The organism is Cytobacillus gottheilii, from assembly GCF_900166665.1.
Taxonomy (GTDB): domain Bacteria; phylum Bacillota; class Bacilli; order Bacillales; family Cytobacillaceae; genus Cytobacillus; species Cytobacillus gottheilii_A.
In genome coordinates, this window is sequence record NZ_LT800494.1 from 167,693 (window position 1) to 283,035 (window position 115,343).

Annotated in this window: 96 protein-coding genes, 1 pseudogene and 2 riboswitches (1 of these 99 cut by a window edge); of the genes and pseudogenes, 56 read left to right on the forward strand and 41 right to left on the reverse strand. The window is 39.4% G+C overall.

Features of this window, described 5'->3' with window-relative positions; all coding sequences use genetic code 11:
• Positions 1–188: 188 nt before the first annotated feature.
• From B7E07_RS01140 to B7E07_RS01155, 4 genes are all read right to left on the reverse strand, one after another.
• A complete protein-coding gene (locus B7E07_RS01140) occupies positions 189–953 on the reverse strand; it encodes a MurR/RpiR family transcriptional regulator (protein WP_080843666.1) in 765 nt (254 codons plus the stop codon).
• A gap of 137 nt (positions 954–1,090) precedes the next feature.
• Positions 1,091–1,924: an SH3 domain-containing protein gene (locus B7E07_RS01145; RefSeq protein WP_080843667.1), complete on the reverse strand. Its 834-nt coding sequence runs from the start codon at positions 1,922–1,924 to the stop codon at positions 1,091–1,093.
• Between the two features lie 4 nt (positions 1,925–1,928).
• On the reverse strand, positions 1,929–2,921 hold the full coding sequence (locus B7E07_RS01150) for a hypothetical protein (RefSeq protein WP_080843668.1): 993 nt from the start codon (positions 2,919–2,921) through the stop codon (positions 1,929–1,931).
• Entirely contained in the window at positions 2,918–5,245 is a 2,328-nt protein-coding gene (locus B7E07_RS01155; RefSeq protein WP_080843669.1) for a toll/interleukin-1 receptor domain-containing protein, read from the reverse strand. The genes B7E07_RS01150 and B7E07_RS01155 overlap by 4 nt, the downstream gene beginning before the upstream one ends.
• Before the next feature lie 102 nt (positions 5,246–5,347).
• Between B7E07_RS01155 and B7E07_RS01160 the strand changes: the two genes are divergently transcribed.
• Both B7E07_RS01160 and B7E07_RS01165 read left to right on the forward strand, forming a co-directional pair.
• Positions 5,348–5,689, forward strand: a complete 342-nt coding sequence (locus B7E07_RS01160) for a RyR domain-containing protein (RefSeq protein WP_257391368.1) — start codon at positions 5,348–5,350, stop codon at positions 5,687–5,689.
• Complete coding sequence (locus B7E07_RS01165) at positions 5,686–7,599, forward strand: hypothetical protein (RefSeq protein ID WP_080843670.1); 1,914 nt, start codon at positions 5,686–5,688, stop codon at positions 7,597–7,599. Before B7E07_RS01160 ends, B7E07_RS01165 begins: the two co-directional genes overlap by 4 nt.
• A 95-nt stretch (positions 7,600–7,694) precedes the next feature.
• Here B7E07_RS01165 and B7E07_RS01170 read toward each other — a convergent pair whose 3' ends face one another.
• The 3 genes and pseudogenes from B7E07_RS01170 to B7E07_RS01175 all read right to left on the reverse strand — a co-directional run bounded on the left by B7E07_RS01170 (position 7,695) and on the right by B7E07_RS01175 (position 10,131).
• Entirely contained in the window at positions 7,695–8,420 is a 726-nt protein-coding gene (locus B7E07_RS01170; protein WP_257391369.1) for a CBS domain-containing protein, read from the reverse strand.
• 441 nt (positions 8,421–8,861) lie between these two features.
• Positions 8,862–9,158 (reverse strand): annotated as a pseudogene (locus B7E07_RS24300) (guanine deaminase); the annotation flags it as partial.
• A 64-nt stretch (positions 9,159–9,222) separates the two neighbouring features.
• On the reverse strand, positions 9,223–10,131 hold the full coding sequence (locus B7E07_RS01175; RefSeq protein WP_080843672.1) for a helix-turn-helix transcriptional regulator: 909 nt from the start codon (positions 10,129–10,131) through the stop codon (positions 9,223–9,225).
• 96 nt (positions 10,132–10,227) lie between these two features.
• Between B7E07_RS01175 and B7E07_RS01180 the strand changes: the two genes are divergently transcribed.
• A complete protein-coding gene (locus B7E07_RS01180; protein WP_080843673.1) occupies positions 10,228–10,692 on the forward strand; it encodes a VOC family protein in 465 nt (154 codons plus the stop codon).
• Between the two features lie 83 nt (positions 10,693–10,775).
• Here the strand turns inward: B7E07_RS01180 and guaD are convergent, their stop codons facing one another.
• Positions 10,776–12,140 carry a guanine deaminase gene (guaD, locus tag B7E07_RS01185; protein WP_080843674.1) on the reverse strand — a complete coding sequence of 455 codons (1,365 nt, stop codon included), beginning with the start codon at positions 12,138–12,140 and terminating at the stop codon, positions 10,776–10,778.
• Between the two features lie 92 nt (positions 12,141–12,232).
• A riboswitch (purine riboswitch) is annotated at positions 12,233–12,334 on the forward strand.
• A gap of 199 nt (positions 12,335–12,533) precedes the next feature.
• Here guaD and B7E07_RS01190 point away from each other — a divergent pair.
• The 6 genes from B7E07_RS01190 to B7E07_RS01215 all read left to right on the forward strand — a co-directional run bounded on the left by B7E07_RS01190 (position 12,534) and on the right by B7E07_RS01215 (position 20,840).
• Complete coding sequence (locus B7E07_RS01190; RefSeq protein WP_080843675.1) at positions 12,534–13,892, forward strand: nucleobase:cation symporter-2 family protein; 1,359 nt, start codon at positions 12,534–12,536, stop codon at positions 13,890–13,892.
• Between the two features lie 21 nt (positions 13,893–13,913).
• Complete coding sequence (locus B7E07_RS01195) at positions 13,914–14,909, forward strand: aromatic ring-hydroxylating dioxygenase subunit alpha (RefSeq protein ID WP_080843676.1); 996 nt, start codon at positions 13,914–13,916, stop codon at positions 14,907–14,909.
• A gap of 559 nt (positions 14,910–15,468) precedes the next feature.
• On the forward strand, positions 15,469–16,683 hold the full coding sequence (locus B7E07_RS01200; protein ID WP_080843677.1) for a TerD family protein: 1,215 nt from the start codon (positions 15,469–15,471) through the stop codon (positions 16,681–16,683).
• Positions 16,684–17,182: 499 nt separating this feature from the next.
• Positions 17,183–18,460, forward strand: a complete 1,278-nt coding sequence (locus B7E07_RS01205; protein ID WP_080843678.1) for a glycosyltransferase family 2 protein — start codon at positions 17,183–17,185, stop codon at positions 18,458–18,460.
• A gap of 308 nt (positions 18,461–18,768) precedes the next feature.
• Positions 18,769–20,160 carry a vWA domain-containing protein gene (locus B7E07_RS01210; protein WP_080843679.1) on the forward strand — a complete coding sequence of 464 codons (1,392 nt, stop codon included), beginning with the start codon at positions 18,769–18,771 and terminating at the stop codon, positions 20,158–20,160.
• A 92-nt stretch (positions 20,161–20,252) separates the two neighbouring features.
• The gene (locus B7E07_RS01215; RefSeq protein ID WP_080843680.1) at positions 20,253–20,840 is read left to right on the forward strand and encodes a hypothetical protein; all 588 of its coding nucleotides are present in this window, start codon (positions 20,253–20,255) and stop codon (positions 20,838–20,840) included.
• A 155-nt stretch (positions 20,841–20,995) separates the two neighbouring features.
• Here the strand turns inward: B7E07_RS01215 and B7E07_RS01220 are convergent, their stop codons facing one another.
• Positions 20,996–22,414 carry a PAS domain-containing sensor histidine kinase gene (locus B7E07_RS01220; protein ID WP_080843681.1) on the reverse strand — a complete coding sequence of 473 codons (1,419 nt, stop codon included), beginning with the start codon at positions 22,412–22,414 and terminating at the stop codon, positions 20,996–20,998.
• Positions 22,415–22,600: 186 nt separating this feature from the next.
• A complete protein-coding gene (locus tag B7E07_RS01225) occupies positions 22,601–23,782 on the reverse strand; it encodes an MFS transporter (RefSeq protein ID WP_080843682.1) in 1,182 nt (393 codons plus the stop codon).
• Between the two features lie 80 nt (positions 23,783–23,862).
• On the opposite strand from B7E07_RS01225, the gene yeiL reads away from it, so the two are divergent.
• Positions 23,863–24,528 (forward strand): transcriptional regulator YeiL, encoded by a 666-nt coding sequence (gene yeiL / locus B7E07_RS01230; protein WP_080843683.1) that lies wholly within the window; start codon positions 23,863–23,865, stop codon positions 24,526–24,528.
• Between the two features lie 48 nt (positions 24,529–24,576).
• On the opposite strand, the gene B7E07_RS01235 is transcribed toward yeiL, so the two are convergent.
• The 3 genes from B7E07_RS01235 to ahpC form a co-directional block, all read right to left on the reverse strand.
• On the reverse strand, positions 24,577–25,398 hold the full coding sequence (locus B7E07_RS01235; protein ID WP_080843684.1) for a Cof-type HAD-IIB family hydrolase: 822 nt from the start codon (positions 25,396–25,398) through the stop codon (positions 24,577–24,579).
• Positions 25,399–25,908: 510 nt separating this feature from the next.
• Positions 25,909–27,438, reverse strand: coding sequence for an alkyl hydroperoxide reductase subunit F (gene ahpF / locus B7E07_RS01240; protein WP_080843685.1), 1,530 nt, complete (start codon positions 27,436–27,438; stop codon positions 25,909–25,911).
• 12 nt (positions 27,439–27,450) lie between these two features.
• On the reverse strand, positions 27,451–28,014 hold the full coding sequence (ahpC, locus tag B7E07_RS01245; RefSeq protein WP_080843686.1) for an alkyl hydroperoxide reductase subunit C: 564 nt from the start codon (positions 28,012–28,014) through the stop codon (positions 27,451–27,453).
• 724 nt (positions 28,015–28,738) lie between these two features.
• Between ahpC and B7E07_RS01250 the strand changes: the two genes are divergently transcribed.
• The 10 genes from B7E07_RS01250 (at position 28,739) to B7E07_RS01295 (ending at position 44,426) form a co-directional block, all read left to right on the forward strand.
• A complete protein-coding gene (locus B7E07_RS01250) occupies positions 28,739–30,382 on the forward strand; it encodes a sensor histidine kinase (RefSeq protein WP_080849067.1) in 1,644 nt (547 codons plus the stop codon).
• On the forward strand, positions 30,379–31,107 hold the full coding sequence (locus tag B7E07_RS01255; protein ID WP_080843687.1) for a LytR/AlgR family response regulator transcription factor: 729 nt from the start codon (positions 30,379–30,381) through the stop codon (positions 31,105–31,107). The genes B7E07_RS01250 and B7E07_RS01255 overlap by 4 nt, the downstream gene beginning before the upstream one ends.
• 106 nt (positions 31,108–31,213) lie before the next feature.
• Positions 31,214–32,452 (forward strand): L-lactate MFS transporter, encoded by a 1,239-nt coding sequence (locus B7E07_RS01260; RefSeq protein WP_080843688.1) that lies wholly within the window; start codon positions 31,214–31,216, stop codon positions 32,450–32,452.
• 407 nt (positions 32,453–32,859) lie between these two features.
• Positions 32,860–34,302, forward strand: coding sequence for a PH domain-containing protein (locus tag B7E07_RS01265; protein WP_080843689.1), 1,443 nt, complete (start codon positions 32,860–32,862; stop codon positions 34,300–34,302).
• Positions 34,303–34,443: 141 nt separating this feature from the next.
• Complete coding sequence (locus B7E07_RS01270; RefSeq protein ID WP_139785549.1) at positions 34,444–34,977, forward strand: glycerol-3-phosphate responsive antiterminator; 534 nt, start codon at positions 34,444–34,446, stop codon at positions 34,975–34,977.
• A 237-nt stretch (positions 34,978–35,214) separates the two neighbouring features.
• Entirely contained in the window at positions 35,215–37,233 is a 2,019-nt protein-coding gene (locus B7E07_RS01275) for an alpha/beta fold hydrolase (RefSeq protein WP_080843690.1), read from the forward strand.
• A gap of 115 nt (positions 37,234–37,348) precedes the next feature.
• Positions 37,349–38,839 carry a glycerol kinase GlpK gene (gene glpK / locus B7E07_RS01280; RefSeq protein ID WP_080843691.1) on the forward strand — a complete coding sequence of 497 codons (1,491 nt, stop codon included), beginning with the start codon at positions 37,349–37,351 and terminating at the stop codon, positions 38,837–38,839.
• A gap of 242 nt (positions 38,840–39,081) precedes the next feature.
• Complete coding sequence (locus B7E07_RS01285) at positions 39,082–40,749, forward strand: glycerol-3-phosphate dehydrogenase/oxidase (protein WP_080843692.1); 1,668 nt, start codon at positions 39,082–39,084, stop codon at positions 40,747–40,749.
• A 378-nt stretch (positions 40,750–41,127) separates the two neighbouring features.
• Positions 41,128–43,011 (forward strand): beta-glucoside-specific PTS transporter subunit IIABC, encoded by a 1,884-nt coding sequence (locus tag B7E07_RS01290; RefSeq protein WP_080843693.1) that lies wholly within the window; start codon positions 41,128–41,130, stop codon positions 43,009–43,011.
• A gap of 11 nt (positions 43,012–43,022) precedes the next feature.
• Complete coding sequence (locus B7E07_RS01295; protein WP_080843694.1) at positions 43,023–44,426, forward strand: glycoside hydrolase family 1 protein; 1,404 nt, start codon at positions 43,023–43,025, stop codon at positions 44,424–44,426.
• A gap of 215 nt (positions 44,427–44,641) precedes the next feature.
• Here the strand turns inward: B7E07_RS01295 and B7E07_RS01300 are convergent, their stop codons facing one another.
• From B7E07_RS01300 to B7E07_RS01320, 5 genes are all read right to left on the reverse strand, one after another.
• Positions 44,642–45,448 (reverse strand): ABC transporter ATP-binding protein, encoded by an 807-nt coding sequence (locus B7E07_RS01300; protein WP_066442064.1) that lies wholly within the window; start codon positions 45,446–45,448, stop codon positions 44,642–44,644.
• Positions 45,448–46,479, reverse strand: a complete 1,032-nt coding sequence (locus tag B7E07_RS01305; RefSeq protein ID WP_080843695.1) for a FecCD family ABC transporter permease — start codon at positions 46,477–46,479, stop codon at positions 45,448–45,450. Before B7E07_RS01305 ends, B7E07_RS01300 begins: the two co-directional genes overlap by 1 nt.
• Positions 46,476–47,516: a FecCD family ABC transporter permease gene (locus B7E07_RS01310; protein ID WP_066442066.1), complete on the reverse strand. Its 1,041-nt coding sequence runs from the start codon at positions 47,514–47,516 to the stop codon at positions 46,476–46,478. Before B7E07_RS01310 ends, B7E07_RS01305 begins: the two co-directional genes overlap by 4 nt.
• On the reverse strand, positions 47,509–48,582 hold the full coding sequence (locus B7E07_RS01315; RefSeq protein WP_080843696.1) for an iron-siderophore ABC transporter substrate-binding protein: 1,074 nt from the start codon (positions 48,580–48,582) through the stop codon (positions 47,509–47,511). The genes B7E07_RS01310 and B7E07_RS01315 overlap by 8 nt, the downstream gene beginning before the upstream one ends.
• 379 nt (positions 48,583–48,961) lie before the next feature.
• Complete coding sequence (locus B7E07_RS01320; protein WP_080843697.1) at positions 48,962–49,843, reverse strand: LysR family transcriptional regulator; 882 nt, start codon at positions 49,841–49,843, stop codon at positions 48,962–48,964.
• 139 nt (positions 49,844–49,982) lie between these two features.
• On the opposite strand from B7E07_RS01320, the gene phnD reads away from it, so the two are divergent.
• From phnD to B7E07_RS01350, 6 genes are all read left to right on the forward strand, one after another.
• Positions 49,983–50,858 (forward strand): phosphate/phosphite/phosphonate ABC transporter substrate-binding protein, encoded by an 876-nt coding sequence (gene phnD / locus B7E07_RS01325; RefSeq protein WP_080843698.1) that lies wholly within the window; start codon positions 49,983–49,985, stop codon positions 50,856–50,858.
• A gap of 13 nt (positions 50,859–50,871) precedes the next feature.
• On the forward strand, positions 50,872–51,636 hold the full coding sequence (gene phnC / locus B7E07_RS01330) for a phosphonate ABC transporter ATP-binding protein (RefSeq protein WP_080843699.1): 765 nt from the start codon (positions 50,872–50,874) through the stop codon (positions 51,634–51,636).
• On the forward strand, positions 51,629–52,429 hold the full coding sequence (phnE, locus tag B7E07_RS01335; protein ID WP_257391370.1) for a phosphonate ABC transporter, permease protein PhnE: 801 nt from the start codon (positions 51,629–51,631) through the stop codon (positions 52,427–52,429). Before phnC ends, phnE begins: the two co-directional genes overlap by 8 nt.
• Positions 52,430–52,454: 25 nt before the next feature.
• A complete protein-coding gene (locus B7E07_RS01340) occupies positions 52,455–53,054 on the forward strand; it encodes a histidine phosphatase family protein (RefSeq protein ID WP_080843700.1) in 600 nt (199 codons plus the stop codon).
• A gap of 165 nt (positions 53,055–53,219) precedes the next feature.
• On the forward strand, positions 53,220–54,317 hold the full coding sequence (locus tag B7E07_RS01345; RefSeq protein WP_080843701.1) for an AI-2E family transporter: 1,098 nt from the start codon (positions 53,220–53,222) through the stop codon (positions 54,315–54,317).
• Positions 54,318–54,417: 100 nt separating this feature from the next.
• Complete coding sequence (locus B7E07_RS01350) at positions 54,418–55,611, forward strand: class I SAM-dependent rRNA methyltransferase (RefSeq protein ID WP_080843702.1); 1,194 nt, start codon at positions 54,418–54,420, stop codon at positions 55,609–55,611.
• A 31-nt stretch (positions 55,612–55,642) separates the two neighbouring features.
• Here B7E07_RS01350 and gnd read toward each other — a convergent pair whose 3' ends face one another.
• The 3 genes from gnd to B7E07_RS01365 form a co-directional block, all read right to left on the reverse strand.
• On the reverse strand, positions 55,643–56,539 hold the full coding sequence (gene gnd / locus B7E07_RS01355; RefSeq protein ID WP_080843703.1) for a phosphogluconate dehydrogenase (NAD(+)-dependent, decarboxylating): 897 nt from the start codon (positions 56,537–56,539) through the stop codon (positions 55,643–55,645).
• Between the two features lie 37 nt (positions 56,540–56,576).
• Positions 56,577–58,028 carry a glucose-6-phosphate dehydrogenase gene (gene zwf / locus B7E07_RS01360; protein ID WP_080843704.1) on the reverse strand — a complete coding sequence of 484 codons (1,452 nt, stop codon included), beginning with the start codon at positions 58,026–58,028 and terminating at the stop codon, positions 56,577–56,579.
• Positions 58,029–58,551: 523 nt separating this feature from the next.
• A complete protein-coding gene (locus B7E07_RS01365; RefSeq protein ID WP_080843705.1) occupies positions 58,552–58,917 on the reverse strand; it encodes a winged helix-turn-helix transcriptional regulator in 366 nt (121 codons plus the stop codon).
• Positions 58,918–59,132: 215 nt separating this feature from the next.
• Here B7E07_RS01365 and hxlA point away from each other — a divergent pair, with 215 nt between their 5' ends.
• Together hxlA and hxlB are read left to right on the forward strand one after the other, a co-directional pair.
• Positions 59,133–59,765 (forward strand): 3-hexulose-6-phosphate synthase, encoded by a 633-nt coding sequence (gene hxlA, locus B7E07_RS01370; RefSeq protein WP_080843706.1) that lies wholly within the window; start codon positions 59,133–59,135, stop codon positions 59,763–59,765.
• Positions 59,766–59,771: 6 nt separating this feature from the next.
• The gene (gene hxlB / locus B7E07_RS01375) at positions 59,772–60,329 is read left to right on the forward strand and encodes a 6-phospho-3-hexuloisomerase (protein ID WP_080843707.1); all 558 of its coding nucleotides are present in this window, start codon (positions 59,772–59,774) and stop codon (positions 60,327–60,329) included.
• 49 nt (positions 60,330–60,378) lie between these two features.
• Here hxlB and B7E07_RS01380 read toward each other — a convergent pair whose 3' ends face one another.
• Positions 60,379–60,798, reverse strand: a complete 420-nt coding sequence (locus B7E07_RS01380) for an organic hydroperoxide resistance protein (protein WP_080843708.1) — start codon at positions 60,796–60,798, stop codon at positions 60,379–60,381.
• Positions 60,799–60,920: 122 nt separating this feature from the next.
• Here B7E07_RS01380 and B7E07_RS01385 point away from each other — a divergent pair, with 122 nt between their 5' ends.
• The gene (locus B7E07_RS01385; RefSeq protein ID WP_080843709.1) at positions 60,921–61,346 is read left to right on the forward strand and encodes a MarR family winged helix-turn-helix transcriptional regulator; all 426 of its coding nucleotides are present in this window, start codon (positions 60,921–60,923) and stop codon (positions 61,344–61,346) included.
• A gap of 298 nt (positions 61,347–61,644) precedes the next feature.
• Complete coding sequence (gene aspA, locus B7E07_RS01390) at positions 61,645–63,075, forward strand: aspartate ammonia-lyase (protein WP_080843710.1); 1,431 nt, start codon at positions 61,645–61,647, stop codon at positions 63,073–63,075.
• Between the two features lie 149 nt (positions 63,076–63,224).
• Here aspA and B7E07_RS01395 read toward each other — a convergent pair whose 3' ends face one another.
• On the reverse strand, positions 63,225–63,680 hold the full coding sequence (locus tag B7E07_RS01395) for a hypothetical protein (RefSeq protein WP_080843711.1): 456 nt from the start codon (positions 63,678–63,680) through the stop codon (positions 63,225–63,227).
• 14 nt (positions 63,681–63,694) lie between these two features.
• Positions 63,695–64,453 carry a hypothetical protein gene (locus B7E07_RS01400; protein ID WP_080843712.1) on the reverse strand — a complete coding sequence of 253 codons (759 nt, stop codon included), beginning with the start codon at positions 64,451–64,453 and terminating at the stop codon, positions 63,695–63,697.
• A gap of 194 nt (positions 64,454–64,647) precedes the next feature.
• Between B7E07_RS01400 and B7E07_RS01405 the strand changes: the two genes are divergently transcribed.
• From B7E07_RS01405 to B7E07_RS01425, 5 genes are all read left to right on the forward strand, one after another.
• Positions 64,648–66,180: a histidine kinase N-terminal 7TM domain-containing diguanylate cyclase gene (locus B7E07_RS01405; RefSeq protein ID WP_080843713.1), complete on the forward strand. Its 1,533-nt coding sequence runs from the start codon at positions 64,648–64,650 to the stop codon at positions 66,178–66,180.
• A gap of 641 nt (positions 66,181–66,821) precedes the next feature.
• The gene (locus B7E07_RS01410) at positions 66,822–68,321 is read left to right on the forward strand and encodes a malate:quinone oxidoreductase (RefSeq protein ID WP_080849069.1); all 1,500 of its coding nucleotides are present in this window, start codon (positions 66,822–66,824) and stop codon (positions 68,319–68,321) included.
• A gap of 278 nt (positions 68,322–68,599) precedes the next feature.
• Complete coding sequence (locus B7E07_RS01415; protein WP_080843714.1) at positions 68,600–69,337, forward strand: methionine ABC transporter ATP-binding protein; 738 nt, start codon at positions 68,600–68,602, stop codon at positions 69,335–69,337.
• Between the two features lie 3 nt (positions 69,338–69,340).
• A complete protein-coding gene (locus tag B7E07_RS01420) occupies positions 69,341–70,003 on the forward strand; it encodes a methionine ABC transporter permease (RefSeq protein ID WP_080843715.1) in 663 nt (220 codons plus the stop codon).
• Between the two features lie 18 nt (positions 70,004–70,021).
• A complete protein-coding gene (locus B7E07_RS01425) occupies positions 70,022–70,852 on the forward strand; it encodes a MetQ/NlpA family ABC transporter substrate-binding protein (protein ID WP_080843716.1) in 831 nt (276 codons plus the stop codon).
• A gap of 124 nt (positions 70,853–70,976) precedes the next feature.
• Here the strand turns inward: B7E07_RS01425 and B7E07_RS01430 are convergent, their stop codons facing one another.
• On the reverse strand, positions 70,977–72,671 hold the full coding sequence (locus B7E07_RS01430) for a methyl-accepting chemotaxis protein (protein WP_080843717.1): 1,695 nt from the start codon (positions 72,669–72,671) through the stop codon (positions 70,977–70,979).
• Between the two features lie 222 nt (positions 72,672–72,893).
• Positions 72,894–73,652, reverse strand: coding sequence for an SDR family oxidoreductase (locus B7E07_RS01435; protein ID WP_080843718.1), 759 nt, complete (start codon positions 73,650–73,652; stop codon positions 72,894–72,896).
• A gap of 194 nt (positions 73,653–73,846) precedes the next feature.
• Between B7E07_RS01435 and B7E07_RS01440 the strand changes: the two genes are divergently transcribed.
• On the forward strand, positions 73,847–74,422 hold the full coding sequence (locus B7E07_RS01440; protein ID WP_080843719.1) for a TetR/AcrR family transcriptional regulator: 576 nt from the start codon (positions 73,847–73,849) through the stop codon (positions 74,420–74,422).
• Between the two features lie 139 nt (positions 74,423–74,561).
• Here B7E07_RS01440 and B7E07_RS01445 read toward each other — a convergent pair whose 3' ends face one another.
• Positions 74,562–75,977 (reverse strand): sodium/glutamate symporter, encoded by a 1,416-nt coding sequence (locus tag B7E07_RS01445; RefSeq protein ID WP_080843720.1) that lies wholly within the window; start codon positions 75,975–75,977, stop codon positions 74,562–74,564.
• A gap of 195 nt (positions 75,978–76,172) precedes the next feature.
• On the opposite strand from B7E07_RS01445, the gene B7E07_RS01450 reads away from it, so the two are divergent.
• The gene (locus B7E07_RS01450; RefSeq protein ID WP_080843721.1) at positions 76,173–76,742 is read left to right on the forward strand and encodes a DUF6434 domain-containing protein; all 570 of its coding nucleotides are present in this window, start codon (positions 76,173–76,175) and stop codon (positions 76,740–76,742) included.
• 188 nt (positions 76,743–76,930) lie between these two features.
• Positions 76,931–78,937 (forward strand): methyl-accepting chemotaxis protein, encoded by a 2,007-nt coding sequence (locus tag B7E07_RS01455; protein WP_080843722.1) that lies wholly within the window; start codon positions 76,931–76,933, stop codon positions 78,935–78,937.
• A 122-nt stretch (positions 78,938–79,059) separates the two neighbouring features.
• Here the strand turns inward: B7E07_RS01455 and B7E07_RS01460 are convergent, their stop codons facing one another.
• On the reverse strand, positions 79,060–79,890 hold the full coding sequence (locus B7E07_RS01460) for a MurR/RpiR family transcriptional regulator (RefSeq protein ID WP_080843723.1): 831 nt from the start codon (positions 79,888–79,890) through the stop codon (positions 79,060–79,062).
• 158 nt (positions 79,891–80,048) lie between these two features.
• On the opposite strand from B7E07_RS01460, the gene B7E07_RS01465 reads away from it, so the two are divergent.
• The 4 genes from B7E07_RS01465 to B7E07_RS01480 are packed head-to-tail and all read left to right on the forward strand — an operon-like array spanning position 80,049 to position 84,236.
• Entirely contained in the window at positions 80,049–80,930 is an 882-nt protein-coding gene (locus B7E07_RS01465) for a cell division protein FtsQ (RefSeq protein WP_080843724.1), read from the forward strand.
• Between the two features lie 26 nt (positions 80,931–80,956).
• Positions 80,957–82,663, forward strand: coding sequence for an ABC transporter ATP-binding protein (locus B7E07_RS01470; protein ID WP_080843725.1), 1,707 nt, complete (start codon positions 80,957–80,959; stop codon positions 82,661–82,663).
• Entirely contained in the window at positions 82,638–83,462 is an 825-nt protein-coding gene (locus tag B7E07_RS01475) for an energy-coupling factor transporter transmembrane component T family protein (protein WP_257391371.1), read from the forward strand. Before B7E07_RS01470 ends, B7E07_RS01475 begins: the two co-directional genes overlap by 26 nt.
• Before the next feature lie 18 nt (positions 83,463–83,480).
• The gene (locus tag B7E07_RS01480) at positions 83,481–84,236 is read left to right on the forward strand and encodes a PHP-associated domain-containing protein (protein ID WP_080843726.1); all 756 of its coding nucleotides are present in this window, start codon (positions 83,481–83,483) and stop codon (positions 84,234–84,236) included.
• 450 nt (positions 84,237–84,686) lie between these two features.
• Here the strand turns inward: B7E07_RS01480 and guaC are convergent, their stop codons facing one another.
• Positions 84,687–85,670: a GMP reductase gene (guaC, locus tag B7E07_RS01485; protein WP_080843727.1), complete on the reverse strand. Its 984-nt coding sequence runs from the start codon at positions 85,668–85,670 to the stop codon at positions 84,687–84,689.
• Between the two features lie 179 nt (positions 85,671–85,849).
• Between guaC and rbsK the strand changes: the two genes are divergently transcribed.
• The 6 genes from rbsK (at position 85,850) to B7E07_RS01515 (ending at position 91,420) form a co-directional block, all read left to right on the forward strand.
• Positions 85,850–86,722, forward strand: coding sequence for a ribokinase (gene rbsK, locus B7E07_RS01490; RefSeq protein ID WP_080843728.1), 873 nt, complete (start codon positions 85,850–85,852; stop codon positions 86,720–86,722).
• A gap of 119 nt (positions 86,723–86,841) precedes the next feature.
• Positions 86,842–87,399, forward strand: coding sequence for a nitroreductase family protein (locus B7E07_RS01495; RefSeq protein WP_080843729.1), 558 nt, complete (start codon positions 86,842–86,844; stop codon positions 87,397–87,399).
• Positions 87,400–87,493: 94 nt separating this feature from the next.
• Positions 87,494–87,677: riboswitch (Lysine riboswitch) on the forward strand.
• Between the two features lie 102 nt (positions 87,678–87,779).
• Positions 87,780–88,634 carry a transporter substrate-binding domain-containing protein gene (locus tag B7E07_RS01500; RefSeq protein WP_080843730.1) on the forward strand — a complete coding sequence of 285 codons (855 nt, stop codon included), beginning with the start codon at positions 87,780–87,782 and terminating at the stop codon, positions 88,632–88,634.
• 79 nt (positions 88,635–88,713) lie between these two features.
• Positions 88,714–89,484 carry an amino acid ABC transporter permease gene (locus B7E07_RS01505; RefSeq protein ID WP_080843731.1) on the forward strand — a complete coding sequence of 257 codons (771 nt, stop codon included), beginning with the start codon at positions 88,714–88,716 and terminating at the stop codon, positions 89,482–89,484.
• Positions 89,485–89,508: 24 nt separating this feature from the next.
• Positions 89,509–90,249: an amino acid ABC transporter ATP-binding protein gene (locus tag B7E07_RS01510; protein ID WP_066442124.1), complete on the forward strand. Its 741-nt coding sequence runs from the start codon at positions 89,509–89,511 to the stop codon at positions 90,247–90,249.
• 550 nt (positions 90,250–90,799) lie between these two features.
• On the forward strand, positions 90,800–91,420 hold the full coding sequence (locus B7E07_RS01515) for a nitroreductase family protein (protein ID WP_080843732.1): 621 nt from the start codon (positions 90,800–90,802) through the stop codon (positions 91,418–91,420).
• A 37-nt stretch (positions 91,421–91,457) separates the two neighbouring features.
• Here B7E07_RS01515 and B7E07_RS01520 read toward each other — a convergent pair whose 3' ends face one another.
• Positions 91,458–92,921, reverse strand: coding sequence for a M20 family peptidase (locus tag B7E07_RS01520; RefSeq protein WP_080843733.1), 1,464 nt, complete (start codon positions 92,919–92,921; stop codon positions 91,458–91,460).
• Positions 92,922–93,149: 228 nt separating this feature from the next.
• Between B7E07_RS01520 and B7E07_RS01525 the strand changes: the two genes are divergently transcribed.
• Both B7E07_RS01525 and B7E07_RS01530 read left to right on the forward strand, forming a co-directional pair.
• Entirely contained in the window at positions 93,150–94,154 is a 1,005-nt protein-coding gene (locus B7E07_RS01525) for an asparaginase (protein WP_257391372.1), read from the forward strand.
• A 1-nt stretch (position 94,155) separates the two neighbouring features.
• The gene (locus tag B7E07_RS01530) at positions 94,156–94,854 is read left to right on the forward strand and encodes a copper homeostasis protein CutC (protein WP_306807536.1); all 699 of its coding nucleotides are present in this window, start codon (positions 94,156–94,158) and stop codon (positions 94,852–94,854) included.
• A 370-nt stretch (positions 94,855–95,224) separates the two neighbouring features.
• Here the strand turns inward: B7E07_RS01530 and B7E07_RS01535 are convergent, their stop codons facing one another.
• The 6 genes from B7E07_RS01535 to B7E07_RS01560 form a co-directional block, all read right to left on the reverse strand.
• Positions 95,225–96,415, reverse strand: a complete 1,191-nt coding sequence (locus B7E07_RS01535) for an MFS transporter (RefSeq protein WP_080843735.1) — start codon at positions 96,413–96,415, stop codon at positions 95,225–95,227.
• Positions 96,416–96,432: 17 nt separating this feature from the next.
• Entirely contained in the window at positions 96,433–97,011 is a 579-nt protein-coding gene (locus B7E07_RS01540; protein WP_080843736.1) for a TetR/AcrR family transcriptional regulator, read from the reverse strand.
• Positions 97,012–97,208: 197 nt separating this feature from the next.
• A complete protein-coding gene (locus tag B7E07_RS01545) occupies positions 97,209–99,155 on the reverse strand; it encodes an ABC transporter permease (RefSeq protein ID WP_080843737.1) in 1,947 nt (648 codons plus the stop codon).
• On the reverse strand, positions 99,145–99,906 hold the full coding sequence (locus B7E07_RS01550; protein WP_080843738.1) for an ABC transporter ATP-binding protein: 762 nt from the start codon (positions 99,904–99,906) through the stop codon (positions 99,145–99,147). The genes B7E07_RS01545 and B7E07_RS01550 overlap by 11 nt, the downstream gene beginning before the upstream one ends.
• Before the next feature lie 132 nt (positions 99,907–100,038).
• Positions 100,039–101,046 (reverse strand): sensor histidine kinase, encoded by a 1,008-nt coding sequence (locus B7E07_RS01555; protein ID WP_080843739.1) that lies wholly within the window; start codon positions 101,044–101,046, stop codon positions 100,039–100,041.
• Complete coding sequence (locus B7E07_RS01560) at positions 101,043–101,735, reverse strand: response regulator transcription factor (RefSeq protein WP_080843740.1); 693 nt, start codon at positions 101,733–101,735, stop codon at positions 101,043–101,045. The genes B7E07_RS01555 and B7E07_RS01560 overlap by 4 nt, the downstream gene beginning before the upstream one ends.
• Positions 101,736–101,941: 206 nt before the next feature.
• Between B7E07_RS01560 and B7E07_RS01565 the strand changes: the two genes are divergently transcribed.
• On the forward strand, positions 101,942–102,922 hold the full coding sequence (locus B7E07_RS01565; RefSeq protein ID WP_080843741.1) for a DUF3231 family protein: 981 nt from the start codon (positions 101,942–101,944) through the stop codon (positions 102,920–102,922).
• 86 nt (positions 102,923–103,008) lie between these two features.
• Here the strand turns inward: B7E07_RS01565 and B7E07_RS01570 are convergent, their stop codons facing one another.
• From B7E07_RS01570 to nagE, 4 genes are all read right to left on the reverse strand, one after another.
• Entirely contained in the window at positions 103,009–104,223 is a 1,215-nt protein-coding gene (locus B7E07_RS01570) for an NAD(P)/FAD-dependent oxidoreductase (RefSeq protein ID WP_080843742.1), read from the reverse strand.
• A gap of 235 nt (positions 104,224–104,458) precedes the next feature.
• Entirely contained in the window at positions 104,459–105,631 is a 1,173-nt protein-coding gene (locus B7E07_RS01575; RefSeq protein ID WP_080843743.1) for an MFS transporter, read from the reverse strand.
• 167 nt (positions 105,632–105,798) lie between these two features.
• Complete coding sequence (locus B7E07_RS01580; RefSeq protein ID WP_080843744.1) at positions 105,799–106,521, reverse strand: DUF4230 domain-containing protein; 723 nt, start codon at positions 106,519–106,521, stop codon at positions 105,799–105,801.
• Positions 106,522–107,187: 666 nt separating this feature from the next.
• Positions 107,188–108,564, reverse strand: coding sequence for an N-acetylglucosamine-specific PTS transporter subunit IIBC (gene nagE, locus B7E07_RS01585; protein ID WP_080843745.1), 1,377 nt, complete (start codon positions 108,562–108,564; stop codon positions 107,188–107,190).
• Positions 108,565–108,739: 175 nt separating this feature from the next.
• Here nagE and nagA point away from each other — a divergent pair, with 175 nt between their 5' ends.
• From nagA to B7E07_RS01600, 3 genes are all read left to right on the forward strand, one after another.
• Positions 108,740–109,924, forward strand: coding sequence for an N-acetylglucosamine-6-phosphate deacetylase (nagA, locus tag B7E07_RS01590; protein WP_139785551.1), 1,185 nt, complete (start codon positions 108,740–108,742; stop codon positions 109,922–109,924).
• Between the two features lies 1 nt (position 109,925).
• Positions 109,926–110,648, forward strand: a complete 723-nt coding sequence (gene nagB, locus B7E07_RS01595; protein WP_176215084.1) for a glucosamine-6-phosphate deaminase — start codon at positions 109,926–109,928, stop codon at positions 110,646–110,648.
• 322 nt (positions 110,649–110,970) lie between these two features.
• On the forward strand, positions 110,971–111,693 hold the full coding sequence (locus tag B7E07_RS01600) for a GntR family transcriptional regulator (RefSeq protein WP_080843748.1): 723 nt from the start codon (positions 110,971–110,973) through the stop codon (positions 111,691–111,693).
• Between the two features lie 85 nt (positions 111,694–111,778).
• Here B7E07_RS01600 and B7E07_RS01605 read toward each other — a convergent pair whose 3' ends face one another.
• Positions 111,779–113,272 carry a peptide MFS transporter gene (locus B7E07_RS01605; protein ID WP_080843749.1) on the reverse strand — a complete coding sequence of 498 codons (1,494 nt, stop codon included), beginning with the start codon at positions 113,270–113,272 and terminating at the stop codon, positions 111,779–111,781.
• A 599-nt stretch (positions 113,273–113,871) separates the two neighbouring features.
• On the opposite strand from B7E07_RS01605, the gene B7E07_RS01610 reads away from it, so the two are divergent.
• Both B7E07_RS01610 and B7E07_RS01615 read left to right on the forward strand, forming a co-directional pair.
• Entirely contained in the window at positions 113,872–115,053 is a 1,182-nt protein-coding gene (locus B7E07_RS01610; RefSeq protein WP_080843750.1) for a ParM/StbA family protein, read from the forward strand.
• 10 nt (positions 115,054–115,063) lie between these two features.
• Positions 115,064–115,343: the 5' end (the start) of a hypothetical protein gene (locus B7E07_RS01615; protein ID WP_080843751.1), read on the forward strand. 323 nt of this gene lie beyond the right edge of the window; the window shows 280 of its 603 coding nt (coding positions 1–280); its start codon is at positions 115,064–115,066; its stop codon lies off the right edge, out of view.

The following is a 115,343-nucleotide window of genomic DNA, read 5'->3' on the forward strand; positions in this document are numbered from 1 at the left end:
GCAACTAAACCTCTGTCTGCGTCCTTGCAGAACTTGCCAATCGGTAAGTTTTCTTTATACTACCAGAAGAATATAAATGAGCATCGCAGAAGAAGATTCGACGCAGTGGCTCATTTAAGGAAGGTAGTATAAGTGCAACTAAACCTCTGTCTGCGTCCTTGCAGGACTTGCCAATCGGCAAGTTTTCTTTATTTATCTTTTGCAGTGAGATGGGAAATATATTGTTTGAAAATAAATTCAAACAATAGCAGCAGGCTTGGAAAAAAGCTGCTTGGCAGCATATTGCGATCATCAAGCTTATTCGGATCCGTTATTTTAAAATTCAAATCCGAAAGCTCTGCGACTCGATTTTCCGTTTCCTTTGTGAAGGAGGCTGTAAAAATATCATGCTCTTTAGCAGCCTGCAATTTATTAATGACCAGCTGTGTTTCACCGGATTTGCTTACTACCACTAAAGCACCGATATCTTCCAGATTATTTTCAAAGACACCAATGGAATCTGTACCGCTCGAAAAAATGGTCTTCCTGCCTAATACGAGAAGCTTCTTATAAAAATAGTCTGCGGCAATAGCTGAAAAACCGGTCGCATAAATAAAAATATATTTGTGCTTAAGATTCAGCACTTTGGTGATAAACATTTCAAAATCCTCGAGTGAGTTATGAGTTAAAAAGTCTTTTTGGCTTATATGTAAATAGTCCTCGATTTCATTGCTTTTAGGGTTTTCTGCTTTGTTGATCATGGGCAGAAGGTGATAGTATAAATCAACAAATCCTGTATAGCCCATTTTTTTTGATAGTCGGATAATGGTCGCGGGAGAAGTGAAATTTTCTTTAGCAATTTCCCGAACGCCTTTTTGCAAAACGTGATCAATGTTATGAATGATATATTGAAGGATCTGCACATCTAATTCCGTTAAATTTTTCCCTTGGGTCATTTTGCTGATATCAATCAATTGGATTCACTCTTTCTTTGCCTTCTTGGAATCGTTTTATTTTACTTTACCACAAATGCAATAGAAAGTATTACACCTGAAGATATAGTAAAAAAGCTAAGACATATGTAACGTCTTAGCTTTCTTAGATATCTACCTTATAGCTCTTCCTCATAAACATCTACTACATTAGAGCTAATCCACCCTGACAATGTATCGTTAATTTGTATCTTGTACCATGTACGGCCTTCTCCATCAGTTTCTTGCTCTCCCAGGTATACTGCGTATTCACCATATGGAAGGACATGCAGATCACTGGAATTCAAGCTCGGGCTTTCTCTTACATAAACACCATCCGGAGCTTCTTTGTTTGGTGATACATAGTATTTTACACTGGCAGAGGCAGTCGTAGAATTATCGTCTTCCTCAAGCATGTTTGTAATGCTAGAAAAGGCAAATTCTAAACTTTTATAAGTTGAAGGGTCGTACCCTAATGGCTGAAGATGTTCAATCACCAATTTGCCCTCAAAGTTTGCCCAAGCAGTACCTAGTTTTCCATTAGGACTGAATAGCCCCCAAATAGGTAATCCGATGATGCAAATGATTGCAAGTCTCTTGTAGTTCTTCTTGGTTTTGGGGTTTACGACGGAAATCTTTTGGATACCATTTCTCAGCTTCGTTCCAAGGGAAACCATTCCGGTAAAAAGTATATCAATAAGTCCAATTCCAGGAAGAGGATTTTTACCTTGTTTTCTCCGGTTAATTGTCATACTTCCCATCTTGTTTGAAGCAGCATCCAAAAACTTTATTCCATTCTTTATTATAGAATGTACAAGCCAAATCAGAAATTTGATGGCAAATGGCAAAATGATAGCAGCAATTAGAATGATGATGGCCATTCTGATGGGAGCAGATAAGCCCATGAGCACTATGTACAATTTAAAAATGAGATTCATAATGTAATCAAAAAGGTTTGTGATCCACTCCGGCATGATTTTAGTCTCCTTTTTCTAGTACTTTATTTAACTCCGCTAACAGTGGATCCTCTTCCTTTTGTTCATGCGGCTTTTCTAAGTGAGCGGCTGGCTGGCTCTGTGGTGCTGCAGTTATTAGCGGATTCACAGGCACACTGCTTTGAGCAGTCATATTTAAGATTTTCTCAATTTCTTCAAGAGATAATCCCTTTTCTAAATAGCCATTGATGGTTTCTGTTCTTGCGCGTTGTTCTTTGTCTCTTTTTTCCTGGATCTCCTGGATGATGGCCATGCGTTCTTGGTCATTTGCGGCATAAGCAATTCTTGCCCCATCTGGTCCGTACATTTCAAGAAGCTGCTGCAGATTATCCATTTCCACATTCTGCACCTGGTTCTTTGATTGCGTCTCTTTAATTTTTGTTCCTGTGCTGCTGTCGATTTCAGCATTCTTATAGGCTGTATCTTTTTCTAGCTGCTTCATTTTTTCAAGATGTGCTTTCGATTTAGCACTCAATTCTACTGTGGCTTTGGTATCTAAAAGCTTCAGCCCAATGCTCTCCATTGAGTGTGTAAAACGGGAATCATTTCGCAGACCTTCGATATCAAATTTCAGCCCTTGGTATTGGTTAATATCGTACTTTTTCGCAAGATCAGCGATTTCGAAATAGAGCTGCTTATCAATCAGTTGTTTATAATTGTGATCTCCGTTTCGAAGGATAAGAACGGGATCATCTACTCTTACTTGGATAGTCACTTCAATCATAAAGGTTTCAACGACCTCAGAAGAAGAGAACTCTTTCTGAAATTCAAACAACTTTGGTGTTAATTCTATCTTATGCATCTTTGTAAGCTTTTCGGATTTAACCTCCATCCGGCTTAATCTCTGTCCTGATTTAACAGGAATCATGTCTCCATGTGCATTCACGTAAACGAATGCCATATCTGAAGTTGCCATTGGCTGTTTTTCAGCAAATAAACCCGTCTTAATTGTCTGAGTCCCAAGAACAAATGTCATAATTTTTTCTTCCTTTCAATATTAATAATTTCAGTGACAATCGGAACTGCTGCCTCTCGGTAAGGCTCTTGCAATATATCTTTTAATATGAGACGGATACTCTCCTTTAAAGTGCTTCCGCCTTTAACAAACAAGGAGAAAGTAAAACGGCGAAGAGGTTCCTGCAAAGTATTGTTTTTATGTGCCTCTTGAAAAATATGTTTTATAATAAGGGAGGCAAATTCCCGCGTTTTCCAGTGACTTAGTCCAGCTGCAAGCATGCTGGGGAGAATATCCTCTCCTATTTCATCTTCAGAAAAAAGAACTTCTAATGAATCCTCATCAATATATGTTAAGATGGCGAAAAATAATTCATAAAAATCATGTATGGTGTTTTTTTCAGGAGCAGCCTCTTTTAGCCAAATATCGAATAAATAAGGAACAGCCTGATAATAGATAGGATCGTGTTTACCATATAAAAACAGGCTGCTGATGCTATCTAAAACAACATCTGCAACGCGGTCACTGTTAATATGATAAATGGATGCTAAGTTTGTAAAAGAATCTGGAAATAGGTAGACTCCAAGACTTGTTCCATAAGCTGCCGCGGCAGTCCATTGAAGTCGATTGTTATTGCTTAATGAAGCCCAGTGATTGAGAAGTTTGTCGACCACCACTAGGTTTTCCTTTTCCTCAGCAAGCTCATTTAGAAGGTTAATCGCTAAAACGCGATAATATGGCTCTTTGTGATTCGCCCAATCCTGGATGATGTGATTTAGAATATAAAGAGTGTCATCCTCGAAGATGACTGCTAATGCCTTGATAATTCGGGCATTAAGCTGCTTGTTGCCATGCTCTAATAGAACCTTAAACCAAACCAGCAGAGCTGTTCTTAATCTGGGATAATTGTGCCAGACATAACGCAGAACGGCGTCTGCATCCTCTTTTGTTTTGAAGCGTATGTATGTGTCCTTTACTTTTCCGATATTCGCATTCGAAAATCCTTCATAGCGCTCTGCACCAATCGCCGCTAGCTGAAGGGAAAGGGAGAGATCTAAAACTTGAGTTTGTTCTTCTTCTTGATCATATTTAAACTCTAACCGTAAGCATTCTTTTAAATCATCTATAATGACTTCAAGCTGGGAATACGGGGATTCATTGAAAACAGCCAAAGCTGTAATCATGGCATATTGCTCAATGGTTCGCTCTTCTTCAAACCAATGTTGGATTCTAGTTTCAACATTCTGCTTTAAAGATTGCAGGAATTGTTCAATGGTTTGCTGCTCTGTAAGGACTTCAATCAATTTATTCGTTAATGTTTCCGCATCTCTTGGCCAGAAATCATTTCCGATTGAATTGATCATTCGGCTCTCTTCCATGAGCTGGTGAAAGTCATTTTTTGTTTTTTCGGTTTTATTGTAAAACGTAAAATGATTTTCGAGCAGCTGATATGTATGAAGCGGTTTCTGGTGTTCAAATGAATAATCTAAATGACTTGCTCCCTCGCTTGTAGTAATAACCAAAAATGAACCAACACTTTGCAGGTGTTCACTCAACTTTTTTAAAGAAAAAGAATTTATTGACTTTAACGTATCAGGGGATATGTTATCAATGATGTAGCCTGTATTCTTTTCATATGTAATCTTTAAGAGCTCGGTTTCCGTTATCGCAGGGAAAATCTGCAATAAGGCTTTCACTCCCTGATCATGTAAAAGGGATAAAGCCGCTGTGTATTTGCCTGTGTGCTGGTTACTATGCAAGATGAGGACTCTTTGTTCCCCAAGCAATGATTTCCCGCTCTCAAAGGTAGGATCAGGTATAAAAAGGTGTTGAACTTTAGCGATTTCCTGTTGTTGAATCTGATAAATTTGAGTTGAGGAGGCCTTTAAGTTCTTTACTTCTTGCCTGGCTTTCCCGTAGTGTGAGTGAACAGGGCTATCAGAATCAGACAGATTATCCATCCCTTTAATCTTTTGAATTAATGTTTCGATGGAAGAATCCATATTTTCAGAGTCTGCCTGAATCCAACTTACCCGAGAAATATAATACTTCATCCAATCAGATAGGAAATCGTCTATTCGAAAGGGGATAATGATCTTTTTGTTTTGAACCGCTAAGGCAACTTCGCTTTGAACATGCTCAGAGATACAGGAATGCTTAGAAACTAAGACAAGAATGTAGCGAAATTTATTAATGGCTTGAGTAATTCTTGAGGCATAGTCACCACCAGGAGGAACATCGTTAGGGGCAAACCAACAGGTAAATCCTTGTTCCTTTAACGAAGTATAAAGCTGTTCAGCTACCTTTGAATCTTTTGTTGAATAGCTAATAAAAATTTCACTCAATTACTTTTCACCTTCTTTTTAAATAAACGGGTATTTTTCCCTATTTTAATATTAGAATACTATTTAAAATACTCTTTGTAAATAAAGGACTGGCGTTGTTTTATGGTAAGATATGAGGATGAAAATAGTATGGAGAGGGACAAAAAAGGGATGACATACAAACCGAAATATATTGATACATCAGCTGTTGAGGTACCAAAGGAAATTCTCGATTTAAAGGAAGTATTAGCGAAGAATGTTCATGAAGTATGGGCGACACAAAGGATTCAGCAAGGATGGAAGTACGGAGAACATATGGATCATCAGAACAAAACTCATCCGAATCTCGTTCCATATGAGGAACTATCAGAAGAAGATAAAGATTACGACAGGAATACGATGTTGGAAACCTTGAAGGTTATTCTATCTATGGGATTTACCATTAAGCGGGAGGATTCTCAATGAAATCAATCATCTATTATTATGTTTTTGCTGCTTTGATGGTGGCAGCCACTTGGATATGCCATGTCCAGCTGGGAAACCCTGATCGCGTTCTTTCTATTATTCTAACCGTTATTTTTCTTACATATGGTTTATTTATAAAAGTGATCCCGAAAAATAGGCTTCAGGTTTTTCTGGGCCTGATTGCTATTTCTGCCGGGTTTTACGGGTTCAAATATTTTGCGATTAGTGATTATTCATTTGTGAATGCCATTTACTCGACTTTTCGACTATTTCTATTAGATGTGGACCCTGTATTTTCAGAGAATGCAAGTAAATTTGTTTCATATCCGTTTGCTATAGAATTGGCAAGATTTACAGCTGCTGCTTGTACGATTTCTACTGTGTTTTCTCTGATTTACTCTTTTTTCAATCAGTCTATGAAGCTATTATGGCATGGAGTTTTTGGAGGGCATATTGTTATTTCAGGATTTAACAGGCATAGCAAAGTGCTGATCGAAAATTTGAACATGCAGCATAAACAAGTGATGCTATTAACAGAAGATATTTCAGAATCTCAAAGGAAATATTTACAAAATTTAGGAGTTGTTGTGTTTATTGGCAAACAAGGTGACCCAGCCTTATATAAAAAGTCCAGGCTTCTGCAAGCCGGAGAGTTTATTATTTTTCATGAAGACGATTCAAAAAATTTAAATGAAATCCTTGCTTTAGATGAATTTGTAGAAAAAGACTGGTCTCGTTTGCGGGCCGAGCAGGTCATTTTAAACCTTATACATAACCAATCATATGAGTTGTTTGAGGTCATTGAAAAGGATTTAGCGATTCATAAGAAAGTGACCATAAAACCATTTAATTTACACCGCTTGGCAGCAGAAAAAGTTCTCGATGATTACCCTTTATATGAGGGGTATGAGGATAGGCTGAGACAGGAAAATGGAGAACCGCTGCATTTGCTTTTTGTTGGATTTGGTCAAACAGGGAGGCACATGGCCGTTCAAGCGGTTGAACGTTCTCATTTTATAAATCCGGATTTGCTGAAAATCACGGTGCTGGATAAAGAAGCTCCAAAAATTGAAAAGCAATGGTTTGATAGTTATCCAAAAAGCAAAAAGTTTGTAGATATTAAGTTTCAGAAACTTGATATTGAAATAGATTCTATTTATAAATATCTGCAGCAAGCCTCGTGTGAGTTCACTCATATCTTTATTTGTCTGAAGGATGATTTTGAAGACTTGAAGGAAGGCATGGAATTAACAAGAAAGATTCCTGATATCCCGATTTATTTGAAAATGAGTGAAGAAGGGCAAATCAGTGAGTGGCTGCAGGAAAATCAATCAAAGTTCTCTAACTTACATTTGTTTGGTGATGTTCAGTCTGTCCTTAATTATGATAATGTAATTAATGACAGTCAGGAAAACTTTGCCAAAAAGGTGCATGAGACTTATGAAAAAATAAAAGAAGAGGAAACGGGGAAAACCCCTGAAAAATGGGAGGACCTTCCAACCTTCAAGAAAGAATCAAACCGCAATCAGTTAAACCATACATTTGCCAAATTAATGCTTTTAGGATTGAAGGCAGTGAAAAAGGATCAGGTGGGGAATCAGGAGACATTGACTCCTTCTGAATTTGAAGAGATTGCCTCAAACAAAAAAGAAGCAATCGCCGTGACTGAGCATCAGCGCTGGAATACCTTTCATTATGTAAGAGGATGGGACACACTTGAACTTGAGCACATAACCAAAGAATATGTGGCAGATTCAGAGAAAAAGCTGCACGGATGCCTTGTACCTTACGGGGAATTAGGTGGAGTAAGTGCGATTCGTGAGGAAGACTATAAAGAGTATGATCGGGACGTTGTTCTCAAATTGTTTAAAACAATGGAGATCGCAGGCTTTGTGATTGTGAAGGAATGAAGATTATATTAGGGGAAAGATAATTCAAAGTGAAGGAAGGATATAGGACAGGCGCTTTAATCCCAAAATGCGGGCCTGTCCCAGTTCCCTATTCTTTAGTCTGCAGTGTAGTCAATTTCGATCAGATCCCATGCGGTGATTAAACCAAGAGGCCATTCATTTTTATTTCCGTTTTCAGTTATAATGACGGCTTCCAAGTTTGTTTTGTTCATATGGGCTTTTTCGTAAATCTCTTCGACTTCAAAAATATCAATTCCTTTATCGGCAAATGCGATAGGGTGCTCTTTTACATCTTTTAAAATGTCTATAACTTTTACATCCACTAAATCCACTTTATGGTTACCTGCATACTTCGCCATCCATTTAACAATATCCTTAGCTGTTAATAGCCCGATAAATTCCTTGTTTCGATACACCGGGTATTGTGAATAATTGTGCTGGTTGATCCCTTGGATAACTGTGGTTATAGAATCATCAAATTGAAAGGTAATCACTTTTTTTGTTGCAATTGTCATTGCGTAGTTCGGTTTAGTAAAAATATCGGCAATCTTTTCAATTCGCGCGACTACTTCTGGATGAGGCTCTGCAATATAAGAACCCAGCTCTCTTTTTTCATGGACAATCGCATTCCGCAGTCTTCCATATTGCTCTAATTCATCAGCATAGGCATTAATTAATCGATGCTGCTTAGCTCCTTGTCTAAGCAAAACAGTATACCTTTTATCATAATAATTTACCCGTTTTTTCAAAACCTCATCAATTCTATTATAGGCCACTTCAAAGCGGTCGGATAAATTAGAGATATTCAGTGTTTTCATCATATGTACCTCTTTCTTTGGAACGGGGATGAGAGTCTTTCGTTATTTTGTTTAGTTCTTTAACTCTAGAAAGTACCCGTTAATTTAATTGAATAAATCCATTCAGTCAAAAAAACATCTCATCTCCTGCATTTAAAATGAAATAATATCTGGTAGGAATAATTATAACACTGATTAAAAGCAATTTTATGCTCAAGTAAAATAAAAAAGGAGAGTCGCAAAGGAAACAAATTTGAATTTTTTTGGTTTTTTGATGAGGTAAAAGTAAAAGCAGATACTATTTCTATTATTACATCTAATCCTCGTTCACATTTCCAGCTGCGGTACAACAAGAGTTCTATTTTCAAAATATAATCATTTCAAAATGGTAATTATAAGTGTAAGTATTTTTAACCTTATTTCTTACATAAATAAGAAACCAAATTCAATTTACCAATTGAATGATTATGATAACTCTTGAACATGAACCATCTCCCCTTGAACCCAAACCTCCCGAATATTCTCCGGCGGTATCATACAAATCTTCGTTAAAATTGAAAATAGTCAGTTTGGCCATAGGTACCTTCGTATCAATGATTTGCATATCCCATGCATGTCTTCTTTCATTCGGCGTGGAAGGCTGAGGCTTTCTCCTCCGCCAGCGGTTGCGGGATAAATTGCCTCATTGATCGTGATGCGTGAGTTTGCTGCTCCTCTTTCAACTGCTGGAATATTTGCATTGACACCGTCTTCCAGTATTCTTGGTGCGGAGTGGTGTTTTGCGAAAAAACAGCAAAATCTGAGTGCCATAAGGTGACAGCCATAATTAAGCGTAATTATTCGCGATTTCAAGTAAATAACGATGGAAATTTTCAGCATATGATGTTGGTTCGATAATGGTTAGATTCGTACCGAAGCCTGCTAAAAATTGAAAACCTATGTGATTTTGAGGGACTCGAATGGTAGCTATAAGGCGCTGAGATTGATCCACCTCAATACTCTTTCGGCCGTACCTTTCTATGAAATGATCTGCAATATTAGATGAAATGATCGCCTTTATAGATATTTGCTGATCTTGATAATTCATATGAACTTGCTCTGGTGCTTGTTCCCTGGGATTAAAAGCTTGGTCTCCTATAGCGAGATTGTCGATTCTAGATAATTTAAACGTTCGATAATCCTGCCGCTGTAGACAAAACCCCTTCAAATACCAGCTGCTTTCGCTAAAATGAAGCTGATACGGCTCGACCGTTCGAATGGTGCTAAGACCATTCTTATCTATATAGTCAAAAGTGATCAACTTATGTTCTGCTATTGATTTTTGGCATGTCTTTGAGATTTTTGAGACTTCAGATCGGCCTTCCCACTTATAAAAAGATAAATGGATTGAATTTTGCTTCGCCAATGGATTAACCATCGCTTCCATCTTTTTAATAGTAAGTTCCACTTCCTCGCTCATAAAAATCTGTTCCAATCCGCCAAGCGCAATCAATATATTTTCTAAGTCAGAGGTATTTAAGAGTCTTTTATCAACCTTGTATTCTTCCATGATCCCATAGCCGCCATTTACTCCGTGAACCGAGTAGATCGGAATGTTTGATAGGCTCAATGTTTCCATATCACGAAGAATCGTTCTTTTGGAGACGTTAAAAAGCTGTGAAAATTCTCTTGTGGAAACAACATCCTTTTTCAGCAAGATCATAATAATCGTTATTAAGCGCTCAATTTTCCCCATAACATCACCTTTTTTTATTTATTTAGAAAAGGTGACATACAGCTGTCACCACTAATAAATTATACTTCATTTATCAAAACAAGGAGGTAAAACTATATGTCAGTTATTGTTTATGTAAACTTTGATGGAAACGCAGATGAGGCAATTGAATTTTATTCGGAGGCACTCAATGCAAGCAAGGTAAAGAAAGTGAAATTCAAAGATTTCCCGCAGGATCCCAATTTTCCAATGCCGAAAAATGAACTTAATATGATCATGGAATCTTCTATAGAATTCGCAGGTGGTAAAATCATGATGTCAGATTTATTGCCTTCCATGAAGAGTGTAACAGGTGCATTGGTGAAGGGAAGTAATGTACTGATTAGTCTGGTGATGGATGATAAACATTTATTAGAACAATACTTTAGGAATCTATCAAAAGGCGGAATTGTAATCATGCCGTTATCGGAAACGCCTTGGTCTTCCTGCTTTGGAATGCTGGTTGATCAATTCGGTATAACCTGGAAATTTAATCGTGACGCAGATCAGTTTCTGGACAGTGTCATTGCGAATAAACAGTAACTAAGAAAACATGGCCTTGCATGCAAGGCCATGTTTTTACTATTTATTAAATACCGTCATCAAAACCCACATCTGATCCGTTTTTACCGGGTACGAACCTTCACCCCCTGAACCCAAACCTCACGAATATTCTCCGGCCGAACGTTGTACATGATCTTCTGAAAAATATCATACAAATCTTCATTTGGATCAAAAATAGGCAGCTTTGCCGCAGGAGCTTTTGTGTCAATGATCTGCACATCCCATGTATAGCCTACTCTCAATCGGCCGACTGGAAGGCTGAGGCTTTCTCCTCCGCCAGCGGTTGCAAGATAGAATGCTTCATTGATCGTAATGCGTGAGTTTGCTACTCCTCTTTCATCTGCTTGAATATTTGCATCGACACCGTCTTCCAGCATTCTTGAAGAGACAACAGCCTGTTTGGCATTATCATATAAACTTGGTGTGGCACCAGCAGAAATATCAGTTCCTAGTCCAATGTCGATCCCCATTCTTCTAAAGCGATAGAGAGGAAGGACGCTGTTGGCAAAATAAGCATTTGATAAGGGACAATGAGCAATAGCTGTGCCGGTTTCAGCGAATAAAGCAGCGTCCTCATCACTAAGGAAATTACTATGAGCCATGACGGATTTATCACTTAGTAATCCAAAGCCATTTAACGCAAAGGCATCATGTTTGTTAAATCTTTCTTTTACATAATGATGTGCCCAATCACTTTCACTGCAATGGGATTGAATATGGGTATCGTATTTAAGAGCCAGTTCTCCTAAGCCTTTTAATGCTTCATCTGTACAGCTTGGAATAAAGCGTGGCGTAACAACTGGATAGACACCTTGTTTTACTGTTTTATTCAGGTTTTTTACTGCTAAAATAAACTCCTCTGTATCTCTAAGTGCAGTTTCGGCATCCAGGTCTCGATAATAGGATGGGTTTTGTTCAGGATCGTCCATTACGACTTTTCCGACTAATCCGCGTTGTCCTTTTTGTGCACAGATTTTGGCCAATAATAGACTAGCTTCCTTATGCACAGTTGCGAAATACAAAGCAGTCGTTGTTCCATTTGCCAGCAGTGTGTCTACTAAATTATCATAGACACTTTTGGCAAAGTCTAAATCGGAGTATTTAGCTTCTAGAGGAAACGTGTACGTATTCAGCCAATCATATAAGGGAAGGTCCTGAGCCGTTCCTGATTGAGCCCATTGTGGAGCATGAACATGTAAATCCACAAAACCAGGCAGGAGGAATTGTCCATCAGCCAAAACATGAAAGTGATCTTCTCCCTTATGAGCCTCAATCAAATGCTGGTATTCCTCTTCCTGTGGTGCAACTACCTTTTCGATCATGCCATCAGAATTGATGCAAAAAAGGTAATCTTTTAAGATACTTATTTTCTCGGGTGAATCACTTGTGAAAGCAGTTCCAATAAAAATTTGCGTATAATTATTCATAATTACCTTCCTAATGTTCGTATTTTGTGTTATTATCGTGATTATAGTGAAATGGTAACACTTTTACTCTATAAAAACACGAATTATATCTATGAAAATTAAATATTGTTTTTCATATAATCGTAGGAATATGGCCTACAAGTTTCTACCTGTTTACCGTAAATAAACAGGCTATGAAAAGCAGAGACAGGATCAATTTCTTTCATGGAATTTATCCTTCTTTCGTATTTCGCTAAGGCTCGAAGTACATGCTTTTCTATTTCCGGAAGCATGTATTTCGAGCTTTTTTTGTATGTTCAGCCTTGCCGGAAAGAAAGCATAATGGCTTTTTGAAAGGCAGCATAAGTAAACAGCCTTATTAAAAAAATTAGAATCTAGTAGGAGGATGACAACATGGAGAGTACTACAAATCATTTAGAGTCTGCTTATAACAATGGGCAGCAGAAAAGAGAGGTAACCTTCTCGCAATCCTTATTCCTGGGTCTGCAGCAGGTTTTAGCAATGGACCTGTTTATACCGCCGGTTATTTTAGCTGGAATGCTATCCTTTTCTGTTACAGATAGTACGATGCTGATTCAAATGACCTTTCTTGCTTGCGGTATTGCAACCATTATTCAAGCAGGACTGGCCATGAAACTGCCTGTTATGCAGGGACCTTCATTTGTCCCGCTTAGTGCATTGGCTGCGATCGGTACAACTTCAGGAATTGGCGTAATGATCGGAAGCTTAATACCAGGTGCTATTTTAATCGCTTTATTAGGTAATCCGCTCAGAGTGTTTAGTAAAGTGGTAAGAAAATTTATCCCGCCAATCGTGGCAGGCACTGTTATTGTAGTGGTTGGTCTATCTCTTATGCCAAGTGCCATTAATTCCATTTATAATGCAGAAGGAAGCTTTGGAACGAATATGTTAGTTGCTTGTATAACAGCGGCTATTCTAATTTTTTGTATGTATGTAGGGGAAAAGTCTAAAACAAAATTAAAATATATGAAGCTCGTATCCGTTATTTTATCACTCGGAATGGGAACAATCGTTGCTTCGTTCTTTGGATTAGTCGATTTTTCATCTGTTGGGGCATCAGCATGGTTCCAGATGCCAAGCCTCTTTGCATTTGGAATGCCGGAATTTGAGCTTCACGCGATTTTAATCATGCTTGCCATTTACTTTATTGTCATGATTGAAACGACTGGAACATGGTTTACAGTAGGAAATGTGACAGATGAAGAACTTACAGACAAGCGTCTAAACGGCGGAGCATTTGGCGAAGGAATCGGCTGTTTTGTTGGATCATTTTTTGGAGGCACGCCAGTAACTGGTTATTCGTCAAATGCCGGTATTATTGCTATTACGGGAGTGAAAAGCAGAAAGCCGATTATCATGGGCGGTTTCATACTCGTATTGCTTGGAATGATGCCAAAGCTGATGACCGTTATTGCTTGTATCCCAAGTGTTGTCATTAATAGTGTGTTTGCTATTCTTTGTGTGGTTATTATGATGAACGGTTTTAAAGTCATTAAAAATGTGCCATTTACAGAGCGAAATATGCTGGTGATTGGCGTATCGATTATGCTTGCGATGTTTGCCGTGCTGATTCCAGCCAATATTTCTCAAGGACTGCCTGAAATCGTTACTTATTTCGTTTCTTCAGGGACAGCTGTAGGGGCGATTACAGCTCTTATTCTGAATTTAGTTCTGCCGCAGAAGCTTGATGACACTGAAGTGACAAGCAAAGTCAACGTAACTATAAACTAACATTGAGAAGGAGGATCACTCATGCAACAAGATCGATTATGGAATGAATGGCATCCGGTATGTAAAGCAGAAGAATTGCTGGATGATCCGAAACAAGTATTTGTACTAGGTGAACGTGTGGCCATCTTCCGCACTGAAAAAGGTGTACATGCATTTAAAGATTTATGTATTCATAGAGGAGCAGCTTTATCACTAGGTAAAGTGGTAAATGGAAACTTGAGATGTGCCTACCATGCCTGGGAATTTGGCTGTTCGGGAGCTTGTGTAAACATTCCTGCTCTGCCGAAGGGGCGTCCGATACCGCCTAAAGCAAAAGCAACCGTGTATAAATGCGAGGAACACCTCGGTCTGATTTGGGTTAATTTAGGTGACGATCCAGCACCGCTCGTTTCCTACCCTGAATATCATGAGGACAGCTATCATACAGCCATTTGCGGACCATATGATGTGAAAGCCAATGCACCTAGAATCATTGAAAACTTCCTTGATGTTTCTCACCTTATGTTCGTTCACGAAGGATTGCTGGGAGACGAGGATCATGCTGAGGTAGCGGATTATACTGTAGAGTTTCGGGAAAATCGTATTATTACAAGTGAAATTCCTGTATACCAGCCTAATTCTGACGGCCGTTCAAAGGGTGGCTATGCAAACTATGTATATGAAATTCTAAATCCAAAAACAGTGCGCTTTACGAAGACGACGGATGATAATGATGAGGAATTTACGATTTTGCTTGCTGTTAATCAAATGGAAAATGAGAAGTCTCAGGCGTTTATGCTATTGACGAGAAACTATGACTTAGATAAGCCAGATGAACCTTTTATAGAGTTTCAGGATATCATTTTTAACCAGGATTTAGATATTGTAGAGAGTCAAAAACCGGAGCTGCTTCCATTAGACCTTCAAGCTGAAATGCACCTGAAGTCCGATGCACTTACCATTGCCTATCGCAAATGGCTGCAGGAGCTTGGGGTGGAAAACGGTACCTCACTAATGGAAAAAGCAACACAATTATAGTCAGTTTAAATATATTGGTGACTGTAAAGCTATAAAAATAAGAGGCTGGGACATAATTATTTAACACTCTTATAGAACCGAATGGTTAGGAAGTCATCTTTCTAATCATTTGGTTTTTTTGCGATTATAAAATATATCTTATTAGCATGAGTGAAATGGAGCGGAGGACACTTGACTCCTGTGGGAAATAGAGGAAAAGGTGAGACCCCGCAGGAGCTTTCTCCGAGGAGGCTCAGCTTCCGCCCCACGGAAAGCGAGGGTCCGCAGCGCAGGTGGAACGGACTTGTTTAAATACCCAAACCAAGATATTGAAAGTTCGTGTTTTAGAAAGATTTATTTCGTTTTGTCCCAGCTTCCTTCTTTTATTAATAGAGTTCTAAGCTAACGATGTTCGCTTAAGTAGCACCGCTAAGAGTTCCAGCTGTCCGATTAGGTATACAAGAAATTCCTTTGGGTAAATGCTGGAAAATTAATAGAATTGGATGATCTGGTGATATAATTGAGTACAATCTATTAGAAATTTACATACCTATTTACGTATCGGGAAGGAGTTTTATAAATGAACCCACAACTGCAAATGGGGGCAAATACAGCAATAACATCACCAAAAGGGACTGTAACAGTTAGCCATGACGTTTCAAATATCATTGATGTTTCTTTAACGGCTTTTCTTTTAACGGATGCTGATAAAGTACAGGGAGATAACGGCATTATTTTTTATAATCAGCCAGAAGGTCCTTCTGGTGTTGCAACTTTTATACCATCTATGATTGCTGGACAAACCAAAGTACATAAAATGGACTTTGATATGAGCAAAGTTCCCGCAGGGATTGTGAAAATAGCCATTACATTGACAGAGGATCATCATACAGGTTTTTCGAACGTAAAAAACCTAAAGGCAGAGATCCGTACCGATCAAGAAGTAATTCAATTGATTCCATCTAGTTTTACAAAGGAAAATGGCATTGTAGTACTCGAAATATACTTAAGAAATGGCCAGACAAAGGTAAAATCAATTTGGCGAGGATTTAATTCTGGTCTTGAAGGTTTATGTGAAAACTTCGGAGTAGAAGTTGAAGAAGAGGAGAAAATAATTCCTTCTGAGCCTAAAATGGCAACAACAGAACCTCAGAGTAAGAGTAGCAAAAATGCTTTCTCGTCAGTCAGTCTGGAAAAAGTAACAGGCAATATCAGTCTTGATAAAGGCCAAAAACCCGTTATTATTGAAAAAACACCTGAAATCACTGCTACAGTCTCTTGGAAGACAGGTACAGATTATGATATTTATGCATTAGTTTATACAAAGAATGGCAGACAAATAGATGTAGCGATGTTTGGAGCACAGGGCACACCGCCTCTTAGCCGATATGGCAACGGAGCTGTTGAACATATGGGCGATGTTGGGAGAAACAGCGGTTCAACTAAGACGGAGATCATTAAATTAAGACTGACAAATGATATTCTCGCAGTTGTTCCTGTTGTTTATTCTGCACAGTCAAATGGAACAGGTTCATTTTATCGATATAAGGTGTCTATGAGTATCGATAATCATAAAGGGACATCCGTCACTATATCTTCCAAAAATGCCAATAATAATGATCGAATCTATACGTGTGTGCCTGGGATCCTTCATAATACAGATGATGGCATTATCATCAGTCCGCTAGAGTACTACAGTATGCCGAATTCAGAGAACCGTCCTAGACTGCAAATGGGCCCTCTAAATCTAGTAGAAGTATTTATGGATCAAGGCCCGGTTAATGATTATAAATAAGGTCACAGCTTAAATGGAAGTATAAAAAGATCTTGAGCATGGTCCTCAAGGTCTTTTTGTGTTCCAGTTAAAATAGCTGCAATCTACTTATTATGCATTAAAAATTGAATGATGCTTGTTTCATAAAGAAGTAACATTTTTAACAAAAATTAACAAAACCTTTACAGGAACTGCCTTTTTTGAGAGGATACAGGTTTGTTACATTGTAAAGTGAATATTTTATTCATGATCTCCAGGTGAATAACAAAATGATTTTTAAAAGAATCTTTGTTTTAACTCTGCAATTAAGATTACACTCTTTTTTTTTGGCTTTTTATATTCAATCCAAGTTCAGAAAAAGGAGATGGTCTATAGTCCTGTATCGCTTTATTCGTTTTTACTAGACTCTTTATTAAATAGTGGGGATTAAATGCCCGTTTTAGATAAAACAAGATGTAGAAATGAAAGATATGTAACAAACAAGACTAACAGGCTCATATTCTAAAATGCGGGGTGGACCATGGTCAAGGATCTATTAGAAATGGTAAGTCAATTTGTTTTCTATTTAGGCATCGTGTTTACACTTTTGTTTCTATATAAAGTTTTTTACGTATTTGTAGCTTTTAAAGCCAGAAGAGGTAAAACGCAAGAAGAGACAGAAGTTCCGCTCTGTAAGTATGCTTTTCTTATACCGGCTCGAAATGAAGAGCTTGTTATTAGTCAGCTTATTGAAAGCATTAGAAATCAAAATTACCCGAGAGATTTGTATGATATATATGTTTGTGCCGACAATTGCACGGACCAAACAGCTAAAATTGCCAGACAAGCAGGGGCCATCGTCACAGAGCGCTTTAATAAAGAAGTAGTTGGGAAGGGCTATGCACTTAATCACCTGCTGAATATTATTAAAAGGGATCATTCATCCAAAACCTATGACGGGTACTTTATTTTTGACGCGGATAACCTTCTTGATGAAAATTATATTCTAGAGATGAATAAAACCTTTAATCAGGGCTATCGGGTTACGACAAGTTACCGAAATTCTAAAAATTATGATGAGAATTGGATTACATCTGGATACGCGCTTTGGTTTTTATATGAAGCAGAGTTTCTAAATCGCCCAAGGATGTATCTGAAGACGAGCTGTGCAGTTTCGGGAACAGGCTTTTTAATTCACTCAGATGTAATCAAAGAAAATGGCGGCTGGATCCATCACCTTTTGACGGAAGATATCGAGTTTACTGTCTCACAGATTATTAAAGGGGAAAAGATCGGCTATTGCGGCAAGGCCGTTTTCTATGATGAGCAGCCATCTATCTTCAGTGAATCCTGGAAGCAGCGCCTCCGCTGGGCAAAAGGGTTTTACCAAGTGTTCATGAGATATGGCATGGATCTGACAAAGGGAATTATTCGCGGTAAAGGCAACAGATTTTCCTGTTTCGATATGATGATGACGCTTGCGCCCATCGTTATCGTTTCCGTACTTAGTCTCGTAGGAAATGTAGTTGTCCTGCTGCTTGCCTTATTAGAAGGAGAAGGACTTTTTAATGACTATGTATTGAGAGGCGCTGGCGGGATCCTTTCAATCTATGGATTTTTATTTTTCTTTGGAGTCATCACAACCATTATGGAGTGGGATAAGATTCGCTGTTCAAACTGGAAAAAAATCTTCTATTGTTTTACATTCCCGCTCTTTATGTTCACCTACCTGCCAATATCCTTAGTAGCGTTATTTAAGAAGATCGAATGGAAGCCAATTCAGCATACTGTTGTTAAATCAATTGATGACCTGCGCTAGCTTTTCCAGCAGCATATGCCTGCTTATAGGCGAATGAAATAAAAAGTGGCTAAGCCAATGAATAAGCCCGAACAAGTAGCAGATACTTTTATTCTGTCTAATTGTTCGGGTTTTTTTATGAATTTTGGATACTAATTTTAAAAAATGATATGTACAAACAACATATTAAGAGGAATTATATTTTGTTTTACATCATTTTGGTAGTAAATACCTAACGTTATATTGATATATTACCCCAAAAGACTCAGAAACCAAATCTTTCCTAATCCGTACATAAACTAGTAGAATTTTCTAAAGGAGGATTAGGGATGAGGTTTTTAAAAAGAAGCGGCATTTGTGCGGTTTTCATTCTATTCTTAGCAGTGATGACAGCTTGCGCGAACGAACAAACTCAAAAAGAGGATACAAAATCTGCTGCTGCAACGTCCGCAGAGGAATCTGCGGAAGAAAAGATTTCTGCTGCTGCAAGAACAGTGGAAGAAATGGTAGAACAAAAAGCTGGCACATTGGTAGAAGAATATATGGATCCAGAGCTGGAAACTCTGCAGAGCTGGGATCGTCAGCAATATCTGGATTTTATTCAAGAAACATTCGAGCCAATTGTCGAGGAAGAACTTCAAACTTATTTTTCAGAGAATAAAAGCCTAAAGAGTGAAGAGGTCTATGATTATCTTGTACATACACTTGGTTCAGGAAATTATAAAAAATATTATGAGGAATTAGCTTCGTATGATCACGGATTTAGGATGCCTGAATTGCCGGATGGTGAGGATGAGGTGACAACGAAACAAAAGAAGGTAAATGCTTTAGTATTATTAGATGCGAGCGGCAGTATGAATGAAGCATTAGAAGGCCAGACAAAAATGGATTTGGCAAAAGCTGCAATTGAGGGTTTTGTAGAGCAAATTCCTGATGAAGCGAATGTTTCATTGATATCGTACGGACATGTCGGGACATCGGCTAATTCAGAAAAGGCAAAATCATGTGCAGCTGTAGAAACAGTATATCCTTTAGCAGCCTATCAAAAGGAAAAATTCACAAACTCGCTCCAATCATTTCAGGCAAGCGGCTGGACTCCATTAGCCGGGGCGATTCAAAAGGCGGGAGAAATCCTACAGGCATACCCATCAGAGGATTATTATAATCAGGTTTATATTGTAAGTGATGGAGTAGAAACATGTGACGGAGATCCTGTTGCAGCAGCAAAAGAGCTTCAAAATCAAAATATTAAGGCAACGGTCAATATTATTGGTTTTGATGTAGATAATGAAGGTCAGCAGCAGTTAAGGCAAGTTGCAGATTCTGGCGGTGGAGAATATATCACTGTAGATAATCCAGCACAACTTGAAGTGGAAATGACGAAAAAGTGGCAGCCTACTCTAGGGCAGCTCTGGTGGACACAAGGTGTGACATTAAATGAAACAGTTGAGGCAATGGAACGAATGAATGACATTTATAGTCCACTGTATAATGCCTCCAATTCAGAAATAAATCGGATTAAACATGGAATTCGCTTCTTAAGTAATGAAGAACTCATTTCGATAGAAGTGAAGGATGAGGTTAATGAACTAGCAGATTCTTTATATGAATTAAGGGAAGAGCACTTTTCAGCGTTGAAAGAAACCAAAGAAGAAGAGCGCGAACAAGCACATGAAGAAATAACCACAAAGGTCGAGGAATGGCGTAAACAATGGCAGTAAATGATTTGTTTATGAAGGTAGGTCTGGTCAGGTTAACAGCAGCCAGGCCATCTTCTCGATCAAGTGCATGTTGAGGGTGAGGGATTAGTTTAGTGAGCATACATAAAAAGAAAGCAAAAAAGCATGTATCAGGAAGCAGTAATAAAAGAGAAGCGATAGCTGGAGTAATTGCGGTCATCAGTGTTTGTTTCTTTCTTCTCACACTCATTTTATGGGGAATATCTGAGCTTGTAGATGATAATTTTATAGTATCTGAAATGATTGGTGCATATAGTGTTTCAAGCCTATTTCTTTGCTTTGGCATAATGTTTATAGCCCTTTTCGTTGGCATTAAAGGTAGTTGGTTTGCAAAAATTATCTTTCTGTTTATTGTAGGTTTTACTGTATCAGGCGCCTATTCTTTTATCGAAACATCTGCTCTTCTTTATAAAGATAAAGCAGCCTATGAAAACAAGCAGTTTGAAACAATCGTGATGATTCCAACTGGAGCGGAATTTGATGATCCGGAACATGGAACCGAATTTCTTATGGAGTTAGAATTCAATGAACTGATCATTGATGTCTATTCTTTTGATATCACGAAAAGCTATTATCAAGAAAACTTATCAGGAAAACAGCTTAAGATTGATTTTCTTCCCCATAGCAGATATGCAGTTAGTGTTAAGGTATATCAGGAATAAAGGGGGAGAGAAAAATAGTGACTTCGCAGGCTTTCCGTGGAGGCTCAGCTTGCTCCCCACGGAAAGCCAGAATTAGCAGCTCAATGGAACGACCAGCATATTAAAATTTGTTGTCTCCTAAAGTTATGTCAGTATTTTATGGATCAACAAAGAACTTAAGTCATACATTCTGCCAATTCAATAATCTGATCAGAAGAAACAAGCGGTAAAGAAATACTCACAATGGTTCCTTTTCCAACTGCACTTGTTATATCCATCGTCCCGTTATGAGCCTCAATAATTCTGAGACTCGTCATCATGCCTAGCCCAGTGCCTTTTTGTTTCGTTGTATAGAAGGGGAGACCAATATTACTAAGTATGTCCTCAGGAATGCCTTCTCCCTGATCAGCAATGGAAATAAATAAGTTTTGCTCATCTTTTATATGCACATTAACTAAAACTTCGCCGCCATTTTGCATTGATTCCAGTGCGTTCTTAATTAGATTAATAAATACTTGTTTTAATTGATTGGCAATACAGCTTACGGGAGGGATTTCCTCGTCATTTACTATCTTTATCTCAACATTGTGCATTAAAGCTTGTGATCCAAGCAGTGTCGTTACATTATGGATAATTTCTTCTATATTCTCAAGTTTAAACTGGTGGGCCTGTGGTTTTGCCAGCAGCAATAACTCTCCAGTAATCAGTTCAATCCTTTCCATTTCACTCGACATTACCTCTAAATAACTGTCTTTAATACTTCCTTCTGATGCTTTTATTAATTGTAAAAAGCCCTTTAGTGCAGTTAGCGGATTCCGAATTTCATGGGCAATGGATGCAGAGAGCTGTCCTACTGCTGACAGTTTTTCTGATTTTAGAAGTTTTTGTTCTGTAAGCTTTCGATCTGTGATATTTTTGGCAATCCCGTAGACGCCAATTACCTCCTGATCAACGATAATGGGCATATTCGTTACATTTAGATAGACTATGTCACCATTTTTATGTAAACATTTGGTATCATAGTTTTGAGTGGTACCGTTAGCTGCTCTTTTGTAGTAATCCAAGGTTTTGTCTAAATCTTCCTCGGCAACAAAAGGCAAAAAGGTCTTATGCAGTAGCTCTTGTTCACTATATCCGAGCATCTTTACCATCGCAGTGTTTACACTAAGATAATTTCCTTCTAAATCAAAAGAAAATACAGCACTAGGGTTATGCTCAAATAGTGATTTATAATGCTGCTCATTTTGGGAGGCCGTCTTCTTCTCTGCCGTTATATCCTGAAAATACACGGATAGCCCATTGGCAGATGGAAATGCCCGAACACCAAACCATGCATTAAGAGGTGGAAAGAATGCTTCAAAATGCACAAAAACCTGTTCATTTACAGCTTTATGATATTGTTCATAAAAAAGTAAGTCTACAGCTTCAGAAAATTCAATCCAAATATTCTTTCCAACCAAATCATCCCGGCTACGAAATAAAAGGCGAGCTGCATTATCATTTACGTAGGTAAAATTCCAATTCAGATCTAATGCAAAAAATCCATCTGTAATGCGATCTAAAATCTCAAGTGCATCTATTTCAACCAAATTCATAAATAGGAAAACCTCACTAATCCAACTTTTTTAATATTTTTATATTAGTAAAATTCTAGTGAAGTTAGGAAAATCCTTCTATTATCTAAATAAAAATGAGCTAACCAATTTGAAAATGATTAGCTCATCAGATCTTATATATATGTTCAGAAGATCAATAGAGTTCTTCTGGACATCATCTTATGCTTATTTCAGCTGGGTCAGACTATTATCTTTCCCTTTATTCTCCAGCGTTTGATACACCATTGCAATAATCATCGCAGGCACGCTGCAGAGAATCATCCCGAGGAAGGCATACTGTGGCTGAACTTCATATAGATAGCCGCCGATGATGGTAAACACAGAAGTGCTCCAGCTGAGCGCAAGTGCGGAATAAATGCCTTGAGCCTTCGGAATTTGTGCATGCGGAATATGAGCAATTAAGTATTTCATAAAAGCATAATGTCCCATTGCAAAAGAGAAGGCATGCAAGGTCTGTGCGATACTGAATACAATGACGTTTGGAAAAATGAAGACCAGAATCCAGCGAACCGTGGAACCAAGCGCTGATAGCAATAGCAAGGACCCGACTGAAAATTTCCTGAATGTTTTATCGGCGGTAGCAAAAAAGATGATCTCAAAAATGACCGCAATATTAATAATCAGACCAATCAGATAGACAGGTGCATGAATATCCTGCAGAAAAACATAACCATAATTATAATATGTGGCATGTGCTGCCTGGAGTAAAATCACAATGATCAGTACTAAGCCAAAGTTTTTGATACGGAATAATTGCGACAGGCTTATTTTTTGTTTTTGGTCTGGTTTCGGCTTTTCTGAAAGAATTCGGGGGGCATTCATAAAGCTGAGGGCGACAAACCCAATCATCCCAATTAAAAGTGCCCAGAGGATGACTTCATCTCCCATCATGCCTGTAAAGACGGTTAAAACAATTCCAATAGAAACAAACCCAATTGATCCCCATTGTCGGCTTCTTCCATAATGCTGAAGCTGTTTACTTTGAACTAAAACACTGGCTGCACTATCTAACGCAGGCATCAATGTAGGATAAAATAGATGGAGAACAATTGTGACGATCAATAAACCAGTAAAAGAATCTACTGGAATATAACATAGGATGGACACAAGAGTACCAATCCCAGAAATTTGTAATAAAGCTTTACTGCTTACTCTTTCTAATAAATATGGAAATGCAAACAATGTAGACAGGCCTCTGGCAACTAAACCGCAGCTCATAATTAAGCTGGCTTCTGAAACCGAAATCCCCTTTGTATAAATCATCCATCCTGACCAATAAGGAAGAAAAATTCCCCATGTTAAAAAGAAACTAAAAAATTGTGTACTCATCCATCGTTGTGTATTCATTCTAATCCCCCTAACTGAATGCATGATATCATGGAAGGGAAGGAGATTAATATGAGATATCTCATATTTTGAGGTGAAACATGGAAGTTTACAGAAATGAAAAGAAGCAATTTTATGTAGAACATTGTAGTATTGCCCATTTATTTTCCTTTTACATTGATATGGAAGTACATGAGTATGAGCGTGATGAATGGATCATACAAGAGGGAATGAGACCTCATTATTTATTTTATGTTATCGAAGGAAAAGCAAAGATTTATGTCACACATCAAAATGGGAAAGTATCGCTGATAAATTTTATTAATGCGAACGAATATATCGGGGAAATGGAATTATTAAATGATGTATATTACACAAAAGGAATTCAAGCAACGACAAGGACGGTTTGCTTTGCTATTCCTTATCATCGCTACCGGAATCAACTGCTCGATGATAATAAATTTCTGCGTGAATTAACCAAGTTTTTAAGTGTAAAAGCTACCTTTATGGCCGCAAAATATTCTCAAAGTCTTGCATTTCCGCTGGAAAATAGATTAGCTGATTTCATCCTGCAAACGACAGATGAAGGACTCTATAAGGAGAAGCATGTAACTGTCTGTGATTATCTGGGCGTGTCCTATCGCCACCTCTTACACGTGCTGACACAGTTCTGTGAGAAGCAGTATTTGCAGAAAGAAGGCAGGAACTACCGGATTATACAGCCCCATTCATTGCATAAATTGGCAGGTGCATTGAGGAATGGATAGCAGGGGTAAAGCTTAGGGACATAGAACCTGATCCTATGTCCCTTCAAGTTAAGCGATAATTGGATCTGTCGCAGACAGCAATTTAAGCTGTGCCATAGCATAAGAGAATCCATCTTCATCATTTGTTTTTGTCACAATGTCGGCTGCGTTTTGAACAGCAAGCGGAGCGTTGCCCATAGCGATTGAAGTGGTGGCTACTTCAAACTGTGCAAGATCATTTCCGCCATCTCCAATGGCGATAATCTCTTCAAATTCGGTATTGATTAAATTTTGATAGCGGAAAAGGGCCTTCCCTTTATGTGCTTCACCAGACGTGATTTCTAAGTTGTTAGGAAAAGAAGATGCCATTGAAACATCGAAATGAGGTCCTAACGCTGCCTTCATTTCCTCTATTTTTTCTAATTGCCCATTATAAACAAGCGCAATCATTTTATAAATTTTAACATCCTCTTGCTCTAGCAGTTTATCATAATCGTATTCCTGAAAAAGAGTTGTCAGTTCATCCACGCTTTTTCCATGTAATGGAGGCAATGTGGACGGATGTCCGCCGGTATTTGTATAAACAAGAATGCCTACCCCTAACTTTTTCAGGACAGTGAAGATACCCTGATATGTTTTAACAGGGATGGTTGCTTCATAAAGCAATTCACCTGTGCTGGAATATAAAGTGGAGCCATTAATACAGAATGTAGGCAGTCCTAAGCCTGCTATGCCTGGTACTTTCAAGACATCTGCAATAGCACGGCCGGTATTTAAAATGACACAGTGTCCTTGATGTTTAAGATCTTGTAATGTTTTAAGATTTGTTTCAGTTATTTCATGCTGAGAATTTAACAAAGTGCCGTCTAAATCGATTGAGATGCATTTCATCGTTAAATCTCCTTTCTGCATTTTAAAGGTAGGTACCTATTATTATTACATAGTTAGGTTAAAAAATATATGATGTAGAAGCGACTGGAAAAGAGTGCTTAAAATACAAAATAAGATTGAAAAGAGGCTAGGACAAACGACATTAACCTTTCTAAAACACGAATATTCAATAAGTTGGTTAGGTATTTAAACAAGTCCGTTCCATTGCGCTGCAGACCCTCGCTTTCCGTGGGGAGGAAGTTGAGCCTCCTCGGAGTAAGCTCCTGCGGGGTCTCACCTTTTCCTCTATTGCCCACAGGAGTCGAGGGTCCTCCGCTACATTTCACTCATGTTAATAAAATATATTTTAAAATCATAAAAAACCGAATGATTAGAAAGATGACTTCCTAACTATACGGTTCTATGAGAGTGTTAAATACTTCATATATGAGTGTTTTCTTTCATCAATGTAAGGAAGAAGATAGGATAAATAAAAATCCGCTTTACTATTTAAGTAAAGCGGATTTCACATTAATTTCGAATCATATAATCAAAAGCACCTAATGCAGCTGTTGCACCTGATCCCATTGAAATAATGATTTGGTTATAAGCGCTGTCTGTACAATCTCCTGCAGCAAATACGCCAGGCATAGTTGTTGCTCCGCGCTTATCAACGACGATTTCGCCAATTCGAGTGCGCTCAACAGTGCCTTCTAACCATTCAGTGTTTGGCACAAGACCGATTTGGACAAAAACACCCTGAAGTTCAACATGGTGTTCTTCGTTTGTTTCACGGTCTGTGTACGTAATGCCAGTTACATTGTCGGTACCAGTAATCTCTTTTGTCGCAGCGTTTGTTACAACCGTTACGTTTGGCAGGCTGTTTAAGCGCTCTTGAAGTACACTGTCTGCTTTTAGTTCAGAAGCGAATTCAAGAACTGTGACATGTTTCACAATCCCAGCCAGATCAATCGCTGCTTCAATACCAGAGTTACCGCCGCCGATTACGGCTACGTCTTTACCGGCAAACAATGGACCATCACAGTGCGGGCAGTATGCTACACCTTTGTTTTTAAGCTCCTGTTCACCAGGAACATTAATATTGCGCCAGCGGGCACCAGTTGAAATGATGACGGTCTTACTCTTAAGAATAGCACCGTTTTCAAGTTCAAGTTCAAAAAGGTCTTTCTTTTCAAGACGCTTTGCACGCTGTAAGTCCATGACATCAATCTCATATTCTTTTACATGCTCTTCAAGAGCTTGAGCAAGCTTTGGACCTTCTGTTGCTTTTACGCTGATAAAGTTTTCGATGCTTAGAGTGTCAAGAATTTGTCCGCCAAAGCGTTCCGCCACAATACCAGTACGGATTCCTTTACGAGCAGAATAAATAGCAGCACTTGAACCAGCTGGTCCGCCGCCGACAACTAAAACATCATATGGCTCTTTATCTGCAAAATCTTCAGCACTTAAGCCTTCGCCTAATTTCGCTAAGATTTCCTGCAATGAGATACGTCCGCCATTCCAGAACTCTCCATTTAAGAAGACAGCTGGTACTGCCATAACGTTTTTGCTTTCAACTTCTTCTTTAAAAGCAGCTCCATCAATCATCGTGTGCGTAATATTTGGATTAAGTACGCTCATGATATTTAGTGCTTGTACAACATCAGGACAATTGTGGCATGTTAAGCTAACATATGTTTCAAAGTTATACTTGCCATCAATTTTCTTGATTTGGTCAATGACGCTTTGCTCAACCTTTGGAGCGCGGCCGCTGACCTGAAGCAATGCTAATACCAAAGAAGTAAACTCGTGTCCTAAAGGAATTCCGGCAAACGTTACACCAGTATCCTCGCCAGCACGGTTAATGCTAAAGCTAGGTGTTCTATATAATTCTGCTCTTTCGACAGTGATTTTAGATGACATGGAAGCTAGCTCATCAACAAGAGCTAGCATTTCCTTTGAAACGTCATCTGTACCTGCACTGACTTTAAGCAGAATGTCATTTTCTAAAAGCTGAAGATATTGATTTAATTGTGACTTGATTTCTGCATCCAGTGCCATGATTAAGCCTCCTTAGATTTTACCAACAAGGTCAAGGCTTGGCTTAAGTGTTTCGCTGCCTTCTTGCCATTTAGCTGGGCAAACTTCGCCTGGGTTGTTGCGAACATATTGTGCAGCTTTAATTTTGTTCACGATTGTGCTAGCGTCACGGCCAATGCCGTCTGCATTAATTTCAACAGCTTGGATTACGCCGTCAGGATCAATGATGAAAGTACCGCGGTCAGCTTGTCCTAATTCTTCAACTAAAACATCAAATTGACGAGAAAGAACGTGAGCTGGGTCACCGATCATTGTGTAAGTGATTTTGCCGATCGCATCAGAAGTATCATGCCAAGCTTTGTGAGTGAAGTGAGAATCTCTAGATGCAGAGAATACTTCTACTCCAAGTTCTTGAAGTGCTGGGTATTGATTTTGAAGGTCTTCAAGCTCAGTTGGGCAAACGAAAGTGAAATCTGCAGGGTAGAAGCAAAGAACACTCCAGTTACCTTTGAAGTTTTCTTCTGTTACTTCGATGAAATCACCGTTTTTGTAAGCTTGTAATGTGAATGGTTCTACTTGTTTACCGATTAATGGCATAATAAAATTCCTCCTAAGATTTAATATGTAGATATTATAGAAAATGTTTAATTCCTATAATAGATACTAATTTGTAATTATTATTATATAGGATTGATTATCTTTGTCAACAGATTTGAGCGGTTTTCATTTATATTCATAAACTTGTAACAAAGAGGCAGTGTGTTAAACAGTTGAAAGGATGGTTTCTGCAAGAAATGCCTATGGGAAACATAACCACGCCGATTAGTATAATCCAATCATTTTTGTTCTATTCATTAGAATTCATAAGGTTACAGGACCGGATTTAATTAAGAGATTAATGAAATGAAAGAAAAATTAAGAAGCCAATGAATAGGATTGTGGCACCAAAATGCATATAAATCATGTATTATGATGTGTTTTTTAAACCGTTTCTTCCTTTCTAATCTATCAAGAAGAGGGAAAAATGGCAAAAGAAACGATTGAAAATTCTCAATGAAAATAAATGTTACAAATAAATGAACAAGCAATTCATTAATGTGCTATTTTCAATTGTACCTTTCTAATGAAAATACAATTTCTTCTGAATAAGGATGCTACTACTTTCAAGTCAGCTAGATTTTAACTCAAATTCATTTTTATGAGAGTAACCAAATAATATGTTAGGGGCATTCAATAATGCGATGCTGTGATGATATTGTTAAGATAAAAGAATCAAGCACCAAGGAGGCTGAACGCCTTGTACCTTTCAATTGAATTGCAAATGCTCATACAATTAATCGAACGAGCAGCACTTTTACTGATTACCCTATTTTTTATGACCAGAGTGCCCCGATTTAAAGAAATACTGCAAAGGGATCGGCACTCTCCTACAGAGCTATCACTGATCACGGTGATTTTCTGTTTATTTGCCCTATTTGGAACCTATTCAGGAATAGAAGTTGAAGGCTCTATTGTGAACATCCGAACAATTGCCATTACGGCCGGAGGGATTCTTTTTGGCCCATGGGTTGGCATTATAACTGGAATTGTCTCAGGGGTTCATCGGTATTTAATCGATATTGGGGGAGTAACGTCAATACCGTGTTTAATTACGAGTATTCTGGCTGGGTTTGTATCCGGTTATATTCATCTTTATATGAAAAAGGCCAGACGGTGGATATATGGTATTGCAGCAGGCATGTTTTGCGAGATTTTAACGATGGTTCTCATTCTGGTTATGGCAGAACCATATGAACTAGGAGTGGATATCGTTTCAAAAATTGCATTTCCCATGATTCTTGGACAAGGAAGCATTGGATTGATCGTGCTGATGATTGCCAGTGTGGAGGGTGAAAAGGAACGTATTGCTGCACAGCAGTCACAGTTAGCCCTTAATATTGCGAATAAAACACTTCCGTATTTTCGATCTATTAATACGGAATCTCTTCATACCATCTGTACGATTATAAAACAGGACATTAAAGCAGATGCCGTAGCGATCACAGATACAAAGGACGTACTTGCCTATGTGGGCTATGGGGAAGAAAAGTATCAAATTGGGCAAGAAATTATCAGCGATTTAACGAAAGAGACAATCCGAAGCGGGAAAATTACTATTCGAAACAATATTGCGGATCATCATACTCCGCAGATCCATTGCCTGCTGATAATTCCTTTAGAGGAAAGAGGCGTTATTACAGGAACGCTGAAAATCTATTACCGTAAGGCGTATACAATTACATACACGCTTCAGACAATGGCCATCGGACTTGCCCAGATTATTTCAACTTTAATGGAAGTTTCGAGGGTAGAGCAGATTAAAGAAGAGGCAAATAAAGCAGAATTAAGGGCGCTGCAGACAAAAATCAATCCACATTTTTTATTTAATGCACTAAATGCAATAGCTTCTACTACAAGACGTGATCCTGATAAAGCGAGAGAGCTGATCATCAGCTTATCAGGCTATATGCGCTATAATTTAGAGGTGGATGAAGAGTTTATTGATATTGGTACAGCTCTGCAGCAAGTAGAGAATTATATAAAAATAGAAAAAGCGAGATTTGGTGAACGTCTGCAGGTTGAATACGATATAGATGATATCCAACTTAAATTGCCGAGTTTACTGATCCAGCCATTAGTTGAAAACGCAGTTATTCATGGCATTCTGAAAAGAAAAGGGCCGGGAAAAGTGACGATTTCAATTAAAGATGATGGCCGGAAAATTAGAGTGAGTGTGCTCGATACAGGAGCGGGGATTGGCCAGGATGTCATCGACCGTTTATATCAGGGAACGGTTTCTTCCAAGCAAATCGGTTTATCCAATGTACATCAGCGTGTGAAATTAATCTACGGAACAGGTCTGGTCATTCACCGGCTGGAGACGGGAACGGAAGTTTATTTTGACATAACAAAGGAGATATCATGAGAGCGATTATTGTAGAAGATGAAATTCCGGCGAAGGAAGAGCTGGAATATTTAATTGAAACTCATAGTGGGATCGATATTGTTGGGGCATTTGAAGATGGTCTTGATGTCTTGAAGTTTTTACAGGTGGAAGAAGTGGATGCGATTTTTTTAGATATCAATATTCCTTCATTGGATGGCATGCTCCTTGCTGGAAATATAAGCAAATTTGCTAAAAAGCCGTATATTATTTTTACAACAGCTTATAAGGAGCATGCTGCACAAGCATTTGAATTAGAGGCATTTGATTACATCTTAAAGCCTTACGAGGAAAAAAGAATTGCAGCGATGTTAGCGAAGCTGGAATCAGCTTTTAAAAAGGACCAGCAGCCGCTAGATGAGGTGCTGTCAGATTCTAATCGCAGAATTAACCTCCGAAAAAATGAAAATATTATTGTAACAAATGTGAATGATATTTATTATGCAGAAGCAAGTGAGAAGTCGACACTTGTTTATACGAAAACAGATGAATATACTATGCCCATGTCGATAAGCGAATTTCATGATAAGCTGCCGCAGGATGCTTTCTTTAAATGTCACCGTTCCTACAGCGTGAACCTTTCAAAAATACATGAAATTGTTCCTTGGTTCAACAATACGTATATCGTACGTTTAAAGGATATAAAGGCAGAAATACCGGTCAGCAGAAGCAAATCAAAAACCTTTCGACAGATTATGCATTTGTAAATACCATTCATTCCAGATCAGATGCATTTCATTCTGATACCGATTTCATAAAGCTTTCTAGCGGTAAAATTCAAGTATAGAAACCGTTAAGAAAGAGGAGATCGGAATGAAAAACCAAAATGTAAATCGCTTTCTTATTATAATTGGTACAGTAATTGTCCAAATGGGTTTGGGAACTATTTATACATGGAGTTTATTTAATCAGCCGCTAGTTGATAAATTTGGCTGGGATTTAAGTGCAACAGCTATTACGTTCTCGATCACAAGCTTTGCGCTAGCGTTCGCTACCCTTTTCTCAGGAAAGCTGCAGGATAAGTGGGGACTCCGCCGCTTGGTTGCTGCAGCTGGGATCTTATTAGGCGCTGGGTTAATTTTAAGTTCCCAAGTATCTTCTTTATGGATGCTCTACATTGTGGCAGGTGTCATTGTTGGTTTTGCTGACGGTACAGCATATATTACGTCATTAAGTAATTTGATTAAGTGGTTCCCGGAGAAAAAAGGATTAATCTCAGGAATTTCAGTAGGTGCATTCGGAACAGGCAGCTTAATTTTCAAATATGTCAACGCAAGCTTCATTTCTTCATTTGGTGTTTCAACAGCCTTCTTATTATGGGGAATCATCGTGTTAGTCATGGTCGTTGGCGGTTCTTTCTTATTAAAAGAAGCGAAGGTCTCTGGTGAGAGCACAGCACAAGCAGCATCAATCCAAAAAGATTATACAGTAAAAGAGATGCTTAAGACGAAACAGGCATACATGCTATTTATCATCTTCTTTACAGCTTGTATGAGCGGTTTATATTTAGTTGGAATTGTTAAGGACATTGGTGTGAGTCTAGCTGGGTTAGATGTTGCCACAGCTGCAAATGCAGTTGCATTAGTAGCAATCTTTAATACCACTGGCCGAATTATTTTAGGGGCTTTGTCAGACAAAGTTGGCCGAATGCAAGTTGTCTGTGGAACACTATTAGCCACAGCTATTGCGGTAGCAGTATTGAGTTTTGTGCCATTGAATTTCCCAATTTTCTTTGCCTGTGTAGCAGCTATCGCCTTCTGCTTCGGAGGAAATATTACCGTTTTTCCAGCCATCGTAGCCGATTTCTTTGGACTTAAAAATCAAGGTAAAAACTATGGTGTCATTTATCAGGGCTTTGGAATAGGTGCTTTAGCAGGATCAATTGTCGCAGCGATTCTTGGAGGCTTCCAGGCAACCTTTACGGTTATTGCCGTTCTATGTATTATTTCTCTCATCATTGCTATGACGATCAAACCTCCGCATGAAGCGGATCAGGTGAAAGAAAGTACAGGTAAGATGAAACGGATGCAGCCTGGAACAAGAGCTGGATAAGAAAATGAAAGGCATTATTGAAGGTATAGGTACACAGCAGACCATCTGGTTGTTCATTTCAAAGGAACCCGGCAATTTCAAAAAGATTAAGGTATAAAGCAAAGAGATTGAGACATTAGTTTCAGCTCAAGAAACATCCGAACGATTAGCAGGGGTTAACCACCTGACAAATTGTTCGGTTTTTTTTGTGGCTTTTAAAGAATAAATATAAAACGATGTTATTAGACTCCTGAGTAAACAAATTATTCACATCATCAAGCAATAAAGTTACAAAAACAGCATATTGAGATTAATTTTAGGATGATTGTTTTGTTGTTCAGCATGATTTTGAAACAATTTATCTAACTTATACGTATTTAAAAGAAATTTAAAAATTAGGTGAGTACATATAGAACTGGGGTGATAGCATGCCAAGTATGGAAGAAGTTCAGCGGCAGCTTCAAGAACTGCATGTAAGTGATCATCGAAGGAAATTAATGAGAAAAGAGATTGAAGAGCTGCCCAATATTTTAAAGGAGAATGAAAAGATTTTACGCTTAATGGGCGGCACTTATCAAACATTTACTGGGATGTTCATCGCAACCAATAGCCGCTTTCTTTTTATTGATAAAGGCTATAAAGGGAAAGTAACACTGTATGAATTTAAGTATGATGAGCTTTTAGATATGAAATACAATCTAGGATGGGTTTATGGGAAAATAGATATATTCTACTTAGGAAAATGGATTAAATTAGAGATGCTGGAGAAAGAAGAAACAGAGTCTTTTTTTCATTTTATAAACGACAAGAGGGGGAGTTTTAGCCCATCAATTGATGACAGCACTGTGGCAGAAATAAAAATTGAAAAAGAGATGAATCCTCAATCTCATCGCAAATCCGGCCTTTTTTATGAAGTATCTAATCTTCAGATTGAAGAACGTCCAGAGGTAAAGGAAAAGGTGAGCAGATGGCTCGGTTTTAAACCTTTAGATTCCTCTCAGGAGCAATATATAAAGAAGCTGAAAAAACGTTATTTTTGGAGAGTTTGTTTAGCAGCACTTATCTTAGCAGTTATAGTTATAAGCCTCATTGTACAAAGTTCCTTAATAGAAGTATGGAAGTTTGCAGTCTTCTTAAGTGTTCTTTGGATTGGCGGGGCATGGGTTCTGCAAAAAGAGCTGAATGAAGATATAAATAAAAAGAAAAGTACTTCTTCACTCGTAATCTATAAATATTGCATCAGGTATTGGAATAGTTTCTTTGAATACCTTATTCCTAACAGTGGCTATAGAATAAAACCGGATGTCACTAGATTGTTTCTTAAGTATGGTTTTGAGAACCGCAGAAACATGAAAATAACCAGGTTCTTTCATTTTCCGAAGCTGCAAAAAGACCGAATATATTATATCTCTTATAAAACGAAGAAGCATACTGAAAATACTAGAAAGATGGGGTTATATTTCGAGCTAACTATGCCAAAAGACGCGAGGAAAAGTTTACATCCTTTTGTGCTGATACCTAAAGGAAATAAAATTAAAAGTGAAAAGTATACATTACAGCAGTCCTTGGAAGTTCATAATCTTTTTTCAGAGAAGGAAATTCCTCAAGAACAACTCAATGAAATCATTTCCTTTATTCAACCGCTAATCAATCGAGATATTGGGGTAGCTGTGAAGTTCCACTACCATTTAGAAATCTATCTTCCTTATTTTTTAGAGACTAAGGAACAGTTAAAGTCAGAAGAACAATTACAACAGATTCTAGAAGATATTCACCTATGGCATGCATTGTATGAAAGGAGTATCATCTGGCGTTATGGACAGTTATCTGCTGAATGGAAAGCAGGAAAAGAGAAGGCGCAGGAGTATTAAAGTTACATCTGTGCTTTCCTCTTAAGTTCTTTTGTTTCTGATTAGGCAGACGTACAATGAAAAAAACTGTAAAAATGGTACAATGATTCCGATAAGAATGACCCGTTGTGAATACTACTAATCAGAAATAGGGTGTGAGAGTTGTTTAATCAAGTTATACCAGCGATCCGTAATATGAAGGACTTTGAATATGCGTTAAAAAAAGATCATGAATATATCATTTTCTTAGAAACCCGGCTTTCCCAGGTAGAAAGTGTTGTTAAGTATGCGAAAAAGAATGGTAAAAAGGTGTTTATGCATGCGGACCTTATTCAAGGCCTGAAAATGGATGAATACGGCATCGAATATTTAATCAATAATGTGAAGGTGGACGGCATTATCTCCACGAGAGTAAATGTGATTAATTTGGCAAAGAAACACAATATCATTGCCATTCAAAGGCTGTTTGCATTAGACAGTCATGTGCTTGAGAATAATGTGAAAGTATGCAGAAAAATCCAGCCTGATTTTATAGAAGTGCTGCCGGGCATTATTCCAGGCATCATGGAAGAAATTCATGAAAAAACAGGTATTCCGCTTATTGCTGGCGGTTTAATTCGCACAAAAGAAGATGTTGAGAAGTCTATAGTAAATGGTGCGATTGCCGTTACAACATCAAATAGAGAGCTTTGGTAAGGCACGCAATGGACTACTTTGAAAACATCCTGAACCTTGTCCCAAAATATTTTGTTGACACCGTTTTCATATAGTTATACACTGTATTTAAGTTAATAACTAGTGACCGTGACCAGGAGACACATTAAATGCTTTGGATATTTATTCAAGGGTATTTAGTGTGTCTTTTTTATGCTTTCGTAATGGTCATTGTTATTGGGGATGGAGTTTTAAAGAGAGATCAAAAGGGGGATTAATATGAAAAACATGAAAAAAACAGTCATCTTATTAGTGGTTTCATTATTGCTGATTGTAGTTGGCAGCTTTTCAGCTTCTCAGTTTAATAGTTCAAGCGGTGATGTGGATGTATCACGAATTTACTTTGATACACCAAGAGGAGAGCTTTCGGGTCTCTTGTACAAACCAGAAGGAAGTGACGAACAGCCACGACCAACCATTATTGCGACTCACGGATATCTGAATTCTGCTGAGATGCAAGATGCACAGGCAATTGAAATGTCCAAAAGAGGGTATGTCGTTTTAGCATTAGATCAATATGATCATGGACACTCAACAGGTACAATGGAAAAGCCAGTTCCATTTTTCTCATTCTGGCCTCAAGCTATTTATGATGCAGTGCAATATATGTATGATCAGGAATTTGTTCTGAAAGATGAAAGCGGCAATGGAATCATTGCAGTTTCTGGACATTCAATGGGCGGCTTTTCATCCACTCATGCCGTTATGCTTGATGAAATGGACTTCCAGGAAACAGGCATCAGAAAAATCTTTAGTTCTTTAACAATGGGCTCTGATTATCAGTGGCTGAGATCACTTGAATACACGGATGAGATCATCAACAATTCATATGGTCCAAGAACGTCTGGTAAAATTGCAGGATTATATGATGAATTCTTCTTCGATGCTGAAGCCGCAGCAACTGGCGCACCTGTAGTGAAGAAGAATTATATCGGCACAGCTGAGGGGCAAGGATTTTTAGGCAATCCAGAAAATCCGGAGGCAGGAACGATATATGAAGTGAATGGTGGAAAAAGGGTGATTTATCAGCCAAATGAAACACACCCTTGGAATCATTTTTCAAAAACATCTACAGAATACGCAATTGATTTTTATGATATGACGTTTGCTGATTACAGCAATATCGTAACGGTAGATGCTGACAGTCAGACATGGATGTATAAAGAGTGGTTCTCTTTCCTTGCACTGATTGGGTTCTTTATGCTATTCATACCAGTTGTATCACTGCTGTCAAAACTGCCTTTCTTGAAAAACGTTTATACTGGCAGACCTGATCTGCTTCCAGACGCAAAAACAAATGGTTCCAAGCTCGCAGGTTTGTTCTTAATAGTAATCGGGCTGCTGTTCCCTGCTTTATTCTTCTCTGCATTATATAGTGGAGATCTATACGGAATGAGGCTCTTGAGACAAGTAAGTATGATCTTTATTGCCATTTCCGCCATTGCTCTAATCTTCTCAATGGTGAAAAAGTCAGAGCGTACGATCACAGTCGTTTCTTCTATTATGCTTGTTTTGAGTGTGGTTCAATATGTTATTTTAAGGAACCAAGATACTCTTATTGCAACAACAGAGTTCTTTGGAGCGCCAACAGTAAACCCAGTTCTTTATTGGGCTATTAATGTCGCAATTGTCACTTTAATGATTATGGTGGGCTATCACTATATTGCTAAAAAGCCTGAGGGTGCAACGATTAAAAGCTATGGAATTAAGGTTCACATTAAAACGATTCTTGCAGCCTTTGTAACAGCCGTTGCAGCAGTTGCAATTGGCTATGGAATCCTATATCTTGTAGATGCATTATTCAAGGTTGACTTCCGTCTTTGGACATTAGCTGTAAAAACGTTTGAAGATCAGCATCTGATTGCTCTATTAAAATATGCTCCACTTTTCTTTATTTACTATTTCATCGTTGGCTTATCTGTCAATATGAATACAGCTGGTGTAAAATATGATGGATTCAAAGGTTATCTCGTTTCTATCATTCACTTTATAGGCGGCTTAGTTTTATATTTAGGCTACCAATATGGATTATTATTTACTACAGGAACAGCCGGTTACACAGGAGAATCGCTGTCCTCTATTATCGTCATTGGATTGGTTCCTGTTCTTCTAGTAGCTGCCATCTTCAATCGCTACTTTTATAGAAAAACCGGCAATGTGTATGTAGGTGCTATTTTAAACACAGTATTAATGACACTCATTACGCTGGCAAATACTGCGCTGTATACAATTTTTTAATAAAATATAAATTAGAAGAGAGCAAGGAGCACGCTGTTCCAGGCTCTCTTTTATTCACAAACAGCCACCTGAAAGAGTATGGCAAGGAATGATGGATAAAAGAGGAGGAATACGGATGGGAAAATATATATTAGCATTGGATCAAGGAACAACAAGCTCCCGTGCTATTCTTTTTAATAAAAAGGGGGAAATTGTTGGGACAGCTCAGCAGGAGTTTGAACAATTTTTTCCGAAACCAGGCTGGGTAGAGCATGATGCAAATGAAATTTGGACTTCCATCCTTGCTTGTATTGCATCTGTGCTGCGAAAGGCAGATGTGGAGCCAGGGGAAGTAGCAGGAATAGGCATTACAAACCAGCGTGAAACAACGGTTATTTGGGATAAGAACACTGGAAAGCCAATACATCATGCGGTCGTCTGGCAGTCGCGCCAAACGGAAGGCATTTGCCAGGAACTGCGTGACAAAGGATATAATGAATTATTTAACAGTAAAACAGGTCTTCTTTTAGATCCCTATTTTTCTGGGACGAAAGTAAAATGGATTCTTGATCATGTGGAAGGTGCCAGAGAGAAAGCCAATAAAGGAGAGCTTTTGTTTGGTACCATTGATACTTGGCTGGTCTATAAGCTTTCAGGCGGCAAGGTGCATGTAACCGATTATTCAAACGCTTCCCGGACACTTATGTTTAATATTTATGATCTGCAATGGGATGATGAGCTGCTGGAAATTTTAGATATACCAAAGAGCATGCTGCCTGAAGTCCGTCAGTCTTCAGAGGTTTACGCACATACAGTAGACTACCATTTCTTTGGTCACAATGTACCTATTGCCGGTATTGCCGGCGATCAGCAAGCAGCATTGTTTGGCCAGGCATGTTTTGAAAAGGGCATGGCAAAAAATACGTATGGAACAGGCTGCTTTATGTTAATGAACACCGGCAGTGAAGGAGTGAAGTCGGAGCATGGACTTCTTACGACGATTGCGTGGAGTGTTGACGGGAAAGTTGAATACGCTCTGGAAGGTAGTATATTTGTCGCTGGATCTGCTATTCAATGGCTGCGTGATGGAATGAGAATGATTGACAGTGCCAAGGCAAGCGAAGAGTATGCCAGCAAAGTAGAATCAACTGAAGGCGTATATATGGTACCTGCCTTTGTAGGAATGGGTACCCCTTATTGGGACAGTGATGCCCGCGGAGCCGTATTTGGCCTGACACGCGGTACAACAAAGGAGCACTTTATTCGTGCGACATTGGAGTCTCTTGCCTACCAGACAAGAGATGTATTGGATGCAATGACAGCAGACTCTGGCATTGATTTAAAATCATTGCGTGTGGACGGCGGTGCTGTTCAAAATGACTTGTTAATGCAATTCCAAAGCGATATTTTAGGAGTTCCTGTTGACCGCCCTGTTGTGAATGAAACCACAGCATTAGGCGCTGCTTTTCTTGCTGGCCTTGCAGTTGATTTCTGGTCCGAAAAGGAAGAAATTGCTCAGCAATGGAGAAAGGATCGCACCTTTACAGACAATATGGCTGACGAAAAGCGAGAACTGCTCTACAATGGCTGGAAAAAGGCGGTCAAAGCAACTCGTGAGTATAGATAGATTTTTACAATTGCTGTAACGTAAAACTTTAAAAGTTATTCATCAAATGTTATACTAAAGATAAGTTAATATTACTTGGCTGGAGATCTCGAGAGACCACAATCACCCTTTTTTGGAAACGAAAAGCAGGGTTGGTTTGTGGTCTCTTTTTTTGTACCTTCAGCAAGCAGGAACTAAAACATTGTTTAATAGCTTTTAATGACATAGTGAATGAAGAACATAAAATGAGAGGATTGACTTGTATGAAATTCACAAACTTAGTAAGACAAGACGTTAAAGCTCAAATGCAAACAGAACCTTTGGATATACTTGTGATTGGAGGCGGAATCACTGGCGCGGGAATTGCACTGGATGCGGTTGCGCGTGGAATGAAAGCTGCTGTTGTAGAAATGCAGGATTTTGCAGCCGGCACTTCAAGCAGATCGACAAAACTTGTCCATGGCGGATTACGCTATTTAAAGCAATTTGAAGTTGGAGTTGTGGCTGAAGTAGGAAAGGAAAGAGCCATTGTATATGAAAATGGTCCACATGTAACAACACCGGAATGGATGCTGCTGCCTTTCTATAAAGGAGGAACCTTTGGGCCTTTTACAACAAATATTGGCTTAAGGGTGTACGATTTTCTAGCGGGTGTTAAAAAGAGTGAAAGAAGAAAAATGTTTACCCCAGAGGATGCGTTAAGACGTGAGCCATTATTGAAAAGAGAGGGAATGAAAGGTGCAGGCTATTATGTAGAATACAAGACAGACGATGCCCGCCTGACCCTTGAAGTGATGAAAAAGGCTGTTGAAAAAGGTGCATTGGCTCTCAACTATATGAAGGTCATTGACCTAGTGTATGAAAACAGTAAAGTGGTTGGGATAGTAGCCGAAGATTTAACGGATGGATCAGTGCAGGAGATTATGGCAAAGAAAATTGTGAATGCTGCAGGTCCGTGGGTAGATACTCTAAGGGAGATTGACAAGTCAAAAAAGGGAAAATCACTGCAGCTGACAAAAGGAATTCACCTTGTCTTTGATCAAAGCCGTTTTCCGTTAAAACAGGCAGTATACTTTGATACACCAGATGGACGCATGGTATTTGCCATTCCAAGAGAAGGCAAGACATATGTTGGTACGACAGATACCGTTTATAAGGGAGATATTGCTCATCCAAAAATGACGGTTGAAGATCGTGATTATGTATTAAAAGCAATTGATTTTATGTTTCCAGAAGTGAAGATTACAGCAGAGGATGTGGAATCAAGCTGGGCTGGGCTTAGACCATTGATACATGAGGATGGAAAGTCTCCATCTGAAATTTCAAGAAAAGATGAAATTTTTGTTTCAGAATCAGGATTTATCTCCATAGCTGGAGGGAAATTGACAGGCTACCGTAAAATGGCGGAAAACATTGTTGACTTAGTGGCGGAGCAGCTCCACAAAGAAGAAAGAAGAGAATTTCCTGGAACACAAACAAAGCATATGACCATTTCCGGCGGTGATGTAGGCGGTTCGAAAGGATTCATCGCATTTGCACAGAGCAAGGTAGAAGAAGGCAAGAAGCTAGGTCTGACAGAAGCTGAAGCGGAAAAATTAGTACAGCGCTATGGATCAAATGTAGATCAAGTGTATTCTATTTATCAGAATAATGCCGGCAAAGCATTAGCAGAAAATCTTGACCCAGTCGTTTATGCTTGTTTAACGTATGCCATAAATGATGAGCAGGTCTATAAGCCTGCAGACTTCTTTATTCGAAGAACCAGTGCCCTCTTTTTCAATATTGCCTGGGTTCAAGCGCATAAGGAATCAGTTATCCAGTATATGAAAAAAGTCTTTAACTGGAGCAATGAGCAGGAATTAGAATATAAAGAGGAACTGGAGCAGTTCATTTATGAAGCATCACATCCGATTGCTAAGGAAGAGTTTTAAATCAATTTAAACCAAACTAAATCCAGCAGAGTATAATCTCTAGCTGGACTTAGTTTTTATATCCTTGCTCGTGTTAACAGAATAATAATCTTTAAGATCTTCATTAAAACATGCGCAGGAATAAAATACTTTTGAATGAAGGAAACTGTGATAAAAAAATCTTGCTAACAAAATGAAACCTTGATATATTATAGCTTAGTTAATGACGGGATACACTTTGACATGTTACTGGTAAAGCAGGCTAGATCAAATGTACACCAAATAACCATAGAGTATTTTCGCTCTCTAATGGGGTATTTGTGTATATTTGATCTTTTTTTGTTTTAGTGTCTCCTTACCCGTTGGCCAGCGGATTAATCTAGTGAAGGAGCTAAGAGGATGAATATAAAGCAATTGGCCCAAGACATCTTAACGAATGTTGGAGGGAAAGAAAACATATCGCAATTAACACATTGTTATACCCGCTTGCGTTTTATACTGAAAAGTGTAGAAAAAGCCAATAAAGAAAACTTGGAGAATATGGACGAAATTATCTCGGTTGTAGAGAGTGCAGGCCAATTCCAGGTGGTTATAGGAAATAAAGTAGAAGATGTGTACGCACACATTATGCAGCATTTGGATGACTTAGGCAGTCCTCAAGGAAAGAAAGAAGAGAAAAGTTCTATTGGGAGCCGGATTTTAAATACAGTAACGGCTATTTTTACACCAATCATTCCAGCAATCGCTGCATCCGGCATGATCAAAGGGATTCTAGCTCTTGCGGTCATGATCGCTACTCGCTATTACGGCATTGATATTAAAGAGTACAATACGTACATTATCTTGAATGCTGCATCAAGCGCAGTGTTTTACTTCTTCCCAATTGTGATCGGTTATGCCGCATCAAAGGTGTTTAAAGCAAATGAATTTATTGCAATGGTATTAGCAGCAACCCTATGTTACCCTGACATTGTTGCATTAATGACTAGCGAAAATCCTGTTACCTTATTTGGGATTGGCATAACAGAAGCTAACTATACTTCTACCGTAATTCCAATTATCATTGCAATTTTTATCATGGCTTATGTTCAGCGTTTCTTTGAGCGTGTGATACCTGAAGTTCTAAAGATTATCATGGTACCTACTTTTACATTATTGGTCATGGTACCTGCCACTTTAATTGTTTTTGGTCCTATTGGCATTTATATAGGAGATTTCATTAACTGGCTTTATTATGTCATTATGGACATTAGCCCCATTTTATTAGGAGCATTTATAGGCGGAATCTGGTGTGTGCTGGTGATCTTTGGCGCACATAAAGCAATTGTTCCAATCGGCATCAATGATGTCGCAAAAACCGGCCAGCAGAATCTATTAGCTTTCGCTGGTGCAGCTAACTTTTCTCAAGCAGGAGCAGCAGCAGGGGTGTTCTTAAAGACAAAGAATAAAAAACTTAAAACACTAGCAGCTACTTCCACGATAACAGCTCTATTTGGTATCACTGAACCAGCTATATACGGTGTAAACCTGCGACTGAAAAAACCAATGATCTACGCAGTCATCAGCGGTGCGTTAGGCGGGGCTTTAATGGGCTGGGGAGGCTCATACGGTACAGCCTTTGCGAACCAAGGGGTTTTAACCATTCCGGTATATATTGAAGCAGGTACAAAGGCTTTCTTATGTTATTTGATCGGGATCGCAATTGCATTTTTTGGTGCTGCTGCAATGACCATAATATTTGGATTTAAAGATGTGCCGGAAGATGCAGAAGTGGATGAAGCACCAAAACATACGGATAAAGTTGTTCCAGGAGCCATTAAAGCAGATGGAGATATTGAAATCCCGTCACCTCTGCAAGGAACAGTACTTCCTTTATCACAAATAAATGATGAAGTTTTTGCTTCAGGAGCATTAGGTGAAGGAATTGCGATTTATCCTGAGATCGGAGAAGTTGTCGCACCAATGGATTGTAAAGTGACAACCTTATATCCAACTTTGCATGCTATTGGTTTACAGTTTGAAAATGGAGTAGAAATGCTGATACATATTGGCTTGAATACAGTTCAACTTAAGGGCGAGGGATTCAAGGCACATATCCAAGCAGGCGATGAAATTAAAAAGGGGACAAAAATTGTTTCCTTTGATATAAAAGATATGGAAGCAAAAGGCTATGATCTTAGTACTCCGATTATTATAACGAATTCAACACAGTATCAAAGTGTTACATTTAGAGAAAATGACATAGCAACACCTGAAGGACAATTATTATTAATTAAAGCATAGGAGTGTTATAGATGAAAAATTATTTTAAAGAGGACTTCTGGTGGGGAGCTTCATCCTCCGCTTTTCAAATCGAAGGTGCATGGGATCAAGATGGAAAAGGGAAAACAGTTGCGGATCATAATTCATTTATGAAATCAGATGTACAAGCCGATACCACGGTTGCAAGTGATTTTTACCATAATTATAAAGAAGACATTTTATTAATGAAAGAACTGGGTTTAAAAACATACCGATTCTCCATTTCCTGGGCAAGAATCATCCCAGATGGAGACGGAGAAGTCAACCAAAAGGGAATTGAATTCTATAATGATGTAATTGATTTCTTACTAGAGAATGACATCATACCATTTGTGACTCTATATCACTTTGACCTTCCTTTTGCTCTAGTTGAAAAGTACAATGGCTGGGAGAGCCGTGAATCTGTATATGCGTTTGAGAAGTATGCAAAGGTTTGTTATGGAGCGTTTGGCGATCGTGTGAAGCATTGGCAAGTGAATAATGAGCAAAACCTTATGGTACGAGTGAATATTCGAATGAATATGTATGATGTTCCGGCTGATCAGGTAGAAAGAATGAGAGCACAGATGGACTACCATATGTTTGTTGCACATGCACTCGCAACAAATGCCTGCCATGAAATGCTGCCAGATGCAAAAATCGGTCCAGCGGTGTCTTCTACGATGACATATCCCAGCTCAAACCGTCCGGAAGATGTATGGGCAGCACGCATGAATGACAACTTTAAAACAAACTACGCATTAGAGATGTATTGTTATGGTGATTATCCTGGCTATTATAAAGAGTATCTTAGAAAATGTGATATTTACCCTATAACAAAACCTGAAGATGCTGAAATTCTAAAGGCAGCGAAACCGGATTTTATTGCTTTAAACTACTATCGCACTCTTGTTGCCAGCTATTTGCCGGCAGATGAAGCCAATCCATTTGGAACAAAGGTGAACGATATTGACTTTGACTTATATGGATACTTTAAGATTGAAAAGAATCCAAATTTAGTAGTTACTGATTACGGAATTCAAGTAGATCCAATGGGATTAAGACTAGTGTTAAATGATTATTATGAAAAATATCGCTTACCATTAATTATTACTGAAAATGGCCTGGGAACAGGAGACCAGCTGACAGAAGACGGCAAGGTTCATGACGATTACCGTATTGAATACTTAAAAAGTCATATTGCAGCATGTAATGATGCGATTGCGGATGGTGTAGAACTATTTGGGTATTGCCCATGGTCTGTGATGGATTTATTAAGTTCTCGCCAAGGCTTTATGAAACGTTATGGATTTATTTATGTAGACCGAGATGATTTTAATGAAAAGGAATTGCGCAGAATTAAAAAGGATAGCTTTCACTGGTATCAAGAGGTAATCAAAAACAATGGACTAAACTAATCCATCGAAGAAAAATAGCCAGACAGATTCTAAAAAATGATGAACAACTCATTGATATTTTTGGCAGAGCAGATAAAATCTATTTAATCATCTAAACGAATCACTAATATGATAAAACTCCTCTAAACGATTTAGAGGAGTTTTTTTAATTCGGCAGTGGTTTTCAAAGGCTGAGGAATCTTCCTCAAGTAAGATTCCTGCAACCCATTCTAAGTTTATACTCTATCAGCATGATAGCGTCCGATAGGCACTACATTTGGCGATCCTGAAACAGGATCTTCAATCACAGTAGAGTTAAGACCAAAGATGTCTTTAATCAAGGTGCTTGTGATTACATCCGATGGTTTCCCCTCCGCTGCCAGCTTTCCGCTGTGCATCGCGAAAATATAATCAGCATAACGGGCGGATAAATTAATATCGTGCAGAACCATAACAATGGTTGTTCCGCGCTTTCGATTTAGATCTGTCAGCAGATCAAGAATTTCAACCTGATACGTAATATCTAAGAAGGTGGTTGGTTCATCAAGAAACAAAATATCTGTTTGCTGTGCTAAGGCCATGGCAATCCAGACACGCTGTCTTTGACCACCGGAAAGCTCATCAATATTGCGGTTGGCAAGCTCGGTGATATTCATAATATCCATGGCATCTGCGACCGCTTCATAATCTTTTTTCGTCCATCCGCTAAATAAGGATTGGTGAGGAAACCTGCCTCTGCCAACCAAATCTGCCACTGATATTCCCTCTGGCACAATTGGAGATTGCGGCAGCAGCCCAACAATTCTGGCTAATTCTTTAGCGGGAATCTTACTGATCGGTTTGTCATCAAGCGTGATGCTGCCGGAAGTGGGCTTGATTAGCCGTGCCAATGTTTTTAAAAGCGTCGATTTCCCGCAGGCATTTGCGCCAATAATAACACTTATTTTGTTGCTCGGAATGGTTAAGCTTACTTCATGTAAAATTTTCTTATTTTCATAGCCAGCTTCAATTTTTTCTGCTTTAAACACATGCGGTGATATCATCATAAGTCTCCCTTTCGATTCATTCGGATGAGCAAGAAGATCAGATATGGCGCTCCGAGTATTCCTGTTATGATTCCTACAGGGAATCTGACTTCAAATGCGAATTGACCGATCAGATCTGCTGCCAAGACGAGATTTGCACCAACAAGGCCTGCAGGGATGATGCTGGAAAAACCAATACCGACAATTCTTTTCGCAATTGGTCCGGCCAGAAATGAAACAAAGGCAATAGGACCAGTCGTTGCAGTAGCAAGTGCAATCATGCAGACCGAGCTGACAATTAATAATATTCTTGCAAGGTCTGTTCTTACGCCTAAAGTAGTCGCAGCTTGTTCACCAAGCTCTAATATACTTAAATGTTTCCCTAATAAAAGGACAATAGGTGTACAAATCAGTACGGCGATTACAAGAGGAGGAAGTTCATCCATTTGTGATCCATTAAGACTGCCGCTCAGCCATCTGATGGCTGCCGGGATGTCCTGCTGATCACCTTTTAAAAGAACATATGAAATGAAAGCGTCCAGCATTGCCTGGATCCCAATCCCCACTAAAATAAGACGGCCGATGGAAAACGTTCTTCCTTTAGATAATAAGTAAATGAGTATAACGGTTATAAGTGCAGCAATCACAGAGACAATGGAAACTACCGTATTACTGGTATGAAGTATAACAATGCAAAAGACTGCTGCTGCACTTGAACCAGATGTAATTCCGATAACATTAGGATTTGCAAGTGGATTGCGCAGCATCGTTTGAAAGATGTATCCTGCTATACCGAAAGCAAAGCCGGCAAAAAGACCCGCCAGCATCCGCGGCAGACGGATGGTATTAACAGCAAATGTTACCCCTTTAATTTGTTCGCCAGAAAGAGTGCGAATGACATCGTTTACTGGGTAGATCGTGTTTCCCAGTAAAAGCATGGCACAGCAAAGGACGATTGCAAGAATAAAGAGGAGGCTAGTGACCAATATCCAGCGGCGGCGTCTAAGACGTCTGCCTTGTTTGATGATTTCAATAGAATTTTTTTTCATAGTGAACGCACTTTCGCTTTCATTGCTATAATAATCAGGATTGGAGCACCGATAAAGGCAGTTACAACTCCAACTTCCAGTTCTCCAGGACTGCCGATAAGCCTGCCTGCTACGTCAGAAATGGTTAATATAATGGCTCCTGAAAGGGCGGCCATTGGAATAACGAAACGAAGATCAGGACCAATCATCAGACGGATTACATGCGTAGCCAGTAAACCAACAAAGCCAATTGGACCAGCAAGTGCAGTTGCTGCACCACATAGAAGTACCCCGGCAAAAGCGGCAATAATTCTTAGCGTTCCTGTACGCACGCCTAATCCTGTTGCTACATCATCACCTAGCGCCAAGGCATTTAAGGCTGAAGCTGCCAGGGTTCCAATGACAAGGCCGGTAATGAGAAATGGCAAAAAGAGAGAAATGGACTCCCAGTTTCCAGACCCAACACTGCCCACTTGCCAAAATCTAAATTGATCCATTACGTAAGAGCGTGGAATCATAATAGCACTGACAAGGGATGAAAGTGCTGCACTTGTCGCGGCACCAGCCAAAACAAGCTTAAGAGGCGTGGCACCCCCACGCCCCATAGAGCCAATACCATATACAAATACAGCTGTAACCATCGCCCCAGCTATTGCCAGCCACATATATTCACCCGCAGTACTAATGTTAAAGAATGCGAGTCCGCAAATAACGAAAAGGGATGCGCCTGTGTTGACTCCTAGAATGCTTGGATCTGCAATGGGATTACGTGTAACAGCCTGCATAAGCGCTCCGGAAACACCAAGTGCTGCACCGCAAAATAAACTGAAAATGGTCCGGCTGATTCTCTGACGAACGACGCTGGCCCCATAGGAGTCAACGTCGTTGTGAAATAAGCCAGCCATCAGTTCATTCCAGCTCACAGTACGAGAGCCAAGCGCCAGAGAGGCGACTATACATACACCAAGCAGGATCAAACAAGCAGTCAATACGATTATGAAGTTTTTTGGTAAATACGCATTTTTCTGCTTTATAGTTTGATCTGTTAAACTACTCATTTATCTTTTCAATAGCTCCTCCGATTAACTCTAAATATTCATCAATCGTATAGTCAATTGCAAGCGGATTCGGGTTGCCAGCTGCTCCTAATGGAGAGGTACCATTAATGAATACCACAGAACCTCTTTCAATGGCAGGAATCTTTCCTAATAGAGGATCAGCTTTTACGGCTTCATATAAACTATCATCTCCATAGCCAACAATTAAATCAGCATCATGAAGTAAATCAGCATTCTCAGCACTTAAACTTAAAGAGTAACTAGATGGATCTGTAATCTCGTTTGTAACACTTTCAGGATACTCCATTCCCAGCTCCATTAAGAATTCTCCACGCGGATCTGCAGGTGTGTAAAGGTGAAGTTTTGACATATCATCAGCTGAGAAGTTTACCCACACAACCTTTTTCCCTTCCATTTCAGGATGTTCAGCAGCTTTTTCCTTAATTAAATTCTCCGTGTCTGCAATCAGCTGTTCTCCTTCTTCCTTCATGCCCATACCAGTTGCGCTAAGAAGAACTTGCTCACGCCATGTTGTAGCCCAAGGTCCTGTTTGATATGCAACAACTGGAGCAATTTGACTTAATAAATCATAGTCTTCCTGGGTGATGCCTGAGTATGCTGCTAAAATGACATCTGGATCTGAATCAGAAATCGCTTCAAAATCAAGACCATCTGTATCTTGGAAAACATTCGGGTTTTCTTCCCCAAGCTCCTCAAGCTTTTCCGCTGTCCAAGGCAATAAACCACTGTCATCCTGAACACCAAAGTTTGCAGCTGAAAAACCTACAGGCACAACACCAAGAGCAAGAGCTACATCATGGTTTGCCCATTGAACAGTAGCAACACGTTCAGGTTTGCTTTCAATAACCGTTTCACCAAAAGCATGCTCAATCGTAATTGGATACTCAGAGTTTTCATCTTCGGTAGCATTTGTCTCTTCGGACGAATCTGAGTTACTCTCATTCTCATTTGAAGCTGTATCAGAATCCTGACCAGAACATGCAGCAAGCAGGAATAGGGTCATAGCAAAAATAATGAAGGTAATAAATTTTTTGTTCGCTTTCATTCTTTTTCTCATCCTTTTCGTCATTAAGTTAGTAGTACTCGCAATGCCTGCAATCATTTTAAACCTTTGCTTTAATGGATTACTTTCTTCATTTATTTGAAAGCGGTTATAAATCTATGTAAATAGGGTTAGCCATCAGTAAAAATGAAGAGTATTGCAAAACTCTTTGAAAAAATATTTGGTAATGAAATTCATTTTCAATGATAATCGTTATCAGTTAAAGTGTCAATGAAATTTTCATAGAATGCTGTCTTTTCAGAGAATATTGTGGTAATGCAAGCAGGAAAGGTGCAAAAACCACCTTTCCTGCTAAATAAAAACTTAGATTGAATATATACAACAGGTCGTTAATATCATTTGGTCTAAGCTATTCACCACTTCACAGGTCTTCTATTAGCTCGATAATTCCCTTCTGAATAGGAGATAGTCTTCGGTTTGGATGGTAAATCAGAAAGACAGAGCGACGTTTATTTGCGTCAAACTCCTTAAAAAGGAGAGATCCTTCTTTGATCTCCTGCTCTACTGAGAGTTTAGACACAACGGCAATCCCTGCATTAGCAAGAATGGATTTCTTTATAGCCTCAGCGCTTTGAATTTCTAACTCATATCGAAACTGAAGCTCTTCTTTGTCACACCACTTGCGGAAAGTCTTTGTCGTCGTGGAATCTTCTTCTCTAAGCAGCACTCTCTCATTCTTGAACAGTTGCGGAAGCTCTAAAGAATAGGAAGCAAGCGGATGCTGACTATTCATGGCAATTCCTATCGGATCCTCCTTGATCGGAATGGAAATAAATTCATCGACATCCTCTCTATGAGCAACTACGATCCCAATATCAATGCTATAGTCATGGAGCATTTCCCGAATTGCTCGAGCGTTATGTACATGTATCTTTATCTCTGATTCTGGAAACTGTTCGTAAATGTTTGGCAGGGCGGAAGGAATGATAGAACTTGCTACGGTATTGCTTACTCCGATCATAATAGATCCTTGCTGGACATGCTGTATATCTAACAAGGTTTGTTTGGCTTGATTGTGGACCTGCAATATCTTTTCTATATATGGAAGCAGTATTTTACCTGTGGAGGTGAGCATTGTTCTTCTGCCCCTATATTCAACGAGGGCAAGCTGACACTTTTCTTCCATCTTCTTAATGTGAAATGTAATGGTAGGCTGACTCAATTTAAGGTGCTCTGCTACTTTTGTCAGCTGTCCTTCTTTATGGATCGCTTGTAAAATTTCGTATTGCTGTAAAGTAAACATAAAACTCCTCCTATAGAAAAAATCTATCGAATTCTAATATTTTATAAAAGAAATATTAATAGTAGCTTAACAGCTTGTTAATTTTTAGTTAACGATCCCTTTGTATAGTGGAATTAACACAGAAAAGGGAGGATTTTTAATGAAGCTTAAAAGATTGTCAGTGCTACTTGGTTTAATGGGTATACTTACTGCCTGCGGTGTAGAAAGTCAGGCTGGGACCAAGACAGAAGAGGCTGCACTCGAAACAATACGGTTTGTAGATACAGGTGCTGAAGGAATGGAAGAGCTGAAAAGAGAATTTGGGCCATTTAAAGATGCATTAGGAGCAGCTACAGGAAAGGAAATAGAATTCTTCTCTATTTCAAACAGAACGGCTGCTACTACAGCAATGGAGTTTGGTCAAGTTGATTTAGTGCTTACTGGTCCAGGTGAATATGTGACAATGAAAAACGCAATCAATGTAAAAGGTGTTGTTGGTATTACAAGACCTGGATATCGCAGTGTCATTGCAGTTCCTGCAAGCAGTGAAATACAAAGTATTGAAGAACTCAAGGGGAAAACGATTGCGATGAAAGACATCGGTTCAACATCAGGACATGTTGCGCCTGTGGGAATGTTAATGGATGCTGGTCTTGACCCCGAAAAGGATGTAGAAACACTAATGCTGGGAGAAACATTTGTAGAAGCATTTAAAGCAGGTGAAACAGATGCGGTTGCATTTTCTCTTTCCCGCTATAACGATTTAGTGGAAGAATGGGGTGCCGAGAATGTACGGGTACTAGCCGAAAGTGACGACCTGCCAAATGATCTTTTTGTAGCTAGTGAGGAATTTTCCGAAGAACAAGTGGAAGAGCTTAGGCAGCAAATGATAGAGGGGCAGGATCAGCTGCTTGAAAGTATGATCACAACAGGTGAGCATGATCATTATTCAGAAAGTGAATTTGTAATTGTGAACGATGAAGATTACGATGATCTGCGAAAGATCTATGAAAAATTAGGAATCGAAGTCAATTAGTTGGAGGACATTCATGCTGCAGGTAAAACAGGTTACGAAAAGGTTTAATGATGGAACGGTGGCATTGTCTTCTATTGACATGAATATACAAGCGGGAGAATTAGTCATTTTACTGGGTCATAATGGTTCAGGAAAATCGACGTTATTACGAACGATTGGGGGATTAGAGGCTGCTACATCCGGTGATATTTTATTAAGTGGTGAGTCTATTTCCCATGGTGGAAGAAGGCAGATGAGAAATTTACGTAAAAAAATGGGTCATGTATTCCAAAAGTTTCATTTAATCCCTAACTTATCTGTTTTTCAGAATGTCCTATTTGGAGCACTTGGACGGCATCCATTAGTAGTTTCGACACTCCACCCATTTGCCAAAAAAGCACTACGTGAGAAAGCCATGAGTTGTCTGGAGCGGGTTAATCTTGATCACTTGGCGTCGAGACGGGCTGACCAGCTCTCCGGCGGACAGCAGCAGCGGGTAGCGATAGCGAGAATGTTGATGCAAGAGCCATCTATTATTCTGGCAGATGAGCCAATTGCATCTCTTGATCCCAAGGCAGGAGTAGAAGTAATGGACTTATTGATTGAAGTGGCAAAGGAACAGGGGATGACGTTAATCTGCACGCTTCACCAGCTTGACTTAGCTGCAGAATATGGAAATAGGTTTGTTGGATTAAGCAGCGGAAGGCTTGTTATGGATGAGAAGAAATCACATCATCATACCCCTCGTTCATTTGCTTGGCTGTATGAGGGAGAAAAGGAGCTGCTTGAAAATGTCTAACCGTACGAATAAAAGCAGTATGCCTCCGCGTTTTTCCATGCCTCCTGTTTGGAGCTGGATTGTGATGGTAGGATTTCTAGTGTTTTTTATTTCAGGCGTAGTAAACGCTAACATATCAATAAATAGAGTATGGGAAGGGGCCTCCAATATTGGCACGTTCCTTGCAAGGGCGTTTCCGCCGGATATGAGCCGCTGGGATAGTATTTTAATGGCGATGCTTGAGACATTTGAAATAGCACTTGTTGGTACAGTACTTGGTGTAGTCATTAGTCTCCCAATTGCTCTATTGATTTCTCAAAATACAACTCCGCATGTCGCGGTTAGCCGTGCCCTTCGGTTCATGGTATCTGTTATGCGGACTGTGCCGGATTTAGTATGGGCGCTCATATTTGTAATATCTGTCGGTTTAGGTTCATTCGCAGGGATCTTAACGATTATGGTAGATACGATTGCTTTTTGTGCCCGTTTCTTTTCAGAGAGAATTGAGGAGATTGATAAGGGTCCGGTGGAGGCCATTCAGTCTACAGGCAGCAATCGTTTAGGAATTTACGCTGCTTCCATTATTCCAATCGGTTTTCCTTCCTTCGTTGCCACAGGTTTATTTTCTGTAGAGAAAGCTATACGTTCAGCGGTTGTCCTTGGCCTTGTTGGTGCAGGAGGAATAGGGATTGAGTTATCGACTTCTATGTCTTTAATGAAATATGATGAGGCATTTATGATTATTATCATTATTTTTATCGTGGTTGTTATGGTTGAACAGCTTTCATCAGTGATACGAAAAAAGATAATTTAAGGAATGAACAAGGAGGAAACATAGATTGCTTTTTTTAGTGCGCCATGGAGAAACAGAATGGAATTTACAAAAGAGATTACAAGGGCAAAAGGATATCCCTCTAAGCAAAATAGGCATTGAACAAGCACAACAATTAGAAGGACATTTCCATCAGCAGCAAATTGTTTTTGAGCATATATATACGAGCGATTTACTTCGGGCGAAACAAACAGCTCAATTACTAGTGAGAAAAATGACTGATAAAATGATTAAAACAGATATCAATTTAAGAGAACGTTATTATGGGGAGCTCGAAGGGAAATATATAGCGGAAATTGAAAAGTTAATCCCGAATTATCAGGTTAATTTCGGCGAGAAGATGCTTTATGGAATAGAATCGTTAGAAGATATGCAGAAAAGAATGGCCGCAATTATTACTTCTATTGCAGTAAAGACAAAGGGTTCACCAACGTTAATTGTTTCTCATGGAGGAGCGATTAATGCTTTTCTCCATTTCATAACTAATGGTGAAATGGGTACCGGGAAAGGCCGCTTGGCAAATACAGCGATCACTCAGCTTGATTGGATTGATCAAAGCTTTCAAGTCAAAACCTACAATGACACCCCCCATATTGTGGTGAATTAGTGGAATAAAGCCTCTCAAAGAGTGTTACAATCTTTGAAAGGCTTTATTTTTTCTTATTGAATCGTGTCTGACTCCAAAGTCGTCATTAAACAAGCAAACCATTAAAGTGTTACTATAAAAAGGAACAGGAAGTGCCTAGAAGATAGAGGTCAAGGGGGATGTCAGGTGTACATAAAAACCTTAAAAGCAGGTTCAATCATTATCATGTTTTTTCTGATTATTTACTTAGGAACTTTAATTGACTGGATATTTAAACCCCTAAGTGTGTTTGTACAGACCTTGTTTTTCCCTATTTTAATTGCAGGAATTCTCTTTTACATGTTTAGACCAGTTATTCAATTATTGAGCAGAAGAATGTCCAGGATGCTGTCAATTGTTCTTCTGTTTGTTGTGTTAATTGGCCTGCTCATTTCTTTCTTATATTTTATCGTTCCTGAAATCGAGAGACAATTTCATAATCTGATTATAAATATGCCGAATATCGTATCAGAGCTCCGCTTGCAGCTGATTACCTTACAGCAAAATGAAATGGTCCAGCGATTTGGTTTAGAAGAGCTATTTAATTGGGAGGACCAGCTTGATCAGGTTGGCACTGTCGTTGGCCGGCTTGTTGGAGACGTGGTTTCTACGAGTGTAAAGCTAATTAGTACCTTATTTAGCACAATCATTTTGGTATTTATTGTTCCGTTTATTTTATTTTATTTGTTAAAAGAAGGCGAAAAGCTTCCAACATTCTTTTTAAAGTTTTTTGATGAAGAAAAGCGGCGTGAAGTTGGCGCTATCCTGACGAATATGGATGAAACATTGAGTAATTATATTCAAGGTGTCCTGATTGTTTGTTCATTTGTGGGGGTTCTTTACTTTGCTGGCTTCTCAATCATTGGGTTGGATTATGCCTTGATATTGGCCATCATTGGTATGGTGACGAACATTATTCCATATCTCGGCCCGTGGCTCGGGGCGATTCCTTCCGCCACAATTGGTCTGCTTCATTCTCCGATGATGGCACTATTGGTTTTAATTATTATTGTTGTCATCCAGCAAGTCGAGAGCATCATCGTGCAGCCGCAAATTATTGGGAAAAAGATGTCTATTCATCCAGTAACTGTTTTGGCATTGGTGCTGGTGGCAGGGCGATTTATCGGAATTATAGGGATGGTGTTAGTCATCCCGGTTTATGCGGTAGTAAAGGTTTTAGTCATTTATTTATACAGACTTTGGAAAATAAGGGTGAGGGAAAACAACAATAAAAAGACGGAATAGTGCTTGGCAAGAGAGGCTGTTATGATATAAGGCTCTGTAATGGTATGATAGCGTATATGCAGAGGGCTTCATAAATATTAAAAATTGATAGGATGACAAGATGAAACAAGATGTCACGTTAACGGTTAAGAACAAATTTGTAAATAAATTCAAAGAAGGATATCCGCTGATCTCAAAGGAGTCTGTTCTGAAGTTGCATGATGGGATTGAAGAGGGTACCATTGTGAAGCTTGTAGATGAAAAGAACAGATTTATTGCAAAAGGCTATTATGGCAAGCAGAACAAAGGACACGGATGGGTTTTAACAAGAAATGAAAAAGAGCAGATTGACCAGTCTTTTTTCATAAAGCAATTAAAGAAGGCCATTGAGAGCCGGAAATCATTTTTCAATAATCAGGATACTACTGCCTTCAGAATAGTAAACGGCGAGGGTGATGGTTTAGGCGGCTTAACGATTGAGTATTTTGATGGCTATTATTTAATCCATTGGTATAGTAAAGGGATTTACAGCTTTCGGGAGTCTATTATCGGGGCATTGCAGGAATTGGTACAGTACAAGGCAATCTATCAGAAGAAGCGGTTTGCTGAGAGTGGAAAATATATTGAGGAAGATGATTTTGTTACTGGAGAAAGAGGTACTTTCCCTATAATCGTAAAAGAAAATGGAGTTCAATTTGCGGTTTACTTAAATGAAAGTGCAATGGTTGGCGTCTTTTTAGATCAAAGAGAAGTAAGGAAAAAAATCCGTGACGTGTATGCGGCTGGCAAAAAAGTATTAAATACCTTTTCTTATACAGGTGCCTTTTCCGTGTTTGCCGCTTTAGGAGATGCTGAAAAGACAACTAGTGTTGATTTAGCAAATAGAAGCCTAAGCAAAACAATAGAGCAATTCAGTATAAATGGAATTGACTATGAAGCACAGGATATTATTGTAGAAGATGTATTCCGCTATTTTAAATATGCGGTGAAAAAGCAGTTGAAGTTTGATATGGTGATTCTCGATCCTCCAAGCTTTGCACGGTCAAAAAAGATGGTATTCAGTGCTGAAAAAGATTACAAAAATCTTCTGAAGGAAACAATCTCCATTACAGAAGATGGTGGGATCATCGTAGCATCAACAAATGCCAGCTCTTTCAATATGAATAAATTCAAAGGGTTTATTGATCAGGCTTTTAAAGAATCCAATAAGAAGTATGAGCTTCTGGAAGAATATTCTCTGCCTGAGGATTTTAAAACGATTAAGTCATTTCCTGAGGGAGATTACTTGAAGGTCGTGTTTGTTAAAAGCTTATAGTAAAGAGGAAGGGAGTGATCCCTTCCTTGTTTTAATGGTTTTTTTCCACCGCATGCCCGCCGAATTCATTTCTCAGGGCTGCAACGACTTTTCCAGTGAAAGTATCTGTTTCCTGGGAACGATAGCGCATAAGCAGTGACATCGCAATGACTGGTGTAGCAGTCTGCAGGTCTAAAGCTGTTTCAACTGTCCATTTGCCTTCTCCAGAAGAGTGCATAATACCTTTAATCTCATCCAGTCTAGCGTCCTTGGAAAAGGCCTGCTGCGTTAATTCCATTAGCCAGGAACGGATGACGGATCCATTATTGTACACCTTTGCCACCTTTTCATAATCATAGTCAAATTGGCTTTTCTCCAATATTTCAAAGCCTTCTCCAATAGCAGCCATCATGCCGTACTCAATGCCATTGTGCACCATTTTTAAGAAATGGCCGCTTCCTGCTTCACCTGCATAAAGGTATCCATTGTCTACCGCTGTATCTTTAAAAATCGGCTCCACTATTGTCCATGCTTCCTTATCCCCGCCGACCATATAACAAGCTCCATTTCGGGCACCTTCTATTCCGCCAGAAGTACCGACATCCATAAAATGAATACCCTTTTCTCTTAATTGGCTGTATCGGCTCAAGGATTCTTTATAATGAGAATTGCCAGCATCAATGACAATATCTCCTTTATCTAAGTGTGGCACAATCTCTTGAATTACAGGATCCACAACAGTGTGGGGAATCATCAGCCAGAGAACACGCGGTTTATTTAAAGCTTGAACAAGATCTCTTAGGTTATCAAATCCGTGCGCACCGTAGAGGTTCATTTCTTCTACTGCCATTTTATTCAGATCATAGGCAGCGACCTCATGTTTATGATCAATTAAATTTTGTCCTAATTGCATGCCCATTTTCCCTAACCCTATTAATCCAACTTTCATCTGACATGTCCTCCTTAACGTTTTGCAGTACTATTTTTTACCACCATTTATGCCCAAATTCATCTAACAGCTTTTGAGCAGCATGGGGTCCCATTGATCCGGATGTGTAGAGGTGCAGCGGAACAAGATCTTCTTCAAATGCTTCCAGGATCGGTTCAACCCATTTCCAGGAGCTCTCAACTTCCTCCCAATGAGCAAAAAAGGTAGGATCTCCACTGAGAGCATCAAAGAGCAATCGTTCATAGGCTTCTGGCAAATCGCGCTGACTGGCAGAGAAATGCACATTAATAGGCTCAATCTTTCCACTCATGAGACTTTTGCTATTTAACTGCAGCGAAACGCCTTCGTTTGGAAAAATGCTAATTGTTAATAGGTTTGGTTTTATGTTTTCTATCTCAAAAGAATCCAGATCACTGGAATTTCTGAATTCAACAACAATCTTAGTTGTTTTTTCCTGCATTCGTTTCCCTGTTCGAATATAAAAAGGTACACCCTTCCAGTAAGGATGATCGATCCATACGCGGGCAGCGATAAAAGTATCATTTTTGGATTGGGCTTGAACGCCTGTTTCTTCGCTATAGGAAACAACGGGCTGTCCCTTTATTTCACCTGAGAGATATTGTCCTCTTACTATTTGTGCTTTGGCATCCTCTTTAGTTAATGGTCTTATTGATTCCATTACCTCTCTTTTCCCATTCCGGATATCATAAGCACTCTTTTTCTCAGGGATGCGCATAGCCGTCATCATAAGCAGCTGGAGCAGATGGTTTTGAACCATATCACGAATGGCTCCAGTATGATCATAATAGTCCGCTCGATTTTCTACTCCTACCGTTTCGCTGGCTGTTATTTGGACATTCGAGATAAACTGATTGTTCCAAATGGCTTTTAACAGTGGATTGGCAAGCACGAAAGCCTCCAAGTTTTGTACCATTGGTTTTCCGAGATAATGGTCGATTCGAAAGATTTCCTCTTCCTCAAAGGTTCTGCTCAGTTTTTCATTTAGGGCTTGTGCAGAATATACATCATGGCCAAATGGCTTCTCTATGATTAATCGCTTCCAGCCATTGGTGGTACCTAAGCCACTTCTCTTAATATTTAAAGCAATGACATCAAAAAATTGCGGAGCAACTGATAAGTAAAACATTCTATTCTCTGCAATTTTTTGTTCTGCTTCATGTTTTTCTGCTAATTTAAGCAATTCCTGATAGCCTTTTGGGTCGGTCACATCTAATTGGCAGTAATGAAATAGTTTAACAAACTCCTGTTTTTTGGAAACGTCGTTTAAAAGGTGTCTTGAGAAAGTATAAAGTGAATCTTTTACTTTAGCCTGAAATTCAGCGTCAGTGCAGTTATTTCTTCCAACCCCTATAACTGAAAAGGATTTCGGTAATTTTTGATCGAGAAATAAGGTGAACAGTGCAGGATAGATTTTTCTTTTTGCTAAATCACCTGTTGCCCCGAATAAAACAAATGTCATAGAATCCATGAACAGCCCTGCTTTCTTATTGAAATGACAACAAATGATACGGAGTTTCAGTCTTTTGTATCTTTTAAGGGGTCACAACCCTGTTGAACAATGCTTTGCGAACTCAGTATATTATGTATAGTTAGCAGGTGAAAGTACGCACTTTCTTTTCATATAGTTACAGCGAAGTATAATAGTGAATCAAAAGTAACCATGAAAAAGAAGCTGGGACAAAACGAAATTAATCTTTCTAAAACACGAACATTCAATATCCTGGTTTAGGTATTTAAACAAGTCCGTTCCATTGCACTGCGGACCCCCGCTTTCCGTGGGGAGGAAGCTGAGCCTCCTCGGAGCAAGCTCCTGCGGGGTCTCACCTTTTCCTCTGTTGCCCACAGGAGTCGAGGGTCCTCCGCTCCATTTCACTCATGTTAATAAAATATATTTTATAATCATAAAAACCGAATGATTAGAAAGATGACTTCCTAACCATTCGGTTCTATGGGTTGTGTTAAATACTTATGTCCCAGCCTTTACTTAAGATTTATTTGGTTGCTGAATGGTCTTCTGATTCTTTTTCCAGGACATCTTCAATATAATTTTTGCCCCATTCATACATGGATTCCAAAATGGGCATGAGTCTCTGACCATGTTCTGTTAATGAATATTCCACTTTAGGAGGAACAACAGGATACACCTTACGATGAACAATTAAGTGGTCCTCTAATTCGCGCAATTGATTGACAAGCATTCTCTGAGTAATGCCTGGCATAAGAGACTTTAACTCCCCAAATCTCTTCGTCCCCTCTTTGCCTAGATGCCAAAGAATCAACATTTTCCACTTTCCTCCAATAATCGCAAGCGTCAACTCTTTTTCACAGTTAAAATCTCTTTCTCCAAGATTTGGCATGATGTTCACATCTCCTTTTATTTTAAATGTATGTACATAATTTTTGCCTTGATTACCCTGAAGCCACTTATATCAAACGGTATACTTTTTAGCACTATATGCTTTGAAAGTGCGTACTTTTTCTTTTGATATATGTTCAGTATACTAAGCCGTATATTGATGAGTAAATATTTTTAATTGGACTTATCAAAATATTCCAGTAGGAGTGAATGTTCATGAAATTGCAATTAGCATTAGATTTAGTCGATATTCCAGGAGCAATTGAAGTCGTAAAAGAAGTACAAGATCATGTAGATGTTGTTGAAATTGGTACACCTGTCGTCATCAATGAAGGTCTTAAAGCTGTTAAAGAAGTGAAAGCAGCATTTCCTAATATGACGGTTCTTGCTGATTTGAAAATCATGGACGCAGCTGGCTATGAAGTGAGTCAAGCATCTGCAGCAGGTGCAGATATTGTAACAATTCTTGGTGCAGCTGAAGATGAGTCAATTAAAGGGGCAGTAGAAGAAGCAAAGAAACAAGGAAAACAAATTCTTGCTGATATGATCGCAGTGAAGGATGTTGCAGCTCGTGCAAAAGAGCTTGATGAGCTTGGTGTCGATTATATTTGTGTCCACACAGGCTACGATCTTCAAGCTGTTGGCAAAGACTCTTTCGAAGACCTTGCAACGATAAAAAGTGTTGTTAAAAATGCGAAAACAGCTGTTGCAGGCGGAATCAAATTAGAGACACTTCCTGATGTTATTAAGCAGCAGCCAGATCTAGTGATCGTAGGCGGAGGCATTACAGGAAAAGATGATAAAAAAGCAGTCGCACAAGAAATGCAAAAGCTAATTCAACAAGGATAATTATTGATGAAGACGATTGAATATTTAGCAGAAATTGTTCAGGAATTAAGTCAAACGGTTCCTCTAATCTCTGAATCTGAAGCAGACACACTGGTCGAACAGATTTTAAAGTCTAAAAAGGTTTTTGTGGCAGGCGCAGGCAGATCTGGATTAATGGGAAAATCCTTTGTGATGAGAATGATGCATATGGGCATTGATGCTTATGTAGTGGGTGAAACCGTAACAGCCAATTTGGAAAAAGGCGATCTATTGATCATTGGTTCGGGTTCAGGTGAAACGAAAACCCTGGTAGCCATTGCCGAAAAAGCCAAAAGCATTGGAGGCACCATTGCAGCTATTACCATTTCGCCTAACTCAACGATTGGTGAAATAGCAGATATTGTTGTGAAGCTGCCTGGCGTAACAAAGGATCAGGCAGAAGGGGATTATAAAACGATTCAGCCAATGGGATCTTTATTTGAGCAAACGATGCTGTTGTTTTACGATGCTCTTATTTTAAGCTTTATGGACAAAAAAGGCTTAGATTCTAACCAAATGTATGGCAAGCATGCCAATCTTGAATAAAAAGAACGAAATAGAAAGAAGGCCGCATTGATTGCGGCCTTCTTTTATCTTATTTGGCTACTGCAGATCTTTCTACTTTTACGTTTCCTTCAATAGCGCGGGAATATGGGCAGACTGCGTGTGCCTTTTCCATAAGCTCTTTGGCTTCCTCTTGCGAAACACCTTCCATTTCAGCAATCAATTTCACACTTAAACCAAAGCCAGCTCCTTGTTTTTCAATGCTAACTTCTGCTGTTACAGATGAAGTAATTCTTTTTTTCGCTTGTCCTGCAACTAATTGAAGGGCACTGTCAAAGCATGCTGAATAACCAGCAGAGAATAATTGCTCAGGATTTGTTGTTCCTTCTTTTTCTGTACCGCCCAATCCTTTTGGCATGGAAAGAGCTAAATCTAATGTACCATCAGATGATTTAACCGAACCTTGACGGCCGCCTGAAGCAGTTGATGAAGCTGTATATAATGCTGACATTTAGAACACTCCTTTTCATTTGAATTGTATACAATTAAATTGTACACAATTGAAATGTCTTTAGTCAAATTTTATATAATTATTCCCCTTCCTTGATATAATAAACTCAGGAGTGATTACCAATGACGAAGGAAATTTTAAAATTAGATAATCAAATTTGTTTCCCGCTTTATGCAGCGACACGGGAGATGACAAAATTATATCGTCCGTTACTGACGGAGTTAAACATTACGTATCCGCAATATTTAGTATTGCTTGTTCTCTGGGAAACAGATCGTATTTCTGTTAAAGCGCTGGGAGAGAAACTTTATCTTGATTCTGGCACTCTAACACCGATGCTGAAGAGAATGGAGGAGAATGGGTTAATTAGCCGAACACGCTTAAAGGAAGACGAACGCGTAGTGGAAGTGACGTTAACGGAGCAGGGAAAAGAGGCAGAGGCACAAGCCGAAAAGATTCCGCTGAAATTCCTTGAGCAAACGAACTTAAATGAAGCAGAGTTTATTCAGTTGAAAGGTATTTTAATGAAAATGCTGGATGAAGCTTAACAATATACTTGCTGTATCTAAGGAATCGAACTTTGCTCAGCAGGTTACATTAAATATATATGTAGCTGGCTTATCTTCTATAAAGTAAAGCTTCCTCGACTGAATAAACGGCTTTCAATTGAGGGAGCTATTTGTTTTTAATGGAGCCTTAAAAATTAAGACCGATGATACCTGCTGATTTACGCCAAATATCGTTGCCATTTCAATCTAATCGCATTATAGTGGAAACGAGTATAAAATAGAGAATTTATAATGAAAAAACAAGGCTGGATGGTTTATAAAAAGGAGAATGACGGATATGTTAGCATCAAAGAACAACGTTCGAATTGAGAAAGACTTTTTAGGGGAAAAGGAAGTGCCATCGGAGGCGTATTATGGGGTACAAACGCTTCGGGCAGTTGAGAACTTTCCGATTACTGGGTATAAAATTCATCCTGAACTAATTAGAGCCATGGCGATGGTGAAGAAAGCGGCAGCTATGGCCAATATGGATGTCAAGCAATTGTATTCCGGCATTGGAAATGCGATTGTACAAGCAGCTGACGAAATGATTGAAGGACAATGGCATGATCAAGTGATTGTAGATCCAATACAAGGCGGAGCTGGAACATCTATTAATATGAATATTAATGAGGTTCTTGCTAACCGTGCAATTGAATTGCTTGGTGAGGAAAAGGGAAATTATTTTCATTGCAGTCCCAATACACATGTGAATATGTCGCAATCGACAAATGATTCCTTTCCAACTGCTATGCATATTGCCATTTTAAACCTTCTTGAACAGCTTATTATCACTATGGAACAAATGCAGGCGGTTTTTTTCAAAAAAGGGCAAGAGTTTAATCATGTGATTAAAATGGGAAGAACGCATTTGCAGGATGCTGTGCCGATTCGGCTCGGACAGGAATTTGAGGCATATAGCCGTGTAATTGGACGCGATATTAAACGGATTAAGCAGTCGAGACAGCACTTATATGAATTAAATATGGGTGCAACTGCTGTTGGGACGGGCTTAAACGCTTTGCCTCGCTATATTGAACAGGTTGTCCAGTATTTGGCTGATATAAGCGGGATGCCATTTAAAGGTGCAGAACATTTGGTTGATGCCACTCAAAATACGGATTCCTATACAGAAGTGTCGGCTGCACTTAAAATCTGTATGACCAATATGTCTAAGATTGCCAATGATTTAAGGCTTATGGCTTCAGGACCAAGAGCAGGTTTAGCAGAAATTACACTGCCTGCCAGACAGCCTGGATCTTCTATTATGCCAGGGAAAGTGAACCCTGTTATGCCAGAACTGATCAACCAGGTGGCTTTTCAGGTAATCGGAAATGATCATACTATCTCTCTTGCTTCTGAAGCAGGACAGCTTGAATTGAATGTGATGGAGCCAGTGTTGATCTTTAACCTTTTGCAGTCCATTAGCATCATGAAAAATGCATTTACAAGTTTTACGGAGCATTGTGTAAAAGGGATTGAAGCGAATGAAGCAAGATTAAAGGAGTACGTCGAAAAGAGTGCAGGAATTATTACCGCTGTTAATCCGCATCTTGGCTATGAAGTGGCAGCTCGGATTGCGAGAGAAGCGATCCTGAATGGTACCTCCATAAGAGATCTATGCCTGAAATACGATGTACTTACAGAAGAAGAGCTTGACCTCATTCTAGACCCATACGAAATGACCCACCCTGGCATTGCAGGGGCATCACTATTGGAAAAAGATTGACGTAAAAAGAGCCAGGGGGCGACCTCCTGGCTCTTTTTATATGTATCATTATAGGTCTCAACTTTTAGGGTGAAAAAACAGAACATAAAAAAGATGAGCGTTTAAGGAATTTACATCTATTATGTATTTTATTCATGTTAGTGAAATTTCTAGAAACGTCCCTGCTGTTCGCCTGGTACTCCGATTGAGAGTGCATGATAGCTGCGGAGTATAGAGGTTATTTGATGAGTTAGAGGTTCGGGACATTGTATAACAATGATCACTTGCTGGCGTATTTCTTTTAAGGCTTTTTGGCTTTTAGACTTTTTGAAAATTTTTGAAGATGCTATTCCGATGATAAAGCCTGTAATTGCGCCAATTATTCCACAAAGAATAGGGCCAAGCATAAGGGTGAATCCAAGGCTTGCTCCAATGACGGCAGCTCCTGTTGCAAAAGCAACGCCAACTTCAAAATCGTGTGGAGGAGGGTACTGCTGTTTAGTGCTTTGCTCGTTCTGATCCATGAACACGACAAGGATTTGTTCGTTTAATACCGAGATTGCCTCTAACTCTGCAAGTGCCTGTTCTAATTCAATTGACTGTTCAAATAATCCAAAAATCAACATGGTAAAGCACCTGCTTATGAGAAGATTCTTAGCTTCGAATTTCTGTACCGCTTCGATAGATAGATTCTCTGTTCCAAGCGGAATAGTTGGTTTTGGTCTTTTGTTGCTAAATATGCTTGGTAAATAGAGCCAAACAAGACAGAAGGCATAAATAAGAACCAATGAGGGTTCAGCATACTATTTGAAGCTTCAAGCTGTCCCTGCAAAAGGACTAGGGATGCTTCATGCGCTTTTGAAAGCCATATGTAGATCCACCACCAGAACATCGCATAAAAGGCAAGGCAAAATCGATGATTATATAATTGACCTAACCCTGGGAAGAAAAAAGAATAAAAAGCACTGAAAAACGGGCTTTTTTCCTCCAAATATTGAATTTCTGCACCTGTAACTGCCAGGCATGAAATGCTGTTGTTTTCTTTTTTTGCCAGATGAGTAAGTTTGTTTTGGTATAAAGCAACTCGAAAACTATCTCCTATCGTGAATAGGTAGATTACCAAGTATCCAAATGCCCATGTGGGTTCCAAAATAGAGGTGGCTAGTTCAAACCTTCCGCAAAAAGAAAAAATCATTGCTTCATTAATATGAGCTAGAGTATTTGTGATAACCTCTGATAATGTCAGTAAAGTTGCGCGTGCATACTGATTAAGCAGATAGTGGCCGAATCCGGGAAATACGGCTGACCACCAAGCGATCATATAAGGGTTATGGTCTTTTAAATGGGTGATGCCAAACATACTAATTTTTAAGAGTTTTCTTCGTGGCTGAGCGTTCATGATGCCCCTCTTTTTTGCTCTAGTGTATTGGTAATAGATAGTTTACCCAATGGATAAGCTACTATGTATATTTTCATCTTTTATATGGGTTCCTTTACGTTAAAAGGAAAAATAATCCAAATAAAGATCATTGAAAAGCACAGTCATTATCATATATGCTAGAAGCAGGAAATTTTCAAAAGAGGGACTACATTATGAATTCCGAATTAACAGCGTATATCACCCTTGTTTGTACTTCGGGTGTGTTAAACATGTACTTGTTTATATATGTCTTCCTTAATCGTCACAAGTATACAAGTATAGGGAAGGTTTTTAGCTTATACACCTTTTTAATCACTGTATATTGCTTTTCTTCTGCTTTTGGCTTGATGTCTACAAATATTGAGCAAATCAAGCTATGGACCATCATTCAATATACAGCCATGCCGCTATCTGCACCTGTAGGATTGTTATTCATCATGTATTATTTAGGATTCGAAATGACTCGTAAAAAATGGATAGCACTCTTAACCATCCCAATCATCAGTCTATTCATGGTAGCAACAAATGATATTCATCATCTCCATTATCGTGTCTATGAAATTGATCCGCTGCTAGGTGCTCCTTATGTACATCAGGAAATGGGCGTTTGGTATGTAGTTCATGGGATCTATACGTTTGCTTGTATGCTTTTTGCTTTCATCCTTGTCCTCACTAGATGGAAAGAAACGGAGCGAGTGTATCGTCCTCAATTAATATCCTTGCTGTTCGGTCAATTTGTGCCAATGGCCACGGCTTTTATTTACTTAATAGGCTTAACACCGCCTGGCCTGGATCCTGTTCCAATTGTTTTATGGCTAACATCTATTTTATATATTTGGTCGATCAGCTCATCACGTCTATTTACCCTAATGCCTATTGCGAAGGATGCCATTTTTCATAGCATTAATGATGGAGTTATTGTTTTAGATGAAACCAAACGGCTCATTGAGTTTAATCATGCTAGTAAACGGATGTTTTCAAAATTAAACAAGAAGATGTATGGGCTGGAGTTTCAAGATGTCTGGAGTTCTTTATCCGGTGGTTTGGTGCCTTTTCCCCTTGAGACGGAAGCCTTTCGGGAGGTTCAACTTGGGGAGCATATTTATCAGGTTCGGACAACACCTTTGCAGCAGGCTAAAAATAGCAGAGGGCTGTTGATTATTTTCACAGATATTACTGAGCTCAAAAGATTGCAGATCAAATTGCAGCATCAAGCGGACTATGATGAACTCACACAAATTTATAACCGAAGGGCGTTTTTTCAGCAATCTAAAAAAATGCTTAGTGAGGCAAAGGAAAAAATCAAACCATTTACTGTCATCTTAATGGATATAGATTATTTTAAAAAAGTGAATGATACTTACGGACACGATGCTGGAGATCAGTTGCTTAAGCACGTAGTGAAGATATGTACTACGCTAGAAAATAAGAACATCCTATTTGCTCGCTACGGCGGAGAGGAATTTGTATTTGCTCTAAAAGGTTCAGGAGGAAAGAGCTATGCGGAAGAGCTTCGCCAGCTTGTGGAATCACAGCCTCTTATAATCGATGATGCAAAGATTTATGTGACGGTTAGTATGGGGGTTGCAAGGGCAGATAAAGATGAAAATTTAAACCAATTGCTGCAATATGCCGATAAAGCTTTATACGCTGCTAAAAGGGATGGGCGTAATTCAGTTAAGGAGTATGGTATTGATGCAGTGTAATAGAGATGACCTGTTGAATGGATAAGACTTGGAATTTCCTAGTCTTATTTTTTTATGTGTGAAAGGAAAGTGAGCAGCAATCAGAAAAGATTTTGAGGTTACAGCTCATTTAGAAGAAAGTAAGGGGCGGAGCAAACACTATGAAGCAAAATAAAAGATAGGATGAGTATAGGTAAGTGTAATTCTTTATAAGTGATATTTTTGTTTTTCGCATCATTTTTTTCAATCCTTGCTTATCGGCGAACTTTTTTTAATTAAAGAATATGATGATAGAACATAGAATATAGTTGGGTAATTCATAATAAGAATTTATTATACCTTGATACTTTTTGAAAACTAAACAGGGATAAGGAGAGAATGATTATTGAAACATTTTGACATAGTAAAAACAGTACATCAATTTGCTCTAAATAGTAGAGCGCTTTCAATATCAACTTATTTTCCTTTTCATTTCCAAAACCTTTCCCTTTTTTTCAAGCAATAATTAGTTTATAATTATCAGATAATACTAGATATTTTATTGCATAAATTATTATAATAATATTATGATATGTTTTATATGGACTGGGGACGGTGCCCTTAAGGGGTATGAAAGGGCTTAACCGAATGTTTTGGCAAATTTGGGGATGAGGATGATTGTGATGAGCAGCGTACAGAAAAAAACAGATGTTATTTTAATTGGTGCTGGAATCATGAGTGCGACTTTAGGAGCTTTACTGAAAGAGCTAGCTCCAGAATGGGAAATAAAAGTGTTTGAAAAGCTTGCAGATGCAGGGGCAGAGAGCTCAAATGAATGGAACAATGCTGGTACTGGGCATTCCGCTTTGTGTGAGCTTAATTATACTTCTGAACGTCCTGATGGAACCATCGATATCAGCAAGGCTGTAAAAATTAATGAGCAGTTTCAGCTTTCAAGACAGTTTTGGTCTTATTTAGTCAACAGCAATCTTATACAGAATCCACAGGAATTTATTATGCCGATACCGCATATGAGCTTTGTAGAAGGTAAGAAAAATGTGGCTTTTCTGAAAAAACGTTTGGAAGCGTTATCAGCTACAGGGGTATTTCCAGGCATGGAATTCTCCGATGAACCTGAAAAGCTGAAAGAATGGATTCCGCTTATGATGGAAGGAAGATCCTCAACAGAACCGATTGCCGCGACGAAAATCGATTCTGGTACAGATGTGAACTTTGGTGCATTAACACGCATACTCTTTAACCAGTTAAAAAAACAGAATGTGAATGTGCATTATAAGCATAGCGTAGAGAATATTAAGCGGAGCAGCGATGGTTCTTGGGAGTTAAAGGTACAGGATCTTGATGGCGGAAACATTGAATACCATACAGCATCCTTTGTGTTTATTGGCGGAGGAGGCGGAAGCTTGCCGCTGCTGCAAAAAACAGGCATACCAGAATCAAAGCAGATCGGGGGCTTTCCGGTAAGCGGTTTATTTATGGTATGCAATAATCCGGAAATTGTGGCACAGCATCATGCCAAGGTATATGGAAAGGCTAAGGTAGGGGCTCCGCCGATGTCTGTTCCACACTTGGATACGAGATATATTAAGAATAAAAAATCCTTATTATTTGGACCGTTTGCAGGCTTCTCTCCAAAGTTTCTGAAAACTGGTTCAAATCTTGACTTAATTAAGTCGGTAAAGCCGAATAATGTGCTGACGATGCTGGCCGCTGGGGTAAAAGAAATGGCATTGACAAAGTATCTGATTGGCCAAGTATTATTATCCAATGAAAAACGCCTGGAAGAACTGCGGGAATTTATTCCCAATGCCAAAGCAGAAGATTGGGATATTGTAGTGGCTGGCCAGCGTGTACAGGTCATTAAGGATACACCTGCTGGAAAAGGAACGCTGCAATTTGGAACGGAGGTTGTCAGTTCTTCAGATGGCTCTGTTGCAGCCCTGCTTGGTGCTTCACCAGGAGCTTCGACAGCTGTTCATGTCATGCTCGAAGTATTAGAAAAATGCTTCCCGCAGCGTATGAATGAATGGGAATCAAAAATTAAAGAAATGGTCCCGTCCTACGGGGTCTCTCTAGAAGCAAATCCTGGTCTATTCCAAGAACAGCTCGCTTCAACAGCAGAAACACTTGGGCTTAGTAAAGAGCTGCCTGTACACAGCTAATCTATCAATAAAGCTGTTGTACACCTGTAATGAACGTCTCAAATGAGGCTGGATTGTACATCTTCCTTCTAAAAATCCGAATGATTCTTCAAATTCTCTTTGACTTTGGAGTGATTCGGATTTTTTCATTTTCAGATTTAGTGGTGAACATTTCAGTTAAACATTATGTAAAAGACAAAGGGGAGTGAAAGATCTCTCTCCCCATGACATCCATCTTTTATTAGGATATAATTAATTGCGCCGTCTTCACCCGTTCTTTCTGGATAGGGGGTTTTTTTATGATTACATTACAGAATGTGAGCAAAAGTTTTTCTCAGTTTGAAGCGATTAAATCGGTTTCTTTAACAATAGAGCAGGGCGAAATTCATGGCTTAATCGGTGCGAGCGGAGCAGGAAAGTCTACATTGCTGAGGCTGATGAACTTATTAGAGCTTCCGGATACCGGGGATGTGGAGGTGAATGGGCAAACGCTAACACGCTTAAGTGCCAAAGAGCTTCGTCATGCCCGCCAGTCAATTGGAATGATATTTCAGCATTTTCATCTTGTCGCCAATAAGACAGTATACGATAACGTTGCGGTAGCACTGCAGCTGGCAGGGTCAAGGAAGAGTAATATCCGGTCGCGAGTATTAGAGTGTCTGCAGTTTGTTGGGCTTGAGAAATTAGCGGAGAAATATCCAGCACAGTTAAGCGGAGGACAGAAGCAAAGAGTAGCGATTGCGAGGGCGCTTGCTAATAATCCGCAGGTGTTGCTATGTGATGAGCCAACATCCTCACTCGATCCGAACACAACCGCTGAAATTCTAACTGTCTTACATAATATTAACCAGCAGCTGGGGGTAACGATAGTATTTGTCAGCCATGAGATGGATGTTGTAAAAAGAATTTGCAGCAGGGTATCTGTTATGGCAGAAGGCGAGATTTACGATACCGTCACAATTGAACCTCTAGGGATACAGGCGATAGATAATCATCCTGAATATTTTGTTCAACAGCTTAAAAGGGATGGTGATTAGCATATGCCTGACATTATACTGCAATATGAAGCGGAGATTTGGCAGTCGATTGGCGAAACATTTATCATGGTCGGTGTTTCCATCTTGGCAGCCATTCTAGTTGGTTTGCCTGTTGGAACCTTTCTTTTTTTATGCAGAAGGGGTCAATTGCTCGAAAATAGATATGTTTTTTTGGTCTTGAATCTTTTGGTGAATGTGATTCGATCGTTTCCATTCTTGTTATTAGTTGTCTTTTTAATCCCATTTACAAGGCTGCTGCTTGGGACAGCGATTGGGACGGCGGCTGCAACGGTACCGTTATCGATTATCGCGATTGCCCATTATTCGCGATTGGTGGAACAGTCTCTTTTAGATGTGCCAAGAGGAGTGTTAGAAGCAGCGGTATCCATGGGTGCTTCTATCAGAGAAATTATTTTTAAATTCTTATACGTTGAAGCCAGATCAGGACTTGTGCTTGGTTTGACAACATCTATCATAAGCTTTATCTCATATTCCACCATTATGGGTGTTGTCGGAGGAGGAGGAATTGGTGATTTTGCCATTAGATATGGCTATCAGCAGTTTCAAACCGAGCTGATGATGTATATGATTATCATTATGGTTATACTTGTACAACTAATTCAATTTACAGGAACGACTGTTTCTAGAATAATTGATAAAAGATAAACATTGGAGGAAAACAGCATGAAGAAACGATTATTTTTAATAACAGCTTTGCTTTTATTAGCAGCAGGCTGCAGCAGTCAAAATGAAAAAACGCAGGAAAAAGCAACAGAGACGAAAACAGAGCAAGAAGAAGTCACTTTAAAGGTCGCTTCTTTAATTCCACCGATGACAGAAATTCTAGACTTGGTTAAACCGCAGCTTGAAGAAGAAGGAGTTAATCTTGAAGTCATTGTGCTAGGAGATAATGTGCAGCCGAATCATGCGCTTGCAGCAGAAGAAGTTGATGCAAACTTCTTTCAGCATGTTCCTTATATGGAGGAATTCAATCGCAGCAACGATGCTGAACTAGTGCCTGTCACACCAATTTATTTTGCTAATTATGGTGTATATGCAAAGGATTACGAGGAAATGGACGGACTGCCAGAAGGGGCAGTGATTGCTATTGCAAATGATGTATCGAACATCGACCGTTCTTTAGCACTGCTTGCTCAGCACGAAGTCATTACACTGAAAGAGAAAACAGGTCCATATTATACTATTGGGGATATTACAGATAATCCTAAAAACTATCAGTTTGAAGAAGTTGATCTGCTAATGCTAGCGAGAATGTACGACGATGCTGATGCAGTCGTGATGACGCCTGCTTATGCAGCACCACTGGGTCTCACTCCGAAAAATGATGCCTTACTGACAGAAGGGGTAGACAACGACTTCGCGATCACTTTAGTGGCACGTAAAGACAACGCCGATTCAGAAGCGATTCAAAAACTTGCGGAAGCTATGACGAGCCCAGAAGTCAAACAATTCCTAGAAGAAAACTACGACGAAACAGCTATTCCTGCTTTTTAATTAAGCAGGCATATGAGAATTTTGTACACAAAAAGGCTGTCCATTTAGTCATTTAGTTGACTATTGGACAGCCTTTTTTTTTTAAAAGTACAAAGCAGGTATCTGTCTTAGCTGTGAGTGGTTTTTATAGTTTAAATTGCCCCACCACCTGCTGCAGTTCTTCAGCCATTGAAGCTAAACTTTGAGCAGATGAATCAATTTCTTCCATTGAGGCAAGCTGTTCCTCAGTAGATGCTGCGACTTCTTCTGAACTAGCCGAGTTTGTCTGTGCTAATTTAGATATCTCTATTGCTGAGTGAGTGATCTCATCAATGCTTGCAGAGATCTCCTGAACAGTTGCTGTAACCTGTTCGATTTCTGGTGTAATACGCTGGGTGCTATGCAGGATTTGTGCAAATTTGCTTGAAGTCTGCTGAGATACTTTTACACCGTCTTCAGCATTTGTTACAACTTCACCCATAATACGCACAGACTCATCTGTATCATGCTGAATGAGTCCAATTAGCTTGCTGATGCTCTTAGCAGACTCTTGTGATTGCTCCGCCAGTTTACGGACTTCATCAGCAACAACCGCAAAGCCTTTCCCATTTTCACCGGCTCTGGCAGCCTCAATAGCAGCATTTAATGCTAACAGATTTGTTTGATCGGCAATATTACTGATCACATCCAGTATCGTGCCAATCTCTTTTGAACGCTGCGATAGGGATGAAATGACATCATTTGACTGCAGGATGGATTGATGTATAAACGTCATTTGCTTCATGTTATTTTCAACATAGCGGCTGCCTTCCTCCGCTTCAGCCCCTGTTCTTTTCGCCAAATCCAATACATTGGCAGAGCTTATGGAGATCGTTGAGACTCCCTGGGAAACTTCTTTTAAGGAACTCGTGTTCTTCTCTAGTCTAATCGTCGTTTCTTCTGCACCACCAGAAATTTCCTGAATGGCTGTTGCGACCGTTGCAGAAGCTTGACTAGATTGTTCTGCACTTGCATTTAGCTGTTCCGCAGAGGCAGCCACTTGCTCTGAATTGCTTAAAATAGAGCCAATCATCTCGCGCAGGCTGTTAGCCATTTGTTCAAAGGATTGATTTAAATCATAGATTTCATCTTTGCTTTTCACTGCTACTTTTTCAACATTCAAATCCCCGGAAGCTACTTGCTTTACAGCATGCCCAAGTTTAACAATCGGTCTAGAAATAAATGTTGCAATAGCAAAACCTGCCGCAATGGCAGCTAAGGTTGCCACAGCACTTAAAATGACTAATGTAATTCTAGCTTGGTTTGACTGTTCTTGTGTTTCTTGGAATTTCACTTGTAAAATATCATCATTTAACCAGTTGTACATGGAAAGTGTTTCATCTGTCAATTGAGTACTGATCGGAACAATAAGAGTTAGTCCATCTTCAATGGCTCTTTCGCTATCAATCATATTTTCATCCATAATCTGGTTAGAGACTGTTCGGAATTCTTTATTTGCCTCTCCGATCGATTCTATGCGATCAACGGTTTCCTGGAGTGTTGATATTTCCTTTACTTTTATAATGGATTCCTCAATTCGTTCATTCGCTTCGTTCATTAAATCTCTATATTTCTGCTCGCTGCCATAAAGCATGAAAGCACGATAATATCCGGACTGCAATGCCGCATCTGTTTGAATGGTTTGCACAATGCTTCTTGCTTCAGACACTGTTTCAACAAGGTAATCATATGCTTCATTTGAACTTTTCATATTTTGGTAAGACAAAAATGAGGCAATCCCAAAAATAAGCGAGACAAGCAGAAATCCCGCGATTAACTTTTTCTTAATAGACCATTTCATGTATGTTTTCCCCCTGGTAAGCTTGTAAAAATAGACAACTTTACTTATATCGGCATGAATACCAGGTTTTTAAAATATTATTTTGCTAAAAAGTAAGGGTCGTTCATGTAAACAGCATAAAAAGGCACAACGAGCGATCAGCTCATATGTGCCTATAAATTTTATATCGTTTGTTTAGGTGCAGATAAATATTCCCCGCTGGACCAATGGCCCGAATGTCACCTAGTAGGCAGTCCAGCCGCCATCGACAGCAATGATTTGGCCATTGACGAAGCTTGATTCGTCCGATCCAAGGAATAGGGCCATTTGGGCAATTTCTCCCGGCTGACCTGCGCGCGGATTAATTTGCATGCCCAGCGCCTGCCGGCTTGCTCCATATTCACTCACATTTGTCATGGAAGAGCTAATGTTGGTGATAACTGCTCCTGGTGCAATTCCATTACAGCGAATGTTTTTATTGGCATACATAAAGGCTGTGTTTTTCGTTAAGCCAACTACTGCATGCTTTGAAGCCGTATATGCTGCACCTGCACGAGCGCCGTATAAACCACCTGCAGAAATATTATTGATGATTGTCCCATGCCCTTGCTCTAAAAAGAGATTAATTGCAATACGCGAAGCCTTCATAACAGAGACAGTATTGACCGCGAAAACTTTATCCCATCGTTCGTCGGAAATTTCGCCAACAGGCTCCATGCCATCCATGATTCCTGCGTTATTGACAAGAATATCGATCTTTCCAAACGATTTTTGTGATTCAGAGAATAGCTGCTCTAAATCTGAATCAGACGTCACATTCGTTTGAAGGGCAATTGCTTCGCCTCCAGCATGATTAATTTCATCTGCTGCAGCTTTAGCGCCTTCAAAGTTTAAATCCGAAACAACTACTTTCGCTCCTTCTTTTGCATACAATTCGGCTATTGCTTTCCCCATGCCGGATGCTGCACCAGTAATAATCGCTACTTTGTCTTGTAATCGCATTGTGAACATCTCCTTAAATTTCATTATGACAAGAGCACAGCTTTCATAGGTGATAACAATCTCAAAACGAGTTTTATTGTACACTTGTTGAATAAATATTATTATATAAAATAAAACGTTTTCAATAGATGGGAAAGAAAGATTCTATTGTTACTGTACAGATTTATGAATTTTGTCTAATAAGAGGAGAAAAAATGACAAAACAAGATATGAGAATTATAAAAACCAAAAATGCCCTTCATCATGCCCTGCTGGATATATTAGATGAAAAGCTGCTTGAAGATATTTCAATAACAGAAGTTTGCCGTACTGCCAATATTAATAGGGGAACCTTTTATTTACATTATGCTCAAATCGAGGACCTCTTCGAAGAATATTTTAAAGAAATAACAGGGGATCTTTCGCGTGCGTATCAAGAACCTTATCGATTTGTGTCTGTCTTAAAGGTAAGTAAATTAAACTCTTCAACCATTCGCATCTTCCATCATATCCAAAAGTATGAACGCTTCTATCGGATTGTCTTTTCTAAGAAAGTACCTCTTATGTATTACTATTTACTATTCGAAGAAATTAATCGTTTACTGCTGCAAGAAGTAGAAGATCCAAAAACAACAGAAGATATAAATAAGCAGATTCAATGTGCTTATCAGGCTAATGCTATTATCGGCATCATTATTGAGTGGTATAAAAGCGATTTTTCCTATCCTGCAGACTACTTAAATGATCAGCTTGTGAAAATATTGAATCTATCACACAGACAGCCCCACTAAAGTATCTCTGTACCCTGTCTTCTAGCGCCTATCTTTTCAGCTCCGTGACCTTCCCTTAAGAGGCAACGTACGCATATCCAGGGATCTATCTTTGCAGAAAATAGATTAGGAGGATTGTGCACTAAAAAGTAGTGCACGCTCATTCCTCCTCTTTTTTTTGGCCGAAATATAGTACGCCTAAGCACCAAAAGCCAATCATCAGAAGTGTTACTGCAATTAGAACAGGGATGGGGCCAAATTGAATAATAAAGGGGACGGCAGCAGAAGTAATCAGACCTCCGCCGAGCATAGGCTCAAATAAAATTTGCTTATAGCCGAAGCCAGTCAGTGCAGGTGTTTTATTGTCAGAGTCAGCAATGCGGATCAGCATAATACCTGTTGCAGCTACGCCTACTCCTTGGCCAAAATCTCCAATCCCCCGTTCAAACCAATAATTTGGAATCATCCGGGGAGCAAGATACAAGAATAGTAACAGGTTGATCGTAATCCCTGCTGCAGCAAAAATAATAAACGGAAGCAAATGCTCTCCAATCACTTGGAGACTAAGAGAAGCCATCGCGCTAATAATTAAAAAGTCGAGCGCCACACCTTGTATGCGATTAATAGTTTCGCGATCGGTCAGCTTATGAGAATCGAATCTTCCTAAGATCAGTTGGAGGAGAATTCCACCAAGCATGGCAAAGGGGAAAAGCGGCACATACTGAAACAAGTAAACGTCAAAGGAGCTTCCATATGTAGCTTCTTCCAGCCAGATGAAACCTTCCAAAAAAATATATCCTATAAAAATAGCAATCCCAATAAACCCTAGGTGCAAAGCATACGGTTCAATAGACATAGGAGAAGTCGTCTTAAGGCCGGCGCCTTCGCGATTTTCTTCTTCAATAATGCCAGAACGCTGCTCGACAGAGATCTCATCTGGATGCTGCAGGATTTTCGTTTTTCCTTTTCGTGCTGCCCAATTGATTAAAGCCATCCCAATAATAACCCCTGATAAGATGGCCACTGTGGCAAGACCAATGGCAAGGTCGTAACCCTCTGAAAAGCCGAGCTCTTCAAAGGTGCTTTGCAATCCAGCAGCCGTGCCATGTCCGCCTACAAAGCTGATTTCGATTAAGGCTCCTGCGGCAGGATTTAAATCAAAAACCGGGGTCATCACTGTAATGGTAAGCAGTATTCCGACAACATATAGAGCTAAGGAAATGGTATATCCTAATGCAGTTTGCGGTCCGCCAATTTCCCAGATTTTCTTAGGCTTAGGCAAGGAAAGGCCGATAAATAGACATGCGAAAACCACGTTAATCAGCAGTCCCGGCAAATCTGCCCAGACATTCACAATTTCCTCTGTAAATAAACCAGACTCTAAACGGCTGAAGCCAAGACTACTTACGAGACGGCCAAAAACCTCAGGTCCAAGCAGCAGTGCGAGAAAACCGCCGATCAGTGATGCCGGTAAAAACAATTTTTGCAAAATGGGTATCTTTAACCGAACCCACATTGCCAGAACCAGTAGAATAGCCAAAAGAACAAGCGCAAAACCAGCAACTCCTAATGACATAAAAAAAGTTCACCCTTTCCGAAATAAATGCTTATAGAGTTAATACCTTTTTCATTGAGGCTGAAACACGTTTGTAAATATGTAATCGAAAGCAGAGTTGAATTCTAGAGCAAAAGATCATTATAAAGGGTATTATAGTAATGCAGGAACATTTGTTCTAAAATAAAGTGAAACCGTTATAGGAGGCGAAATCTTTTGAGACCAGTACTAAGGAAGGATATAAAGATTGATACTTTTAAAGAGTACTATTGGCTTAAAGCTGAACTGCAAACATTTTGCAGAGAAAATGGCATAAGTGCTGCAGGTTCAAAAATGGAGATTGCTGAGAGAATAGAGATCTATCTACAGACAGGAGAGGTCAGAAAACCTGTTAGAAATTCAAACATAAGAAAGAAAGTGAAGGCAAAGGGTGATTTGAGTCTTGATACTGTCATTACAGAAAATCATCGCTGCAGTCAGGATGTAAGAGCTTTTTTTAAGAGCGTTATACCAAATTTTCATTTTTCTACATATATTCAAAACTACTTTAAAAGTAATATTGGAAAAACATATCGTGATGCTGCAGATGCCTGGCACGAGGAAGAAAAAAGAAAGAAAGACCCTTCTTATAAGAAAGCCATTGCTCCTCAGTTTGAATATAATCAATTTATTCAAGACTATTTTACTGATTTAAGGAACAAAGGAAGAACCCGTAATGAAGCAATTGAAGCGTGGAATGAAATCAAAAAGCGTCCTGGCAGCAACAAGTATGAACCTGATTCGTAACTAGTATAGTTTATGAAGTGCTTAGCGTCTCTAAATTGGTCATATACTATATTGATATAGAAATTTTATAGATGAAGAAACTGGTAATAAAAAACCCCAAAAAACCTCAGCATATTAGTGAATTTATTTTAAATTTCACCGATATGTAAAGTAAGCTACAGCTTAGAAAATTTAAAGGGGAATAATCTATGAAAAAACGTGCATCAGGATCAGCAAACATTCGCACTAAATTTATTTTATACTTTTTATTAATTGGATTAATTCCTCTTGCAGCGGCTTCTTACCTTATTTATGAAACAAGCAGTAAGGAAGTTGTTTCAAATGAGAAAGAGTGGCTAGGAGCGGAAACAGAGAATACAGTTTCAAGCATGGAAGATTGGATTTTAAAGAGATTAGATGAAATAACGATTATTTCAAAATCAAATGCCATTATCAATGGAGATTTAGAAGAACGCAGTCAGATAATGAGTGTTGTAAAAGAACAGGATCCAAATTATGAGACAGTTGTTGTCACTGGGCAGGATGGAATCGTTGAGGCCCATACAACCGCAAGTAATGTCGGGACATTAGATTTATCAGACCGGGATTATTTTATAAACGGGATGAAGGGAGAGCAAACGATTTCAAATGTAATCGTATCGAAAGCAACTGGAAATCGGATCATTGTTGTTGCTACACCTATTACATCCCAGCAGGGGGATGTAATAGGTGTAGTCTCTGCCTCCGTTAATTTTGAAAGTCTTGTGCAGCAGTTTTTAGAGGAAGAGGAAGGAACGAATAATGGCACATATCCTGTCTTAATTGATGAGGAAAATGTGATTCAATATCACCCTGAAACAGATTTAGTTGGAAAAACGGTGGATGAAGCTTCCTTTTCTGCTGATTTGAAAGGGCTTTTAGAAGAGGGAAAAACAGCTAGCGGCACAAAAACCATTCAAGAGAATGGGGAAGATCTGTTAGTTTCTTATGCTCCATTGCAAGCTGGAGGATTTGGCATCTACTTATTTACACCTTTAGATGTTGTTTTAGCAGTTACGGATAGTATTAGAAACATAGCGATCATTATTATTATTGCTGCTTTTATCTTAATTACTCTAGCAGCTGTTCTCATTGCGAATGGAATCAGTAAGCCAATTAAACAATTAACAGGACAAGTTCAAACCATTGCAGCAGGTGATTTAACCGGAGAAAAGCTGGCCATACGCTCAAAGGATGAACTTGGAATACTGGCAAAAGATATTAGTATTATGAAAGAGAATTTGCATTCGTTAATATTGCAGGTAAAAGAGGGATCTGAGCAGACTGCCTCAACATCCGCACAATTGGCAGCAAGTGCAGACCAATCCAACCAAACAAGCATGTTAATAGCTGAATCCATGCAAACTGTTGCGGAAGGTGCTTCAGCACAATCGGAAATGGTTTCTGAAAGTGTACAGGCACTTGATGAAGTCGCACAAGGCATCCAGCAGATGGCCGAAGCTTCATCAGTTATCTCTGAGAAGTCAAATATAACCTTGGATAAAGCGGGAGCCGGAAGCGGTTCGGTGGAAAAAACGATCGAGCAAATGAACGCAATCCATGAATCGGTGATTGGATCAGACCAACTAACACAATCACTTATCGTTCGTTCACAGGACATCACCAAGATCTTAAATGCAATCACTGCGATAGCTGATCAGACAAACCTACTAGCCCTCAATGCCGCTATCGAAGCGGCGCGTGCTGGAGAGCATGGCAAGGGATTTGCGGTTGTAGCAGACGAAGTCCGTAAGCTTGCTGAGGAATCACAGAGATCATCAAAAGAAATCTCAAATATCATTACAGAAATACAATATGATATTGAACAGTCAAGCAAATCGATGAAAAGTGTGATTGATGAAGTCCAAAATGGTGTAACCGTTGCAAAAGATACAAGAGAGCTCTTTATGGAAATTGTCGAGCTTACGAAAGATGTGGCAGATCATATTTCAGAGATGTCGGCAACGTCAGAGGAAATATCAGCTGCGGCAGAGGAGGTTTCTGCTTCCTTTAATGAAATCTCTACTATTACAAAAACAACCACTTCAAGCACACAAGAAGTGGCTGCGGGAGCAGAGGAGCAACTAGCAGCAATTGAAGAGATGTCTTCATCTGCACGAAACTTAAGCGACTTAGCCCTGGAACTGCAAAATGCGGTAACGAAATTTAAATTATAAAAACAATTGAAAAAGCTAATTGTCCGAATGCGGGCAATTAGCTTTTTGTACATTAAGTAATTTTTCGTATGAGCAGAAACTATCATCAGTGAAAGCAGTTAAGTCAATCGCTATCAACTTGTCTATTTTCGGGGTAGCCGATCATGATAATCCTTCCGAATCTGATGAAGTTCATGCAGCTTATCTAAGGCTTGATCTCCCATGTGCTTTCCTACATTTACAACAATGCTCTCAATTAAAGCAATGGGAGCCACCATAGAGTGGAACTCTCCCACATCACCCCTGCTTGTATACAAGGTATAAGTGGCTTGTTCAAGCAATGGAGATACCAGCATATCTGTCATTAAAATGGTGCAGATTTCTTTCTTTTTGGCGTAATCGAGCAAGACATTAATTTCAACAGATGCTTGCACAAAACCAAAAAGAAAAAGCACATCCCCTTTTTTCATATGAATCATATCCTCAAATATCTCATGGCCGCTCGAGTTAAAGGTGTATACATTGCTGTTAAATCTTTTAAGACGAAAGGCGAATAGCGAAACAAGACTTACTGAAGAGCCCGCTCCAAATAAATGAATGTTCTCCGCATTCGCAATTTTTCCAATTGATTGCTGAAAACTTTGATCTGCTAAGTGCTTTTTTGTGTCCGATAAATAGTGAAGTGCGCTATCAAGCATAAACGGTGTATAGCCGTTTTCATATTTTCTCAGGGACGCCTCTACTTTACTCGCTGGTGTTACTTGATTTACCGCTGATTTAATATATTGTTTAAAATCCTTTAAATTTTGAAAACCAACAGCACTCCAAAAGCGGGATACAGTGGCAACACTTGTCCCGCAAGCTTTTGAAATGTCCAGTTCAGTCATAAAAGGTACGTTGTCGATGTTTTTTTGTATATAGTCAGCAATAATCTGCTGGCTTTTTGAAAGCTGCTGCTTTGTGAAATCTACCATTCTCCGCGCCCTCCTTCATCTTTATAATCTGAGTATACTACAAAAATGAAATAAAATTTTCATATAAATAAAAAAGATATTAATTTTACATTATCTTAAAACTATCTTCACAAACCGTCTCTATACTGAAGGCAAGATCAAAAAAGGGAGTGAAGAAAATGAGTATTAACAAGGAAAGAAAATTAACACAGTCACAAAAAATGATGGTATTTGTATTGTCTATGTCTTTATTTGGATTATCGAAAATGATTACGGAGCTGCTTCCATCAAATGAAGTGGGGCCAATTGAATTTTCTATTTCTTATTTTGCTTTTATTCCACTCATCTTAGCAGCTTTATTTCATCCGCTTTATGTAGCTGTCGGAGCTTCAGTAGGAAATATCGTTTTCGCAGGTTTGCTAATGGGCGATTTTGGCGGAATTGGTGAGATTGAAGGTTTCATTGAATTTACGCTCGCCATTTATGTTGCCGGTCTCCTTGTCCGCAATCCATTAAGCAAGGTTCAGCTTGCAATTGCATCCCTTGTTGGTGTAGGAATTGATCAGCTCCTCAGCACAATTGTTGATATTGGGAAGGTCTGGTTTGGAGTAGAAGGCTTTGATGCCGTACCAGGATTGCCTGAAAGTATAGTCGTCTTAGAAGGAGTTAGCTTTTTAAATGAAATGGTTATTACAGGTGTGTTAGTCGGTCTTATTCCTACGTTGATCTTAACACCAAAATTATATGGAAAAATCGAACCTTTACTAGGTATGCGTCCGCGTGATGCGAAAGTAGAAACATCTATCGGTTCTTATATTACGCCTGGGTTAATTGCAGCGGTTGTTATTTTAACATTTGTTGGTATGATTGCAGAATTTATTGCTGAGATGGATATGAACTTAGCTTTCTGGTCAGCCGATTTCATTAATCAGTTTGCAGATGATCAAAAATGGATTGGCTATAGCGCATGGGGAATTTTAGCGGCAGGAGCAATCTTTATCATCTATAAGCTGATTCGCAGAAAAGGAAGCGGAACAGCTGATCTTGACCAGGCAGCATAATAACAAGTCAAATGGGGGCAGATCCAATGATTCTATTTGAAAATGTTTCATTCCGATATCCGGGATCAGAAGAATGGGTATTAAAGAATGTTTCTGTCGAAATTAATAAGCATGATTTTACGGCAATTATTGGCGGAAATGGGGCAGGAAAATCTACTTTTTGCAAAGTGATAAATGGATTAATCCCCTACTACTATGTAGGAGATTTTGAAGGGAAAATGTCTATTAATGGGGAGGATGCAGCTGCTTCAAATGTTGCATCCCTTTCAAGCAAAGTAGCTTATGTATATCAGGATTTTGAGAATCAGCTAGTTCGTCCAAAAGTACTTGATGAAGTCATTTTTTCTCCGTTAAATTACGGATACAAGGATTATATGGAAAGAGGCAAGAGGGCACTTGAGCTTCTTGATCTTACTCATTTAGCAGATGAATATGTCTGGCAATTAAGCGGAGGGCAAAAGCATCTTGTGGCACTAGCAGGTGCACTTGCCCTTGCTCCTGAGGTATTAATCATTGATGAACCAGTAGCACAGCTGGACCCTGCACATGCCATACAATTGTACGAAAAGTTAAAATATCTGCATTCCGAATTAGGTTTGACGATTCTTGTCATTGAGCATCATACTGAATTTATTGCGGACTACTGCAAAGATGTAATGCTGATGGAAAAAGGAAGCGTTAAGTGGAAGAAGCCTGTGAAAGAGGCGTTGAACTCGGTTGAGGAGCTCACAGAAAAACATATACATCCTCCTCAAGTAACAATGGCAGCCTTTCATGAACGGCCTCTGTCAGAGCAATTGCCTGTGACAATAGAAGAAGCAGGCCACTGGTTTGAAAACTACATTATTCATGAGAAGGGTGTGCCGTTTACTGTCTCTCCTGAAAAACAGCAGTCACTTGTTGAATTTAAAGGAATACATTATGGCTATAAAACCTTGTCCCGCAAGATTGTACCTGTTATTAAAGATCTTCAGCTTCAAATTCAGGCAGGCGACAGAATTGCCTTAGTAGGAAGTAATGGGGCGGGAAAGTCAACGATATTAAAGCTTATTTCCGGTCTGATTAAACCTCTGCAGGGGGAGATTTCTTATAACGGAGAATCTCTTAAAAAAGTTTCTCCTGAAAAAAGAGCGGAAAAAATTGCCCATATTTATCAAAATCCAGAAGAGATGTTCATAGAAGATGAAATTCTGAAAGATATATCCTTTTTCCTTAAAGTGCGCAGTCATCCTGCCCTGGAAGAGATTACAGAGAGAATGGTTCAGCAGTTTAACTTGGATACACTGAAACATCGAGATGGACGCTTATTGAGCGGGGGGCAGCAGAGAAGAGCATCCCTTGCCATCGGACTGGCTATGCAGCCTGAGGTTGTTTTATTAGATGAGCCGACAGCAAGCCTGGACATTGCAACGAGGAAAGAAATGATAATGATGCTCCAGGAGCTTGATTCCTCGGTCAAGGCCGCTGTGATAGCTACACATGATATGCAGCTTGTTGCTGAATGGGCAACGCGGGTGGTTGTTCTTAACCGCGGAGAAATCATCGCTGATACAACACCACAGGAATTGTTTTCAAACCAGTTTCTATTAAAGGAAGCCTCACTGGTTGAGCCTCAAATCGTTTCTCTATGTCATGAATTGAAGATCCACCCGGTTGAACTCACGATTGACGGCTTTTTAAGAAGAATTAAATTGGAGGAATCTGCAAGTGAGTGTTTTTCAAAAGTTCTTTAGCAAGCTGACCGTTGAAAATATTAAAATTGAGCTCATGCGGACGGCATATGGCAATGAACCAACACCGCTTGCCAAACTGGATCCGCGTATGCTGATTCTGTGGGTGCTCATTTATTCAATCATTCCATGGCTGACACATAATCAAACCATCCTAATAGGGCTGACCTTATTTACAGCAGTACTTGCCTATATGTCGAGAGTAAGCCCGCTGCTTATATTCCTTCTGATTGTTGGCGTAATCTCGCAGTTTACGTATTTGGTTTTTGCGGCCATGTTTTTAGGCAATAGCTTTTCAGTCTTAATTGCTGTTATTCCAGTGACGATGAAGGTAGCTACTGTCTCCTTAGCGACAATGGCAGTCTTTACAAGTATGGATCCTGAAAAGTTTAGCGACGCACTTCTTAAATTAGGGGTGCCAGGAAAGTTTAGCTTTGGCGTTTCATATGGTTATCGTATGCTGCCCATTCTAATCGAGGAATACCAAAACATTATTCATTCCTTCCGATTAAGAGGGAAGCTGCCGTCTAAACCAGGCTTCCTTTACAGCCGTTATGTCTTTTACTATATCAAAATGTGTATCATGGCCTTTTATCCGATGATGCTGAATACAGCGAAGCGGACCAGAACAACGGTGGAGGTTTTAGAGGTAAGAGGTTTTAGTTATACGCTGGAGAATAATATTGCTAAAGATATCAAACTGAATTATTTAAAAATGACAAAATATGATTATTATTTTATAGGGATTAGTACGCTAATTACAGCATTGATCTACATAGTGGGTTACCAATTCCCGCTTTAATAGAAAGGAAGATTCAGCATGATCATAGATTTTCATACACATGTAAAACTGGCAAAACGAGTGGATTTTGATATTGAATTTTTTAAAGAGGTTATTTTGAATGCAAGAGAGGCAGGACTGACTGCAATCGCAATGACGGAGCATTTTAACACGAAAAATTACTATGAAATCTACGAGCAGCTCGATGAGCACTTTGATTATATAGATGATTATTACGATGTTGATGGCTTTAAAGTGTTTACTGGAATGGAAATTGATGTTTGTGAAACAGGTCATATTTTATTTGTAGGACATAAAGAGAAGCTTCTGCAGATCCGCAGGCTGCTTGATTTCCATACAGATAAGGAATCCTTTATCTCACTTCCGGACTTACTGGACCTAGGTGAGCATCATGACCTGCTGATGATTGGTGCCCATCCTTTAAGAGAAACAACGCCATTACATCATCACGATCCTGCTCTGCTGAAAAGATTCCATGCTTTTGATTTGAATGGTAAAGATATGCATGAGCATGGGATTGAAGAAATGAAGGAAGATGTTCTGGCATTTGCTGCACAGCTGGACATTCCAGTCGTTTGCGGCAGTGACTCCCATCATCCTATCCATATCGGAGTGGTCAAAAACGAATTTGAACAAGACTTTAGCACCGCCCAAGAAATAAGAGATGCAATTAAAGGAAACCAATACAAAAGCATGATCGCGCCAAATCTGCATACAAAAATTAATGCAGCTAAAATTGTTAAGAAAAAAATGAAAGAGGCATTAACCGTATAAAGAACGGGAGAACAGACCGTGTTCCACATTGTTGCAGCAAAGCCTGGCTAGTCAGTAGATGACAAGCGGGCTTTTGCTTTTTTACTGAAATAATGACGGATATCCAAATGCACAATTCAAAATAAAAAGGCTGGACAAAACGAAATTAATCTTTCTAAAACACGAATATTCAATATTTTGATTTGGGTATTTAAGCAAGTCCGTTCCATTGCGCTGCGGACCCTCGCTTTCCGTGGGGAGGAAGCTGAGCCTCCTCGAAGCAAAGCTTCTGCGGGGTCTCACCTTTTCCTCTATTGCCCACAGGAGTCGAGGGTCCTCCGCTCCATTTCACTCATGTTATAAAATATATTTTATAATCATAAAAAAACCGAATGATTAGCAAGATAACTTCCTAACCATTCGGTTCTATGAGTGTGTTAAATACTTATGTCTCATCTTCTTATCAAAGTATTAATAAACTTTATCACCGTTGAAAATAGAGTTTTTCACGATTACGTAGTCTACAGTGCGAATGGATTCAAGTTTGTTTCCGCCAGCATATGAGATAGAGGATTGAAGATCTTGTTCCATTTCTGTCAATGTGTCCTGCAGAGCGCCTTTATGCTCCACAAACATTTTTTTGCCTTCTACGTTTTTCTTTTCTCCCTTTTGAAACTCTGAAGCTGATCCAAAGTACTCTTTAAAGAGTTTGCCATCCTTCTCGACTGTTTCACCAGGAGACTCTTCATGGCCTGCAAATAGAGAGCCGATCATGACCATTGAAGCGCCAAAGCGGACTGATTTTGCGATATCGCCATTTGTACGGATTCCGCCGTCAGCAATAATTGGCTTGCTTGCTGCTTTTGCACACCAGCGCAATGCTGCCAGCTGCCAGCCGCCAGTACCAAAACCAGTTTTAATCTTTGTGATGCATACTTTCCCTGGTCCGATTCCAACCTTTGTTGCGTCTGCACCAGCATGTTCAAGCTCTCTTACCGCTTCAGGTGTTCCAACGTTCCCAGCGATGACAAAGCTTTCAGGCAAATGCTTCTTAATGTGCTGAATCATACGGATTACAGCATTTGAATGACCATGGGCAATATCAATTGTAATATAGTCCGGCACAAGCTTCTCTGCCGCTAATTGCTCAATGAACCCGTACTCTTCTTCTTTTACCCCAACACTAATTGAAGCAATTAAACCACGAGACTGCATATCTTTAATAAACGTAATACGTGTTTCAGGCTCAAAGCGGTGCATAATATAAAAATAATTATTTTCAGCTAAATAAGAAGCGATTTTCTCATCAATAATCGTCTGCATATTCGCAGGCACAACAGGCAGCTTAAATGTATGCTTGCCAAATTTAATAGATGTATCACATTCAGAACGGCTATCTACAATGCATTTTGCAGGAATTAACTGAATATCTTCGTAATCAAATACATTATCCAAGGTTCAACACTCCTAAAAGCGAATATTATTATTGTGTTAGTTATTAAATGTTCGTACATACGGTAATTTACAGGATTTTTTTACAGTTGTCAAAGGTTTTTACTTTTATTTAACTTATTCTTTACAGTAGAGTGGAGATAATTCTTCGTGTTTTTTGACTAATTGAAGGGAGAATGAAGATGATTACTGTAATCGGCAGCATTAATATGGATTTAGTTACTATTACAAAAAAAGAGCCCGCTTTAGGAGAAACGGTGATGGGAGAGAGCTTTTTTACAGTACCGGGAGGAAAGGGGGCTAATCAGGCTGTTGCAGCAGCCAAACTGGGAGTACCAGTAAAAATGATTGGCTGTGTAGGATATGATCTATTTGGCGAGCAATATATAAACCATTTAAAAGATCATCAGATTGATATTGAGCATGTTCGCAGGCTAAAGAATGAAAAAACGGGGATCGCGAGCATTACAGTTTGGAATAACGATAATAAAATTATCGTTGTGCCTGGAGCAAACAAGAGGATTACACCAGAAATGGTTGAGTCGCACAGAGAAGAGATTTTAAAGAGCAGCTGGCTGCTGCTTCAGTTTGAAATACCGCTTGAATCCATAGAAAAGGCATTAGAAATAGCTGCTGAAGGTAATGTAAATGTGATCCTCAATCCTGCTCCTTATCATGAGATACCAGAAAACTGGCTTGATAAAATCACCTATATCACTCCTAACGAAGCGGAGGCGAAGCAGCTGTTTTCGGCATTTGCAAACAAAGAGAGTCTCCTGCCAAAGCTTATTATCACGAAAGGGAAAGATGGTGTGGAATATTTTAGCAAAGGAGAAAGAGTCACCATTCCTGCTTTGAATGTGGAGGCAGTAGACACTACAGGAGCGGGGGATACATTTACCGGTGCTTTAGCTGTTGCCCTTTCTGAGGGCTTGCCTTTAAAAGAATCCTGCCAATTTGCCGTTAAAGCAGCAGGTTTTTCTGTAACAAAACTTGGTGCCCAGGCAGGAATGCCAAGCAGGTCAGACTTGAATAAGGAAACTGAAAACAGGTAGGACAGCAATAGATAAATAAGGCTCATTGTACCTCACTCTATGGACGCTTAAATTGCCTAAATGAACAATTTAAATTACGCTTATAAGAAGAGGGGAATAATGAGAGAGGATGAGGAGAAATGAATCAAAGTATTGATGATCTAATCAAAGGAAGACGCTCCATCAAGAAGTTTCAGGAAAAGCCTGTAGATCTTGAGGAAATAATTGACTTGCTTGAAGTAGCGAAATGGGCGCCAAACCATAAGATGACGGAGCCTTGGCGCTTTCTTTTATATAGTGGAGAAGGAAAAGAAAAATTTATAGAGGCATTTGCCGCCACCCAAGGAAAAGGAGAGGAGGCAGCAGAAAAGACAGCGAAAAAAGCAGCTTATTTTCGCTCTATTCCTCTGCACTTAGTTGTGATTATGCCGGAAGATCCTCGCCAAAAAACATGGGACGAAGATTATGGGGCAGTATCTGCATTTATTCAAAACTTCCAGCTCGCAGCTTGGGCAAGAGGGATCGGCATGATTTGGCGTACTAATGACTGGATTTACAATCCGGTTTTCCGTGAACAAATCGGAGTACAGCCAGGAGAAAAGGTAGTGGGGACATTAATGATCGGTTATGCTGAGCATGTACCGGAAGCAAAGCCTAGAACTTCTATAAGAGAGAAGTTAAGAATTATTTCAGAATAATTAGCCCGAAAGTTGTCAGTTTTTACTAAGTTGACAGAACTATATGTTTTATTGTAGTCTATAATTATATGAAAATTGAATAAACCTCACTTTTCGGTGAGGTAGAGGTGCGGTATTTAATAGTTTTTAGTTGAGCGTGAGCAGCGATGATGCTAAAAAGAAGGAAATCCCGCCGAAGTGTACAATATGCTCAAGTATTGGATGCTGGGTCTGCAGTTAAGAGCTGCAGGACTGTCTCGGTAAACTTCCCGGTTTACTCGAGGTGTGCTATCTCTTTAAGGGAAAAGTGGAGGATTTAGGCTAACTATGTATACAAAGACCTGAGTTCATCTCAGGTCTTTTTTGCTTTTTATTAAAAGAAAAAATGGGGGCAGGAAAATATGAGAAAAAAATTATCTTTTTTAAGTGTATTGGCACTTGCGGCAGTATTGCTTTTAGCAGGGTGCGGGACTAGCTCAGATGAGGGATCTGCGGGATCTGGATCAGAGTCAGATTCAGAGAAGGATGTATTCCGTGTAGGTCTTGAAGCAGGTTATGCACCATTTAACTGGACACAAATGGATGAAGCAAATGGCGGTGTCCAAATTGATGGTAACGCGGAATTTGCAGGCGGTTATGATGTAGAAATTGCGAAAAGAATTGCTGAAGGCTTAGGTAAAGAGCTAGTAATTGTGAAAACAGAGTGGGATGGTCTTGTACCTGCGTTGACTTCTGGTAAAATTGACGCGATTATTGCAGGGATGTCACCAACTGAAGAAAGAAAGCAAACGATTGACTTTTCAGACAACTATTATAAATCCGACCTTGTTATGGTAGTGAAAAAAGGCGGAAACTATGAAAATGCTTCTTCTATTCAAGATTTTAGCGGTGCAAAAGTAACGGCTCAACTGAACACATTCCATTATTCTGTTATTGAACAAATTGATGGTGTTGAACAGCAGCCAGCAATGGATAACTTTCCTGCTATGCGTGTTGCTCTAGAATCTGGCGTAATTGACGGCTACGTTTCCGAGCGTCCTGAAGGTGTGAGTGCTTCTTCTGCAAATGAAAACTTTGCAATGGTTGAATTTACAGAAGGCTTTGAAACATCTGAGGACGATACAGCTATTGCGGTTGGTGTTGCAAAAGACAGCGAGCTAACTGAAAAAATGAATGAAATCTTAGCGGGAATCTCTGAAGAAGAACGCGTAGAAATTATGGATGAGGCTATTCAAAATCAGCCAGCAGCGAACTAATATCGCTGTACGGCCGGCTGCATGAGAAACATGTAGCCGGCTTCTTTTTTGACATATTCAATAAAAAAGGAGGATCACCATGAGTCTCGATTGGATGATACAAATCATACAGTCAAACTGGCCGATGTTTTTGCGCGGAGCTGGTTGGACATTAGTTATCGCTTTAACAGGAACAATTATTGGATCGCTCATCGGGTTGCTGGCAGGAGTCGTTCGAACAATCCCTGCTCCTGAAAAGGGAGTAAAAAAGAATCTGCTAAAATTGATCAATGCCATATTAACCATTTATATTGAATTTTTCCGTGGTACGCCAATGATTGTACAGGCAATGGTCATTTTTTATGGCTCTGCACTTGCCTTTAATTTTCATATGAACCCGATTATTGCTGGTATTGTGGTAGTAGGAATTAATACAGGTGCTTATATGGCTGAAATCGTGCGTGGAGGCATTATTTCGGTAGATAAAGGCCAATATGAAGCGGCACAGGCAATCGGTATGAATCATGTGCAGACTATGATTCATGTAGTTATGCCGCAAGTAATTCGCAATATATTGCCTGCAACAGGGAACCAATTCATTATTAATATTAAAGACACGGCTGTATTAAGTGTAATTTCAGTAACGGAACTATTTTTCCAAACGAAAACGGTGGCGGGCAATAACTTCCGCTACTTCGAATCTTTCTTTGTCGCGTGTATCATTTACTTTATTATGACATTTGCGATTACTCTCATCCTGCGCTACTTCGAACGCAAGCTCGAGGGTCCTGATAACTATACTGTCATCGGCAATAACTTGCATATTGAAACAGCTGAAGATATGAAAAAGAAAGCCAATAAAGGAATGTAATTTTGACTGAGAGGAGGAACATAGATGGAAACAATCATTGAGATCCAGCGCTTAAGCAAATCATTTGGTTCGCATGAAGTATTAAAGGATATTCATTTTTCTGTGGAAAAAGGTGAGGTTGTCACAATTATCGGCTCTTCAGGCTCGGGGAAATCAACGCTGTTGCGCTGTGTAAACTTGCTTGAAAAACCAAGCGGCGGCCAAATTATTTACAATGGGGAAAATATTTTGGATGACCGTCACGATATCCATCAATATCGCCGAAAGCTGGGAATGGTCTTTCAGCAATTCAATTTGTTCAATAATCATGATGTATTAAATAACTGTATGGTTGGACAAATAAAAGTATTGAAGCGTTCAAAAGAAGAAGCTGAGCAAATTGCACGCAAATACCTGCGTGTTGTAGGAATGGAAAACTACATTAATGCCAAGCCGCGCCACTTATCAGGCGGACAAAAGCAGCGTGTTGCCATCGCACGTGCCCTTTCAATGGAGCCAGATGTAATGCTGTTCGACGAACCGACATCTGCCTTAGATCCAGAAATGGTTGGCGAGGTATTAAAAATTATGAAAGAACTCGCTGGAACAGGTCTAACCATGCTAATCGTTACACATGAAATGGAATTTGCAAGAGAAGTCTCTGACCGTGTTGTATTTATGGACAAAGGCGTCATCGCGGAAGAAGGACCGCCAGAAAAAATCTTTAACAATCCGGACCAGGAGCGTACAAGAGAGTTCTTAAAAAGGACATTGAAGACTGTATAAGATGCTGGAAGAAAAATACTAAGAATAAATAGTGGGCAAGGTCATTGGCGGATGGCTTTACCCACTATTTTTTTTGAGATATAGGGTGGCTGGGACACAATCTAGCACGATCATAGCCGCGAATGGTTAGAAAGTGAATTCTTCTAATCATATGTTGTTTTATTTTTTAATTTGTCATATATCATCAACATGAGTGAAATGGAGCGGAAGGCCCTCGACTCCTGTGGGCAATAGAGGAAAAGGTGAGACCCCACAGGAGCTTGCTCCGAGGAGGCTCAGCTTCCTCCCCACGGAAAGCGAGGGTCTGCAGCGCAATGGAACGGACTTGTAAAAATTCGCAAACCATTCCGAAGTTTCCTATCAAAATCAGCAGATTTCCTATCAATTTCCCCATTGAGCACTTTTTTTGACCACTATAAGGAAAGAATATATATTGGATTTATCAAACATTGACCTATCAAAGGATTAAATACACTCTGCTTGAAGATGCTTGGCATCATACGAACCAACATTGGCAGCCTGGGTAATTAAACATAAGGAGAGAACATATATGAGTCATTTTATGGATGTTTTAAAAGGAAGAAGATCAATTCGAAAATACGACCCTGAGGTAAAAATCAGCCGAGAAGAGATGGAAGAAATTTTAACAGAAGCTAGCTTAGCTCCTTCATCTCTAAATCTTCAGCCTTGGCGTTTTCTTGTCATTGAAAGCCCGGAAGCAAAGGCAAAGCTTGCGCCGCTTGCTAAATTCAATCAATCACAAGTACAAACATCATCTGCGGTGATCGCGGTATTCGCTGATCTTGAGAGTCACACATATGCAGAGGAAATCTTCACAAAATCAGTTGAACTTGGCATTATGCCTGAGGAAGTAAAAGAGCGCCAAATTCAATCAATCTCAAAAATTTATTCCACATTGCCAGAGCAAATCAATAAAGAGCTTACGCTTGTTGATAGCGGTCTGGTATCGATGCAGCTTATGCTTGCAGCAAAGGCGCATGGGTATGACACGAACCCAATCGGCGGCTTTGAAAAGGATCAAATTGCTGAAGCGTTTGATATGGATAAAGACAGATATGTACCAATTATGCTCATTTCAATCGGTAAAGCAGATGAAGAAGGATACCAATCTTACCGTCTGCCTGTCGATACAATCGCACAATGGAAATAGGAGATTGCCCAAGAATGAAGACATTCTTGGGCATTTTTTATGATCGATCACTTTCCTTCATAACCTCCATATAAAAGGCAATAGCATTCAAATAATTATCAATACTGACATGTTCATTTGTGCCATGCATCCTTGTTAAATCTTCTGAAGTAATAAGAACAGGCAGAAACCGATACGTATTGTCAGAAATACTGTCATAGTGCTTTGCATCAGAACCAGCAAACATCAAGTAAGGTACCATAACGGCATCGGTGTACACATTGCGGGCAGCCTGCTGTATCGTTTTAAAGTGCCAGCTGTCTGAAGAGGATACACTCGTTGCCTCGCTCCCTGTTACTGAAACAGAGATCTCATCGTCATCGATGGTTTCTTCAATAAACTTTTTCACATCCTCAAGCGATTCGCCTGGCATGACACGAAGATTAATAACGGCCGTTGCCTGTTCAGGCAGCGCATTATATTGTTCACCAGCCCGGAAAACAGTTGGTGCAATGGTTGTTCGAATTAATGCGGCAGTAGCTGGCTGCTTTAGTAAAATGGATTCAATGATCGGTTCAAAAATAAACTTATTCGCAAACACATATCGCATTCCAAAGCTCATTTCTGGTGCGGCGAATTCAAATAAGGTTTCACCTGGCCCGCGCAGATCTGCTTTAAATTGAGTATTCTCAAGCTTTGCAATCGCACTGGCAACTCGGCCGATATTGGTATGATTCTTTGGCTGAGAAGAGTGCCCTCCGCTTCCGGAAATCGTCAGTTCAGCAGTAGCCGAGCCTTTTTCAGACACACCTACTACACCAACAGGCTGCTCTACGCCAGGAACCATATTTTCCACGATCGCTCCGCCTTCATCAAGAACAAAATCAAATGTCACTCCACGTTTTTCAAGAAGATCGACAATCGCAGCAGCTCCTTCATCACCACCTATTTCTTCATCAAAACCAAACATAAAATACAAATCTCTTTTCGGTGTATAGCCTTCTTCTAACAGATGTTCTGCAGCTTCAAGAATTCCAATAACCCCAATTTTATCATCCAAGGTGCCGCGTCCCCAGATTTCTCCGTCGGTAACAGTACCGCTAAATGGATCTTGCTCCCAATTCACTTCGGTTCCTTCAAGAACCGGGACCACATCATAATGACTGGTTAAGCCAATTGGTTTTTTGCCGGATTCGCTTCCAGACCACTTGTAGATAAGAGCATAATCATTTACTTTCTCAACCTCCAGCTGCTGATGAACAGCCGGATATGTGTTTTCTAGAAAATCAATAAAGCGCTCAAACTCTGGATAATCAAAGGCAGTTCGATCCTGATAGGAGATTGTTTTATAAGTAAGCGCTTCCGAAAAATGACGTATAGCTTTTTCTTCATCAAATGTTACCTCAATCTTCTTTGGTTCGGGCTGCCTTGACTCAGTCATAAAGGTACGAGTTAACGTTACAATAGCGAATATAAGTAAAAAGACACCAACGATTAATAAAATCATTTTCCATCTCCCCATACAGAACCCCCAAATCTCTTTTTATATTATTTTATATTACTTTTATAATATTTAGAATTTTATTCTGTGTTTTGTGGCAATTCATAACTTTTTTCTAGGCTGTTTAAACAACTAATAGTTTGACAACACTTCGTTTACACTAAGAAATAAATGTTTGATATGCTGGTTAGAAAATACGTCGGACAATATAGTATGATAGGTAATAAACGCAGAAAAGGGGAAATCTTCGTGCATCATGCCATCATTGAAGAAAGAAGAAATGGAAGTGTTGAAAATGTCCATTTCGGGATTATTGCAGGTGTAAATGACAAGAAAAAAACAGTTTATCAATTTGGAGATATCCAGCAGGATGTTTTTTTTCGATCAGCAGCTAAACCGATTCAAGCACTGCCTTTATTGCTGACAGATATCATTGAAAAATATGGAATAACGGATGAAGAAGCCGCTCTGTTTGGCGCTTCTCAGCGCGGAGAGCATTACCATATTGCTGCACTGAAATCTTTGCTGAATAAATTGCCTGTTCGGGAAGAAGAACTGCTTTGTCCACCGTCCTATCCATTAAATAAGGGACCTTATGAGGAAATGCTTCGAGAAGGCAGAGAAAAACGGCGGCTCTATCATAATTGTGCCGGCAAGCATATCGGCTTTGCTGCTGTCTGCAGGGAATTAGGATATGAGGTAAGCGGCTATTGGAGGCATGAGCACCCGTTGCAGAAGCAAATCAATGACATTTTTTCTGAGCTGTCAGAAGTGCCTCTTGATCTTATCAAGGCAGGGACCGACGGCTGTGGTGTACCTGTATTGGCGATTCCACTCGAAAATATGGCTTTAACCTATTTAAAGCTGGCTTGTCCGGATATGATTAAAGATTCTGCTTTAAGGTCCGCTGTTCAAAAGCTTGGTTCGATCATGAATAAGGAGCCAAATATCATTGCTTCCCATCATTTTATTTGCTCCATTTTGCTTCAAGACGTTAATATCTTTGCTAAAGGGGGAGCACAGGGTGTATACTGCTTTGGGTTAAGAAAAGAACGTCTTGGCTTTGCTTTAAAGGTCATCAATGGATCTGAAGAAGTATGGCCGAATATAGTTGCTTCTATCTTAGAGCAGATTGACTATAGCAATAAAGAAACCATTCGGAATTTGAGAGCACTTAAACCCAATTCAGTGAAAAATGATTCTGGCCATGAAGTGGGCACGATCCATGAAGTTTTTCAATTAAAGGAGTTATAAAATGATGCTTATTGAAGTCATTGCTGATACGCTAAACGATGCTATTTTAGCAGAAAAAGCCGGAGCAGATCGAATTGAGTTAATAACAGCTGTTGGAGAAGGCGGGCTTACCCCAAGTTATGGCTTGATAGAGGCAGTTTGCCAAGCTGTTTCAATTCCGGTCAGTGTGATGGTCCGCCCGCATAGCAGAAGTTTTACATACACAGAGCAAGATGTAGCGATCATGAAATCAGACATTAAAGCATGCAAAGATATTGGGGCAGCAGGGGTTGTGATTGGAGCGATTACGAGTGACGGGAAAGTAGATGAAGAGGCTCTTTCCGTTCTGCTTGAGAGTGCAGAAGACCTGGATGTCACGTATCATCGTGCTTTTGATCATGTGAAGAATCAGATGGAAGCATTAGAAGTGTTAAAGTCTTATAAACAGATAACCCGTATTTTAACATCTGGTGGAGCAGAAAAAGCTCCTCAGGCTAAAGAGCAGCTGCAAGAGCTGATAAAATCATGTGAGGGCACCCATTTGACGATTATGCCAGGTTCAGGCATAACACCAGAAAATATTGCAGCGTTTTTACAGGACGTTACACCACGTGAAATTCATGTTGGCTCAGGGGTACGCAAAAATAGAAGCCTATTGCATGAAATTGATGTGGAACTGCTTCAGACATTTAAGAAGCTGTGCAACACAGCAGGTATTTAAACAAAAAAGACTGGTATATAAGTATCTAACACAATTATAGATCCGAATGTTTAGGAAATGAATCTAATCATTCGGTTTTTTCTTTGTTATTTTAGAATATATCTGATTAAACACGAGTGAAATGTAGCGGAGGAAACTCGACTCCTGCGGGCTGTAGAGGAAAGGATGAGACCCCGCAGGAGCGGCAGCGACGAGGAGGCTCATCTTCCTCCCCGCGGAAAGCGAGTTTCTGCAGCGCAATGGAACGGGCTTGATTGAATATCCAAACCATGACATTCAATACTCGTGTTTTAAAAATATTATATTAGTTTAATTCCAGCCACTACATTATCGCTTTAAACCTCTCTATTCCTTACAGGAATACGTGCTATTACTTCGCTAAACTCCCGGAGAACTGCTTTTCCTTCCAGATGACCGTAATGAGAAGCCCAACTACGATTACCACTCCAGAGAAGAGATAAGGGTAATGAATATTCACATCGAATAAAATCCCGCCAATAGCTGGGCCGACAATATTGCCGAGACTCGTATATGTTGAGTTCATTCCGGCTACAAAACCTTGCTCCTCTCCGGCTGCTTTAGACAGAAAGGTCGTTAAAGCTGGGCGCAGGAGATCGAAAGCAAGGAAAACAAAGCATGTAACAGCTAAAACAGCAAAATAGCCTGAAATAACAGTAGATAAGAATGCAGAAATAGCTCCGACAATTAAGCAAAGCTGAATAAGCTTCTTTTCTCCAAGCAGATCAACCATTTTACCAAATAGAAATAACTGAAAGATAACACCAAAGATTGAGCTGATGGTAATTATGCCAGCGATATCTTTCGGCGTAAATCCAAATTTATGATCTGAAAATAAGCTGAAAACTGTTTCGTAGGCGGATAAGCCAAATGCAAGTACAAATACAATTAAAAAGGCAATAAAATATAACGGACGAAGTGATTTCTTAAGATCATAGAAGAAATTAGATTGTGCCTGATTGTTGGCTAATTCAGCAAGCTTTTCCTTAGAAAGCGGCTCTTTTAATATAAAGGCGGATAGAATACAGGCTGCAAAAGCAATACCCGCTGCAAAGAAGAATGGAAGCCTTACACCATATTCGCCTATAAAACCACCAATTCCAGGTCCAATAATAAATCCGGTGCTAATCGCCGCAGAGACATATCCCATAGCTTTCGGGCGTTCTTTCAGGGAAGTGATGTCTGCTACATATGCAGTAACACCAGGCATAATAAAGGCTGCACTAAACCCGCCTAGTATTCTTGAAAGATAAAGGATAGGCACACTTTTTCCTAAACCGAAGATAAGCTCAGATACCCCGAATAAGAAGAGTCCAAGAATAATAATTTTTTTGCGCCCAAAGCGGTCGACCCAGCGTCCGGCGAACGGTGACATTACAAGCTGGGCAACGGCAAACATGGCGACTAGATACCCCATCGTCGCTCCTGACAAATGCATGATATTCATAAATGATGGCATGACGGGAATAATGAGCCCAATCCCTAAAAAAGCAATGAAAACATTACTAAGAAGGATGATTAATACGGCTTTTTGATTTTTCATAATGAACACCTCTTTTTCTACGATGAAATTCCTCTCCAAAAGATGGACCAGGATGCTTCGAGCTTTTTATATAGTCTTTTTTCATCATTTACATATACAAGTTCTAGAAGAATAGAATCGACGACTCCTATAAAGGCGAGAGCAGGAACTGAGGGATCACTATTGTGAATCAGCCCTTTCTCAATCCATTCACTAAATCTTTTTTCTATGACCACTTGCATTTGATCTTCCAAATCCACAACTTCTTCTGTGATGGCCCCAGCCAAATGTGCAGGCGGAAAAAAGGACATACGCAGCCAAAACTTCAGATGCTCATTCTTCTGAAAAAGATTGATAACAAGCTGAAGGTAACCATATAAGGATTGTTCTGGTGCTTCATCCAATGTTGATTGAAAATAAGTTAACTTTGAAGAAAGTTCTGTATCCTTTGCATCACGCAGTACTTGAAGAAACAAATCATCTTTTCCTTTAAAATGTCCATAAATAGATTGCTTCTTAATACCAACCTCATCCGCTATCTGTGAAAGAGAAGCCCCTTCATACCCATGAATCGTAAAATACTTCAAAGCAGCTTCCTTAATTTCCGTACTTTTCAACTTAACCACCCCGAATCTGACGAACGTTCGTCAGTTATCTTACCAAATAACCTAAAAAGAAGCAAGCTAGCACGTTTCCTTTCATACTACAGGAAGAATGAAGTCATCTGAATTTTATTGGAGAATAAAATTAATAAAGTCCCCCTCGATTTAAAGAACAAAAACCAGCTGCCTATTAATAGACAGCTGGTCTTTAATCAAAGTGCTTCCCGAATCACACGCTTATAATACAATAGGGAAAGCACACCGAAGATTGAATACAATACAGTGTAAACCACCATAACAATTAGCATGGGTGTCCACAGCTCGTTCCCGAAAAAGAACCAGCCCGATTGCACCGCAAAATAACTATGAGATAGACCAAGCACAAGCGGAATTCCAAAGCTGAATAATTGCTTTGCTTGTATACCGCGCAGTAAATCCCATTGCGTAAAACCTAGCTTGCGCAGAATGGCATAACTTGGCTTTTCCTCTTCACTTTCGTCCATCTGTTTAAAATAAAGGATACACCCAGAAGTAACCAGGAAGGTTAGTCCTAAGAAGCCGACGATAAACATCGCAAGACCCATCACAAGCTTTTGCGAAGCACTGCTGTTCATTCTGGATATACTCATGCCATCACCATCAGCAAATAGATCATTAAAAACCTCATTTGCAAGTTCATATTGTGATTCTTCCTTAATATTCATTCCAATATAAGTTGATGTTTCATACTGGATTTCAGGATCCAAATCGTTCTGAAGCTGTGTAAAAACACCTTCATCTACAATTGCTGCAGGGAAGCCTCCGCCTGAAAAAAAGTAGGGAACAACCGATTGTTTCTCAAGTCCAATATAGCGCAGCTCCATTGAAGAAGATTTTGAAAAAAGAGTAATATCGCCTTTATCCTCGAAATTATAAAATCTGCCTAAAGCATCATTATATCCTGCAAATAGTACTTCATCTGCTTTAACATCAACATCTTCTAATGCCTCATCACTTACAATTCCCATCGATACACTAGCAGGGTCAAAGTTCATTTCTTCCAGGCCGGAATCCATTATATTCCCTATATTTAGATTAGCCTGTAAAACTTCAATCTCTTTTTGGCTATAATCAATATTTTTAGCATCAAGTTCAGTTTGAAACGAAGCTGCAGCTTCTGGATCAGTCAATGTAAACATATCTGGCTGACTGCTCGACGCGCCGTTATCCACCGAATAATACGAAATATAACTTAAGCTAAGGAGTCCAATAGCCAGCGCTGATACCGTTGTAATGATCGACAGCAGCATCGCATTCGACCTCATGCGAAACATAATAGAGGATAGTGACAGAACTTCATTTATGTTGAGGTAACCATTCTTGCTTTTTCGGATTAAATTAAAGATAAAGCTAACTGAGCCTTTAAAAAACAAGTACGTGCCAATAATTACAGATGCCAGTATAAACACCATTGCCATAAATAATCGACTCATATTTGTAAAATCACCGCTAAATAACTTAGATGAAACATAATAGCCAGTTAAAATGAAGATGATTCCGGCAATACCGATCAGAATCTCAAATATGGATAGCTTCCGGACACGAGTTTCCGTAGACGATGTCACCTTAAATAGAGATAAGATACTTTGCCTTTTAATAAACAAGTAGTTCATGAGCATAATCAGCAAATAAATGACTGCAAACACAATAACTGTTTGAAGAAGGGCTTCAGGTGAAAATCGCAGCTCTGCAAGAGTGTCAATATCTATAATCTTGAAAAAAATCATCAGGATTAGTTTTGAAAAAGCAAAGCCTGCACCAATACCCATCAAGACAGATACAAAATACAGCAGGAAATTTTCCAAAGTCAAAATGCGAAATATTTTTCCTTTGGTCATCCCAATCAGCTGAAATAATCCAATTTCCTTACTGCGTCTTTTTATGAAAAGATTATTTGCATAGATTAGAAAAATGGAAACGATAGCGACAAGCAAAACCGATGCAGCCCGCAGTGCCGCGCCGCCTTTTACAGATCCTGTCATTTCATCCATAGAGGGATCGTATTGCAGCGTCACAAAGGAAAAATAAAGAGCCGAGCTAAAAATAAGCGCAAACACATATAAATAATAATTTTTTAGATTTTTCTTTAAGTTGCGGAAGATTAGCTGGTTAAGACTCATGCTGGACGCCTCCTAAAACGGCCTGTGTTTTCATAATATCCTTGAAAAATGCCTGCCTGTCCTGATCGCCCTTCGTCAGCTGTGTGTAAATCTGCCCATCTTTTATAAAAATAACACGCGAGCTGTAGCTTGCAGCAACCGGGTCATGTGTCACCATCGCAATGGTAGAACCGCGCTTTATGTTTAATTCACTCAATTTATTCAGCAGGTCTGATGCTGATTTCGAATCAAGAGCACCGGTAGGTTCGTCAGCAAAAATAATGCTCGGCTCATGAATAAAAGCACGTGCTGCGGAAGTTCGCTGCTTTTGCCCGCCAGAGATTTCGTTCGGATACTTATACTGAATCTCGCTGATGCCAAGCTCCGATGCAAGAGAATGGAAAAGAGAATCAGCCGCTTTTCTTGATACCTTCGCAATCGAGAGCGGAAGCAGGATATTTTCCTTCACTGTTAAAGTATCAAGCAGATTATAATCCTGAAAAATAAACCCCAAACTCTTTTTGCGGAATTCTGCCAGCTGCTTTTCCTTAAGAGAGGTAATCTCTTTTCCCTCAATTTTGATGCTTCCTGTACTTACATGATCAATTGAGGATAGGACGTTCAGCAATGTTGTTTTACCTGATCCGGATGCACCCATAATACTAAGGAATTCCCCTTTTCCAATACTGACATCAATTCCTCTTAAAACTTCTTGTTTGTTAAATTTATTTCCATAGCTTTTATATATTTTTTGAGCCTCTAAAATAACCACAGTTGATCCTTCCTTCCATTCTGTAAATTTGTCTTTATTATAAAATGGCGGAACATGCTTTTCCTTCGATTGGACGAACAAATGATAAAAGCATGTGACATTCTTGTCACATGCTTGAAACGTATATAGATATTAATGTAAAGCTTCAATATTTACAAAATCATTCTTCTTAGGAAATGATAAAGTGATGGTTGAACCACTGCCGATAGCTGACGTTACATCAATATGTATGAGCAGGGAATCTGCCGCTTCCTTGGCTAAATAAAGCCCCATCCCAGTTGCAGCGCTATTCTGATGCTGTTCGGTTGAGGTAAAGCCTTTATCAAATATACGGGGAAGATCTTTTGCACTGATGCCTTTGCCAAAATCCTGCACCTGAAGGAAATGCTGATCTTCTCTTCTTTCACTTCTCACAATAATGTCGCCATGTTCACTATACTTGATTGCATTAGACAGGATTTGCCTAAGAATAAAGCCAAGCCATTTCGCATCTGTATAAACCTCTTCATCATGCAGCTCAATGTGAAAGCCAAGCCCTTTTTGCATGCACCATGCCCGCAATGTTTGAATTTCCTCATAGACAATATGCTTCAATTCTGTTTTCTCGATATATAAATCATTTTGCATAAAGGGCAACCGCTTTTTATGAAGCTGATGATCAAGCAGCAAATGCACCCGCAGCCATTCATAAGTCATTTGCTTCTTCATCGTTTCATCATCCAGACGATCAATCATGAGCTTTAAAGCAGTTAACGGCGTTTTCACCTCATGAATCCAGGCTAACAGATCGTCCTTCTCTTGTTCAAGGAGGATAAAATTTTGTGCTGCCTCTCGCTTTAGCAGAGCCGTCTGCTCTGAAATGGTTTCTTCAACAAGCTTCTCAAATGGACTTTCACCCTGAATAATGCCCGTAATATCCAAATTGTACTCTCTTTCTGCAAGACTTCGATAAAATTTTGTTTCTTTTTGATAACGAACAGCCAAAAAAATAGCGAACATAAGGAATGAAAGCAAATGTATGTACAACACAGAGCCAAAAGGAATACTTGAATCAATGAAGACAATGAAAAGAATTAAAAACTGTGTGGCGAGAAAAAGAAGAATCCAGCTCAATCTTTCACGTAAATAAGCTCCGATCATATTGAAACTTCCTCTTCCAGCGCCACATAACCTTGGCCGACCTTTGTCTCAATCTGCTTGCCTAAGTCAATTTCATCAAGCTTTTTCCGCAAGCGATTCACATTGACGGTAAGTGTATTGTCGCTGATAAATCGTTTATCGTCCCACAAGCTATTCATTAATGAATCTCGTGTGACAATAGAATTCTTCTTCTCAATCAGCATTTTTAAAATAAAGATTTCATTCTTGGTCAGTTCAATCGATCCTAGTTCATTAGAAACTGTGTTTTTTTCAAAATCAACAGTAGCTCCGCACCAGGTTTTAAATTCTGACTGATTTGAACTGTAATTGTAGACTCGTCTTAAGATAGCTTGAATTTTGGCAATGAGAACCTCAAAGTGGAAGGGCTTCTGGACAAAATCATCCGCGCCAAGCTGCATGGACATCACCATATCGGTTGGGTGATCACGGGATGATAGAAAAATAATCGGTACATTTGAAACCGCACGAATCATTCTGCACCAATGAAAACCGTCGAATTTAGGAAGCTGTATATCAATGATCACAAGATCAGGCTTGACTTGTGAAAATTCGTCTAAAACATTGCTGAAATCCTGTACACCATAAACGGTATAAGACCATTGACCAAGCCGTTCTTTTATTTCTGTATACAAGGAAGTGTCATCCTCAATCAGCAAAATAGAAAACATGTTACGCACTCTCCTTTATGATGTTTATTCTAAAGGAAAAAGTTTCTAGATGACAAGCAGCAGCTAGGCAAACCGGGAATAATTCGCAATGGAAAAAGCCCGCTGAAATTGAGGCTAAATACTTTCTATTAGAGAGAATGATTTTTGCGGTCCATGTGAAAAATAGCATGGAATGACGAATCGCGAACTTTCTTGGAGGTAAAAGAATGGCAAAGCAAACTGCAATCACTTCTTCTGAAATAGGCATACTATGGATGACATTTAAGCAGAAGACCATGATTACCCGTATGATTGATTACTTTATTGAGCAAGCAGATGATGAAGAAGCAAAAGAAATTATGACAAGCCTTCAGGGTGAGATAACACCCTATATACAACGAATTACTGAAATTTTTAAAGAAGAGGGAATCGCGGTTCCTCTAGGTTTCACAGAAGCAGATGTGAATAAAGAGGTGCCAAAGCTATACGATAATGGTTTTGACATTATGTTTGTGCGACTTCTTAAGCAAATAAGCATGGGCATGCACACCTTGAACTTAACGATGGCGTATCGGGAAGATATAATAAAGTTATTTAGAGAATTAACAGTCATCACACAGCGCTATTATGAGATTTGTACAGCTTATTTGTTGCAAAGAGGGCTATTAACGAGGTCTCCTAGTGTACCAATGCCATTAAAAGTAGACTTTGTTAAAGACAACAGCTATTTAGGCGGAATCAATCCTCTTGCTAATAAAAGATCTTTAAATACAGTAGAAGTTGCTCATATGTACCATGCGATTGAAGCAAATCTCTTTGGCATGACTCTCATTAAAGGGTTTGAACAATGTGCTCATGAACAGGAAGTTAAGGATTATTTTGCTGAAGGCGGAAAGTTAGCACAGGAGATTGTAAAGGACTTAAGCCAGTTAATGGCTGCAAGTGATTTAAAAGTACCAGTACCTCCTGGAGGAAACATCACAAAGTCTGCACTAGCACCTTTTTCAGATAAACTAATGATGTATTGTGTCAGTTTATTCTGCAGCTTTTCTTTAGGCGGTAATTCACTTGGCACAGCCTTTAGCTTAAGAAATGATATTGCGGGTACATTAGCTGGGATCATGAAAGATGTTTTCGAATACGCACATAAAGGGGCAAAGCTTATGATTAAGCATAGCTGGATGGAAGAACCGCCTCCAACAAATTAAAAAGCAAAAGGGTTTTCTCAAAGCGTTGTAAAGTGGAGAGCCCTTTTGCTTTTGTTAAGATGTATGAGCACCATGAAAGAGGATTCTTAATTTCGATTTCGATTTAACTGAACAATCTCAGCATCCGGATTATGCTTGCCAGTTATTATATCGCGCAGGATATGGGCACCAAGCATGCTGTAGACTGTACCGTTTCCTCCATAGCCTAACAGACAATAGGTCCGCTCTTTATTTGGAAGACGCCCGATAAAAGGAAGGCCATCTGCAGACTCTCCAAAAACAGCTCCCCAGGAATAAGCAATCTCAGTGTTAAACATAGGAAAAAGAGCCTGTACTTTTTCTTGCAGCTCTTTAGCATGATCTTCAATGGTGCGTTCTTTTTTAGGTGCGTGAGGTTTTTCTTCATCAAGCCCGCCGGCTATTATGCGTCCATCTGCTGTTGTCCGCAGATAAAGATACGGCCTTTTTGTCTCCCAAATCATCTCACGGTCCTTCCAAGGAGTTAAATCAGCAATCGGTTCGGTTGCTATGGCGTAAGAACGATTGATTTCAGGTGCTACACCAGGAAATGAAAGTGATTTATTATAGCCGGTTGCAAAGATTATATGCTCCGCTTTAAAAATTCCTTTGGATGTCAAAATTTCTACGTTGTCTTCCATTTCTTTTGTTTCTATCACTTCAACATTTTCAAACAAATCAACATTTTCTTTTTTACTTAGCTCCGCTAAAATGTCTCGGTTAAAGCTAAAAGGATTCACTTCAGCATCGCCGTGTGTTCTGAGAGCAGCAGGTTTTGTGAAAGGATATTGCTCCCTAATATCCTCTTCTGATAAATATTCGACCTCAAAACCATTCTCAGAAAGAGCCTGATATTCTGCCTTCAGCAGATCGACGTGTGATTCTTCACTTGCATAATAAAAACTGCTTCTGTTCAAAAAGTCAGCTTGTGAACCGATTTCTTTTGCGACCGCTCTCAGCTGATCCATTGCTTCTCTGCAAAGCTGATAGAAACGCACAGCTTTATCTTTGCCAATCTTCTCTATTAATTGAGAAAGCATCATATCATTTGAATACTGCAATAAACCAGTATTCGCCAAGGTGCTGCCTGTGCCCATCTTCTGTTTATCAATAATTGCAATCTTTGAGCCTTCTTTGGCCAGTATGTAACCGCTTAAAGCTCCAGACATGCCTCCGCCAATAATAATTATATCGTATCGATTCTTTGGATGAGAATCGGTTTTCACCATCTCAATATCCTCGGTGATCTCTTCCCAAAAAAGCTTACCGTTATGCAACTCCATATGTGAACCTCCCAATCTTTAACTCTAGTAAAGATGACAGTATTTTTCCCCGAATCATCGTTTTATTAAACCATCCGGTCATCTCTAATAAAAAAGATCATCAACTGATAGAGGGATTTCGAGTCGTTTGACGAGCAGAATGGGTGATGGGGACGAATACCTTTATCAAATTGAAAAAAGGCTGACAATCGTTGCATTTTCAGCAACAGAAGTCAGCCGTGGTTGTAACAATCTATTAGGATGAGCTATGACCAATTGTTGATTGAGTCTTTTTCTTGAAGATTTGAAATAGGATGAACGCCAGCAAGGATAAAAGCATACCCGAAATATAGGGAAGCCCAATCGCAAAGGCAAACAGCCATCCGCCCAGAGGAGGGCCGATAATGCGTCCAAACGAATCAAAAGATGATAATAGTCCGGTCGTACTTCCATACCCAGCAGCTGATTGCTTCGTCAGCAGAGAAGAGACGCTCGGCCGAATAAAGCCATTGCCAATTCCAAACACGCTTAAAAATAATGCAGCACTCCAAAAGCTATCAGTCAGTAGGATTAGGCCGAAGCCAATAGCGGAGATGACAATGCCAATTTGAATAACTGCACCTTCACCCCATTTTTTCGTCAGTCTGCCGACGAGTCCGCCTTGAACGATGGCTCCTGCCAATCCCATAATCATAAAGATATAGCCAAGCTGCACAGTGCCAAGTCCTGCCTTTTCAGCGGCAAAATAGGCAAAAGTTGCTTCAAGACCTGATAGAGACAATGAAACAAAGAGCTGCAGCAGAAAAAGCATGGATGTGGGTCCTTTGAATGCATGCCGAAGCGGAGCTCTCTTATTTGCTGAACCTCTCTGTTCAGGTGTGAGCGATTCTTTTAAAACAATAAATACAAAAAAGAAGGTGATAAAGGAAGAAGCGGCTGCAAGAAAGAACGGTATATGCAAACTCTCGCTGGAAAAAACACCGCCAATTGCAGGCCCGAACACAAAGCCCATACCAACGGCAGCTCCGACAATACCCATTCCCTTACCGCGATCCTCTTCACTCGTAATATCTGCTACATACGCCATAACAGTCGGCATATTGGCGCTGGAAAGAAAGCCGCCAAGCACACGCGCTGCAAAGAGCATCCATAGCTCCGTCGAAAGTGCCATTAAAAGAAAGGAAATACCTAATCCGAAAATACCAATCATAATGACAGGTTTTCGGCCAATTTTATCTGAAATTCTTCCCCACATCGGTGCAAAAAGAAGCTGCATAAGGGAATAAACAGCCATTAACAATCCGAGTTCTGTTGGAGAAGCTCCAATCTCTTCCGCATAAAAGGGCATAACGGGAATAATAATTCCAAAACCAACCATGACAAGAAACATCACGGCAAAAAGAACAGGCAAAGCTTTTTTGGTTTCCACTAATCAGTCACTCCAATTCACTGGCTGTATTCCCAGTGACATCTAGTATGTATTCAATTTCTCTCTTTCATGATAAGGAAAATAGGAGAAAAAAGAAAGGTCAATAAACAAACTTCCGTTAGACAAAAAATAAGCAAGCAGAGATTCCCCTCTACTTGCTTTAGGTCCTATTCTTCCTCAAATTCAATAGACGCTGTGTAGCCAAGACCGCTAAAAAGACCTGTGAGCGCATTAACTGCACTTTGCTCTGCCTTTGTTAGAAGTCCTAAGTTAACGGCCTGTTCTTTTATATCAGTTGAAGCAACAGCAGCTAAGTCAAAGCCTTCCTCCCAATCTACATCACTTCGAAAGATTCCTTGATCTGAAAAAGTCTGAACCTTGTCCATTTGAATCGATGGCTCCTGCAGCAATTCCGCATGTGGAAGTGTCATCGTAATATGTTTCTTTTCTTCGTCTACCGTATAGTTATCATTGCTGATGGACTGTAAATCAACACCTGCAAGAACAGTTGCTGGGACAACAAGCAGAATTGTTCTTTTCGTACCAGGGAAGTTTACGCTGATCTCTTTATTAAAAATCTCATTATTTTCTTCTTTGATGACAGTTGTAATTACGGCTTCAGCAGTTGCGAGAGAAGATAGCTCACGAACTTCCTCCACAATGCTTACAGTTTCACTAGCATAAGTACTGCCAGTGAAGAATTTCTGGTACATAAATACCCCAGTACCAATGATAAGCACAGTGAAAAGCATAGCAAAGATTAATTTCAATTTAAGAGGCTTGAAAAAAGGCAATGAAAATCCTGATTTTCGGCTGCTTCGCATGACAGCAGTTGCAGCTACTTCCTCGTGTGCAGAAGTTAATTCCGCTTTACGCTGATTTTTTCTCATTAAAAGACCTCCTTTTTCGGGGGTTCATGCAAAATTACGCATTATGTCCAATATTGTCGAAAAAAGACAATATATTCATAGTATAATAGACTGCCATCACGATCGCAATGGATATGCAAATGTACCTAAAACTGGAAGAGGCTGTGATTGAGAGAAAACTTCTGCAGGAGGACGTCTCTGAATAGGAAATGATTGTGAGGAGACATAGGATGTGTGCAAAATAGCAGAAATATGACCGTACAATTCAGCATGTTACGGATGGAAACAAGTAAAAGGCAGAAATACGGCAGTCAAATTCATTAATTGGAATAGGCAGGTGCGAAAAGAGGAGAAATAAGACACTGTAATCCAGATAAAGGTGATTAGGGGGGAGGGAAGAGCGGAAAGACCCCTCTAGAATACAGTAATTGGGATATGGAGGCGTGAAAAGAGCGGAAACGCACCTCTGAAATCCAATAAATGGAATATAGAGGCGTGAAAAGAGCAGAAACGCACTCCTAAAATCCAGTAACTGGTATATTAAGGTGTGAAAAGTGCGGAAACACACCAGTAAAATCCAGTAAATGGTATACGGATGTAAAGCGGATATTAAGTATCAGCAAACGAAGCCACATTTCGCCTCATTAGAAAAAAAGCTGACTGGAATAGTCCCAGTCAGCTTTCGTTTTATTTATTTTGTTTTTTCATTGCATCCGCTACAAACTCAACATCTGTACCAACAATGATTTGAAGATTCGTTTTGTTTAGCTTCATAACACCTTTGGCGCCGTGTGATTTTAACGCAGACTCATTTACTTTATTCATATCATGAACATTCAAACGTAAGCGGGTCGCACAGTTATCAATCACATCGATATTTTCTGTGCCGCCAATATCTTTGATAAATTGACTAGCCATTTTATCGTATTTAGTACCGCCAGTTGTTTCCGTGTCTTCATCTTCAGTAAGAGATTCATCTTCATCCTCGCGGCCCGGTGTTTTTAAGTTAAAGGCCCGGATTAAGAAGTAAAATAGGACAAAGTAGACTGCTGCATAGATGAGACCGATTAATAATAAAAGAAGCGGTTTTTCGGCAATATTAAAATTCAGCAAGTAATCAATTGCACCAGCAGAGAAGGTGAAACCATCTCTAATGCCTAACATAGATGTTAACCACATCGATACTCCAGTTAATAAAGCGTGTACTCCGTAAAGAAGTGGTGCAATAAACATAAATGAGAATTCAATTGGTTCTGTAATCCCCGTTAAGAAGGAAGTTAACGCTAGACCAATAAACATACCAGAGACGGCTTTACGCTTTTCTGGCTTTGCTGTTGCGATAATAGCAAACGCTGCTGCAGGCAAACCAAACATCATGATTGGGAAGAAGCCTGTCATATATCCGCCGGCAGTTGGATCTCCAGCGAAGAAACGAGCAATATCACCAGCTGCTCCATTAAATTCACCAAACTGGAACCAGAATAAGCTGTTCAGAACATGGTGAAGTCCTAATGGAATCAATAAGCGGTTTAAAAATCCAAATATACCTGAACCAACGGCACCTAGTTCAATAATCCAATTTCCAATTCCATCAATACCTGCCTGAACAGGTGGCCATGCATAACCTGCAATGAATGCGAGCAAAATCATGGTGACAGATGTTATGATAGGAACGAAACGTCGTCCACTGAAAAAGCCTAACCAATCCGGTAATTTGATATCATGAAATTTATTATATAATAGCCCTGCAATAATCCCGGCAATAATACCGCCAAGAACACCCATATTAATATCCGGATCAATGGCTACTGCACCCTCAGTTAAAACTAGATAACCGATTGCTCCTGATAAAGCGGCAGCGCCGTTGCTGTCTTTCGCAAATCCCATAGCAACACCAATAGCAAAAATCAAAGCTAAATTTCCAAAGATAGCATCCCCGGCATTGGCCATAAAGGGGATATCCAGTAAGTCTGGCTGGCCAAAGCGAAGCAGTAAACCAGCTGCTGGCAATACTGCGATTGGAAGCATTAGAGCTTTACCGATACGCTGTAAAAAACCTAACATAAGTCTCACTCCTTATATATTTTGTTGTTTTACGTATGAAGCTGAAAGCGCTTATCATGGAAATAATCATAACAGCTAGTTTATTAGTTGTCTATATGAATTTACGATTAATTGGTATAGACAACTATATGAGTGTAATGCTAAAATGACCTTGAAAATGAAAGGATGAAATATGATGGATAAGCCTATTTTGTTAAAGGGTATGCAAATCTATTCAGAAAAGAATCAATTTTATACAGGATATATTAAAATTACGAACCAAAAAATAAGTGAGATCGGTCGATTAGAAGACCTGCAAGATATAACCGAGGCTGTCGTCTTTGATTTGCAGGATAATATGACAGCAGTACCAGGGTTTATAGATGTGCATATACATGGTGCTGCTGGAGCAGATGTAATGGATGGAATGGAATCTGCTCTTATGACTATGGCGAATACCTTGCCTGCAGAAGGAACGACCAGCTTTTTAGCGACTACCATGACACAAGAGAAGGAAGAAATAGAAAAGGCTCTAAAAGCTGCATCAGGCTATATGAGTAAACCGCAGCCAGAGGGAAGAGCTGAAATTTTAGGGGTGCATCTTGAAGGACCATTTGTGAACAAAGAGATGGCTGGAGCGCAGCCTTCTCAATATATTATTGATCCTGATGTTGAACTTTTTAAAAAATGGGAAAACCTATCTCAAGGGAATATTAAATTAGTAACACTTGCTCCTGAACGGCCAGGCGGAAAGGAATTGGCATCATACTTAAGCAGCAAAGGTATTGTTGCTTCCATTGGCCATTCAAATGCCACATACGAAGAAGTGAAAGACTCAATCGAGGCCGGATGCACGCATGTTACCCATTTGTTTAACCAAATGCGCGGTCTGCATCACCGTGAGCCTGGTGTGGCAGGAGCAGCCCTTCTGCATGATGAGTTGATGGTTGAAGTTATCGCAGATGGTGTTCATGTCAAACCTGAGATGGTCAAGCTTGCATTTAAGCAAAAGGGTGAAGAAGGATTAATTTTAATCACAGATTCCATGAGAGCCAAATGCCTGAAAAATGGGCAATATGATTTAGGCGGGCAGGATGTAACTGTTGCTGATGGGAAAGCAGTACTTCAAGACGGAACATTAGCAGGAAGTATATTGCGCCTTGGACACGCAGTTAAAAATATGATTGAATTTACCGGCTGTTCATTAGAGGATGCTATCCAGATGGCTTCCGTTAATCCAGCAAAACAGCTTGGTGTATTTAACCGCAAGGGAAGCCTCGCAGCAGGAAAGGATGCAGATATTGTTATTTTGAATGAGGAGCATGATGTTGTTTTGACCTTATGCCGTGGTGAAGTTGCCTATCGAAAGGAGAATGAATAAAGTGAACATTATAAAAGTAAATGATTATCAGGAAATGAGCGAAAAAGCGTCTCAGTATATTATAGATAAAGTAAAAGCTAATCCAAAAATGGTATTGGGTCTTGCTACTGGAGGAACTCCAGAAGGAACCTATAAGCGATTGATTGAGGACCATAATCAAAATGGTACTTCTTACGACGGAATTGCAACCTTTAACCTGGATGAGTATGTGGGATTATCAGGAGATCATCCGCAAAGCTATCGTCATTACATGAATGAGCGCTTTTTCAATCATATTGATATTAACAAGGAAAATACCTATGTGCCACGCGGCAACACAGTTGATGCAGAAGCAGAGTGCGAAGCATACGAAGCTCTAATGGCCAGCGTGGGCGGCATTGATCTGCAAATTCTTGGCATCGGCGGAAATGGTCATATCGGATTTAATGAACCTGGAACGAGCTTTCAAAGCCCTACACATATTGTCGATCTTGCTCAATCAACTAAAGAGGCGAACGCCAGATATTTTGCCAATATTGATGAGGTGCCAAACCAGGCAATCACCATGGGCATTGCCTCTATCATGAAAAGCAGAGAAATCCTTCTCCTGATATCTGGGGAAAATAAGCATGAAGCTTATAAACAACTGGTGGAAGGAGAAATCCAGGAAAACTTCCCGGCATCTATATTAAGAAATCACCCATATGTTACAATAATTGCAGACAAAGCGGCAATTGGTGAATAAGCCAGAGGAACGGTTCTTCTGGCTTTTTTCTTTCAGATAAACTGTGATTGATGAGTACTGTTTGTTTCGGGGATCAGGGGCAAGAATTATTCCCGAACACAACGAGTTAAGCAGCTTTGAGAATTTGAAAACAAAAGCAATCAACGAAAAGCCTTCAAACTAGTAAAAACTCACGCCCATTTTCATAATACTAATAGTCTTAATCATCCTGAAACTTTTTACAGCATCTTAACGTATTTCATATACAATCGAGAGTAGTAGCTTAAAATGGATATATACAGCCAGGCAATTTCTATATAGAAAGGAAGCAGTTGAGAGGAGCATGATTAATAAAAATTCCCCCGTCCCAATCTATTATCAGCTAGAGGAACTTATAAAAGAATTAATTGAAAAGGGAGATCTTTCACCAGGAGATGCACTGCCAGCGGAGCGAGAATATGCAGAACGTTTCCAAATTAGCAGAATGACTGTAAGACAAGCCTTCACAAAGCTAGTAAATGATGGTTTTCTATATCGTGTGCAAGGAAAAGGCACATTTGTGGCAGAGAGAAAGCTGGAGCAGCCTCTGCAAGGGCTAACTAGTTTTACCGAAGATATGAAAAAAAGAGGTATGGTACCAGGTAGCCAGCTTGTTCACTTTCAGCTCATACCCGCCACCAAAAAAATTGCACAGCAGCTTTCCATTCTCGAACATGGTCCAGTATATGAAATAAAAAGAATTCGATTAGCTGATGATGTCCCAATGGCATTAGAAACGAATTATATTTCAGCCAATTTAATGAAGGGGCTTACAGAAGATATTGTTAATCAATCTTTGTATGCATATATGGAAGGGAAGCTGGGACTGCAGATTGATTATGCCACTCAAACGATCGAATCTGCGATTTCCAGTCAAAATGAAGCAGAGTATCTAAGAATAAAATCCGGTGGTCCTGTTCTGCTTATTGAGAGAAATACATTTTTACATGATGGCACACCAGTAGAATATGTTAAATCTGTTTATCGTGCAGATCGGTATAAATTCATGATAGAAATGAAGAGATAGGTTTCAGTCCAAATGGCTGTTTCAAAATTCACACAGAAAAAAGACAGGAAGCGCTTCGCGGCGCAAAACCTGTCTTTTTTAATTACTATCTAACACCCTTCATAAATGACTGAATCTTAGGTGATAAAGCAAATAGGATAATGGAGAGAACAATCGAGGCGCCTCCAATAATTCCGAAATACATCATTTCAGTTTCTGGTGTGTAAAATTTAACAATCTGCGCATTGATCGCCTGTGCGGCTGCGTTAGATAAGAACCATAAGCTCATCGTTTGTGCAGAGAAAGCAGCAGGTGCCAATTTTGTTGTTGCAGAAAGGCCAACAGGTGATAAACAAAGTTCACCTAAAACGACAATAAAGTAGCTCAAAACGAGCCATAAAGGATTTACAAGTGAATCTGTACCGCCAAAATATGCAGGAAGCAAGATCACTAAGAACGAAATACCTGCAAAAAGAAGACCTAGAGAGAATTTTTTAGGCACTGATGGCTGGCGATCTCCTAGTTTAACCCAAACCCAAGCAAACACCGGTGCTAATATGATAATAAACATAGGATTTAATGACTGGAATAAGGCAGGTGAGATTTCAAAACCTGCAAATTCGAGCTGTGTACGCTTATCTGCATAGTTTGCCAGAATTGTAGATCCTTGTTCTTGAATAGCCCAAAACATTACAGATGCAATAAACAATGGAATATAGGCAATAATTCTTGAACGCTCGACTGCTGTTGTTTTTGGACTGCGGTACATGACAATAAAGTATGCAGTTGGAATCCCAATGCCCAGTATACCAATAAGTGTGATAAAGCTATCAAAAGTTAAAATACCCATCGGAATGGTTATTGCGACCAAAATGGCTATGACAACTAGTCCAATTCCGATAATCGAATATACTTTTTTCTTTTCAGCAGGGGAGAGTGGGTTTGCCACATATGTGCCTGCTAAACCTAAATTTTTCTTTTTAGTAAATAAGAAAACGAGTAAGCCGACAAACATACCAACTGCTGCTATTGCAAAGCCAAGGTGGAAATCATGCTTCATTCCAACCTCACCAACAATTAATGGAGCAAGGAATCCTCCAAGGTTAATCCCCATGTAAAAGATACTAAAACCCGCATCGCGTCGGTGATCACCTTCACTATAAATATCCCCTACAACACTTGAAACATTAGGTTTCAATAGACCGGTACCGATCACAATTAGTACCATAGAAGTGAAGAACATGGCGAGACTTCCTGGTATCGCTAAAACAATATGTCCCAGCATAATTAATATTCCGCCATAAAATACGGCTTTAGAAGTTCCGAAGATGCGGTCAGCCAGCCAGCCTCCTATTATACCTGACATATAAACGAGAGAGCCATAAATAGACATAATAGCTAAAGCTGTTGGTTCATCTAAACCAAGACCGCCTTTTGATACTTCATAGTACATATAATAGACAAGTATAGCTCGCATCCCATAGTAAGAGAAACGTTCCCAAAACTCTGTAAAAAACAAGGTAAAAAGACCCTTAGGATGACCAAAAAAGCCGCGTTGAGGAACACTGGCCACAATTTTCTGTTTATTGAAGTCTGACATCTTACAACCTCCTTGTATAATATATTAATATAATACTTTTTATGTTTTCATGTCAAAACTTTATTCTGGAAATACTCTGAAATATTTTTAAATATGGAATATATTTGCACCTGCTATATATATTTATACTTTTTTAAAATAATAGTTTTTGTTTTAAATTGGTGTGTGGCAAGTAGCCGTTAAAATTGCAACATCTTTAGGTGAGGGCAGGGAAGAGGAGAGTAAGAAGGATCCTGCGGCTAACACTGCTAGCTGCTGTATAGGAATAAGAAGCTAGCGGTGAGGTGAATTATTTTCGATTTGAGGACTTCAAGACTTAGTGTGCATTTTTGCACACTTGTATACATTAATGCACACAATTGTAAACAATTGTGTATACAAGTAAACAAATGCGTGTGCATGTTGATGTATAAAGGTATATACACTTTTGTAAACATGTAGACGAAAGTTGCAGACAAATCATCGTTGTTTACACTTTGTTTACGTTTTTACGCTTATATTACGTTTTTATAAGAATAATTGATTAATCTATGAATCTCCTTTACTCTTTATGTATTACCTCTTTTACTATTAAGAGAGATGAAAGGATTGGATGATGGATGGTTAATTCAAGAATTGCTGCTGTTGATGTTGGAAATGATTCGGTAAAAGCCATTTTTGGAAAGCTCGAAACCGAGATGAGCATCCCTAATGTAATTGCGCGAGATATCGAGGACAGACCGGTTATTGGTATTGAGGAGTTAGACAGTAAAAACCCTCTAGACGGATTACATATTAAAGTCCACTCCCCTGCTTTAAAAGAAAACAATGCGATTTACAGAGTTGGAAGTTTGGCCACTAAAAGTGATAATGCATCAGAATTAGATCCAGGCAGCAGCAAGTCGGAAGAAGATCAAACGCTCATTATGCTGTTTGCTGCTATCGCACTGGATGCAGTAGAAGCTGAAAAAACGGAAAAATTCAAAAAATCTGGAAATACAATTGATGCAAGCTATATGCTTGGAACTGGTTTGCCGCTTCGTGAAGTAAAAGAAGGCAAGGATGCTGGCTACCGTTCAAAGCTATTAGGTTCCGTCCATCAAGTAGAGTTTTTAATCACACCAAAATATCAAGGGCTTAAAGTAAATATAAAGTTTGAAGAAGTGAAGGTATATCCAGAAGGCTTTGCTGCTTTCATTAATTTAGTTATGGACAGCGATTTAAACATCATCAATAAAGATTTGATTGATAAGCGAATCTTAATTCAAGATATCGGCGGACTTTCCACTGATATAGCTGTTATTAAAGATCGCAACGTTGATGATGATAAAGCGCAAGGCTTTAATCTTGGTGTTTCAGAAGCGCTTGAAGCTATTCGTGAAGAAATTCGCAGCAAGCATGGCGTTGAATTGGACAGCCGCAGAGATGTAGTAGATATTATTACGAAAAAGAATGACCGCAATCATATTATGGTAAGAGGAAGCAGGACAAGTGTTCATGATATTACAGACAGAATTCTTCTAGACCTTGCCAAGAAGCAATATCGCCTGCTGCGTAATATTTGGCAAAAAAATTCCCAAACCGAAATTTGCTATTTTGTTGGCGGCGGTTCAACCGTTTTAAAGGATTATTTAAAAGCATTAAACAATAGCCTGGATGGTTATAATATTGACTTTTTCGAGGATGAAAAAGAAAGCATCTGGATGATGTCCAATGCATACTACAAGCTGATTTCTGATTATAAAAGAAGAGTGGACAAGGACTCTGCTGCACAGGATAAAAAGCCAGTAGAGGCAAACTAGGTGATGCTGTATGGCTTCTGAAATGAAACGAGGGCAATCCATTTCCTTTCGTATTCCCTCTGATACACCTGACCATATCATAAAGAGTTTACAAAAGCTCCGTGAAACGGAGAGACGAAATTTTTCGAGCAAGATGGCGGAATTCGTCATAAACGGTGTCAGCACGATGAGTTCAAGCGGCCGTGAAACAATCCGCATCCCTTTACCAAGGAACTTAACGAAATCACAGAAGGACTGGCTGAAGCATGAGCACTCAGAGGCTTTACTAGGAAGTATAATTTATCAGCTTA

Bases quoted from the DNA above. Each gene is read 5' to 3' on its own strand.
- B7E07_RS01145 (WP_080843667.1), bottom strand. From the start codon at position 1,924: ATGCCGGAGTGGATCACAAACCTTTTTGATTACATTATGAATCTCATT.
- B7E07_RS01150 (WP_080843668.1), bottom strand. From the start codon at position 2,921: ATGACATTTGTTCTTGGGACTCAGACAATTAAGACGGGTTTATTTGCT.
- B7E07_RS01160 (WP_257391368.1), top strand. From the start codon at position 5,348: ATGGTAAGATATGAGGATGAAAATAGTATGGAGAGGGACAAAAAAGGG.
- B7E07_RS01165 (WP_080843670.1), top strand. From the start codon at position 5,686: ATGAAATCAATCATCTATTATTATGTTTTTGCTGCTTTGATGGTGGCA.
- B7E07_RS01170 (WP_257391369.1), bottom strand. From the start codon at position 8,420: ATGATGAAAACACTGAATATCTCTAATTTATCCGACCGCTTTGAAGTG.
- B7E07_RS01175 (WP_080843672.1), bottom strand. From the start codon at position 10,131: ATGGGGAAAATTGAGCGCTTAATAACGATTATTATGATCTTGCTGAAA.
- B7E07_RS01180 (WP_080843673.1), top strand. From the start codon at position 10,228: ATGTCAGTTATTGTTTATGTAAACTTTGATGGAAACGCAGATGAGGCA.
- guaD (WP_080843674.1), bottom strand. From the start codon at position 12,140: ATGAATAATTATACGCAAATTTTTATTGGAACTGCTTTCACAAGTGAT.
- B7E07_RS01190 (WP_080843675.1), top strand. From the start codon at position 12,534: ATGGAGAGTACTACAAATCATTTAGAGTCTGCTTATAACAATGGGCAG.
- B7E07_RS01195 (WP_080843676.1), top strand. From the start codon at position 13,914: ATGCAACAAGATCGATTATGGAATGAATGGCATCCGGTATGTAAAGCA.
- B7E07_RS01200 (WP_080843677.1), top strand. From the start codon at position 15,469: ATGAACCCACAACTGCAAATGGGGGCAAATACAGCAATAACATCACCA.
- B7E07_RS01205 (WP_080843678.1), top strand. From the start codon at position 17,183: ATGGTCAAGGATCTATTAGAAATGGTAAGTCAATTTGTTTTCTATTTA.
- B7E07_RS01210 (WP_080843679.1), top strand. From the start codon at position 18,769: ATGAGGTTTTTAAAAAGAAGCGGCATTTGTGCGGTTTTCATTCTATTC.
- B7E07_RS01220 (WP_080843681.1), bottom strand. From the start codon at position 22,414: ATGAATTTGGTTGAAATAGATGCACTTGAGATTTTAGATCGCATTACA.
- B7E07_RS01225 (WP_080843682.1), bottom strand. From the start codon at position 23,782: ATGAATACACAACGATGGATGAGTACACAATTTTTTAGTTTCTTTTTA.
- yeiL (WP_080843683.1), top strand. From the start codon at position 23,863: ATGGAAGTTTACAGAAATGAAAAGAAGCAATTTTATGTAGAACATTGT.
- B7E07_RS01235 (WP_080843684.1), bottom strand. From the start codon at position 25,398: ATGAAATGCATCTCAATCGATTTAGACGGCACTTTGTTAAATTCTCAG.
- ahpF (WP_080843685.1), bottom strand. From the start codon at position 27,438: ATGGCACTGGATGCAGAAATCAAGTCACAATTAAATCAATATCTTCAG.
- ahpC (WP_080843686.1), bottom strand. From the start codon at position 28,014: ATGCCATTAATCGGTAAACAAGTAGAACCATTCACATTACAAGCTTAC.
- B7E07_RS01250 (WP_080849067.1), top strand. From the start codon at position 28,739: ATGCTCATACAATTAATCGAACGAGCAGCACTTTTACTGATTACCCTA.
- B7E07_RS01255 (WP_080843687.1), top strand. From the start codon at position 30,379: ATGAGAGCGATTATTGTAGAAGATGAAATTCCGGCGAAGGAAGAGCTG.
- B7E07_RS01260 (WP_080843688.1), top strand. From the start codon at position 31,214: ATGAAAAACCAAAATGTAAATCGCTTTCTTATTATAATTGGTACAGTA.
- B7E07_RS01265 (WP_080843689.1), top strand. From the start codon at position 32,860: ATGCCAAGTATGGAAGAAGTTCAGCGGCAGCTTCAAGAACTGCATGTA.
- B7E07_RS01275 (WP_080843690.1), top strand. From the start codon at position 35,215: ATGAAAAACATGAAAAAAACAGTCATCTTATTAGTGGTTTCATTATTG.
- glpK (WP_080843691.1), top strand. From the start codon at position 37,349: ATGGGAAAATATATATTAGCATTGGATCAAGGAACAACAAGCTCCCGT.
- B7E07_RS01285 (WP_080843692.1), top strand. From the start codon at position 39,082: ATGAAATTCACAAACTTAGTAAGACAAGACGTTAAAGCTCAAATGCAA.
- B7E07_RS01290 (WP_080843693.1), top strand. From the start codon at position 41,128: ATGAATATAAAGCAATTGGCCCAAGACATCTTAACGAATGTTGGAGGG.
- B7E07_RS01295 (WP_080843694.1), top strand. From the start codon at position 43,023: ATGAAAAATTATTTTAAAGAGGACTTCTGGTGGGGAGCTTCATCCTCC.
- B7E07_RS01300 (WP_066442064.1), bottom strand. From the start codon at position 45,448: ATGATATCACCGCATGTGTTTAAAGCAGAAAAAATTGAAGCTGGCTAT.
- B7E07_RS01305 (WP_080843695.1), bottom strand. From the start codon at position 46,479: ATGAAAAAAAATTCTATTGAAATCATCAAACAAGGCAGACGTCTTAGA.
- B7E07_RS01310 (WP_066442066.1), bottom strand. From the start codon at position 47,516: ATGAGTAGTTTAACAGATCAAACTATAAAGCAGAAAAATGCGTATTTA.
- B7E07_RS01315 (WP_080843696.1), bottom strand. From the start codon at position 48,582: ATGAAAGCGAACAAAAAATTTATTACCTTCATTATTTTTGCTATGACC.
- B7E07_RS01320 (WP_080843697.1), bottom strand. From the start codon at position 49,843: ATGTTTACTTTACAGCAATACGAAATTTTACAAGCGATCCATAAAGAA.
- phnD (WP_080843698.1), top strand. From the start codon at position 49,983: ATGAAGCTTAAAAGATTGTCAGTGCTACTTGGTTTAATGGGTATACTT.
- phnC (WP_080843699.1), top strand. From the start codon at position 50,872: ATGCTGCAGGTAAAACAGGTTACGAAAAGGTTTAATGATGGAACGGTG.
- phnE (WP_257391370.1), top strand. From the start codon at position 51,629: ATGTCTAACCGTACGAATAAAAGCAGTATGCCTCCGCGTTTTTCCATG.
- B7E07_RS01350 (WP_080843702.1), top strand. From the start codon at position 54,418: ATGAAACAAGATGTCACGTTAACGGTTAAGAACAAATTTGTAAATAAA.
- gnd (WP_080843703.1), bottom strand. From the start codon at position 56,539: ATGAAAGTTGGATTAATAGGGTTAGGGAAAATGGGCATGCAATTAGGA.
- zwf (WP_080843704.1), bottom strand. From the start codon at position 58,028: ATGGATTCTATGACATTTGTTTTATTCGGGGCAACAGGTGATTTAGCA.
- B7E07_RS01365 (WP_080843705.1), bottom strand. From the start codon at position 58,917: ATGCCAAATCTTGGAGAAAGAGATTTTAACTGTGAAAAAGAGTTGACG.
- hxlA (WP_080843706.1), top strand. From the start codon at position 59,133: ATGAAATTGCAATTAGCATTAGATTTAGTCGATATTCCAGGAGCAATT.
- hxlB (WP_080843707.1), top strand. From the start codon at position 59,772: ATGAAGACGATTGAATATTTAGCAGAAATTGTTCAGGAATTAAGTCAA.
- B7E07_RS01380 (WP_080843708.1), bottom strand. From the start codon at position 60,798: ATGTCAGCATTATATACAGCTTCATCAACTGCTTCAGGCGGCCGTCAA.
- B7E07_RS01385 (WP_080843709.1), top strand. From the start codon at position 60,921: ATGACGAAGGAAATTTTAAAATTAGATAATCAAATTTGTTTCCCGCTT.
- aspA (WP_080843710.1), top strand. From the start codon at position 61,645: ATGTTAGCATCAAAGAACAACGTTCGAATTGAGAAAGACTTTTTAGGG.
- B7E07_RS01395 (WP_080843711.1), bottom strand. From the start codon at position 63,680: ATGTTGATTTTTGGATTATTTGAACAGTCAATTGAATTAGAACAGGCA.
- B7E07_RS01400 (WP_080843712.1), bottom strand. From the start codon at position 64,453: ATGAACGCTCAGCCACGAAGAAAACTCTTAAAAATTAGTATGTTTGGC.
- B7E07_RS01405 (WP_080843713.1), top strand. From the start codon at position 64,648: ATGAATTCCGAATTAACAGCGTATATCACCCTTGTTTGTACTTCGGGT.
- B7E07_RS01410 (WP_080849069.1), top strand. From the start codon at position 66,822: ATGAGCAGCGTACAGAAAAAAACAGATGTTATTTTAATTGGTGCTGGA.
- B7E07_RS01415 (WP_080843714.1), top strand. From the start codon at position 68,600: ATGATTACATTACAGAATGTGAGCAAAAGTTTTTCTCAGTTTGAAGCG.
- B7E07_RS01420 (WP_080843715.1), top strand. From the start codon at position 69,341: ATGCCTGACATTATACTGCAATATGAAGCGGAGATTTGGCAGTCGATT.
- B7E07_RS01425 (WP_080843716.1), top strand. From the start codon at position 70,022: ATGAAGAAACGATTATTTTTAATAACAGCTTTGCTTTTATTAGCAGCA.
- B7E07_RS01430 (WP_080843717.1), bottom strand. From the start codon at position 72,671: ATGAAATGGTCTATTAAGAAAAAGTTAATCGCGGGATTTCTGCTTGTC.
- B7E07_RS01435 (WP_080843718.1), bottom strand. From the start codon at position 73,652: ATGCGATTACAAGACAAAGTAGCGATTATTACTGGTGCAGCATCCGGC.
- B7E07_RS01440 (WP_080843719.1), top strand. From the start codon at position 73,847: ATGACAAAACAAGATATGAGAATTATAAAAACCAAAAATGCCCTTCAT.
- B7E07_RS01445 (WP_080843720.1), bottom strand. From the start codon at position 75,977: ATGTCATTAGGAGTTGCTGGTTTTGCGCTTGTTCTTTTGGCTATTCTA.
- B7E07_RS01455 (WP_080843722.1), top strand. From the start codon at position 76,931: ATGAAAAAACGTGCATCAGGATCAGCAAACATTCGCACTAAATTTATT.
- B7E07_RS01460 (WP_080843723.1), bottom strand. From the start codon at position 79,890: ATGGTAGATTTCACAAAGCAGCAGCTTTCAAAAAGCCAGCAGATTATT.
- B7E07_RS01465 (WP_080843724.1), top strand. From the start codon at position 80,049: ATGAGTATTAACAAGGAAAGAAAATTAACACAGTCACAAAAAATGATG.
- B7E07_RS01470 (WP_080843725.1), top strand. From the start codon at position 80,957: ATGATTCTATTTGAAAATGTTTCATTCCGATATCCGGGATCAGAAGAA.
- B7E07_RS01480 (WP_080843726.1), top strand. From the start codon at position 83,481: ATGATCATAGATTTTCATACACATGTAAAACTGGCAAAACGAGTGGAT.
- rbsK (WP_080843728.1), top strand. From the start codon at position 85,850: ATGATTACTGTAATCGGCAGCATTAATATGGATTTAGTTACTATTACA.
- B7E07_RS01495 (WP_080843729.1), top strand. From the start codon at position 86,842: ATGAATCAAAGTATTGATGATCTAATCAAAGGAAGACGCTCCATCAAG.
- B7E07_RS01500 (WP_080843730.1), top strand. From the start codon at position 87,780: ATGAGAAAAAAATTATCTTTTTTAAGTGTATTGGCACTTGCGGCAGTA.
- B7E07_RS01505 (WP_080843731.1), top strand. From the start codon at position 88,714: ATGAGTCTCGATTGGATGATACAAATCATACAGTCAAACTGGCCGATG.
- B7E07_RS01510 (WP_066442124.1), top strand. From the start codon at position 89,509: ATGGAAACAATCATTGAGATCCAGCGCTTAAGCAAATCATTTGGTTCG.
- B7E07_RS01515 (WP_080843732.1), top strand. From the start codon at position 90,800: ATGAGTCATTTTATGGATGTTTTAAAAGGAAGAAGATCAATTCGAAAA.
- B7E07_RS01520 (WP_080843733.1), bottom strand. From the start codon at position 92,921: ATGGGGAGATGGAAAATGATTTTATTAATCGTTGGTGTCTTTTTACTT.
- B7E07_RS01530 (WP_306807536.1), top strand. From the start codon at position 94,156: ATGATGCTTATTGAAGTCATTGCTGATACGCTAAACGATGCTATTTTA.
- B7E07_RS01535 (WP_080843735.1), bottom strand. From the start codon at position 96,415: ATGAAAAATCAAAAAGCCGTATTAATCATCCTTCTTAGTAATGTTTTC.
- B7E07_RS01545 (WP_080843737.1), bottom strand. From the start codon at position 99,155: ATGAGTCTTAACCAGCTAATCTTCCGCAACTTAAAGAAAAATCTAAAA.
- B7E07_RS01555 (WP_080843739.1), bottom strand. From the start codon at position 101,046: ATGATCGGAGCTTATTTACGTGAAAGATTGAGCTGGATTCTTCTTTTT.
- B7E07_RS01560 (WP_080843740.1), bottom strand. From the start codon at position 101,735: ATGTTTTCTATTTTGCTGATTGAGGATGACACTTCCTTGTATACAGAA.
- B7E07_RS01565 (WP_080843741.1), top strand. From the start codon at position 101,942: ATGGCAAAGCAAACTGCAATCACTTCTTCTGAAATAGGCATACTATGG.
- B7E07_RS01570 (WP_080843742.1), bottom strand. From the start codon at position 104,223: ATGGAGTTGCATAACGGTAAGCTTTTTTGGGAAGAGATCACCGAGGAT.
- B7E07_RS01580 (WP_080843744.1), bottom strand. From the start codon at position 106,521: ATGAGAAAAAATCAGCGTAAAGCGGAATTAACTTCTGCACACGAGGAA.
- nagE (WP_080843745.1), bottom strand. From the start codon at position 108,564: ATGTTAGGTTTTTTACAGCGTATCGGTAAAGCTCTAATGCTTCCAATC.
- nagA (WP_139785551.1), top strand. From the start codon at position 108,740: ATGGATAAGCCTATTTTGTTAAAGGGTATGCAAATCTATTCAGAAAAG.
- B7E07_RS01600 (WP_080843748.1), top strand. From the start codon at position 110,971: ATGATTAATAAAAATTCCCCCGTCCCAATCTATTATCAGCTAGAGGAA.
- B7E07_RS01605 (WP_080843749.1), bottom strand. From the start codon at position 113,272: ATGTCAGACTTCAATAAACAGAAAATTGTGGCCAGTGTTCCTCAACGC.
- B7E07_RS01610 (WP_080843750.1), top strand. From the start codon at position 113,872: ATGGTTAATTCAAGAATTGCTGCTGTTGATGTTGGAAATGATTCGGTA.